General features: G+C 54.6%; 91 protein-coding genes and 4 pseudogenes (1 of these 95 running past the window's edge). 59 read left to right on the plus strand and 36 right to left on the minus strand.

From position 1 onward, the window contains the following. Window positions 1-287: 287 nt before the first annotated feature. From ACYASS_RS00005 to ACYASS_RS00015, 3 genes are all read right to left on the minus strand, one after another. Window positions 288-1619, minus strand: a complete 1332-nt coding sequence (locus tag ACYASS_RS00005; protein WP_463584551.1) for an MFS transporter — start codon at window positions 1617-1619, stop codon at window positions 288-290. 99 nt (window positions 1620-1718) lie between these two features. Beyond that, on the minus strand, window positions 1719-3059 hold the full coding sequence (locus ACYASS_RS00010) for an amidase (RefSeq protein ID WP_463584552.1): 1341 nt from the start codon (window positions 3057-3059) through the stop codon (window positions 1719-1721). A 5-nt stretch (window positions 3060-3064) separates the two neighbouring features. Beyond that, window positions 3065-3742 carry a DUF2848 domain-containing protein gene (locus tag ACYASS_RS00015; RefSeq protein ID WP_463584553.1) on the minus strand — a complete coding sequence of 226 codons (678 nt, stop codon included), beginning with the start codon at window positions 3740-3742 and terminating at the stop codon, window positions 3065-3067. A gap of 320 nt (window positions 3743-4062) precedes the next feature. On the opposite strand from ACYASS_RS00015, the gene ACYASS_RS00020 reads away from it, so the two are divergent. The 9 genes from ACYASS_RS00020 to ACYASS_RS00060 all read left to right on the plus strand — a co-directional run bounded on the left by ACYASS_RS00020 (window position 4063) and on the right by ACYASS_RS00060 (window position 13215). Then, window positions 4063-4752, plus strand: coding sequence for a GntR family transcriptional regulator (locus ACYASS_RS00020; RefSeq protein WP_205505096.1), 690 nt, complete (start codon window positions 4063-4065; stop codon window positions 4750-4752). A 158-nt stretch (window positions 4753-4910) separates the two neighbouring features. Beyond that, on the plus strand, window positions 4911-5837 hold the full coding sequence (locus ACYASS_RS00025; RefSeq protein WP_463584554.1) for a LysR family transcriptional regulator: 927 nt from the start codon (window positions 4911-4913) through the stop codon (window positions 5835-5837). A gap of 206 nt (window positions 5838-6043) precedes the next feature. Then, window positions 6044-6781: a 4-oxalmesaconate hydratase gene (galB, locus tag ACYASS_RS00030; RefSeq protein WP_122664490.1), complete on the plus strand. Its 738-nt coding sequence runs from the start codon at window positions 6044-6046 to the stop codon at window positions 6779-6781. Continuing rightward, window positions 6778-7506: a 4-carboxy-4-hydroxy-2-oxoadipate aldolase/oxaloacetate decarboxylase gene (locus ACYASS_RS00035; protein WP_463584555.1), complete on the plus strand. Its 729-nt coding sequence runs from the start codon at window positions 6778-6780 to the stop codon at window positions 7504-7506. The genes galB and ACYASS_RS00035 overlap by 4 nt, the downstream gene beginning before the upstream one ends. A 3-nt stretch (window positions 7507-7509) precedes the next feature. Further along, the gene (locus ACYASS_RS00040; RefSeq protein ID WP_463584556.1) at window positions 7510-8589 is read left to right on the plus strand and encodes a 4-oxalomesaconate tautomerase; all 1080 of its coding nucleotides are present in this window, start codon (window positions 7510-7512) and stop codon (window positions 8587-8589) included. A gap of 66 nt (window positions 8590-8655) precedes the next feature. Then, window positions 8656-9546 (plus strand): LysR substrate-binding domain-containing protein, encoded by an 891-nt coding sequence (locus tag ACYASS_RS00045; RefSeq protein WP_463584557.1) that lies wholly within the window; start codon window positions 8656-8658, stop codon window positions 9544-9546. A gap of 107 nt (window positions 9547-9653) precedes the next feature. After that, window positions 9654-10517: an amidohydrolase family protein gene (locus ACYASS_RS00050; protein ID WP_463584558.1), complete on the plus strand. Its 864-nt coding sequence runs from the start codon at window positions 9654-9656 to the stop codon at window positions 10515-10517. A 54-nt stretch (window positions 10518-10571) separates the two neighbouring features. Then, the gene (locus tag ACYASS_RS00055; RefSeq protein WP_122664451.1) at window positions 10572-11885 is read left to right on the plus strand and encodes a dicarboxylate/amino acid:cation symporter; all 1314 of its coding nucleotides are present in this window, start codon (window positions 10572-10574) and stop codon (window positions 11883-11885) included. A 100-nt stretch (window positions 11886-11985) separates the two neighbouring features. Next, the gene (locus tag ACYASS_RS00060) at window positions 11986-13215 is read left to right on the plus strand and encodes an OprD family porin (RefSeq protein ID WP_463584559.1); all 1230 of its coding nucleotides are present in this window, start codon (window positions 11986-11988) and stop codon (window positions 13213-13215) included. A 320-nt stretch (window positions 13216-13535) separates the two neighbouring features. Here ACYASS_RS00060 and ACYASS_RS00065 read toward each other — a convergent pair whose 3' ends face one another. Continuing rightward, window positions 13536-14534, minus strand: coding sequence for an AraC family transcriptional regulator (locus ACYASS_RS00065; RefSeq protein ID WP_463584560.1), 999 nt, complete (start codon window positions 14532-14534; stop codon window positions 13536-13538). A 154-nt stretch (window positions 14535-14688) separates the two neighbouring features. Between ACYASS_RS00065 and ACYASS_RS00070 the strand changes: the two are divergent. Next, window positions 14689-15456: pseudogene (locus ACYASS_RS00070) on the plus strand (MCP four helix bundle domain-containing protein); the annotation flags it as partial. A gap of 129 nt (window positions 15457-15585) precedes the next feature. Beyond that, window positions 15586-16314, plus strand: coding sequence for a methyl-accepting chemotaxis protein (locus ACYASS_RS00075; RefSeq protein ID WP_463584878.1), 729 nt, complete (start codon window positions 15586-15588; stop codon window positions 16312-16314). A gap of 187 nt (window positions 16315-16501) precedes the next feature. Here the strand turns inward: ACYASS_RS00075 and ACYASS_RS00080 are convergent, their stop codons facing one another. Further along, entirely contained in the window at window positions 16502-16939 is a 438-nt protein-coding gene (locus ACYASS_RS00080; RefSeq protein WP_463584561.1) for a hypothetical protein, read from the minus strand. 412 nt (window positions 16940-17351) lie between these two features. Between ACYASS_RS00080 and ACYASS_RS00085 the strand changes: the two genes are divergently transcribed. Next, a complete protein-coding gene (locus ACYASS_RS00085) occupies window positions 17352-18977 on the plus strand; it encodes a methyl-accepting chemotaxis protein (protein WP_463584562.1) in 1626 nt (541 codons plus the stop codon). A 107-nt stretch (window positions 18978-19084) separates the two neighbouring features. Here ACYASS_RS00085 and ACYASS_RS00090 read toward each other — a convergent pair whose 3' ends face one another. After that, complete coding sequence (locus ACYASS_RS00090; protein WP_122664455.1) at window positions 19085-19444, minus strand: winged helix-turn-helix transcriptional regulator; 360 nt, start codon at window positions 19442-19444, stop codon at window positions 19085-19087. 97 nt (window positions 19445-19541) lie between these two features. Here ACYASS_RS00090 and ACYASS_RS00095 point away from each other — a divergent pair, with 97 nt between their 5' ends. Together ACYASS_RS00095 and ACYASS_RS00100 are read left to right on the plus strand one after the other, a co-directional pair. Then, the gene (locus ACYASS_RS00095) at window positions 19542-20291 is read left to right on the plus strand and encodes an SDR family NAD(P)-dependent oxidoreductase (RefSeq protein ID WP_463584563.1); all 750 of its coding nucleotides are present in this window, start codon (window positions 19542-19544) and stop codon (window positions 20289-20291) included. Window positions 20292-20913: 622 nt separating this feature from the next. Next, on the plus strand, window positions 20914-22080 hold the full coding sequence (locus ACYASS_RS00100; RefSeq protein WP_463584564.1) for a hypothetical protein: 1167 nt from the start codon (window positions 20914-20916) through the stop codon (window positions 22078-22080). Between the two features lie 1064 nt (window positions 22081-23144). On the opposite strand, the gene ACYASS_RS00105 is transcribed toward ACYASS_RS00100, so the two are convergent. Beyond that, window positions 23145-23840, minus strand: coding sequence for a hypothetical protein (locus tag ACYASS_RS00105; RefSeq protein WP_463584565.1), 696 nt, complete (start codon window positions 23838-23840; stop codon window positions 23145-23147). Window positions 23841-24976: 1136 nt separating this feature from the next. Here ACYASS_RS00105 and ACYASS_RS00110 point away from each other — a divergent pair. From ACYASS_RS00110 to ACYASS_RS00125, 4 genes are all read left to right on the plus strand, one after another. Next, window positions 24977-25381 carry a hypothetical protein gene (locus tag ACYASS_RS00110; RefSeq protein ID WP_463584566.1) on the plus strand — a complete coding sequence of 135 codons (405 nt, stop codon included), beginning with the start codon at window positions 24977-24979 and terminating at the stop codon, window positions 25379-25381. A 181-nt stretch (window positions 25382-25562) separates the two neighbouring features. Next, on the plus strand, window positions 25563-26480 hold the full coding sequence (locus tag ACYASS_RS00115; protein ID WP_463584567.1) for a hypothetical protein: 918 nt from the start codon (window positions 25563-25565) through the stop codon (window positions 26478-26480). 175 nt (window positions 26481-26655) lie between these two features. Further along, window positions 26656-31119 (plus strand): tetratricopeptide repeat protein, encoded by a 4464-nt coding sequence (locus tag ACYASS_RS00120; protein ID WP_463584568.1) that lies wholly within the window; start codon window positions 26656-26658, stop codon window positions 31117-31119. 115 nt (window positions 31120-31234) lie between these two features. Then, window positions 31235-32845: an LA2681 family HEPN domain-containing protein gene (locus tag ACYASS_RS00125; protein ID WP_463584569.1), complete on the plus strand. Its 1611-nt coding sequence runs from the start codon at window positions 31235-31237 to the stop codon at window positions 32843-32845. Window positions 32846-32871: 26 nt separating this feature from the next. Here the strand turns inward: ACYASS_RS00125 and ACYASS_RS00130 are convergent, their stop codons facing one another. The 4 genes from ACYASS_RS00130 to ACYASS_RS00145 form a co-directional block, all read right to left on the minus strand. Then, entirely contained in the window at window positions 32872-34800 is a 1929-nt protein-coding gene (locus tag ACYASS_RS00130) for a DUF4209 domain-containing protein (protein WP_463584570.1), read from the minus strand. A 101-nt stretch (window positions 34801-34901) separates the two neighbouring features. Further along, entirely contained in the window at window positions 34902-36617 is a 1716-nt protein-coding gene (locus ACYASS_RS00135) for an RNA-directed DNA polymerase (RefSeq protein WP_463584571.1), read from the minus strand. A gap of 90 nt (window positions 36618-36707) precedes the next feature. Continuing rightward, a complete protein-coding gene (locus tag ACYASS_RS00140; protein WP_463584572.1) occupies window positions 36708-37241 on the minus strand; it encodes a hypothetical protein in 534 nt (177 codons plus the stop codon). A gap of 139 nt (window positions 37242-37380) precedes the next feature. Then, a complete protein-coding gene (locus ACYASS_RS00145) occupies window positions 37381-38355 on the minus strand; it encodes a phospholipase D family protein (RefSeq protein ID WP_463584573.1) in 975 nt (324 codons plus the stop codon). 165 nt (window positions 38356-38520) lie between these two features. On the opposite strand from ACYASS_RS00145, the gene ACYASS_RS00150 reads away from it, so the two are divergent. The 3 genes from ACYASS_RS00150 to ACYASS_RS00160 all read left to right on the plus strand — a co-directional run bounded on the left by ACYASS_RS00150 (window position 38521) and on the right by ACYASS_RS00160 (window position 45805). After that, on the plus strand, window positions 38521-42600 hold the full coding sequence (locus ACYASS_RS00150) for an NACHT domain-containing protein (RefSeq protein WP_463584574.1): 4080 nt from the start codon (window positions 38521-38523) through the stop codon (window positions 42598-42600). 1986 nt (window positions 42601-44586) lie between these two features. Continuing rightward, window positions 44587-44901, plus strand: coding sequence for a DUF7693 family protein (locus ACYASS_RS00155; protein ID WP_463584575.1), 315 nt, complete (start codon window positions 44587-44589; stop codon window positions 44899-44901). Between the two features lie 103 nt (window positions 44902-45004). Beyond that, window positions 45005-45805, plus strand: coding sequence for an HNH endonuclease (locus ACYASS_RS00160; protein WP_463584576.1), 801 nt, complete (start codon window positions 45005-45007; stop codon window positions 45803-45805). 255 nt (window positions 45806-46060) lie between these two features. Here the strand turns inward: ACYASS_RS00160 and ACYASS_RS00165 are convergent, their stop codons facing one another. Next, entirely contained in the window at window positions 46061-46405 is a 345-nt protein-coding gene (locus tag ACYASS_RS00165; RefSeq protein ID WP_463584577.1) for a DUF7079 family protein, read from the minus strand. 190 nt (window positions 46406-46595) lie between these two features. On the opposite strand from ACYASS_RS00165, the gene ACYASS_RS00170 reads away from it, so the two are divergent. Continuing rightward, entirely contained in the window at window positions 46596-46991 is a 396-nt protein-coding gene (locus tag ACYASS_RS00170) for a helix-turn-helix domain-containing protein (protein WP_463584578.1), read from the plus strand. A gap of 211 nt (window positions 46992-47202) precedes the next feature. Here ACYASS_RS00170 and ACYASS_RS00175 read toward each other — a convergent pair whose 3' ends face one another. Beyond that, on the minus strand, window positions 47203-48276 hold the full coding sequence (locus tag ACYASS_RS00175; protein WP_463584879.1) for a DNA-binding protein: 1074 nt from the start codon (window positions 48274-48276) through the stop codon (window positions 47203-47205). Window positions 48277-48471: 195 nt separating this feature from the next. On the opposite strand from ACYASS_RS00175, the gene ACYASS_RS00180 reads away from it, so the two are divergent. Then, entirely contained in the window at window positions 48472-49431 is a 960-nt protein-coding gene (locus tag ACYASS_RS00180; protein ID WP_463584579.1) for a tyrosine-type recombinase/integrase, read from the plus strand. 163 nt (window positions 49432-49594) lie between these two features. On the opposite strand, the gene ACYASS_RS00185 is transcribed toward ACYASS_RS00180, so the two are convergent. The 5 genes from ACYASS_RS00185 to ACYASS_RS00205 all read right to left on the minus strand — a co-directional run bounded on the left by ACYASS_RS00185 (window position 49595) and on the right by ACYASS_RS00205 (window position 57831). Next, entirely contained in the window at window positions 49595-50227 is a 633-nt protein-coding gene (locus tag ACYASS_RS00185; protein ID WP_463584580.1) for a hypothetical protein, read from the minus strand. A gap of 127 nt (window positions 50228-50354) precedes the next feature. Continuing rightward, window positions 50355-51344, minus strand: coding sequence for a hypothetical protein (locus ACYASS_RS00190; protein WP_463584581.1), 990 nt, complete (start codon window positions 51342-51344; stop codon window positions 50355-50357). Continuing rightward, window positions 51341-55654 carry a coiled-coil domain-containing protein gene (locus ACYASS_RS00195; RefSeq protein WP_463584582.1) on the minus strand — a complete coding sequence of 1438 codons (4314 nt, stop codon included), beginning with the start codon at window positions 55652-55654 and terminating at the stop codon, window positions 51341-51343. The genes ACYASS_RS00190 and ACYASS_RS00195 overlap by 4 nt, the downstream gene beginning before the upstream one ends. A 4-nt stretch (window positions 55655-55658) precedes the next feature. Continuing rightward, a complete protein-coding gene (locus ACYASS_RS00200) occupies window positions 55659-56381 on the minus strand; it encodes a hypothetical protein (protein ID WP_463584583.1) in 723 nt (240 codons plus the stop codon). Next, window positions 56374-57831 (minus strand): hypothetical protein, encoded by a 1458-nt coding sequence (locus ACYASS_RS00205; RefSeq protein WP_463584584.1) that lies wholly within the window; start codon window positions 57829-57831, stop codon window positions 56374-56376. Before ACYASS_RS00205 ends, ACYASS_RS00200 begins: the two co-directional genes overlap by 8 nt. Window positions 57832-57968: 137 nt before the next feature. Here ACYASS_RS00205 and ACYASS_RS00210 point away from each other — a divergent pair, with 137 nt between their 5' ends. Next, complete coding sequence (locus ACYASS_RS00210; protein ID WP_463584585.1) at window positions 57969-58850, plus strand: WYL domain-containing protein; 882 nt, start codon at window positions 57969-57971, stop codon at window positions 58848-58850. Window positions 58851-59061: 211 nt separating this feature from the next. Beyond that, a pseudogene (locus ACYASS_RS00215) lies at window positions 59062-59178 on the plus strand (AbrB/MazE/SpoVT family DNA-binding domain-containing protein); the annotation flags it as partial. A gap of 133 nt (window positions 59179-59311) precedes the next feature. Here ACYASS_RS00215 and ACYASS_RS00220 read toward each other — a convergent pair. Next, window positions 59312-59542 carry an AbrB/MazE/SpoVT family DNA-binding domain-containing protein gene (locus ACYASS_RS00220; protein WP_463584586.1) on the minus strand — a complete coding sequence of 77 codons (231 nt, stop codon included), beginning with the start codon at window positions 59540-59542 and terminating at the stop codon, window positions 59312-59314. A 251-nt stretch (window positions 59543-59793) separates the two neighbouring features. On the opposite strand from ACYASS_RS00220, the gene ACYASS_RS00225 reads away from it, so the two are divergent. The 6 genes from ACYASS_RS00225 (at window position 59794) to ACYASS_RS00250 (ending at window position 63225) form a co-directional block, all read left to right on the plus strand. Then, the gene (locus tag ACYASS_RS00225; RefSeq protein ID WP_463584587.1) at window positions 59794-60411 is read left to right on the plus strand and encodes a 3'-5' exonuclease; all 618 of its coding nucleotides are present in this window, start codon (window positions 59794-59796) and stop codon (window positions 60409-60411) included. A 94-nt stretch (window positions 60412-60505) separates the two neighbouring features. Further along, complete coding sequence (locus ACYASS_RS00230; RefSeq protein WP_463584588.1) at window positions 60506-60823, plus strand: DUF7693 family protein; 318 nt, start codon at window positions 60506-60508, stop codon at window positions 60821-60823. Between the two features lie 251 nt (window positions 60824-61074). After that, window positions 61075-61653, plus strand: a complete 579-nt coding sequence (locus ACYASS_RS00235) for a hypothetical protein (protein ID WP_463584589.1) — start codon at window positions 61075-61077, stop codon at window positions 61651-61653. 3 nt (window positions 61654-61656) lie between these two features. Then, window positions 61657-62580, plus strand: coding sequence for a Kiwa anti-phage protein KwaB-like domain-containing protein (locus ACYASS_RS00240; protein ID WP_463584590.1), 924 nt, complete (start codon window positions 61657-61659; stop codon window positions 62578-62580). A 58-nt stretch (window positions 62581-62638) separates the two neighbouring features. Further along, window positions 62639-62920, plus strand: coding sequence for a hypothetical protein (locus ACYASS_RS00245; RefSeq protein ID WP_463584591.1), 282 nt, complete (start codon window positions 62639-62641; stop codon window positions 62918-62920). 77 nt (window positions 62921-62997) lie between these two features. Further along, window positions 62998-63225, plus strand: coding sequence for an AbrB/MazE/SpoVT family DNA-binding domain-containing protein (locus ACYASS_RS00250; protein ID WP_463584592.1), 228 nt, complete (start codon window positions 62998-63000; stop codon window positions 63223-63225). 134 nt (window positions 63226-63359) lie between these two features. Here ACYASS_RS00250 and ACYASS_RS00255 read toward each other — a convergent pair whose 3' ends face one another. Beyond that, window positions 63360-63590 (minus strand): AbrB/MazE/SpoVT family DNA-binding domain-containing protein, encoded by a 231-nt coding sequence (locus ACYASS_RS00255; RefSeq protein ID WP_459730015.1) that lies wholly within the window; start codon window positions 63588-63590, stop codon window positions 63360-63362. A 144-nt stretch (window positions 63591-63734) separates the two neighbouring features. On the opposite strand from ACYASS_RS00255, the gene ACYASS_RS00260 reads away from it, so the two are divergent. Further along, a complete protein-coding gene (locus ACYASS_RS00260; protein WP_463584593.1) occupies window positions 63735-65213 on the plus strand; it encodes an AAA family ATPase in 1479 nt (492 codons plus the stop codon). Beyond that, the gene (locus tag ACYASS_RS00265; protein WP_463584594.1) at window positions 65210-65848 is read left to right on the plus strand and encodes an HNH endonuclease; all 639 of its coding nucleotides are present in this window, start codon (window positions 65210-65212) and stop codon (window positions 65846-65848) included. Before ACYASS_RS00260 ends, ACYASS_RS00265 begins: the two co-directional genes overlap by 4 nt. Before the next feature lie 209 nt (window positions 65849-66057). On the opposite strand, the gene ACYASS_RS00270 is transcribed toward ACYASS_RS00265, so the two are convergent. The 5 genes from ACYASS_RS00270 to ACYASS_RS00290 form a co-directional block, all read right to left on the minus strand. Next, complete coding sequence (locus ACYASS_RS00270) at window positions 66058-69189, minus strand: AAA family ATPase (RefSeq protein WP_463584595.1); 3132 nt, start codon at window positions 69187-69189, stop codon at window positions 66058-66060. Beyond that, window positions 69170-69715, minus strand: coding sequence for an ABC-three component system middle component 1 (locus ACYASS_RS00275; RefSeq protein ID WP_463584596.1), 546 nt, complete (start codon window positions 69713-69715; stop codon window positions 69170-69172). Before ACYASS_RS00275 ends, ACYASS_RS00270 begins: the two co-directional genes overlap by 20 nt. Further along, window positions 69699-70961 carry an ABC-three component system protein gene (locus ACYASS_RS00280; RefSeq protein WP_463584597.1) on the minus strand — a complete coding sequence of 421 codons (1263 nt, stop codon included), beginning with the start codon at window positions 70959-70961 and terminating at the stop codon, window positions 69699-69701. The genes ACYASS_RS00275 and ACYASS_RS00280 overlap by 17 nt, the downstream gene beginning before the upstream one ends. 1 nt (window position 70962) lies before the next feature. Continuing rightward, window positions 70963-72012 (minus strand): ComEC/Rec2 family competence protein, encoded by a 1050-nt coding sequence (locus tag ACYASS_RS00285; protein ID WP_463584598.1) that lies wholly within the window; start codon window positions 72010-72012, stop codon window positions 70963-70965. Between the two features lie 623 nt (window positions 72013-72635). Continuing rightward, window positions 72636-73001 (minus strand): histone-like nucleoid-structuring protein, MvaT/MvaU family, encoded by a 366-nt coding sequence (locus ACYASS_RS00290; protein ID WP_463584599.1) that lies wholly within the window; start codon window positions 72999-73001, stop codon window positions 72636-72638. Between the two features lie 500 nt (window positions 73002-73501). Here ACYASS_RS00290 and ACYASS_RS00295 point away from each other — a divergent pair, with 500 nt between their 5' ends. The 4 genes from ACYASS_RS00295 to ACYASS_RS00310 all read left to right on the plus strand — a co-directional run bounded on the left by ACYASS_RS00295 (window position 73502) and on the right by ACYASS_RS00310 (window position 76124). Further along, window positions 73502-73939 (plus strand): hypothetical protein, encoded by a 438-nt coding sequence (locus tag ACYASS_RS00295; protein WP_463584600.1) that lies wholly within the window; start codon window positions 73502-73504, stop codon window positions 73937-73939. A gap of 230 nt (window positions 73940-74169) precedes the next feature. Further along, a complete protein-coding gene (locus tag ACYASS_RS00300; RefSeq protein ID WP_463584601.1) occupies window positions 74170-74394 on the plus strand; it encodes a hypothetical protein in 225 nt (74 codons plus the stop codon). Window positions 74395-74683: 289 nt separating this feature from the next. Continuing rightward, window positions 74684-74839, plus strand: a complete 156-nt coding sequence (locus tag ACYASS_RS00305) for a hypothetical protein (RefSeq protein ID WP_463584602.1) — start codon at window positions 74684-74686, stop codon at window positions 74837-74839. A 49-nt stretch (window positions 74840-74888) separates the two neighbouring features. Next, window positions 74889-76124, plus strand: a complete 1236-nt coding sequence (locus ACYASS_RS00310) for a hypothetical protein (protein ID WP_463584603.1) — start codon at window positions 74889-74891, stop codon at window positions 76122-76124. A gap of 540 nt (window positions 76125-76664) precedes the next feature. Here ACYASS_RS00310 and ACYASS_RS00315 read toward each other — a convergent pair. The 3 genes from ACYASS_RS00315 to ACYASS_RS00325 all read right to left on the minus strand — a co-directional run bounded on the left by ACYASS_RS00315 (window position 76665) and on the right by ACYASS_RS00325 (window position 83053). Further along, window positions 76665-78269, minus strand: a complete 1605-nt coding sequence (locus ACYASS_RS00315; protein WP_463584604.1) for a DUF2357 domain-containing protein — start codon at window positions 78267-78269, stop codon at window positions 76665-76667. A 3-nt stretch (window positions 78270-78272) separates the two neighbouring features. Next, the gene (locus tag ACYASS_RS00320; RefSeq protein WP_463584605.1) at window positions 78273-80471 is read right to left on the minus strand and encodes an McrB family protein; all 2199 of its coding nucleotides are present in this window, start codon (window positions 80469-80471) and stop codon (window positions 78273-78275) included. Window positions 80472-81028: 557 nt separating this feature from the next. After that, complete coding sequence (locus tag ACYASS_RS00325) at window positions 81029-83053, minus strand: M10 family metallopeptidase C-terminal domain-containing protein (protein ID WP_463584606.1); 2025 nt, start codon at window positions 83051-83053, stop codon at window positions 81029-81031. A 482-nt stretch (window positions 83054-83535) separates the two neighbouring features. On the opposite strand from ACYASS_RS00325, the gene paoC reads away from it, so the two are divergent. The 4 genes from paoC to ACYASS_RS00345 all read left to right on the plus strand — a co-directional run bounded on the left by paoC (window position 83536) and on the right by ACYASS_RS00345 (window position 88455). After that, on the plus strand, window positions 83536-85746 hold the full coding sequence (paoC, locus tag ACYASS_RS00330; RefSeq protein ID WP_463584607.1) for an aldehyde oxidoreductase molybdenum-binding subunit PaoC: 2211 nt from the start codon (window positions 83536-83538) through the stop codon (window positions 85744-85746). A gap of 40 nt (window positions 85747-85786) precedes the next feature. Then, entirely contained in the window at window positions 85787-86701 is a 915-nt protein-coding gene (locus tag ACYASS_RS00335) for a LysR family transcriptional regulator (RefSeq protein WP_463584608.1), read from the plus strand. A gap of 114 nt (window positions 86702-86815) precedes the next feature. Beyond that, complete coding sequence (locus ACYASS_RS00340) at window positions 86816-87748, plus strand: NAD(P)-dependent alcohol dehydrogenase (protein WP_463584609.1); 933 nt, start codon at window positions 86816-86818, stop codon at window positions 87746-87748. Window positions 87749-87750: 2 nt separating this feature from the next. Further along, window positions 87751-88455: a helix-turn-helix transcriptional regulator gene (locus ACYASS_RS00345; protein WP_463584610.1), complete on the plus strand. Its 705-nt coding sequence runs from the start codon at window positions 87751-87753 to the stop codon at window positions 88453-88455. A gap of 72 nt (window positions 88456-88527) precedes the next feature. Here the strand turns inward: ACYASS_RS00345 and ACYASS_RS00350 are convergent, their stop codons facing one another. Then, window positions 88528-89550 carry a zinc-dependent alcohol dehydrogenase family protein gene (locus ACYASS_RS00350; RefSeq protein WP_463584611.1) on the minus strand — a complete coding sequence of 341 codons (1023 nt, stop codon included), beginning with the start codon at window positions 89548-89550 and terminating at the stop codon, window positions 88528-88530. A 320-nt stretch (window positions 89551-89870) separates the two neighbouring features. On the opposite strand from ACYASS_RS00350, the gene ACYASS_RS00355 reads away from it, so the two are divergent. Continuing rightward, window positions 89871-90998: a mechanosensitive ion channel family protein gene (locus tag ACYASS_RS00355; protein ID WP_463584612.1), complete on the plus strand. Its 1128-nt coding sequence runs from the start codon at window positions 89871-89873 to the stop codon at window positions 90996-90998. Between the two features lie 128 nt (window positions 90999-91126). Here the strand turns inward: ACYASS_RS00355 and ACYASS_RS00360 are convergent, their stop codons facing one another. Both ACYASS_RS00360 and ACYASS_RS00365 read right to left on the minus strand, forming a co-directional pair. After that, window positions 91127-91741, minus strand: coding sequence for a methyl-accepting chemotaxis protein (locus tag ACYASS_RS00360; RefSeq protein ID WP_422765486.1), 615 nt, complete (start codon window positions 91739-91741; stop codon window positions 91127-91129). Further along, window positions 91715-92482, minus strand: a pseudogene (locus ACYASS_RS00365) (PAS domain-containing protein); the annotation flags it as partial. The pseudogene ACYASS_RS00365 and the gene ACYASS_RS00360, both read right to left, overlap by 27 nt. 308 nt (window positions 92483-92790) lie before the next feature. Here ACYASS_RS00365 and ACYASS_RS00370 point away from each other — a divergent pair. From ACYASS_RS00370 to ACYASS_RS00385, 4 genes are all read left to right on the plus strand, one after another. Beyond that, entirely contained in the window at window positions 92791-93114 is a 324-nt protein-coding gene (locus tag ACYASS_RS00370) for a hypothetical protein (RefSeq protein WP_463584613.1), read from the plus strand. Between the two features lie 89 nt (window positions 93115-93203). Beyond that, window positions 93204-93644 (plus strand): tryptophan-rich sensory protein TspO, encoded by a 441-nt coding sequence (tspO, locus tag ACYASS_RS00375; RefSeq protein WP_463584614.1) that lies wholly within the window; start codon window positions 93204-93206, stop codon window positions 93642-93644. Between the two features lie 146 nt (window positions 93645-93790). Further along, window positions 93791-94660: an alpha/beta fold hydrolase gene (locus ACYASS_RS00380; protein WP_463584615.1), complete on the plus strand. Its 870-nt coding sequence runs from the start codon at window positions 93791-93793 to the stop codon at window positions 94658-94660. 477 nt (window positions 94661-95137) lie between these two features. Next, window positions 95138-96145 carry an aldo/keto reductase gene (locus tag ACYASS_RS00385; RefSeq protein ID WP_463584616.1) on the plus strand — a complete coding sequence of 336 codons (1008 nt, stop codon included), beginning with the start codon at window positions 95138-95140 and terminating at the stop codon, window positions 96143-96145. Window positions 96146-96258: 113 nt separating this feature from the next. Here the strand turns inward: ACYASS_RS00385 and ACYASS_RS00390 are convergent, their stop codons facing one another. Further along, on the minus strand, window positions 96259-96456 hold the full coding sequence (locus ACYASS_RS00390) for a hypothetical protein (RefSeq protein WP_463584617.1): 198 nt from the start codon (window positions 96454-96456) through the stop codon (window positions 96259-96261). A gap of 72 nt (window positions 96457-96528) precedes the next feature. On the opposite strand from ACYASS_RS00390, the gene ACYASS_RS00395 reads away from it, so the two are divergent. Continuing rightward, the gene (locus ACYASS_RS00395; protein ID WP_463584618.1) at window positions 96529-97662 is read left to right on the plus strand and encodes a metallophosphoesterase; all 1134 of its coding nucleotides are present in this window, start codon (window positions 96529-96531) and stop codon (window positions 97660-97662) included. A gap of 94 nt (window positions 97663-97756) precedes the next feature. Beyond that, window positions 97757-99163 (plus strand): GDSL-type esterase/lipase family protein, encoded by a 1407-nt coding sequence (locus ACYASS_RS00400; protein ID WP_463584619.1) that lies wholly within the window; start codon window positions 97757-97759, stop codon window positions 99161-99163. 84 nt (window positions 99164-99247) lie between these two features. Here the strand turns inward: ACYASS_RS00400 and ACYASS_RS00405 are convergent, their stop codons facing one another. From ACYASS_RS00405 to ACYASS_RS00415, 3 genes and pseudogenes are all read right to left on the minus strand, one after another. Then, window positions 99248-100111 (minus strand): methyl-accepting chemotaxis protein, encoded by an 864-nt coding sequence (locus ACYASS_RS00405; RefSeq protein ID WP_422765489.1) that lies wholly within the window; start codon window positions 100109-100111, stop codon window positions 99248-99250. Beyond that, window positions 100106-100888, minus strand: a pseudogene (locus ACYASS_RS00410) (MCP four helix bundle domain-containing protein); the annotation flags it as partial. The gene ACYASS_RS00405 and the pseudogene ACYASS_RS00410, both read right to left, overlap by 6 nt. A 281-nt stretch (window positions 100889-101169) precedes the next feature. Further along, the gene (locus tag ACYASS_RS00415; RefSeq protein WP_463584620.1) at window positions 101170-101844 is read right to left on the minus strand and encodes an HAD family hydrolase; all 675 of its coding nucleotides are present in this window, start codon (window positions 101842-101844) and stop codon (window positions 101170-101172) included. 217 nt (window positions 101845-102061) lie between these two features. Here ACYASS_RS00415 and ACYASS_RS00420 point away from each other — a divergent pair, with 217 nt between their 5' ends. From ACYASS_RS00420 to ACYASS_RS00435, 4 genes are all read left to right on the plus strand, one after another. Further along, entirely contained in the window at window positions 102062-103600 is a 1539-nt protein-coding gene (locus ACYASS_RS00420; protein ID WP_463584621.1) for a cryptochrome/photolyase family protein, read from the plus strand. 232 nt (window positions 103601-103832) lie between these two features. Continuing rightward, complete coding sequence (locus tag ACYASS_RS00425) at window positions 103833-103973, plus strand: DUF2256 domain-containing protein (RefSeq protein WP_463584622.1); 141 nt, start codon at window positions 103833-103835, stop codon at window positions 103971-103973. A gap of 119 nt (window positions 103974-104092) precedes the next feature. Continuing rightward, a complete protein-coding gene (locus ACYASS_RS00430) occupies window positions 104093-104635 on the plus strand; it encodes a cysteine hydrolase family protein (RefSeq protein ID WP_463584623.1) in 543 nt (180 codons plus the stop codon). Window positions 104636-104638: 3 nt separating this feature from the next. Further along, on the plus strand, window positions 104639-105613 hold the full coding sequence (locus tag ACYASS_RS00435) for a GlxA family transcriptional regulator (RefSeq protein WP_463584624.1): 975 nt from the start codon (window positions 104639-104641) through the stop codon (window positions 105611-105613). Between the two features lie 383 nt (window positions 105614-105996). On the opposite strand, the gene ACYASS_RS00440 is transcribed toward ACYASS_RS00435, so the two are convergent. After that, window positions 105997-106767 (minus strand): GntR family transcriptional regulator, encoded by a 771-nt coding sequence (locus tag ACYASS_RS00440; protein WP_122663356.1) that lies wholly within the window; start codon window positions 106765-106767, stop codon window positions 105997-105999. A gap of 69 nt (window positions 106768-106836) precedes the next feature. On the opposite strand from ACYASS_RS00440, the gene ACYASS_RS00445 reads away from it, so the two are divergent. The 7 genes from ACYASS_RS00445 to ACYASS_RS00475 form a co-directional block, all read left to right on the plus strand. Next, window positions 106837-108117 (plus strand): M20 family metallopeptidase, encoded by a 1281-nt coding sequence (locus ACYASS_RS00445; RefSeq protein WP_463584625.1) that lies wholly within the window; start codon window positions 106837-106839, stop codon window positions 108115-108117. 95 nt (window positions 108118-108212) lie between these two features. Beyond that, a complete protein-coding gene (locus tag ACYASS_RS00450) occupies window positions 108213-109784 on the plus strand; it encodes an ABC transporter substrate-binding protein (protein WP_463584626.1) in 1572 nt (523 codons plus the stop codon). A 15-nt stretch (window positions 109785-109799) separates the two neighbouring features. Next, window positions 109800-110747, plus strand: a complete 948-nt coding sequence (locus tag ACYASS_RS00455; protein WP_463584627.1) for an ABC transporter permease — start codon at window positions 109800-109802, stop codon at window positions 110745-110747. Beyond that, entirely contained in the window at window positions 110740-111573 is an 834-nt protein-coding gene (locus tag ACYASS_RS00460) for an ABC transporter permease (RefSeq protein WP_463584628.1), read from the plus strand. Before ACYASS_RS00455 ends, ACYASS_RS00460 begins: the two co-directional genes overlap by 8 nt. Continuing rightward, window positions 111570-113204: a dipeptide ABC transporter ATP-binding protein gene (locus tag ACYASS_RS00465; RefSeq protein ID WP_463584629.1), complete on the plus strand. Its 1635-nt coding sequence runs from the start codon at window positions 111570-111572 to the stop codon at window positions 113202-113204. Before ACYASS_RS00460 ends, ACYASS_RS00465 begins: the two co-directional genes overlap by 4 nt. Then, window positions 113194-114411 carry a M20 family metallopeptidase gene (locus tag ACYASS_RS00470; protein ID WP_463584630.1) on the plus strand — a complete coding sequence of 406 codons (1218 nt, stop codon included), beginning with the start codon at window positions 113194-113196 and terminating at the stop codon, window positions 114409-114411. Before ACYASS_RS00465 ends, ACYASS_RS00470 begins: the two co-directional genes overlap by 11 nt. A 107-nt stretch (window positions 114412-114518) precedes the next feature. Further along, window positions 114519-115343: the 5' portion of an OprD family porin gene (locus ACYASS_RS00475; RefSeq protein ID WP_463584631.1), read on the plus strand. Its footprint extends 423 nt past the window's final position; 825 of the gene's 1248 nt are visible here — the first part of the coding sequence; its start codon is at window positions 114519-114521; its stop codon lies beyond the right edge, outside the window.

Below are 115343 nucleotides of genomic sequence, written 5' to 3' on the forward strand. Positions count from 1 at the left end.
GCTTGTTTTTTGTTGGGGGGGGTGGCGGGCGGGCGGGCCCCGCGTGTGGATACCACAGATCTGACATCCGCGAACTAACTCACCCACGCGGCCCCCCCCCCGCTCCTGCAGGTAAAAAAGCATTTCAAGTCAGAGAGACAGGCGCACAAGAAGGTCATGACGACTGCGGCGGTAGTCGGCGCGCGTGCGCTTTTAAAGAAGACAGGTGGGTGTGCTTACGGGAGGGGAATAAAGATCGGGGCATTACACAGCGCAATGCCCCGATCTTTATCAATTAATCAGACAACTCATTTCGTACGGCTGACTTTCACATCCTTGAACAGGCAGAACACCAGTACAGCAGCAAGGATTTCCAGCGCAGCAACGAAGTACAGACCTGCTGCCAGGCTGCCAGTCAGTGTGCGCAGCCAGCCGATCATGTAAGGCGCGATGAAGCCTGCCAGGTTACCGATGCAGTTGATCAGTGCAATGCCGCCAGCCGCTGCGGTACCGGCGAGGAACGCGCCTGGGATCGACCAGAACACAGGAAACGCAGCAAGGATGCCGGCTGCTGCAATGGTCAACGCAATCAGGGCCATGGTCGCATTGCCCAGGCAAAGACCGGTGGCGATCAAACCCAGACCTGCCAGCAAGGCGGCAGTGGCGCAATGAATGCGACGCTCGGCGGTTTTGTCCGAGTGATGACCGTTCCACAGCATGGCCAGGGTGCCGACGATAAAGGGAATCGCCGCCAGCAAGCCGATGCTCATGGTGTCGTTGACGCCCAGTGACTTAATCACCGAAGGCGTCCAGAAGGCAATGGTGGCGTTACCCGAAACGATGCAGAAATACACCAGCGTACACAGCCAGACCTTGGGATTGCGGATCAGGGCTTTCAGGTCGCTATGTTTCTCCGGCTCCGCATCTTCGCGGGCAATTACCGCGCTGACCATTTGCTGTTCAGCAGGGCTCAGCCATTTGGCGTTGACGGGTTTTTCCGGCAAATAACGCAGCACGGCGAAGCCCGCGATCACCGAAGGTATGCCTTCGAGGATGAACAGCCACTGCCAGTTCGCCAGGCTACCGACACCCACCATGCGGCTCATGATAAAACCGGCAAGCGGCCCACCGACGACACCGGCGATCGCGAACGAGGTCATGAACATCCCGTTGATGCGTGCCCGTTGTGCGGCAGGGAACCAGTAAGTCAGGTACAGCACCACGCCAGGAAAGAACCCGGCTTCGAACACACCCAGCAAGAAGCGCAAAATGTAAAACGACATCGGACTGGAGACGTAGGCCATCGCCATCGACGTCAGGCCCCACAGGATCGTGATCCGGGCCAGGGTGCGACGTGCACCGATCTTTTCCAGCAAGAGGTTGCTGGGCACCTCAAACAGGAAGTAGCCGATGAAAAAGATACCGGCTCCAAGCCCGTAGACGGCCTCGCTGAAGCCCAGGTCATCGAGCATGGCCAGCTTGGCGAAGCCGACGTTGACCCGATCGATCCAGGCCAGCACAAACAGAAACACCAGAAACGGAAGCAAGCGCCAGGCAATCTTGCGGTAGGTTGCAGCGGTCGCGGCCTTTTCAGAGGCACCTTCAGCTGAGCTGGCGGGCAGGGCGGGATTGTGGTTCATGTTGCATCTCCATCGATCAAGAGCTGGCGGCCTTCAGAGGCCGCCATACCGGTTCGCGCGTGGTATCGGCCACGAGCGCAACGACAATCACGCTTACGTTTAACGGGCGCGCAACAGGGCTTCGACACTGCGCGCGATTTGCAATACACGGGCGTCCTGGCCGTTCAGCCCGGCAATCGACAACCCCACCGGTAATTCACCCGTTTTATGACACGGCAGACCCAATGCGCACCCGTCGAGAAAATTGATCACGCTGGTGTTGCGCAGAACCAGGCCGTTAGTGGCGAAGAAATGAGCATCGTCCTGCTCCAGTGGCGCCAGTTCCGGAGGTACCACCGCAACACTGGGCATCAGCCATGCATCGGCATCCGCCAGCTTCTGGCTGGCCAGTGCGATCATCTTCTGACGCTGGGACAGCAGGTGCAGGTAATCGGCGGCGCTCAACGCCTCGCCGCGACGAATGCGCTGTGCCACGCGTGGGTCGTAGTCCGTAGCGTGCTCACCGGTGAGCCAGCCCTGATGCAGGTACCAGGCTTCAGCGGCCGTCAGTCCACCCGCAGCGTTGATATTCGGCAGTTCGTGCAATTCGGAAAAGTCGAACCAGCGAATCGAGGCACCGGCGTCACTCAGGCGTTGCAGGCTGCGTTCAAACGCAGCGGCGACGGTTGCATCGACATTGTCCATGACGAAATCACGGGTGACGGCCAGACGCAGCCCTTGCAGTGAGGCAGGGCGAGTATCAAGGCTTTCGCCTGACAGGACGCTGTCGAGCAAAATACTGTCGTCGACATTGGCGGTCAGCGCGCCAATCGAGTCCAGGCTCGTTGCCAGCGGGAATGCCCCTTGGGCAGAGACACGGCTGGCGGTGGGCTTGAACCCTACCAGTGAGCAGAACGCCGCAGGGATGCGAAGCGATCCACCGGTGTCAGTACCCAGCCCGGCCACTGCCATGCCTTCGGCGACGCTGACCGCTGCGCCGGAACTCGATCCGCCGGCGATGCGCCCGGCAGCGACAGGGCTGACAGGTGAGCCGTGATGCGGGTTCAGCCCCAAACCGGAGAACGCGAACTCGCTCATGTTGGTGCGACCCAGCAGAATCGCACCGGCAGCTTTCAAGCGAGCGACGACCGGCGCGTCGGCGGTAGCCGGGGCACTACCGGCCAACACTTTGGAACCCGCGGCTGTGACCTGGCCGGTCACGTCGAACAAATCCTTGATCGAAACCGGCAGGCCAGCCAACGGGGAGGGCACATAGCCTGCGGCGCGGGCGAGGTCACTGGCCTGCGCGGCTTGCATGGCACTGTCAGCATCCACCGTTATATAGGCACTACCGCCTTGCGCGCGGTGCGCATTGATACGTTCCAGCGCAGCCGCGACCAGCGCCTGACTGGTCGTGGCGCCACTGGCGAGATCTTCAGCAAGCTCTTTGATTGGCTTCATTGATATCACTCCGCGACTGGCAAAGGTTCCACGCTGTAGGCATGGCGCAGGCTGCGGTTAAGTACAGGGTCGAACAACTCCATTTCGAAGGTTTCGCCGTAGCCCAATTCACCAATCACGGGTTGAGTACCGCAGAACATTGCGGTGCCTGGCTCAAGGCGCGCGCTGTCATTGAGTTTGGCCAGCAGGGTTGCCGGGGCCAGCAGGCTGGTGACCGGACCTTCCTGATAGAGCGTGCGAGCACCGTCGCGAGTACGCCAGGTGCGCATGATCAGTTGATCCCAATGCCCCTGGACTTCATCGAAAAGCCACGCAGTAGCGGCAATCGGCTTGTCACACATTTGCTTGGAAACGGTGACGTCGAAAGCCTCAACCTTGCGGTCTGTGTGGTCCGAGCCCAACCCGACCAGCAGGCCAAGGCTGCTGGGGATGAGCACGAACTCGGTTTCGCCGGAGGAATCTTTCCCTGGCACCTGAATGGTTTCAGATGGGTTTAGCAGGCTGGCGGCGACACGATAGAAGCAAGGAATCTGTGTCGGGCGGCGAACCCCAAGGGCTTCCAGCTCGGCAATATGGTGTTCCACTGCGGCACTGTTGCGACCGGCCCAACCGGCGATGATCAAGTGATCGATGTCTACAACAACTTCGCCATGGTTAGCGACCTGAAGATTTAGCTGAGTCAAAGCGGTGCCCTCGTTTGAGTAGGAAGAACATCAGTGCGTCGTGAAGTTACACTGATATATCACAGGTTTATCAATACGCAATTGATATGCCAGCTCGCTTTCCTATTCAAATAAAATGATTTTTATCAACAGGTTGTGAAATTTTCAGCGCTTTCGTGAGGCAACAGGGAGCGTTACCTGTTACCCATGGCGCACCACATTTGGGCGATTAGCGCTCACTAATGGCGCGTTTTGTTACCGGCTGCCAGCGGCGTAGAAAGCGACAATCCAGCCGATATGAAATACAGTGATATATCAGCGACGCCTTGAGGATTAACCGATTGCTTGATTCAACTGACCTGCCGAACGCCGACGAAGTTGGCAAATCACCCGCCAAAAGTGGGGCCAGTCTGCGCGAACTGGCGTATGTACAGATCAAGCAACGGATCATTTCCTGCCACTTGCGGCCGGGCGAGGCTATCAATGAGGCGCAACTGACCCAGTTGCTGGGGCTGGGCCGTACCCCGGTGCATCAGGCGCTGCACCGCCTGGAAATGGAAGGCATGGTAACCATCCTGCCGCGCAAGGGCGTGATGGTGACGCCGATTTCGCTTAACGACATCCTCGACATGATCGAAGTGCGCAGGACCAACGAAGAGTTGTGCGTGAGACTGGCTGTCGAACGCGCTCAGGAAGAAGACTTCACGCGCATGCGCGAAATTATCGGGCGTACCCAGCCACTGCTGGAGCGCCGCGATGTAAAGGGCCTGATGGAAGTCGACCTGCAGTTTCATCTGGCGATATCTGCCGCTGCGCGCAATCGGGTGTTGGCCGAACTGCTGCGCACGTTGCATGAGAAGCAGGCGCGCTTCTGGTTTTTGACGCTGTCTGAAATGCATCACAGTGAACGTATCTACGACGAGCACATGCAGATTCTGACTGCGATGCAGAACCGCGACAGTGAAGCGGCCATTAAGGCCATCCACCATCATATCGACGACTTCCGCCGAGCCATCATGCGCACCCTCTGACAGGTCCGCATAACTGACCGACGCGTGTACAGCGTGTGCGCCGATCTGTCCCCACATCCCGTGCATTGAAAACTCTGGCGTGCAACTTGCGTGTGGATCCGGCGTACTGACGCCGTTTGCGTGGGTAGATCAACTATTTTCTGTACGGGCTGTTGTGCATGAACATGAAGTTTCTGGAAACCTTTGTATGGGTCGCACGGCTGAAAAGCTTTCGCCTGACCGCCGAAAAAATGTTCAGCACCCAAGCTTCCATTTCCAACCGGATTGCCGCGCTGGAGGAAGAACTCGGAGCCAAGTTGTTCCTGCGTGACTCCAAACGCGTGTCCCTGACGCCCGAGGGCGAGCGGGTGCTCGATTATGCCGAGCAAATGATCGACACCCTGCACGCGCTCCAGCAATCGATCAGCGCGACCAGCGATCTGAAAGGATGCCTGCGTATCGGCATCATGGATACGGTCATTCACACGTGGCTGAGCCCGTTCATATCGACCCTCATGGAATGCTACCCGGCGGTTGAAATCGAGCTTACGGTCGATACATCGCTCAACTTGTGCGACCAGCTACAGAAAGGCTATCTGGATTTGATCGTGCAGACCGATATGGTCCGCAGTGATTCAGTGCGCAATCAGCATCTGGCCGTATTCCCGGTTGAGTGGATTGTTCCGGCAGGCTCCATCTACCAGCGCAGCTATGCATCCATAGATGACCTGGCGGGTGAGCGGATCATCACCTATTCCCGTAATTCCCGTCCGCATCAGGACATCCTCAATCTGCTGCATGCAGGCGGCGTCGAAAATCCGCGGATCAGTTGTGTCAACTCGGTGGCTGCCATGACCCGGCTGGTCTGCGACGGATTTGGCATCGGCGCCTTGCCGGCCTCGTTGGTGAGCAAGGAATTGGCCGATGGCAAGCTGTTCATCCTTGAAAACGTAGCCCGGCCTCAGGCACTGGATATCATTGCTTGCTGGCGCGCCGGGGTCGGCCTGGAACTCACGGAGCAGGTGGTGAGCATTGCGCGTCACACGCTTGAGCAATACGCCAGAGAGATGGGGCCTGACATGGTGATTCTCAGCACTGCGAGGTAGGGCTGAAGTCCCGGCTATTGAAACAAGCCTTCCGGTTCCGGCCGCTCTCAGGAACATCAAATCGAAGTTGTCAGCCATGAAAAGCCTTCCGGCAATGCAAATCCTGCATAGCTGCTAGAACGTCCGTCATGTTGTTGCGAGGGATTGATGAAGCCACCATCAATTCCTCGGTTGCGCAAACAATGACTAACAAAGGACCAGGCAACATGACTTCTCCAAAAAAAACCGCTCTCGTGGTGAGCGCTCACTCTGCCGATTTCGTCTGGCGCGCGGGTGGTGCCATCGCGTTGCATGCTGCTCAGGGTTACGAGGTGCATATCGTCTGCCTCTCATTCGGTGAGCGCGGTGAGTCGGCCAAGTTGTGGCGCAAGGGCGCCGAAATGACCGAAGAGAAGGTTAAGGCTGCTCGTCGTGAAGAGGCTCAGGCGGCGGCCGATATTCTCGGCGCCACCGTGGAGTTCTTTGACATCGGGGACTACCCGATGCGGGCCGACAAGGACACGCTGTTTCGGCTCGCCGATGTTTTCCGTCGCGTGCAACCGGAGTTTGTGCTTAGCCATTCGCTGAAAGATCCCTACAACTACGATCACCCGCTGGCCATCCACCTGACCCAGGAAGCGCGCATCATCGCTCAAGCTGAAGGCTACAAGCCCGGAGAGCAAATCGTCGGTGCCCCTCCGGTCTACAGCTTTGAACCGCACCAGCCAGAACAATGTGAGTGGCGTCCCGACGTGCTGCTGAACATCACAGAGGTCTGGGACAAAAAATACGCAGCTATTCAGTGCATGGCAGGTCAAGAACACCTTTGGGAGTACTACACCCGCGTCGCCCTGCAACGAGGTGTGCAGGCCAAGCGCAACATAGGTATCACCGCCAGCAAAAATATCGTGTACGGCGAGGGGTATCAGAGCATCTTCCCGCGGGTAACGGAGAATCTGCGATGAGCCTTATCGGCAAGACCGGCGTAGTGGTGCGTAACATTCAACGTGCCGATGCGTCGCTGATCACTGAACTGACTCGGTATGGCGTTGCCACGGTGCACGAGTCGCAGGGCCGTAAAGGCTTGCTGGGGCCTGAAATTCGACCGGTCATGCGCGACGTTGCAATCAGCGGTTCCGCCATAACGGTGCTGGTAGCCCCCGGTGATAACTGGATGTTCCATGTCGCGGTGGAGCAATGTCAGCCTGGCGATATCGTGGTGGTCGCGCCCGTTTCGCCATGCTCCGATGGTTTCTTTGGCGACTTGCTGGCCACTTCGCTGCAGGCTCGCGGCGTCAAAGGCCTGGTGCTGGATGCAGGCGTACGGGATACGCAGACTCTGCGTGAGATGGGCTTCGCCGTGTGGTCGAGGGCAGTCCATGCTCAAGGCACCGTCAAGGAAACCCTTGGTTCGGTCAATATTCCGATTGTTTGCGCGGGGCAATTGATCAACCCGGGTGACGTGGTGCTGGCAGATGATGACGGAGTGGTCATTGTGCGGCGCGATGAGTTGGCGCAAGTGATAGACGCGAGCCGCCAGCGTGCCGATCTTGAAGAGCAGAAACGCCTGCGTCTTGCGGCGGGCGAGCTGGGGCTGGATATCTACAACATGCGTCCACGTCTGACTGAAAAAGGACTCAAGTATTACGACAGCCTCGACCAGGCGATTCGCGATCAAACGGGGACCTGAGCAATGGTGCAAAACCGTATTCCCTGTTTGATGATGCGCGGGGGCACCTCCAAAGGCGCCTATTTCCTTGCTGACGATCTGCCATCCGACGCGGTTCGGCGTGATGCATTGTTGCTGGCTGCCATGGGATCGCCGGACCCAAGACAAATCGACGGTATTGGTGGTGCAGATTCGCTGACCAGCAAAGTCGCAATCATCCGTCCCTCATCACGTCCCGGGGTTGATGTGGATTACCTGTTTGCTCAGGTTGTGGTCAACGAACCACGCGTGGATTACGGCCAGAACTGCGGCAATATCCTCGCTGGCGTCGGACCTTTTGCCCTGGAGCGTGGCCTGTTACCGATCGTGGACGGGCAGACCCCGGTCCGGATCTACATGGAGAACACCGGTCAGACCGCAACTGCGCTGGTGCAGACCGCTAACGGGCAAGTGCGTTACGACGGTGAAGCACGGATTGACGGAGTACCCGGTACTGCTGCGGCGGTGGTTGTCCGTTTTGATGACATCGCCGGATCAAGTTGTGGCGCTTTATTGCCTACAGGTAATGCCCGTGACAGTTTCAACGGCATCGAGGTCACCTGCATCGATAACGGTATGCCCGTTGTGCTGTTACGAGCCGCCGATCTGGGGCTGAATGGCCAGGAAAGCCCAGCCGAGCTTAACGCCAATGAAGCTTTGAAGGCGCAACTGGAGTCGATTCGCTTGCAGGCGGGAACGCTAATGAAATTGGGGGACGTCAGCGCTCGCACAGTGCCCAAAATGGGCATTGTGTCGTCACCGACCAAGGGCGGATCAATCAGCAGCCGGACTTTTATTCCTCATACCTGCCATACCGCAATTGGTGTCTTCGGCGCGGTGAGCGTAGCCAGTGCGTGCCTGGTTCCAGGTGCTGTCACGGAAGGCCTGGCCAATGTTCCACCGGGCGACAATCTCGCGCTGTCGGTAGAGCATCCCACTGGGGAGTTCACCGTCGAGATACGCCGCGACAAGGGTGAGATCGCCGGATGCGGCTTGTTACGCACGGCGCGCCTGTTGTTCGACGGTCATGTGCTGATCCCGGAGCTGGCCGTTGCAAGCAGTTGATCTTCCCTCGTGGTTAGCCGCCAGAGCGAACACACGTTAAAGTGGTGTTTTGCTCTGGCGTTCCTTATGGATCTTAAGCAACTGGAATGTTTTGTCCGGGTGGCCGAGTTTGGCAGCTTCACCCGTGCCGCCGCAGTATTGAATCTCTCGCAGTCGGCAGTCAGTCGGCAAGTGCGTCAGCTCGAAGTCGAGTTGCAGGAACATCTTCTTTTACGCAATGGCCGCAGCGTGCAACTGACGGCATCAGGGCAGCGCTTATTCAGCCACGGCAAGGGCATTCTGCGGCAAATACAGGTCGCGCGTGAAGAGTTGCGAGAGCAACGTGGCACGCTTTCCGGCAAGGTAGTCATTGGCTTGCCGCCAAGCATCTCCCGACGTCATACGGTCGCATTGGTCTCAGCCTTCCAGGAGCGATTCCCAGGCTGCACGCTGGGAATCAAAGAAGGCCTGAGCCATTCGATGCGCGAATGGCTGCTGCTGGGTCGCCTGGACTTCGCGTTGCTGTTCAATCCCGGCCAGAGCGGGCAGTTGAACTACCAGCATGTGCGTGCCGAGCCACTCATGTTGATCGGCAGTGCCGACTCGGAGCTTCCCGCCGAAGTCTCCATGCTCGATCTTGGCCGTTACCCGTTGATCACACCCAGCGAACCCCATTCAATACGGCGCCTGATCGAGTCCGAAGCGGCTCGTCATTCGGTCGCCATCGATGTCCGTCTGGAAATAGACAGCATCCCTTCAGTACTGGAGCTGATACGTCTTGGCATGGGCTACGGTGTGCTTTTCCAGTCGGCGCTGACCAGACGCGATGATTCGTTCGAGGGACTCAAGGCCGCACAAATCATCGATCCTGTCATTCAAACGCACCTGTTTGTGGCCACCGCCGAACAGCGGCCGCTTTCGCGCCTCGCGGAGCAGGCATTGGCGCTGGTTCATGAAATTTGCATCCCTGAGGATTAGCTATGCGAAATGTGCATAGCTGCTAGAAAACAGGTCCTGTTGTTGTAGGGAATCGACAACGCCACCATCAGGCATCGATTCCACTAACACCAATAAAAGGACACGAGATGAAAAGTTGCCTTGCTCCGGACGCCCATCCAACGCGCCCTCGACATGCCCTACCTGAGGGCGCATGGGATGCTCACTGCCATGTGTTCGGTCCTGCCGACCAATTCCCCTACGCCGATGACAGAAGCTATACGCCCCCAGATGCACCTTATGAAAATCTGCGCGCGCTGCATCACTATCTGGGCTTCAGTCGCGGTGTGATTGTGCAGGCCAGCTGCCACGGCAGTGATAACCGCGCCATGCTCGACACCATTGCTCGGGCAGAAGGGCGGTATCGCGGTGTTGCGATTGTTGATGGCAGCGAAACCGATGAACAACTCGCAGAGCTCGATGAGGGCGGCGTGCGTGGGGTTCGGTTCAATTTCGTTGCTCATCTGGGCGGTGCACCGGATCTCGACGTGTTCGATCAGACCGTCGACCGCCTGGCTGATCTCGGTTGGCATGTGGTGCTGCATCTGGATGCGCAGGACATCGTGACGTATGCAGAGCGGCTGGCACGCATACCCGTGCCCTTCATCATTGACCACATGGGACGGGTCAAAGCCCAGGACGGCCTTCGGCAACCGGCATTCGAAGCCCTGCTGGGGTTGATGGAAAATCCATTGGCATGGGTCAAAGTGTGCGGAGCGGAGCGTGTGTCGGCAGGGCGTCGGCCATTCGACGACGCTGTTCCCTTCGCGCAACAACTGATTCAGGCCGCGCCAGGGCGTGTTCTGTGGGGCACTGACTGGCCGCACCCGAATATAACCAAGGACATGCCTAACGATGGCGGGCTCGTGGACTTGATGTTCCAGTTCTGCCCGGACGCCTCTGTGCGTCACAAGTTACTGGTTGAAAACCCTCTCAAGCTCTACGGACGTTGATTAGCTCGTATCACGCAACGCCTTCCAACAATAAGACAGACAAGAGTCCAGATCATGACCCCGCATCCGACATCTGCTGAAGCACAGTCGCCTCCCGCGCAAGGTGTGAAGGCCAAGCAACCGTTCTACAAGGCGATGTACTTTCAGGTACTGATAGGCATCGTCGCCGGTATTGCTGTCGGCCATTACTGGCCGACATTTGCCGCCGACCTGAAGCCACTGGGCGACGCATTCATCAAGCTGATCAAGATGATCATCGGGCCGGTGGTGTTCTGCACTGTTGTCAGCGGTATTGCGGGCATGCGTGACTTGAAGAAGGTAGGGCGGGTAGGGGGGAAAGCGCTGCTTTACTTCGAAGTGATTTCCACTGTGTCGCTGATCATTGGCCTGATTGGCGGGCATCTGTTCAACGCAGGCGGCGGGTTCAACGTCGACGTGAATAGCCTGGATGCATCTGCGGTCACCGGTTACGCCGAAAAAGCCCAGCATATGCACATGGTGGACTTCCTGATGGGCATCATCCCCTCGACATTCGCCCAGGCTTTCTCGGAAGGGAACGTGCTGTGCATCTTGCTGGTGTCGATCCTGTTCGGTTGCGCCCTGTCGTCCATGGGTGAAAAGGGCAAGCCTGTTTACGACATGATCGAAGGGTTGTCGGGCGTTTTCTTTCGTATCGTGCACATCATCGCCAAGCTCTCTGCTATCGGCGCGTTTGGCGCCATAGCGTTCACCGTGGGCACTTATGGCGTTGGCTCACTGTTACCGCTGATGAAACTGGTGGGCAGCTTTTACATACTCTGTGCGCTGTTCGTCGTACTGGTATTGGGGGCGGTGGCACGGGGCTGCGGTTTCAGCATCATCCGTTTCATGGGCTACATCAAGGAAGAGCTATTGGTTGTGCTGGGCACCAGTTCCTCGGAAGTGGTACTGCCGCAAATCATGGAGAAGATGCAGCGGCTTGGCTGCTCGAAGCATGTTGTCGGGCTGGTCATTCCGACCGGATATTCCTTCAACCTTGATGGCACCAACATTTATCTGACCATGGCGGTGCTGTTCATTGCTCAGGCCTTGAATATCGATTTGACCCTGACCCAACAGCTCACGCTGGTTCTGGTGGCCATGATGACCTCCAAAGGTGCCAGCGGCGTTTCAGGTGCAGCCTTCGTGATGCTGACCAGCACGTTGATGGTTGTGCCGCTGGTACCGGTGGCAGGCATGGTCCTGATTCTGGGTATTCACCGCTTCATGGGCACTGGATTGGCCATCACCAACCTGATCGGTAACGGCGTGGCCGCACTGGTGATATCTGCCTGGGAGAAAGAACTCGATCGCGACGTGCTGGCCAGGGAATTGAACAGCAAGTCGTAACCCGCTTAGCGGTACCTCCAACACCTGCACCTCTAACAATAACTGCGTCCTGTCCGGTTCATACCGGGCAGCGACGCCTTGCATCCGGAAAATAATAAAAATGAATCGAACCCTCTTTGGCATTTTTCTGGGCTCAGGCTTAGTGAGTTTCAGCAGCGCATGGGCGCAGGGCTTTATCGATGACAGCAAGATTCGCCTTGAAGCACGTAACTTCTACTACAACGGCGACTTTCGCGATGGCGCGGGTGTGTCGAAAAGAGAAGAGTGGGCGCAAGGTTTCTTGATCAATGCCGAGTCCGGTTATACCGAAGGCACAGTTGGTTTCGGACTCGACGTACTGGCATTCGCCGGTTTTCAGCTGGACTCCAGTCCTGACCGCAGCGGCAGCGGGCTGTTACCCAAGCGAGCCTCAGGCGAGGCGGCGCCGGAATACGCCAAGGCGGGTGGTGGGGTTAAATTCAAAATAGCTAACACATCTTTGCGTTACGGCATGTCCCTGCCGAAAACACCGGTGCTGCAGTACAACAACAGCCGACTGTTTCCCCAGACATTCCAGGGCTGGCAACTGACCTCCACTGAGGTCGACCGTTTGACGGTCAACCTGGCAAGTTTCGAGAAAACCATCACGCCGGATTCTACAAACCTTCAGGACATCAGCATTAACCCGAAAGATGGGCGTTACCGCGCTACCGGGATCGGTGAATCTTTTCGCTATGGGGGCGGGAGCTATAAGCTGACGCCGGCTTTAACCGCGACTTACTACTATGGCGAACTTGAAAACGTCTATCGCCAGCAGTTTCTCGGCCTTACCCACACGACCCGAATTGCAGACGGTGTATTAACCAGTGACCTGCGCGCGTTTGCCAGCGACGAGGTGGGCGCCGCGAGGACCGGAGAAGTTGATAACCGAGCCTATTCTGCAGCTTTCGGCTACAGCTTCGATTCGGGACATAGCGTCATGGCGACCTATCAGATAATGAAAGGCGCCACTGGCTTCCCCTACGTCAATAACCCCTATCTGCCGAACTACGTCCAATATCACGACTTCGGGAGCGCGGGTGAACGCAGTTGGCAGGCGCGTTATGGCTATGATTTTGCGGCACTGGGTATTCCGGGACTGAGCTTTTTCACCGCGTACATCAAAGGTGACGGTCTGAAGAAACAGGGTGCCGAGCAAGAGTGGGAGCGGGACATAGACATCGCTTATGCCTTCCAGACGACATTAAAAGGTCTGTCGGTACGGTTGAGAAACGCCACTTATCGCAGTGATGACGGACGTGACATCGATGAAAACCGGTTCATCGTGAGCTATCTGTTCAACTCGCTGTAATGCCTCCCGGCCCGGCCATGTGCCGGGCCGGCTGAACCCTTCAACCAATCTGCGCATCGATGGCGCGGATCTCCGCCTCTTCCTGACTGCAAGCGTCGACTGTGGTGTGTGTTCATCCTTTGGCACGACCCAGTGGGCGAACTTCCACCGATAAAGTGAAATCAGGTTCGTGAGTTGGCCAGGCATTGCTGGACCACCCGTGTCGCCTGAAAGTATGCCGGGGATAAGCGCATGGCGCCTCAGGACAAATGGAAACACCTGACCTGGGCGGCGCAACTGCATCGAACCGATTAAACTGGCTCATCTTTTGACGAGGTACATCAGCACGGGGGTCTGGTGGTGATACGGTAGTTACCCGGCGACTTGCCAAACCATCGTTCACATGCTTTGTTGAATGCACTTTGATTTTTAAATCCTAAACGATAAGCAACTTCTTTGAGCGCCATTGAAGTATTGATCAGCAAATGAATGGCGTGCTGATGCTTTACGTCGTCGACCAGACGTTGAAAGCACATGCCCTCGGCTTTCAGGAAACGCGAAAGTTGACGTTGGGTGAGGTTCAAACTGTTCAGCACATCTTCCATCGCCAACGATTTGCCTTGATGAAGATGTTGCAATACAACGCGCCGGGTCTGGGCAACTGCACTGTTCATTTCCAGTTGCTGTTTTTGCATGGCAAGGTGGTTTCCATGAATCGACTGCAGCGATGTATCGCCGGTCGGTATGGATAAATCGCAATCCGTGCGTAAAAACGTCAGCGCGTTTACGGGGGCGTTGAACGTTATATTTTTGCCGAAGAGTGCTTCCAGTTGCTCGGTCTCCGCGGGCTTCGAATACGTGAACTCGGCCGCTAACGGCATTATTCGGGTGGCGGGCACTAGCCAGTGGATCAGCCCCAGGGTAATTGACGTCACTGCATCGATGAATGCCCTCGGCAGGCAAGCGGCTTGTGCGTCAGCAGGAACACCCGCAATACGAATCGTGGCAGGCGACTCATCGAGGAACATACAGAAGCCGATACCGATGGTTTCGTGGTACTCAACAATATGACGGAGTGCATCGAGCACTGTTGCGCTGGACATGATTGCATAACCTAAAAGCCCCAGATTACCTGGGTGTGCTTTGTTGTAGGCCAGCAAGCCGATGTCTTCATTGCCCGCGCGCTGCTGCGCGAGCACCAGAAGTTGCATGATTGTGTTTAGCGGGATGTTTTTATTGCCACCCGACGGCGCTTTATTTGGTAAATCACGACGGCTGTTTGCGAAGGGCGTAATTGCGTCGATACACGCTTGTGCAAAGGTGGGGGAGAGGCTGAGCATTTTTATCCTGTGTCAATTGAATTCCCTTCTTATTTGACGATGAAAGTTTTTCGAATGAGTGAAATTTAACTCATTTACTCAGTTTTGTGTTGCACGCCGATGGGGTGTGCGAGCAAGCAGCACGTTTTTATATGAATTAACGAGGTCTCCCCACATGTTGTTGAGAACGCTGAAAATAGCCAATCGTGTCATGGCGTGTTTTGCATTGATTGTATTGATCGTCGGTGCGCTAGGGCTGTTTAGCCTTCATCAAATGTCTACCGTGCGTAATGAAGGCCTGGTGATTGAAAACAGCTCCCTTCCAGGTATTGCGCTGGGAGATGACATTGCGCTGGCGTTCTCCAATACCCGGATTGATGCGGTCAAACTGGTTTCTGCTGATGATCAGCATCTGCAGGCTGCGTACGCAAACCTGCAATCTCAACTCGAAGTATTCAATGCCGCGATAGCTGCTTACCGGCCACTGATAGGCTCGAAAAACGAAGCCGACCTGATCGATGGCATCGCCTCGTCTTACCGCCAATACAGCGCAGGCGCGGTCCGCGCGTATGAGCTGTTGAAAGCGCATCAACGAGACGCCGCACGTGGGCTGGTCTCGGATGAGATGACCATTACCGCCCAGGAGGTCACCAGGCTCCTGAAAGAACTGGAAGCTTTCAACGATAACGAAAAGTCGATTGCCAGTGACCGTGCGAGTGACGCTTACGATGACGCTGAAATCATTATCTACTGGGTAATTGCACTGGCGGTTCTGGCCACCATTCTTTTAGCCTGGCGCCTGACCAGCAGTATTGCCGGGCCTATCAGCCAGGCTCTGAATGCGTCCGAAAAAGTCTCTTCTGGCGACTTGCGCAGCCTGGCGCAAGACATTAGCGGGACCGACGAAGCGGCGATGTTGTTGCAGTCAATGGAGCGCATGAGGGCAAGCTTGCAATCAACTCTTTCTCAAGTGGGCGGGGCTTCTGACCAGTTGGGTTCTGCGGCTGAGGAAATGGACGCATTGATGCGCGACAGTAATGCCGATCTCAACGTCCAGAACGGCGAAATAGAGATGGCGGCCACTGCGGTCACAGAAATGAGTCACGCTGTCGAGGAGGTCGCGCGAAATGCTGTGGCAACCTCGGAAGAGTCGCGATCGTCGACGCGTGCTGCCCGCGAGGGGCAAGAGGAGCTTGATAGCACCGTCAGATCGGTCTCCGAGCTGGCTGAGCACGTTGCCAGTGCGTCAACTGAGGCTCAACTACTGTCCTCATACACCAAAGATATAAGCCGGGTGCTGGAAGTCATTCGCGCAGTGTCGGAGCAGACGAACCTGCTGGCGCTTAACGCTGCGATTGAAGCGGCAAGGGCAGGGGAAGCTGGACGCGGCTTCGCGGTCGTTGCTGATGAGGTGCGAGCGTTGGCACACCGTACCGGCGAATCGACCCGCGAAATCGAAATCATGATCGGGAAAATTCAACAGGGTACGGCCGACACGGTGAGCGCGCTTTCTTCGAGCACCGAGCAGGCATCCCATACCCGTCAACAAGCTGAATCCGCCAGCCGGGCGCTGGCCTTGATCGCTTCTGCTGTAGCGGGTATTGATGAGCGCAATCTGGTAATTGCCAGCGCCTCCGAGGAGCAGGCCCAGGTTGCCCGGGAAGTCGACCATAACCTGGTCAGGATCAGGGATTTGTCCGCGCAGTCAGCAGTGCGCTCCGATCAAACCATGAGCGCGAGTGTAACCCTCGCTCGGCTCGCCAGTGAGTTGCGGGTATCACTGCAGCAATTTCAGCTTTGAGTGCTTACCAGCAGTTGCCCCCACGCAATGGGGTGCAACTGCTGGTTCTCGTGCTTGACAAGGCAGTAGGTGTTTCGAATCCCGGGTTTTCTCGCGTCGCCTGCTCGAAGAACTCGATGGGCGTCATTAGACGCCGACGCTAATATTGGCGTTTGTCCGGCAGTGAAACCTGATCAGTGAACAGGTTTCAAAAAGGACACCACGGATCCCCGCCATTGGCGCTTTCCAGCATCTTCGGGACACTGCGCCCGAAATTCCAGCCAGAGGCAACCGCGGTCATGGTTGTTTTGCAAGCGGAGTTCTTATCCGAAATGATGACGTTCATGTAGTACTGATTACCGTAGAGGGTCGGTGCCCAGAGCAACATCTCGCTTTGTTCTGCACGCTTGTCGATCTTGAGGTCCATGGCATTAACGATCGTTCCACCTGTTGAGACTTCGATCACTCTCGGGTGATAGCAATGATTCAGATAGCGCTGCACCCGCTCCTCAACCAGACTCCGCTCCTGCGCCAAACAGTATTCCGGGCTCGCCACGCCTTTGCTCAGCAATTCGTCCTTGGTGTACGGATGCAGCGAGCATCCGCCGAGCAGCATGAAAACGCCCGCCATGAGTTTTTTGTGCATCGTTGAAAATCCTGGAATGGATGGTTGAGTGCTGTGTATCGGCGCCAGTGTGCGACACTTCAGTTTTCCTTCACAACGACATGCACTCCGATCTTGCAATGCCCTTTATGCACTAGATAGCCATGAACTATGCACTAATCATGCACTGGTTTTACAGGTATTAATCAGTTGGTGATAACCCACAAATCACCCTTCGTTAATGCGTATTTTGGCTGTCGTAATAACATGCCGAGACGGTCTACTGGCGTCAGAAAATAAATTTTAATTTCCCCTCAACTAATACGAATGCACTGCCGATAGTCGTAACAAGGTGTTTCTGGTCACCCCTCCGTTATGAAACAGTGCAGCTTGCCTTGTAACGGTTAGAGCATGGAGCGCTATCGATACTATTGACTTCAATGAGATGACATCCATGACGATAAGAAATATGAACATCGCTCCTCGAGCGTTTCTTGGCTTCGCTTTTATTGCTCTTTTGGTCGTCGCGTTAGGGTTTTTCGCTCTGAACCGCATGAGCTTGATTCGTCAGGCCACAGTCGATATGGAGACCAACACCTTGCCCAGCATCACGCTGATAGGCAACGTTAACGAATCCGTCCTGCGCTTGAGGGTTTTTTCACTGCGTCTGCTGGTCAACCGCGAACCGGAAATGCTCCAAGAGAGCGATCAGCGCATTGCAGAAATCATCAGCCAGTTGCAAACCGCCAAGTCCGCTTACAGTGCCTTGCCCGCAGAAGCTGATGAGAGGGCTATTTATCAACAGTTTGAGGGGACGCTGGGGCAATACCTGAGTTTGTTTAACCAAGCGATGCAGCTCTCTCGCGATAACAAAGTTGAAGAAACTCGTGACATGATCAACACCGGCATGAGGCAGACTTCAGACTTGATGAACAAGCAACTCAAGGACCTTGTTGACATTAACAAGGCCAGCGCTATCGCTGGTTCTAAAGTAGCAGGTCAACAATACGACGGCGCAACGGTCGCTATTATTGCCGTTGCTGTTATTGCGTCTTTTATGACGGTCTTACTGGCCTGGTTGTTGACGCGTAGTATCGTGGCGCCGTTGTCCCGGGCCGTGAATGCTGCTCAGGAAATTGCTGCGGGCAACCTGACCAAACACATCGAAGTTGATGGCAAGGACGAACCGGCACGCTTGCTTGAAGCGCTGGTGATCATGCAGCAAAACCTGCGCAAAACGATTGAAATGATCTCAGGCTCCGCGACGCAACTGGCATCAGCTGCAGAAGAGTTGAGCGCTGTGACTGAAGAGTCGTCGCGTGGCTTGCAACAGCAGAATGACGAAATAGAACAAGCCGCGACTGCCGTGAATGAAATGACCGCCGCTGTCGAGGAAGTTGCCCGCAATGCTGTGTCCACGTCCCAGGCGTCAGAGCAGTCCACGGATACAGCACGTCAGGGCCGAGACAAAGTCGTGCAAACCGTAAAAGCCATTCAGACCATGACTCAGGACGTCCAGACCACGTCCAACCTGGTCGAAGGCCTTGCCGAACAGGGCCGGGATATTGGCAAAGTACTGGACGTCATTCGCTCAATCGCAGAGCAAACCAACTTGCTGGCATTGAACGCAGCAATCGAGGCTGCAAGGGCTGGCGAGGCAGGTCGCGGTTTCGCTGTGGTTGCCGATGAGGTCAGGGCGCTGGCACATCGCACCGCGGAGTCAACACGAGAGATTGAACAGATGGTTGCCGGTATTCAGAACGGCACCGGCAATGCAGTGCAGTCAATGGCGTTGAACACGAGCCGTACCCAAACCACACTGGAACTCGCCCGGGCGGCAGGCGAGGCGCTGGAGCAGATCACTGAGGCCATTTCTCAGATCAACGAGCGCAACCTGGTGATTGCCAGCGCGTCCGAAGAGCAGGCACAGGTTTCTCGTGAGGTGGACCGTAACCTCGTGAATATCCGGGACCTGGCCACTCAGTCCGCGGCCGGCGCCAATCAGACCAGTGCCGCCAGCCATGAGCTGTCGAGACTGGCTGTGGACCTGAACGGTATGGTGGCTCGCTTTGTAATTTGATTTGCTAGCGTTGGAACCAAAGTATTGGCCGGTTAAAACCTTGAGCGCGCTGGGCAGATAATCTGCTCAGCGCGTTTCGCGTTATAAAAGGATAGCGGGGAGGGTGCTCAGGGCTGGGCGAGGGCGGACGCACGACGTTCGCTGATGCGCTCCACGGTCTCCATATGCTCTGTACCCCAGGCACAGAGCGCTCCCAGCGCCGTTGCCAAGGACTGCCCGAAAGGCGTCAGCGAATATTCGACCTTTGGCGGTATTTCCTGAAAGTCCACACGCGCAATGATTTCATCGCGCTCCAATTCCTTGAGCTGCTGGATCAGCACCTTATCGGTCACGCCGCCGATGGCGCGTTTCAATTCGCCATAGCGGTGAACATTCCTGGTCAGATTATAAAGAACCAGAGGTTTCCATTTGCCGCCAAGCACAGCCAGGGCGGCTTCTAGCCCGCATTTGAAGGTTTCATTTGCCATTGTTCGGGCCGCTCCCAGGGTACTTACCAAAAGGTGCATACTATTCAAAATAACAGCGTGGATCTACAGTTGCGCCTCACATTCTGAGGGCATCACCATGAGCAGGCTTAACGGAAAAGTCGCGGTTATCACCGGCGGCAACAGTGGAATCGGCTTGGCCAGTGCCATACGTTTTGCAGCCGAGGGCGCACAGGTCGTTATCATCGGTCGACGGCAAGAGCAGCTGGATACCGCACTACAATTGATTGGTCATGACGCTTTAGCCATTCAGGCTGATATCTCCAACCTCGACGACCTTGACAGGGCTTACGCCGAAATCAAAGCCAACACAGGACGGGTTGACGTGCTGTTCGCCAATGCCGGGCTGGGAGATTTCGAGCCACTCGGATCGATTACCGAGGAGTCCTTTGATCGCACCTTTGGCATCAACGTCAAAGGCTCGCTGTTCACCGTGCAAAAAGCGTTGCCACTAATGGGCGCCGGCGGATCGATCATCCTGACTGGCTCGACGACAGGGACCATGGGCACGCCAGCGTTCAGCGTGTACAGCGCCACCAAGGCGGCGCTCCGTAATTTCGCAAGAAGCTGGGCACTGGATCTGAAAGGCACAGGCATTCGGGTCAACGTACTTTCCCCAGGACCAATCTCGACACCGGGCCTGGACCTGGCACTGGCGCCCACAGGCCAGGCAGATGCCATTGTTGAAGGCATGGTCGCGTTGTTACCGGCAGGCCGTATCGGTCAACCCGAAGACGTTGCGGCAGCTGCATTGTTCCTGGCGTCGGATGAGAGCAGCTTCATGACCGGCAGCGAAATGTTTGTAGATGGTGGTTTTGCACAGGTTTGAATTTGAAGAGAGGTTTTGCCAGCTGAAATCTGGCTGGCATCGCTGCTGGTTACAGAATATGTTAGTACGCATAATGTATATTATGTTAAATCGTATTATGGGTTCCCTTATACCTTGTGTCAGCGTTTCGTAATTCCTGGACTGAAATTTTTTAACCCTGGACGCTTCATTCGAAAGAAATTTCAAGGGCTTACCCTCGTCAGTCCAATCTGTGCGTCTCTGGATCGTTTTTCTGATTCCGGACGCTTCGTTTGATGAAGCCTGCGATGCCAGTCGATCCTTATCAGACACCATACTCCTTTTTAAGATCTGTCAAGCGTCCTCTCATCGGCAACACATTAGCTCCCCAAACCCAATCCAAACCCAATCTCGTCGACTAGAAAATCCAGACGGATCTCCGCGGCCGATTCCAAAACCAAAATCAACATGACCAGCCAGCTTTGACCAACCAGCTGCGAACGAAAAACACACAACCGGCTCAGCGCTACCAAATGCGAAATCCAACACCGCAGCTCACCGCGGCAATCCCGTTAAGCCGGCCAAATCCTCCCTCTGAACTACACTGAACCCGAGACCCATCCGAGCCATAAATCCTGAACCTGCGGAACCTCCCGAATCGCTCATGACCCAAACGTTGAATCCGTTCCCCATTTTCCCGACCATGTCAGTGTTCGTGCGCTGCATAAACGAAGGCTTGGATTTCCCGGCCAACATCCATGTCCTGCGTCGCCTATCCCAAGTAGATCAATCCAGTCGCCCAAACGAAATGTGCCGTCACGCGGCGGACTTCATCCTGGAGTCTATGCAAACCAGACAAACCCCTTGGGCTGGCCGATACCTCGATTACACGGCCGTGCTCCAGACTGCGCTCAACTGGAGCTTCCTCGTAGACCGGCAGCCCATTAGCGACTGGGATCAGGACACCTTCACGCGCTTTTTGCACTTTATTAAGCTGCCGGACGCTAACTGGATCACTTCACATGCCGCCGGCGACCGATTCCAGTCCCAGGGTCAGCCAGTGCTCATCGAGCAGCCCATAAACCCCAAATGGCGCCCGTGCGTACGGGCCGATCGCGAAGCCACAATTGTCAGCACCGTGATGCGCCAGGTTCATCGCATTACCTACCGTTTCCTGGTCTATTTAGCGCGCATCGGCATCCGAAACCAACCTGCGCCTGTCATTAGCAACATGCCTGAAACCCCGCCAGATAAAGGCCTGCAAACGGCAAATTTGTCCCCTCACGAGATGGATTGGCTATTCGCACACCTCGAAAAAAGGCGAAGCTCGAACCTTCACCATGAGGTGTGCCGGTTCCTGTTGGCTGCGGCGAGATACACCGATATTCCGATGGTGGACTTAGCGGATGATGGCCGCGGCTCAGGACTGCTGAGCCAATTCATGACTTATGCGCGACCGCCACGCTCTGGTGATCCGCCCCGATGCAGCCCTTGGGTCTTCATCGATAACCCAGGCGCCCCCCTTGAGACAGAGCACCCGCTCTCCCTTAAATTCGTGCTCATCCTCAAGGATTACGTTCAGTCACGAGGGTTAGATATCAGCGGAGTCCTGCCCGACATCCGCACGCTCCCAGAGACGGGAGCCTACCGGAGCATGTCTACAAGCACCGCGCAGTACGTGATTAGGACGCAACGCAGCGTCATCGCCAACGCTGCAAGGGATGATGAGCAGCTTCTTGATGCTGCTGAAACGGCGGCTAAACTCGATCAGCTAACGTTCAGCCTGGTACGGCGGTCGGCGCGCGCAAATTTGGCGGTTGGGAAGCGTTAAGCCGAAGTCTCTTTACATGCACTTTAGTGCATAATTGGAGACTCGACAATTTTCGGCACCGGTTACCTGATGTTGGGGCGATGCCAAGTCTCGCGAGCGTGATTTCTAATGGGCAGTCGCTATCCAGGGTGGCTGAACCTGGGCGTGGCTCGTCGAGCGCGGCTCTCGTGAATCAAGCCGCCCGCGAAGCGTGCGTCTTGACCCTGGCGGGCTTCGATCCTCACGCCTGCGCGCTCCGCTTGCTTTGATGTCTCAGAATGGGCTGAGCTCTTCACGGGGCGAGGCATCAATGATTGAGCGTGTAGCTCGTGGAAATCGCATGATGCGGTCTTAGGGGAAGGACTTGCCACCACTCCCCTGCCCTCTAATCGCTGCGGAGCGCCTGCGCGCAACACAAGCACGATCCAGCAGGATCAGGTGCGACCAGCGATGTTGGAGAAGACACTGGGAAGCCTTGAACGCCGTGTGATCGTCATCCCGCCAGTGCTGCTGGATTGACCACAGAGAAGTCTCAGCCGGTCAGGGGTTAACCTGCCGGCTGCGTATGAGAATGGCGCGACCACTCTTAACCGCGCTGGTGGTACTGTCGAGCCCAAAGGTCGCTAGGTGTGCGGCCGCTATCGCTCACGGTACTATTGTGACGCACCAGAGCGGCCTTTAGCAGCGTTCGAACCTGCTGAATTTCGAGCGCCATGTGATAGTGGTACCCACTATGATGGTCAGACCAACTCAATGGTAAACGCCCGTTGAGTGACCCAAAGATACGCTCTACTTGACCTCCTTTCTGGCGCCGAATGGAAGGCTGCACACTCACATTCAACCGCTTACCCATCTTCTTCAGTGAATCGTTCATGTCTCCACTATCCACCTCAACGATGAGCCCCTCAGGCCGGCCAAATCGGAGATGGGTGGCACCGCCCCCTTCACCCCGTTCGCCGAATTCGTTTGTCAAGACTCTCATTGCCAAGTGGATAGCGTCCTCGCTTGCGCCAATCTTTGCTCCCAACACCATCTTGCTCTGGCAATCATAAAGGACAGCTGTTTTTGGCGAGCGTAGCGATCCGTCATCTATCGATGAGTATCCCGTCCGGCCGGTATATCGCGAGCGTAAGACGCGGGCTCTCGACAATCTCAAGGATGGATTTGTAGCCCTGGAAAGCCAGGCCCGCCCGTCCCGATTTCGCGTAGGTCAATACACAGATGAGGGTCTGCGGTGCAGGGGATTCAAGCGTGCATGTGCCTTCGCAGGTTAGAGCCCAGCGCTTGGAATCTGACCACAGTGCCTGAGCTGCCCCGTCGTTGGTAGGCTTCAGAATGCTGAATGAACTTCCTTTCGGGCGGTCTTCGATCAAGCGGCGCCGAACAGCGGCTTGTGCATGACGGTAGTAGAAGTCTTCAAACCCAAGGTAAACGTTCACTCGACGGCGCTCAGAATTCCCATGAACCGGGGTTCGTTCGGTCAGCACTTGGCACGCGTACTCAATGCCCTGCAGGCAAGCGTCTAGGTAGGGCTCCATATCACCGCAGGTTTGCACGGCACGTTCGGCGCCGAGCCTCAGGTTCAACACGAATGCTTCGGGGCTCGGAAGGCGGGGCTCATCATCTGAATAGTTTTCCTCGTCTTCGGCGAGCAAGGCATAGGACTCGTACCCCAGACAGCCAGCCATCACTTCGTGCAGTGCTGTGTTCGCCATTTCCACGGTTTGCAGTGCCAGAACTGTTGCAGCGCGATCGGTTGCGTTAGCGATAAGACTGATCATGACTACCTCCGTCTATATATCAGTGCCATGTCGGTGGTTCGTACCAAGTATCTTTTACTTAGGCTGATGCTCTTTCGGTTGGCTTGGGGGATGACCCTGCGTTGGCAAACTGACCATGCACCCAACTATACGTCTTGAAAACCTATCGACGGCAAGTGTTGCGATTGGCCGAAGTTGGGCGGCGTCATTGGAATAGGTCACATGTACGTTAGGTGGCTCGAAATTACCGTCTTTCATTTTTTGTTCTCCTTGCCGTGGACTATGTCGTTTTGTCGCTGTCGACGTTATCAGTAGTGTCTAGCGATTTCAGAGCCCGAATCTCAGATTGCAAGATACAACCTGAGATGGGATCAATAGTAACCGAGAACCTGACCGATTTCTGAGGGGTAGCGTCTCCCTTGTTACTTTGAACGAAGATGTCCATGGGCGAATGATACACTTGGCCTTGCTTGGGAGAACGTTTCATGAGCGGCGTCCTGATGGTGTTGTAACAGGAAATTTAAGGGCAATGCTGCACTGTGAAAACAGACCTTGAGCATAGGCCCGAGTCCTTTCTTGTCAAGGATCTAAATTGGCCGTCCAATTCCGAGTGGTAGCCGAGCTGAACGCCCATCCATTATTTAAAGTAATATTGATTTTCGCCTAAGGGGTCCACCCCGGACATTGGTTTAACGAACTTAGTATACTTGGTGCACTATCTAATATCTGTGGGTGAATTCATGAAGGTCAAGCGGTTACCGCTTGATTTTCGTATGTCGATAACGGATCTGATTCGGTGTGTTAATCAGAGTATTGACGAAAAATTTGCCTTTCGGTACGCCGATAGCCTGTGAGGTTTACGGCTACACCGTGCCGTTTTCGCAGCCGCCAAGCCAGCCGGCCTTGCGAAAAACGAGGATGAATTTCTTGATCTGCGCATTTCATATGATGAGTTTTTCCGTCGTTCATCGAGTTTGACCGCCAGCATGCAGAGGCAGCGACTCTAACTCACCACATTGGGCGTCATGAACGCAGGACTCCCAGTACGTCGGTAGACTTACTCTGACCTACCGGCACGCCTTGAGGTTTTTGTGCTTGCACTATTGTTTTCTCCAGTTGCACACTGAGAAATAAAAACAACAATAGAGCACCCAGCCGTGAACAAACCGCTAGTAAAGTACGTAGCGTCAAGAATTGATGGATGCACAGAGGTTGCTGCGCGCACATTTTTCGAAAAGCAAGACGGTAGTGATTTATCACTCTTCCAAAGGATTGGGTTGAGGTATTTGATGTTGGATGCGCTGATCGATTTCAACTCGAACACCACGCCGCTTGCTCATGCCTTCTTTGTGAATTCGTTGATTGAGGATGGCTGGACTGCCAAGTTGGCGAACCAATTCTTAGTGCAGCCTGATTGGAAGAGTCGCATGAACACCACTTGGCTTCTGATAGGCGACGAAGAGCGCGCGGCCGCCGTGGCACTTGATTACGAGGCTTTTGAGAACTTCTGGCCAACCGCTGACTTCACTTCTGTGCGTTTCAATGAAGAGGTAAAGAACTAGGCGGGTCGCCTTGCTAGTTCTAATTCCGTGGTTAGCTAGTCCATCAGCAAGCCCTGCTGTTCAATGATGTACTCATCCCGCAGTCGATACCTGAGGTTCTTAGCGTGTGTCGTCAATTGAGCATGTAGGGATCGCGCTTGCGTAACCAGCCGCCACCGCCCCTACCCACGATGGTGGCGAGATGATACCTTCCGGCCTCAGTTCATCATCCGACCCAGCGGTTAAATTGCTTTTGACCTATCGTCCCGTCTTGCTTCTCAACGCTGCGCTGTCCTTCACGCTGTCTAGCGCGTTTGCCAGTGGCGCCGAAGTGTGCCCGTCCCGTCACCCGATCGCGCATCAACTGGTCGCGCCAACGGCATCCTCCAGTGCGGAAGATGCCGGCCAATTCGTCGAGCAACATGTGGCTAGTGCGGTAGTTTTCTGCACGCAGCAGCAAGATGGGGCGAAGGCGGCAGGCCCAGCTTTAAAGCCAGAAGCGCAGCCAGAATCGGATGGCTATACAGGTGTCGTTCGTGCAGTTGCCATTCTGCTCGATTCATTGGCAAAAATTTTGGCTAGCGTCGCATGGCCGATCGCAGCAGTTGTAGTCGCCTATTATTTCAAAAAAGAGATCGCCTCGCTGCTAGGTCGACTAAAGCGCTTGAAGGCGGGCAATTCCGAGGCAGAGTTCGGGGAGTTGCTGCGTGAGGCTGTAGCCACCGCCGATCCTGCCATCAATCCCGATGCGCCAGAGGAACCGGTCAAACCTGCCGATGCTGAGGAGGCCGCTATTCACCCGCGAGGGAGTGTAATAAGTGCCTGGATCAAGGTCGAAAACGCTCTGTTCAGGCTTTACAGGCTCTTCGGCCCTCTAATGCCTGAGACAAAGTGGGCTCACAAAGGGTTGCGCCCGAGCGATCTCATCATGCTCAGTGAGCTGGTGAAGATTGGTGTCTTACCATCGTCACTCAATCAGACCTATAAAACATTGCGCATGATGCGAGCGAAAGCCGCTCACGAAGAAGAGTTTGAAGCGTCACCGGAAGATGTCGTTGGCTTCACGAATCTTGCGCAGCAGCTTGTAACAACCTTTGATGAAGCGGGAAGAAGAACCTAAATCCCCTGCAATCTCGGTCATGCGCCGCCCTTGACTCCATGAGCCCAAACCGGGCGGCAGTTTCTTATCACGACCTCAAGTTTTTTGAGCGCTGGGTTGTGTAAAACCACTCTCCGCTACGCATGTCCTCAAATGATCGATAAGATGAGCAGCATCTCATTTGCGCGAACCAGGTATGGCACGGCCTCCAAGGACTAAGGCAGCAAAAGCTCCCGCTTCGAAATCTGAAGTCCGGCAGAAACAGGTCGCGAGCCCTATTTCCACCGGCGGGCGGGGCATTACCTTTGAACATCGTGTTCAAGCAGTGCGGCTGCTTGCGATGTGCCTTGGCGACAACTGCGCAGGGCTGCGTGAGGGTTTCGTCATTGGCGGCTTGCTGTTCCAAGCCAGGTTGTTTGGTCACAATACTGACGACCTGGTGATCCACGCAATTTCACCAGGCACAGGCCAGAAAGCAACGATCAGGATGCAGATGAAGCGCTCGCCTAGAGCGATCATCAGCAACGAGGCGTTCAGAGAAGCTATCGGTCTTGCTTGGCTCGATTTCAAAGCGCCCGCATTCCAGCGGGGCATCGACGATAGTCTTATCGTTTATCACGTAGCCAGCTCTTCGCACATGGATAGCGCTGTCGAAGTCGTGAGACTCGCGTTCGGTTCGCTTTCACACGACACTTGGTATACCCGAGTGCACGCTGAAGGCGCCAGCAATGAGCGCAACAAAGCGGCATATGCTGCCATCAAGGCGGCGGCCGAGTCCTACAACGAAGCACCGGTTGCTGGCGAAGACCTGCGACAGTTTGCGTTGCATCTTAAGTTCATTCCTCAAGATCTCGATTCGGATCGTAGCCAAGAGGTTGGATACCAGAAGCAATTTATTGAGCACGCGTTGCCCCATAAGGACAGCGGCGCTGTGTGGGCGAAGTTGGTTGCTGTTTGTTCTGAGCTCAATGGCACCGGCGCGGAAATCGACCTGAGCTCCCTGCCCCTGCATCTTGATGGGCTGGCCCAGGAATTCAGCACCGCGCGGCTCATGCGTGAAGCTGTCCGAGACTTGAATCTGGGCGGCGTAAACATCAGTCAAGAACGTAAGAATCAGCTTGCACCGCTTGCGGACTACTTGGCCCCCCTTTTCTCTGGCAGCGCCCCTACCAGCCGAACGCTGCTCGCTGATGAGCTCCCGACGGTCAGTCAGACGTCGGAGAGCACCCTCGCCTCCCGCCAGCTCGACCGTGTCAGCAAATTGCACAACGATCATCGTTACCTTGATGCGCTGGCGCAGTTGGAGCTCATCGAAGAGGATCTCACTACATTTGATGACCACCAAAAGGCCCGGTGGTACTTCCTGAGGGGAATGTGTTTCTGGCATCTAGCTGATGACGATAAAGCCTCGGCAGATCTTGAAATGGCCGCCAGTCTCTACCAGGAAGATGAGCGCATCGTTGCTGGGCACGTACGTGCCTACATGCTCAAGAACGATGTGCAGACCGCGATTGAGGTTGGACAGGCGGCAATCGTGCGCTTTCCGGAGTCTTACTCCGTCTGGGTTGCGCTGACCAATGCAAGGCTTCTGAACAAGGAGCAACTGGCAATCGAAGATCTGCCTGAGGCATTTCGTGACAAGTCTGGGGCTTGGCAGATGCTGGCCAGTTCCATGGCTGGAGCTGGCGATGATGAAAGTGCTATCGCCACCATTCTGAAGGCGATGGAGCAATCTGACAGCTCGATCTTCATACTCGAAAACTATCTACGGTTCGTCCTTAGATTGGCGACAGACAACCCTTTCCATGTGAACACCCGATCGCAACCCTCAGATCGGCGTGAGCTCATCCTCGACGCTATATCGAGGTTCGACGATCGCGAGGGAGTGCTCTGGGCTGAGCAGAGTCCCAGGACAAAGACTGAAGTCGTCTTTCACCTTGCGTATGCGTACCTGTTGCTAGGACAGCCAGCTGAAGCGCTGAGCATGATCGAAGCTGGCAGACAGCGTGGTGTGGCTGAGGATGAGCTTACGGTGCGAGTGGAGCTGGAGGCGCTCTGCGATCTTCAACGCCACGCTGAGGCGGTAGCTAGAGTTGCAGATCGGATCGACCAGCTTCCAGACGACGCAAGAGTGATTTTCGCGCAGGCATGCTTGATCGCGAACAATGGGGGCATGCTCACCGCAGCTTACAACGCCCAGCTCAGTCAGCCTGAGACGGACGACTCCCGCAGAGCGATTCGCATCCTCCGGCATATGCACTGGGAGCTACTGCTACGCAACGACCAGCATGGGGTGATTCGTGGTGAGATGACACAGCTGGGCATCACCCCCCAGACGTGCACTATTTCTGACGGGGTATTTGCAGCACGCGCCTACGCCAACGATGAGGCAATGCGTCTGGCATATGAAAATCGCGTTGCCCAACTTGCGCCTCAAAACAACGACCTTCTGGATCTGTCCATCGCATCGCAGTGGATGCTGTACGCACGGCGTTACGATGACGCGATCGCCATGCTTGAGCGCATTCTCCCGCTCGACTCCTTTAGCCCGATGCATGTGGATTTGCTCCACTGCTATGCGTTCAGAGATCAACGAGCAAAGGTTCGAGACCTTTTGGAGTCTTTACCGGGCGAATGGCGAAACTCCGCAGATGCCCGCCATGTGGCATTGAGTGTTTATGGCGAAGCCGGTGACTGGTCAAAGATGCGCGAGATCGCTGAGTTGCTCGTCAACGAAAGCCCGAGCGATGCAGCCGGCTGGCTCCTGCTCATCCAGATTCTGGCAAACGAGAATCCAGACCTAATGGATGATTGCGTTTCCAAGCTACCAGCAGTGCTCAACGGCAGCGCTTCAGAACTATTGAAGCTTGCCAACGTGGAGCTCAGTCGGGACTTGCCGGAGTCCGGCCTTGACCGGATTTACAGAACAATGCGGCTGTATGGCGATGATACTGAAGCTGCAGCCGGCCACATCTCTCTCATGGTCATGGCGACGAATACAGTTGAGGCTATTCAAGCCCTCCCCTCTGTGGTCGCAATCGGCACATCTGTGGAGCTCGAAGACAGCACTGGCAAAAATGGTTATGTCTCAATCGAACTCGGCTCTGACCTCCCACCGGCATCTTCGAGTGAGTTCATCACTGCGGACTCGCAGCAGGCTTCTCGGTTTCTTGGTCTGAAAGTCGGCGATACAACATCAGTCAGCAGCGTGGTGGGTGAACAAACGCTCACGGTCAAACGCATCATTAGTATTCACCGGCGCCTGTTTGACCTCTCATACGAGCGGGTTTCAAATTCGGTTGTTCCAAGCAAGACGCTCGTTGCCATGACGATTCCCAAGCGAGATGACGGCGAGCTGGACGTGTCTTTCTTCGTTGATCAGATTGAGCAAAAGAAGGCACAGAGCCTTAGCACCATCAGCTTGTATGGCCAACACCAAGCCACCTTGAGTCTCTTGGCTCGCTTGCTTGGTGTAGACGTCATTGAGCTCGTGAGGGGATGGCCCGATGAGGGATCACTTCTCCACGTTGCATCGGGGGCTGGCTCTCCCGAGATCTTGCCGGTGGATACAACCCAGGGTCAGTCATGGGTCATTGACTTGGCGATGCTGGTCGAGCTTGCGACTCTCGGATTACTCGATGTTCTGGAGTTATTTTCTCGGCTATACGTGACGACGTCCACCAAGCAATTGCTGGATGCGAAATTGGATACTTTGGCCCGCTACCGCAAGAGCGGCACACTCTATTCCCGCGAAGGGCAACTCGGCCTTCAAGAGCAAACTGAGGCGGCCTGGCGGGAGGAGCGTCTGTTCTTCGACTCAATCGGAAACGCTATCGAAGCCTTCTGCCAAGTAGTACCAGCGTACGGGCCACCTGAGCAATCTGAGCAACTGCAGATGCTCAAGGATATCTTGGGCCATGAAGACTACGCAGTCCTGCTCGCGTGCCAGGAGCATGGCGCAGGACTTCTGTCATTGGATGCCAGGCTGCGCGACATTGCGAGCTTGATAGGTGTTGATGGCGCATCAGTTCAGATGGTGCTGCATGAAGCGTTACGGCAGGACAGCTTGGCGCCAGACGAGTACTCACGTGCCGTCATGCGGCTGGTCATGACGAGGCGCAGCTTTGTTTCGGTTCGAGCTGTAGATCTCATTTTCATGATGAGTCAGGGAGAGGCATTCGCCAACCTCGGCATCAACCGCCTGCGCAACTATCTTGCTGAGTCGCAGTTGGCGTTTCGCACAGCGGTACCAGTCATCGTGGACTTCGTGTGTGGAATGTTCATGCAGCACCGCTGCAGCCTTGGCGTGATGCTCCAGTTGATTGAGTACAGCTTTGAGCCATTATTCAGGCATCCACACTGCCAGGGAAATTTCTGCCAGTCAGCGCTTAAGCAGATCTTCCTCAAATTCCACAAGTTCAGAATCAGCCCCAGGGCGCGTCGAGCTATTGAGCGAAGTATGCAGGAGGCTGAACAGCGAGCCGAGCGCCCATGCAAACATGTGAAGCTGGACGCGGAAATTATCTATGGCTACGTAGCACCGTTTTGGTCGGCCGTCGCCCCCTCAACACTGGATGCTATCCACGCACTTCCCCAGCGCGCGGTGCCTGCACTGGCTTCAGATGGGCAACAAACAGCACCGCGTCATCAGGACGTGTAGCTACGATCGCAACTGCCCTAACTTAGGTGTAGGACTGATTCAAAGGACTCAATTGCGATCAGCCGAATCAATGAGAACCCCCTAAGCTCGATCGCAATTAGACAGCGGTGACGCCATGACGCAAGATTTTCACCAACGATTTACGCAGCAGGGATATGTGCCTAAGGCGGACGATCGACATCATTTGCTGCGGGCGCTCAAAGCGTTGGTTGGGAGTGGTGGGCCCTCCTCCCGATTTCGGCGCATTTTCGAATCGCTGATCGACGCAGCCGGTGACGCCAAAGATGAGGTTCTACTGCGGGAAGCCATCGGGTTCGTCGATGCGATCCTAAGGGCATGCTCGGAAGACGACGCGTGTCTTGTTCTCTATTCGACTTCGAACGCTTGGGCGGAGCTCAGACGTGCCGAGGCAGAGCCAGAGGGTGCTGAACCCCTCGACCACCCTGCTCTACTCAAACAGCTTTATTTTCTGCATGCGGCGATCCAGCACCCGGGCTTCAAATTGCTGACCCCGGGGCTTCGTGCTCGCGTCTACTGCAACCTTGGCAACGCGCTCAGTGCGTGCGGTCGACTGATCGAGGCTTTCGCCGAATGGCGCAATGCTCTGGATGAGATCCCTATCCATGGCATGGCACTTGGAAATCTCGGTATTGGACTGCTGAACTACGGGCTTGCCCTCTACGACCGAGACCACACCTTTTGGTTTTTCGTTCATGGGCGGCGCAGCTTGGAGTCGGCCATCGCAGGTGGGGTTGAACGTGACGGGGCAACCTACCCCGAGGCCATTGAGTGCTTCAAACGGTATCAAGCTTGGGTGGCCGACCGAGTTGACGATGAAAGCGATGCTGAGTTGCTGGAGCATAGTCTTGGACGTTCCAAAGAAGAACGTCGGTATCGCCAGTGGTGCCTGGATGCCCAGCTTTTTCTGAATCCCATGAATGACCTGGGCGCTCTTCCGGTCGCGAGTTACGACGTGTTGAGGCTACCCAACCATAACGCCCAGGTAGGGATCACCTACTTGGGTTTTTACAACCAGCTCAAGCAGGAATACGGCTACGCCCGGCACTGTCTTTACCAAGGAGAACACTCCCAGTCGCTGCACTTAGCGGACAAGGGTATGGCGCTCGCTCTCAATTACGACTACGCCTTGTACGGAATGGGACTGGAGCAAATCAAGACCGCCTTTCGAAGTGCCTATTCGCTCCTGGATAAGGTTGCCTATTTCGTCAATGCGTATTGGAAGCTCGGCATACCTGAACGTGATGTGAGCTTCAGGACACTGTGGTTCAAGCCTGTCCCACCCCGAACGCCTGCGGGAACGCCGCGGGTTATCCGGGATGAATTCAAGACCACCAAAAACACGCCTTTGCGAGCCCTATACTGGGTATCGCAGGACATTCACTCCAAGGTGCTCAAAGACGTCGCTCGACCCGACGCGCAAGCGTTAGATCAACTGAGAAATCACCTCGAACACAAGTACGCCAAGATCGTCGATGAATTCCATTGGATTGGAACGCCATCTGAGCACACGACCGACCATTTGGCGTTTGTGATCGATCGGGAGGATCTTGTAGCGAATACCCTCCTGCTCCTGAAGCTTTCCCGTTCGGCCCTCATCTATCTGTGTCTCGCCATGCATTACCAGGAGAGCCAAGCTGAGAAAGATGGCGAGTCGTTGATTGTCGAGTTGCCAGTGGATGACTATCCAGATGACCTCAAGACATGACCCACGCGAGCACTAGGGCCACAGCGTCATGTTTTATCAGCCTCACCCTCACCCTCAGCCTCACGTTCGCCCGATGCGTCGGCGTCGGGATTGGCACTCTGCTGTAACGCCTCGTTCTGCGCCAGCTGTCCCCAATAAGGCATCGCTACCCACTTAAGCGTGAACCACCATGCGTACACGACGCTCACCGAGTAGAAATCGCTGTCGTCGATCAAACCGTGGGCGAAGTCATTTCTCAGATTCGGCCCGAAAGAACTGCAAAACAGCGCTTTGAGCTCAAACACGACGTCTTGGCCAAACACCTTCTCGACACCCGCAACATCCAACAAGGTGCTGAGGCCGTTCTCGTTCACGACGTCATTGCGATCGGTGTTGGAAGTGTTCAGCCCAACACCCTTCATGTGGTACCGAACGATGTTTTCCACTTGAGGTATCAGGAAATGCGCCGCCATTCCGAACTCACCGACTGACCCCCAATACAGACCCTTGCCGACCATTGCCACTCGCTCGGGCGGCACAAGTGCGGAAGCCTTGGCCAGGTCAATAAGATCGTGTTCCTTGAAACAGTGCTCACGCTGCAGTAGTCGAAGTCCGGGAAGGATCAAGCCATGCACCGCCAGATCTCTGGTGGACTCGTGTCCCTTTACCATTTCGGCCCATATTCGTTCTTCATCTGAAGCTGTAGCCACAGCGTTCATGGACATACCAGGAGCCTTCGCTATAACCCGCCCAGTACTGTCGACGTGGGTTAAACAATGCAGTGCACGTAGAAATCCGGCGCCGAGCGTTTGCTTGGCCCCATTGCGCGCTTCCGTGGCGCTCGCGAAAGGATGCAGTGTCGTGAAGGTACGTAACGCGTCGATGCCATTCTTTCCGGAGATTTGTTCCAAGGCCATGTTCACCATTTTCGTGATGTCCACGGTTGGACTCGACACCATAACCATCTTCTCGACAGTAAGGCTGCCTGCCTCGGCAATCTGAATGCGAAGATGTTCATAGACGCCCGCGATACCTAGCTCGTTGCGAAACTTTTGCGGCACTTGTCGATAGATCTGAAGGGCCTTCGCGAGATGGTTCATCGCGATGAGGGGCTGCGCATTACTGCCATCATCCCTGACTTGTGCCTCATTCACCCACGTCTGCGCGACGGCTATCACCATGCGAGCTGCCATTATCTGATTCTTGGCTAGGCGGTAGGCGTCCGCCGCGAGTTCGAAGCAGTGCCGAGCCCTGAACAGCTCACCATTGCGCTCGAATGCTTGACCCGCACGCTCAAGTTTCTCAGGAAGATCCGCAGCCAGAGCATGGGCAAGGCGGTGCTCAAGGACGGTCTGAGCGAGGCGCGCAAGAAGCGAAGATGGCGTTTGGAATTCATGCTCCAGCGCGTTGAAAAGGACGTCAGTAAGCTGCTCGACAGCAGCTCTCCCGCCGTTACCTAAACTTTTGGCAAGCATGAGCGCTCGCTCCCAACATTCTTGACCGCCACTGCACCAGAGATCGTCGGTCAGCGAAGCCGTCTGGTAACCCTCAATCGCGGCCAGCGCATAGTTCACCCTGTTCCTATCGGGATTTAGCCAGAGGATTTCCGCCAGGCGGGCTTTTATCAGACCCGTTTCGAGATCATTGATCAGCAGTTTTGAGAACTCATACTCGTCGGCTGTCAGGTCAGAAATATCGAACGAGCGCCTGTCAGAAAACACTGCGAACGGCCTCAAGGGCTCCTGATGATTCGAGGGATTGAGCATCATGGAGCAGAGGTCGGACAGGAGCCAGAGCACGCGGGCCTTTTCGTGGTCACTTGCCTGCATCTGTAAGCGGGCACCGTCCGCCAGCACGCGCGAGATATCGTGGTAGTTGGGTCGGCTGTCACGCAGCAGCGTGCTCAACTCCAATGACCTGAATGCTTCAATCGTCAGAGGGGTGGCGTGCGGATAGCGATAGCATTGTTCAGGCACTGCATATCCTCAGGGAATGTGAAGTTCAGGAGTGAGCTGATCATTTCAGGTCGGATGACGACATGACTGGCGCCCGTGAAGGACGCGTTTCGATGTTCTCCTCACCAGCCATCCGGCGCATCAATATCTACAGGAAGATTGGCCGCATTCGCGACCGGGGCGTCGTGCTCTTCATCTTCTTCCTCTGCATCGGGTGCGGTCGAGTCGAAGTACTCTTCGTCCATATTGTCGAACTCGAATTCACTGTCGATCTCATCATCCGAATCGAAATCAACGGCCTGCGCCGCGTCAACCCTAAGCTGGAATATCGGAGGTAGTCGGGCTTCGTCGTCGTAAAAGCTGATGTCCGCATCCAGCAGTGCCTTGAAGCAGGGATCAGCTTTTATGAACGCGACATCTGAGTTTCCGAGCCACTGCCGATAGCCCCCCTCATAAGCCAGCAGCCAGTTGTTCCCTTTGAGCGCGTGCTCGGTGACAGGTAGGCCCGGAACAGTCGCAAGATCGACCTCACCGTCAACCAACCCTGAGTGGATGAGATCCAGAGCGATAAGCGAGCAAATGGAGCTCTCCATCTGAAGCACCTGAAGGATCAATGGGGCGTCGAGATGGATGCTGAGTTCCTTGCACAGCCACAGGAGCCAAGCAGTCTCACTGTGGTGATTCGCGGCGGCGGCTGACCCCAAAAGGTTCCGGCTGAAGGCGCGCAGTGCGGGCATGTTCATCGGGTAATCGTATCGATGGTAGGTCGCAAGAATTTGGGTAATGACCTGCAGGGTGTTTGGGAATCCATACCCGCATTTGAGGATGTAAGCTTCTGCGATGGCCCAGTTGGATTTCTTAACGATGGTTGAGGACAGCTGCTTGAGGCCGTATTTGACCAGGCTCTCGTCCTTGAACCTTGATTCAAGCGAAAACAACATCTCGAAATAGTGGTGGATGTCGTCTTTCTGTTGACGCTTTCTCGCTGAGACGGTCAGCTTCTTCAGACTGTATTTCCAGGATTCTTGGACGAGCTCTCGCACCTCGACGATCTTCGTTTTCGAGGCGTTGATCTGGAGCTCGTAGGCACTGACGCATTTGATGATGATGGCCAGCGCCTTCTCGGCGTCCTCCCGCTTGTTGAAGAAGAAAGTGAAGTCGTCGACATAGCGAAACCCATTCGGCCATTCACCCAACTCGGCGTGGATTGCCTCATCAATCGACACTCCGATGATCTCCGCAATGATGTGGGAGGTGTCGGGGCCAATTGGCAAGCCAATGGTTTGGCCATCCTGTGTCCCCATGCAACGGCCATCGAGGATATTGCCAAAAAATTCGGGCGTCTTTTTGGTCTTGTTCGCTTTCGCAACCGACTTGGTGTGCAACGCCCACGGAATGGTGTGGGTGTACACCGTGGGGAAATAGCTCGATATGTCGGTGACCAACGCGTAGCGCGCCCCTGCCGATTGGCACACCCGCGCCTCATACAAGTCGCTGAACTTTGTCAGCTCGATTGCTCTGAGGCTCCCGTCGGTGCCAGGGATGCTGCGAGAGATTTTACTTTTATCGTAATGCGCCTGGATCTGAGGCCAATACTCACAGATTTCCTTAGCCAATGCATAGAAACTGACGGGATTGGGAATCGAGGTTGTTCGCCTGCTGTAGGAAGATCTTGCGACCGAGAATTTCTCAGCCTGAGATGCGCCAGCCTGTTTTGCCGTCGCTGCGTCCCATACAGCCTTGATCTGCTCAATCTTGTCGGCGAGTGGCTTGGTGCCGAATCCAACCGGTAGCTGGATCGGGAAATATCCTTTGGCAAGCAAATCCTGCAGCTGCATAACGTTCCTTCGCTTTGTATGTGTGGCTGATCATTTGTTCTTGGCGTAGGCGGCACACTGACACCGCCGTACTACCGCGCCAAGCCCTGACTAAGCGTATTGAGGTCTAACGAGAGGTGAAGGTGTTGCGTTTAGAACGACGGACAAGCAGTACGTGGCCGTCCTGAGGTTCTCGACCTGGTCGTTGAGTGTTTCGAGCGACTTGAGACCATGGAAGAGGTTGTTTCGCAGTCTGTAGATAATGATGAGCGCAGCGAGGAGCACATCATGTGGTTCATCGTTCTGCCCCAGCAGAACACTTTCTACCAGAGCCTTGCGATCTCTGGCGCGAAACTCCAGCCTGTCGAATCTGGGCAGTATGACCTCTTCATCTGTATACCGATATCGCCAGAAGGCCAAGCAACCGCAAACCCTCTGATGCTGCTCGGCACTCGGTCGATAACGTTCCGCGACGCGTTCGAAGGCAGGAATACTCCCCTCAGTGCGGCACAGATTGCCCTCGAAAAAATTCCACATCGTAGTGAAGTCTGCGATGGAATGCTGAGTCTCCGGGGTAAGCCGCGAGCCGCCCGTGGTGTTATCGGAGAACCACTGTGCGGCGTTGAACTCGGCGGGAACAGCCATGGAGAAATTCCTTTTAGGATCGAACGTGAAATTCGAGTGGTCTCGTAGATCCATCACGAGCTGCTGTCGTATGCGCCAAATAGCCTGTCGATTGCGCCACTGCCTAGAGAGCAATGCTTAGGGCTTCAGATCCAGCAAGCTACTTGATGTTGTGCTTGCTGACCACCTCGCCGGCCCAATAGTGATACGCATCGTTGCCATCTCCCCTGCTCTGTGCAGCAAGCTTGTTCAGGAACTCCCACACCCGATCGCTGAGGCCTAAGTCACCGGAGCGATCAAGGAACACTCTCGGATCATCCACCTGAATGGTTCCCTTTGGGGTTTTCAGTCGCGCCAAGGGCTCTGCACCACTTTGTGCCCAAAGAACATTCGCCGCCTGGCCCGCGGCTTTCCGGTTTGCCCCCTTGGATTGAGGGTCACCATGCTGGCGAGCAGGAATACCCATCAAGTCGTCGTATAGCGCTTGGAACGAGTGAGATGCCATCGTCATCCTGTCGCGTTCAAACGAGAACTCCAAGCGCTGGGCAAACAGCCGAAGCTCATGTAACCGATGCGTTGTCGCATCGCCCATTTCGCCCGTTATCTTAAGGTCTGCCAGTGTGTCCGATCTGCGATACGGTCTTTCTGAGAGCGCTTCATTTTCCCAGCGGGCTGCCGCCTCGGCGATGTCGGCATCTTCGACAGGACTCGCCATTTTCCAGAGAGCCTCAAACCAAGACCAGGCGTTTTTGGCTGCCATATTGCTGGGTTCGAGGAAGACACCGGCTTCGCGCCATTCGCCTATGGAAGTCGTAATCCCTAGGGCTGCTTCTGACAAATTGGATGACCCCACGAACGAACCTTGATCAGACACCACTACCTTGGCGTGCAAGGAATCAAGATAGCGGACGCTGACATTGGCATTCGACCGTATTTTCTCGATCACATGGGGGTTCGTGCCTGGGTGGCCCAGGTTGCAGATGATCTTGCCGCTACCATGGCTGGGAATGAGGGTTTCGGCGCCTTTTCCCCAAAATGCGACTGCAATGCCGTAATCGTCTTCAGCGTCGTGGATCAAGCGCTTGATCGTGTCCAAAATTTCATTGGTATCTGAAAGGAAGGTCGTGCGTTCCATCTACTGAATCCCTTGTTGAACATTCGCTGGGCACAACTCTAGGTGATCAGCCTGCTATGCGTCGCTCATGTCTGTCCACTCTGCGTGTTAGAAAACCCGTTATGATCACCTCTGAATTCGAGATCGCCGAGTCCAAACGTCGCACCAGCAGGGAGCTGTTCGATCATGCCATCCGCCCACTACTTTCCTCGCAAACTGCACCTTCAACTGAGCGGTGGTGACGATAGGCTGCGGACTGTAGACGAAGACGACCTGCTTGCGGTTCAGGGTGCGAAAGTCATTCTCGGTGAGCCTGGAATGGGTAAGAGTCAGCTGATTGAAGAGTTGGGCCGGCGTTTGGACGTCAAGGTGATTTCAGCGCGCAGGTTCATGGCCAGCGACAACCCAAGCCGCTTCGTCACCCCAGGAAAGCCTCTGATGATCGATGGCTTGGACGAGGCTGCAGCGGTTCGTGATGGCCATGCCGTTGATCTCGTGTTTGGCAAGCTGGACGACGCAGGGTGTCCGGATTTCATCATTTGCTGCCGATCTAGGGAATGGCAATCACGCAGTGAAGCGGCCCTTAAAAAGATCTACGGCGCTGAGCCAAGCATCCTCATACTTGATCCATTCTCGCGCTGGGAAGCCGACCAGTTTCTTCGTCAGCGATATCCGCAGCTTGATGTGGATCATGTCCTGGAACACCTCGCTGATCAGGGGATTACCGAGCTCTATCAGAATCCCCTCACGCTCGATCTCATGGGACAGGTAGCAAGCGCTGATGCGGCTCTTCCGTCTACCCGGGCAGGATTGTTCGAGCGCGTTTGCACCCTCCTCTGGCCGGAACATGACACTGATCGAGCCCATGAGGCGCTCGGACAGCTGTCGATGGCACAGGCTCTATCGGCTGCCGGTGCGGTCAGTGCCGGATTGATCCTGGCCGGGGCAGATGCGATCAGCCTTGCCAACCCTGGCCAAGTGCTGAATGGCGATATCCGGCTTGCCGAATTGACTGATCTGCCAGAGGCCGGGGCAGCACGAGCCATATTCTCGTCCAAGTTGTTTCTGACCGTGGGGCCTGGTCGCGCAAAGCCCGTCCACCGGGTACTGGCTGAGTATCTCGGAGCACGATGGTTGGCGGATCGCGTCAGGACAACGCGTGTTCAAAAACGGCTGCTTGCCCAATTTCAGCTGGGTGACAGCGTACCCGCGAACCTGCGAGGCCTTCATGCCTGGCTAGCCTTCCACAGCGCACCGATGGCAGGAACCATCATCGATGCGGATCCTTACGGCGTCCTGCGCTATGGTGAAACGTCCCAATTTACCGCCGAGCAAGCACACCGGCTTCTCAACGCCCTGGATGAGCTTTCAGCCCGCGACCCCTTTTTCAGATCACGAGACGGTGGCAGCCATCGAGCGGCCGGATTGATGCATGTGGATCTGAAAACCAGGATCGAACAGATCATTGCAGCTGAGAATGGCAACGCGCAGCTGCGCTCGCTCTTGATCGAGGGGCTTGTCGACACCCCGCTAGCAGTAGAGCTGCACCCCGTTCTGGAACAGGTCATTTTCTCACCCAGATACCACTATCGGGATCGAGAAAACGCTGCCCGAGCGATGACGAGAAGTCGTGACCAAGAGTGGTGGCGCAACACCATTGTGTCGCTGCAGGCCGCATGTACGGAAGCATCGTTTACGTTGGCGCAGTTCATTATCGAGGAAATCGACTGCGATGTTCCTGACGTCATCCTGGTCAGCAATATCCTTGCATGTTCGGGACTTTTGGTTTGCCCAGCTAACCAAGACCACCAGCAGCTCAGCATTGCTCTTGATGGCCCTCAGATCCTTCTGCGGCTGGATGCAACCAAGCTTGTCGCGGTGCTCAATCTAATGACCGAACATGTTGTAGATGTGCAGATTGGTGACGGTGTGAACCCCGGGCCTGTCATCGATTTCATCGGGTTACTCATAGCCTGCGCTATCACTGAGAAAATCGTCCAGCCTCAAGACGCGGCACTGGTGTGGAGGTGGCTTTCTACGCGAGGACTGCGAGATCAGTACGGCACCGAGGAGCAAAGAATGCTCAGCGAAGTGCTCAATGAGCATCACACGCTGCGTCGAGCTGTTCAGCAGCACGTGCTGTTCGCTATGGACGTGCAGAGATCGGTCTGGGAACGGCATTGTGATCTTGAAGAATGTTTACTCGGCCTTCGAGAGCATAAGGACGATCTGATTTGGTTTCTTGAGCAGCATGCCACCAAGGACATTGCCGACCCGAAAGCCCGAGAAGCATGGCGCGACTTGATGCTTGTTCCAGCAAGCAGCTCTGCGTTCAGCGAAAAAGTGAGGGCTGCCAGCCGCCTCTTTCAGCGTAATGACGCAGAGCTGGAAGCCTACATCTACAACTTGGAGCACCCGCCAAAGCCGGACTATCAGGTCAGACGGGAGGAAAGAGATGCGCGGTTGGCCGCCGAATTCCAAGCGCAGTACGCGCGTGAACGTGAGGAGTACCTCCAGAATCTTTCCTCCCTTTTGAGCGGAGAACTTAGGGAAATATTGCCTGCTGCAAGATTCTACCTTGGACACCGCTACGTCTACGGCAAGGCTGTCGCCGGCGAAACGGCGCTTGTTCAATGGCTGGGCCAAGACCTTGCCGAGGTCGCACTGCATGGGTTCGAGGCGGTTCTCCATCGCGATAACCTACCGTCACTCGCCGACGTAGCGCAAAGCGTTGCAAAAAGTTCTATCTGGAATTATTGCTACCCCATCTTGGCTGGCTTGCTGGTCAGGTTGAGAGGCGGACGTGACTTCACCGCCATCCCTGAGCCTGTCATCCAGGTGGGGCTAGCTGTCTGCTTGCACAACCAGCTTAACCTGGCTGTCGACGATCTTGGCTCGCTGCGCAGTCAACTTGAGCTGCGCCTGTTTGGTGCTGAGGATGAGGGCAGCGAGTCATCAGGCGATTCGCGTCGGAGCGCGTTTATTAGCGGCTGCCTTGAGCCCAGTGTCACCGCAGGCAACGCCCACATTGCTGCCTTGCACATTCTGTTCTCAGAGCTCCCCTGGCGTGCAAGTGCAATAGAGTTGGCTGCCAAGTGGGTGTCAAAGCATACGAGCATGGCGGAAAGCGTGGAGGCTGCCCTTCTCTCCCACCTCATTGATTCAGACCAGGCGGGCGAACTGGCCGCTATTGCCAGGGCGCGTGCTGTGGGCGAATTTGGAAGCGAGACCCGGATGCTCAGATGGAGAGCGATTGATTTTCTGATCCGTTTCCAAGAGGTGGAGCATGAGCTGGTCGGCCTCAGCGTTTCGCATCCGCAATTTCTATGGGCAATCATTAACTGCTTGCCTACCAAGCGCCCGGGGCTAACCCCGGTACTCGACACTGAACGCGCGAAGTGGATCATCGAGCATTTTCGATGCGCCTGGCCACGCCGCACTACACCAACATCGAGCGATGGCAGCCAAGCCCCCTATGAAGCCTCGGCATTCATGCTGTCGATGATCGGTGCGCTCGCCCACGACACCCGCGCGCCGGCGATTGAAGCCCTGCGAGAGCTGATCGCGCAGCCCGCGGACAGCTACAGCCTGGATCTGTTGCACATGGCTGCAGAGCAGGGTCAGAAACGAATCGAAGAACAATCCGAACCCCTGCAGCCAGAAGCTTTGATGGCGCTGCTCGCGGACGACCCTCCAAGCAGTATCGGTGACCTACGAGCGCTCGTCCTACACGAACTTTCGGTGATCCAGCAAAGGCTGTCGGGCGATGATCTCGATCTGGTCAGCATGTTCTGGAATGACTCAGGGTTGCCCTACATCGAGAACACATGTCGTGATCGGCTAGGAATGATACTGAGTGCCGAAATGCGTCATTACGGAATTCAGATGTTGACTGAAGTAGACATGCCGATGTCGAAACGTGCTGACTTCGCATTCATCTGTGGTGACCTGCAGTTGCCCATGGAGGTTAAGGGGCAGTGGCATGACGAAGTTTGGGAAGGAGCCCAGACCCAGCTGCAGGAGAAATACCTGATCGACTGGCGCTCCCAAGGCTGTGGGATTTACTGCGTGTTGTGGTTTGGGTCGCTGGCATCCAGTTCGGGTAGAAGACTGCAAGCTCCACCTCCGAGCATCACTACCCCAAGTACACCCTGCGATATGGGCATGGCGCTGACTCAATCCCTACCAGAAGCATCCAGACCTCACATTGACGTGGTGGTCATGGATTTCACGGCCGGAAGAATGTTAGCGACTCCTGGCACCTGATGCTCACGGGGTGATCATCCGAGCGACGTGGCGATATCAGTAAAGCTGCTCCGCACGGCACTCAGACGTCATAAGAGCAACCTGTTGGTCTATGGGCTCACCGCCTTTGCAACCGCTGCCACATGCCATCCGGGATTGGGCAGCTCCGCATGACGATCAGAACCGATAGGTTTCAGAGAAGGGCGAGTCCATGCCTGGCATTGGTGGCAGATCCTTATTCGCGGATGCCTTGTCCATGTGGTGATGGGAGTGATCTATCCCCATGGTATGCTCGGCCATTGCTTGCCCAGATTGGGGCTGCACGCCGGGCGCAAACATCTTCTGCATCATTTGCCCGTGCCCAATGCTGCACGTCATGCCGTTAAGCAGCACAAGGATCAGCAAGGCTGAGTTAGATAGCTGAGCTAAGACCGGTTCCCGTTCATGGCGGCGAAAGGTAGTAAGCCCAACGAGAAAACTGCCTTTTCATTGCGCCCTAGTCATTTCGGCTTACAAGCCTAGATCTCGCGCGAAGAGCTTGCAACGAAGGCCTTCGGTGGCTAGACCATCTCTAACAAGCTTCTCCAGCAGCGCGTATGTGAAGTCGCCCCATGATGCTTTTGGGGGAGCCAATCTGAATGGTGGATGATCCCGATCAATGATAAAAACCGCGGGTAGAAACGGCAGAGTACGTTTAGCGTCCAAGCAAGCCAAAGTCCTAATGGCCACTGCTCCCTGCCCCTCAAAAATATCCATGGGTTGCTTACAGACTGAGTGGATCGAAGTCACATCCACATGGTGATAATCGCGATAGGTTTTTCTCGGCTGCAGCGTTTCAAAGGTTACTGTAAATATCGACTTGAGCTCTTCTAAGGAATACGCTCGGCTCGCGGTCTGCCAGATGAACATTATCTGTTCGGTGTCGAATCCGTAATCGAGTGACGCGTGCTGCACTGTGTAATAGGCCCTGCGCAGTGCAAGAGATCTACCTGCGCCAGCCGACTTAATGGCACGCTCAGGGTGATCACGTCCTGAACTCAACCAGCGTCGGCTGTTGTGGAAACCGACACCACCCGAGAAGTCACGCGGCAGCTCTGCAAACGTCGCGTGGTCGGCATCCTTAATGACCTTGTGCGTCGCTTGATACGTCTAGTAACGCCTGACATAGCACCCTCCGAAGCGTTCTATGATGAGAGCTGGATCGAATCTCAAAGCCTGACTCTCTAGCCAGTCTGGCAGAAGACTTGGAGCCGAAAGCTGCGCAAGAAATTACCTAGATTGCAAGTGGCTGACCCAAAACCGACCTGGAAATTCGTCATGATATCAGGCCCTCTGTGAAGGCATCGGCCGGGTTTCGAGACATCATGATCGCTTCGCTAAGTACATATCCGCATATCAAATTGATGATTAGCACTATGAAAGGACGACCGACCTTGCTAGAGCAATTTTTCCATACGCAAAATCAGTAAACATGGAAGTCTCGATGACGGATGTTTTATTCTTTGAGGCAGCATCGTGTTAGGTCTGGCAGGTACAGTGGTAAGAAGTTAGGGGGCAATGGTGCCCAGCATATCCCCGAACGGCCATCTGTCAAGGTAGGAAGTTTTCTGGGCAGCTAATCAATATATGGCCTTATTCGTCGATTAAGGCGGGCGCAGAAAAAAATAAATGCTCATGCGAGTATTTGGATTTATTAAAAAAAACGACTGCCTGAAGATAAAAAATTGCACTAGATCAATGAGTTTTATTAGTCTAATTAGTCCGTTGCGCATACAGCCGCGCTTGGCTCATGGCTTCAGGTTCTAATCTATTTAGGTATATATTGATAATATTCTCGGTTAGTTAGCGATACAACTATGCCGACGAGTGGCGCGGCTAGCGTGATTTTCCTCTCCGAGCGCCCCATCATGGGATGGTATCTTCAGGCTTTTGACCATCACCTTGGCTATCCGAGAACAGGAGTGGTGAGATACGCTTGCGAAACTAAACCTTTGAGCGTGAATCCTCTTGCCGCAAGCCCTCCTCTGCTCTCGCGAAAGCTACCAGATCATGCGCGAGATCGCGCTAGGTGTTAGAACAATGAATCGGTCGGGCGACAAAACGTGGTCAGACATTGAGTGCGGTGACATGACCGTCGAAGCGGATGGGTGGACGATCACTTTCTACAACGAGGCTGGCAGTTTGCGCACCTGCGAGAGCTGTTACAGTCCGGACGGTCGTGCCTACGCGTTCACATCGAGTCAGCCATACAGCACCAATCCCGTCGAACTGCTGAGCGTTTGGGAGCATCAAGCGCTTGAGCGATTGCTTGCGGCGGCGTGAGGAGAGCCCACCCATGTAGGTGTCGGCGGTTATTTGCGGGCTCAGTCCTGCGTGAGAGGTCTGGACACAGGTCAACTCCCCATTAGACATAGGATTGCTAAAATTGGTAAACCAAGCCCAGCGTGCTTTTGATGCCTGGAACGTGTTGGTCGATTGCGCTAGAAATCGTCGCACGATCTCCTACGGAGAGTTGGCAAGCGCCATTGGAATACACCATCGCCCCATCCGGTTTGTGCTTGGATTGATCCAGGAGCATTGCTTGGTTGAGAAGCTCCAGCCGTTGACGATTCTAGTCACTGACAGGAAAGGGGTCATTGGTGCGGGTTTTTCAGCATATGACCTCAGCCGGCGCCAGGAAGGCCAAGAGGCAGTGTTCGAATTTCCATGGCAGACGATTGATAATCCGTTTACTTTCGCCGCCGATGGCAACCGATATGACAGCCTTATAGTGGATCTTTCGAATGATCCGAGCACTTCCGGCGATGTCATGCGGTTGGTGAAATCGCGGGGCATGGCTCAAGTCATGTTCAGAGATGCGTTGCTGCGGTGTTACGAGTTTAGCTGTGCATTCACCGGAACCACCTTTGTGGAGGCCTTGGAAGCATGCCACATCGTTCCCTGGGCGATTTGTGAGCCAGAAGACCGTTTGGATGTGCGAAACGGGATTCTGCTCAATAGCCTCCACCATTCACTCTTCGACAAAGACTGGATCACCATCGATTTAGAACACCGCATCCACTTTTCCGATCCAGAGATGACCGCAGAGCCATACACTGCTTTCGACAAACAGATATCCGTCGAACTGCACGGCAAGAAAATGCGCTTGCCGAAAAATCTGGAATTGGCACCAAGTGCGGACTTCATCCAAAGACACCATAGCGACCGTGGATGGGATCTGCCTTAGCTGCACTGAAGACCGCGCCCCATCCATACAAGGCCCGAGCCAAGACCCAGATCGCTGTCGATCATCGTCATGGATCGATTGCGTGCCGCTTCGTCCCTCGGGCGAAGCTTCGCATCGCGTACGGACACCGCGGCGGCCATCCGGGCCTAGGCATTTCGCCGTGGGGCGGAGCAGAAACCCGCTGCCCGCCCCCCCCATGGAAACGTCCGCGTAGCAGACTCGTGGAGTAAGCAGACGCATATATCAGGTGTCCGCTCAACGAGGCGACAGCCTGGCCACAACCTGCTCCCAGCATTCGTTGATTTCGTCACCTATTCGGCTGTTGTGTGGGGCCGTCTTTGCATACTCCCGGACGACAATGTGATCGATCAAAAACTCGTCAGTCCATCCTGCCCACTCGCCCACTATGGACTTCAGATTGCATTCGAGTGCCGGGTAAACCTCGTTCCACAGAATGCTCTGCAGCTGATCGAGCGTATATCCGCTCTGTGAAATGCGCTGCGCTACCCATTCGTATGTTGTGTCGCTCACTTCTGTGTCCAGGAACAACTCTGAAAGCGCTTGCCACACTTGCACACGGTTCGCGTCGACCGGATCCATGCAGTACCTCCTATGAGTGGTGAGCAGTGAAACCGTATTGAAGGTAGCTCGCCCACATCTTAAAAGTCCGTGACCTTGGGTCGCGGCAAGATTGATGACTCCATGTGGTAGCCTCCCCCCTCTGGATCGCGGCTTTCTATAAATCGCACTTCCGGACTGACGAAATAAATGAACCACCAGGAATGCTTTTATGTCGCTCAAAATAGCATTTGCCTCAGTGCTCAAGGCAATGCGTGCTACTCGCGGTATATCTCAGAAGCAGCTCGCTGAAGTCAGCAGCCGGACATACATCTACAAGTTGGAACGCGCCCAGTGCAGTCCCACATTGGAGATGATCACCGCCCTGAGCGAACCCCTGGCTTTGAGTCCGCTCACTCTCGTCGCGTTGACGCTGGGGGCGCAGAGCGGTGAGTGTACTGATTCGCTGGTGAGCCGTTTGCAGCTAGAGCTTGCAGAGGTCGGAAGCGTCAGTGGCAGTCACGCTTCGTTTGATGCGGTGCGGGCCGAACAACAGAGCTTTGCGCAGGGCAAGGTCAAGGGTTCGAAGGCTTCGTCTCATCAGACTGAACTCTGCTTCGCCAGCTAGGGCCACTGCTCCCCTCACGCGGTGATTGGCCAACACTGTGTTAGCGGTTAGTTCGGTAATGCAGTACTTCTCGTGTCACTGCTGGGGCTACGGGAAAGCACCATCGTTAAACGACCCTCAACGACCAGTTGTGTAATCTTTTCGTGTGCTCGCTGCAGCTGATGGTTATCTGCGAATGGACGTGAGGCTGTGCCCGGTACACATGTCATGGCTATTTCCTTTTTCGCTTCGAATGGGAGCCTGTAGCTGCCGGCGTGCCCTGGGTCTCTGGGGCTGGCTGCTCGATCTGAGGCGATGGCTGTCCTGCCATCTTCGGCTGGGTAGTCACACTCTGTTCCAGTCGAGCCTTCAACTCTGCTACGAGCTTGGCCAATTCCGCCTCGCGCACCGTGGCTTGAGCGGCTGACAAATTGAGGGATTTGATCTCGCCGCTTAACTCAGTCACCTGGGACTGATGATGCTCGATGACCGCCCCCGCCCTGGCCTCCGCCAATGCGAGAGCCTGCGTCTGGGCAGTGAGGGTCTGTATCAGGTCACTCTGAGTGTGCAGCGCTTTGGTTTGTTGGCGCGACTCCGCAAGCAGACGCTCGTTATCTCGGTTGAGTCTAGTGGACTCATCCTGCTTGACCGCCAATGACTCCCGAAGCTTTCGTTGCTCGACCTGAGACTCCTGCAACTGAGCTTCATGCCGGCGCTGATCCTGATCGCGCTGCTCCTTGACTGACTCACGGTAGTGCTCCAACGAACCGCGTGCATGAACATGCTTTTCCTCAAGGGATTGGATCTGTCTGTCTTTTTCGACGATCAGCACCTCCAAGTCGCCGCAGCGCTGGCCTAACTCGGCGTTTCGGGTCAACTCTGCCTGAAGAGAGGACTGCGAAGTCTGGAGTTCTGCTGCCTGAATCTCCAAGGCTGACTGCTGTGTAGCCACTTCCCTCTGAGAGGACAGGAGCTGTGATTGCAAGTCGGAACTAAGGGATTGAGATGCAGCTCGCTCGATTTCGAATTCGGCTTTCACATCCGCTGCCACTTGGGCCCCCTCCTCCAAGAGCTGATCCAAGAGGCTCTCCAGCATCGATGAGAGCTGATCTCCGAGACGCTTACGAGCAGGTACAGCGCTGGGCTCGGACGTTTCCAACTCTCGCAAGTACCGTGAAATCGTTGTATTCGAGCCGGTGTTGCCCATCTCCGCCCGAATTCGATCGATCGTGGGGTTAAGCCCCCGCGCAAGCAAAGCGTGTCTTGCTTTTTGCACCACCGCTTTGTTTATGCCGCTTCGCGCCATGATCACCCCGACGATTTCGTATCGTATTACATCCAATGAAATTACATTCAATGATAGCGTGAAAATCTTAATTTGAAAGCCTTATCCTAGAAAGCCATAATAGTGCTTTATAGTTTCTTTATACTTTCAAGCGCCCAGAAAACCTCCTTGTGGCGCGGAAAGGCAGAAACGCTCCGATTTTCAAGGCAAAGTACGATGGAAAAGGCAGATCGGTACCTCAGTGCCGGCACCCGAGAGAACACCCGAAAAAGCTACCGGGCGGCGATCGAGCACTTCGAGGTGATTTGGGGCGGGTATTTGCCCACAACCGGCGTGGGCGTTGTTCGCTACTTGGCGGAGTACGCCGACAAGCTCTCCATCAACACGCTGAAGCAACGTCTGGCGGCACTTGCGCAATGGCACATCACGCAGGGTTTTCCTGATCCGACCAAGACGCCTGACGTTCGCCAGATGATCAAAGGCATCAGGGTCGTGCACCCTGCAAAGGTTAAGCAGGCCGCCCCGCTGCTGCTGAAGCACCTAGAGCAAGCGGTCACATGGCTTGAAGGGGAAGCTGCAGTCGCTCTTGAAAGCGGAGATTACAAATCGCTGGTGCGTCACCGTCGCTCGGTGGCGATTATCCTGATCGGGTTCTGGCGTGGCTTTCGGGGCGATGAGCTGGCCAGGCTAACGGTGGAGGACACCCAAGCCATAAGTGGTGAAGGCATTACCTTTTTCCTGCCTTACACCAAGGGTGACCGCCAGCATGAAGGAACTACGTTCCAAACGCCGGCCCTCACCATGCTTTGCCCCGTGGAGGCCTATATTAATTGGATAACAGTTGCCGGGATCGCGAAAGGCCCGGTGTTCCAGCAGATTGATCGCTGGGGTAATCTGTCAGGCAAAGCTATGCAGCCGCATAGCCTGATTCCCGTGCTACGCCGCATCTTCAAAGAGGCAGGATTGCCAGCGGAGCTGTACAGCAGCCACTCGATGCGGCGAGGCTTTGCGACTTGGGCGTCGGCTAATGGGTGGGACATCAAAGGGCTGATGAGCTATGTAGGTTGGAAGGATATGAAGTCGGCGCTGCGTTATGTCGATGCGGGCATGTCGTTTGGTGGCTTGGCTTCGCGGGCAACCACCGCCATGGTGGAGAAAACCGGGCTGTCCGACTGATCGCATTAAGGGGGCGGCGGGCGGATAGAAGAATACATAAGGCCGGCATGTTCAATAGGTGCGCCATTAAGCGATTCTGCCATCTGGTTTTTGGTCGCCATCCAGTCATCGAAATCTTGGGAGCGTTAGTTGAGCAGCGGATGACTAGGGATGGAAGCCGCAATCAAAAACGCAACAGCCTGCCCGTCTCCACGCAGACTAAAAGCTCACGGTTGACGTGCCAGCTGTTGTGCCCTTGCACGCCGGTAAGCGAGAAACCGAACTCATCCTCCCCTAGCGGCCCAGTCGACTCGAAGTGGCTCATTATCGATAATGGGTTCGGATGGGCTCCGTAATCAATCGAGGCGTCATACATGCCCCGGACGTACTCCGCCATCTCAGGCTGAACGGGTTGCAAAATCTTAATTGCGTTTTCAACAGTGAAGAGTTTCCTGCAAGCTTTGAGGTCGGCGGTGCTGCGATTACGACTGAGCCATATATCCGCGGTTACCTCCTTCTGGCTCACCAACAATGCGTAGCAAGCTGACTCAAGAGCTGCGCGGGCAACCGGAAAGACCAGCACCACATGACCAGATAGAGCCTCGCGTACGGCACCAAGCAGCGCGGTATATGCATTCATCACCAGTACTGCTGCGATGGGAGCCATTTCCAAAGGCTGGGCGAAAAATTCGCGATGGAAGAACGCGTCCATCTCATCGACCATGTACTTCAGTTGAGGCGGTGAAGCAGCATGACTTTGGGCAACCTCGTCCGTTGCTGCCAGGTATTCAGCCAGTGTTCCTGCAGACATTTGCATCAAACCCTCCAGAGCTACAACGCTTCCAACTATTCACGAGGCACCTTTTCGAAACGCACTTTGAGCTTGGTCAGTTCGCGCCCCGTCCCAAAAACATCCCCGATGATCTGCAGGTCATCTTCGCTAATCAGAACTCATGATTGAAAAGGTGCTCAAGACCAAGCCCTTCTTGCGGAATCCAATTTCCAATACCCCATAGTGCTGCTATCTCACCACTCAGTGTTGGAACCCACCTCTTAGCCCTGTCGTAGTGAAAGTCTGTTGCTGAGACCCCTTCCCTGCGGCGCCCGATGGCTAAAAGGCGTTCGTAAAGGAAGATGCACGGGGTGACCTGCTGGCCATTTCTCTGGTTGAACAGCAGGGGGATATCAACACCTTCTGGATCAAGATCCCCAAAATACTCAGCAGTAACCGCCCCTCTTTCCCTCATTACCTCGGCCAACGCTAGCCCAGATGCGCAAATGGTTTTTCCGTTGCCATAAACTACAGCGCTATACATCTTCGCTGATTCATTCCACTCACCTAGGCTCCAGAATGTATGGTGATTTTCCACCAGGAGGACTGGCAACCCTTCTACATCAGCAGGTCTATAGGCCAAAGGGTGCTCTACGCGCCTAGCACCAATCACGCTTAACGGCAGCCGTCCGCTAAACAAAGCGCCATCCCGCACCCTGGAATCCAGATATTTCTCGTCGCCAAAGATCTCCAATGACCGTTCGCGCAGCGGAACAACCATGTATCTGCCCCTGCGTCGAATTATCCACTCGTTGATTTTCAGAGCGTTTACGAGCTCCGACGCAGAAAGGCTAGTCCAGAATCCCATTTCCGGAGCCCAGGCCACCTTTGCAAAATCAAAGTCATTTACCTTTTTGGGCTCTCGAATCAGGGTGATGAACGTAGGCATTGGCGGATTACCAAGACGCTCATAACTTTGCTTTGCTGGCAGCTTGAGAAGACCTTCCTGTTCACCTTGAAGAAGAGCATTAAGTAGCAATCGGTCACGATCATGTGTCTGAAGCTGCTCTGGAAAGCAGTCAAGCCACACTGAACGCAAAACCTTCAGATCAAGTTTCTTCGGTCGGCTGTTCACTAACATGGCAAAGAATTTCTGGCTCATGCGGCGACCTCGTCCTTAAACGTCGCCTTCACCATTTCAATGAGGGTGCGATGAGAGTTTTTCTGTACGCCGGCCTTGCGCAGCCTGAGCACCCGATGGAAGCCTTCAATGATGTTCGGGTCGGCATTGGCCGTCAGGCAGATGAGCTGGATCTTCATGCTTTCAGCCAACATCCGCTGAGCATCGATCAGTGCACGCGTCTGCACGTTTGCAAATGGGTTGTCCAGCAGCAATGGGCCGCCTCCTCCCCTCATGGCTTTTGCCGCTGTATCAACTCGCAAATGGCTCACAAGCATATAGAGGAACATGGCCATTACCGTTCCTTGTCCGCCAGAGCTCTTCATGTTGTTAACCGGCTGATACTGAAACTCCGTGTTTTCTTCCATTTTTAGAATTTGCAGGCCGAAGGTTTCACGCGGCGTGAACAGCAGCAGGCATTGCGTGGTGATCTCAGACCCGGTTTCTGGGATCAGGGTCGTTTCAATCAGGCGATTAAGGTACTGGGCAATCTCGCCCTTGCGCTGATCCGTCGACATGCCCTGAAGATTGCTCGACATCTTCAAGATCGATCGGCCACTCACATAAGGCGTGCCAATAGGCATCGTGATCGACATGGCGTGCTTGAGCATGGACGTCGCTGAGGCCACCTGATTGTAGATCTCGGTTACGCAACGCTCGAAATCGGGAACCATGCCATCGAGCGTGCCCTGCAGGGCAGAAACCCGGTCAGCAATCATTGCCGAGATGTGTTCATTATCGGCGCAGGCACGATCCAAGTCTTCGGCTGCGAACATCTCAGCGATCTGACCTTCGGCAGCACGAAATTCGGATGTTCCCACAATCCGGATCACGGCCTGGTAGGCCTTGTTGGCCGCCGCACGAACCTTGGCGACTTCTTCTTCACGCACGCGCAGTTTGCGAATGATCTCCGTTACCATTTCGCCCACATCGTCCGAGAGCACCACCTCTTGCGCCACTAAAGTTTTTCGGTCGAAGGCCGCGTCGAGGTTCTTCAGGTTCGAACGCAAGTCTGCCAATGCTTGGCGCAGCTTGGCGTTATTGGCCTTCTGGGTACTGATTTGCTCAAGTGCCGTCTCGCGCTGAGCCTTTTGATCTTCATGGAAGCTCAGTCGGTTGCTGGCAGCAATACGCAGATCGTCATCTGCTAACCCCAGCATCTCGTCAGACGGTTCGATTTTCTCACGGGATCGCCAGTATTCCTTGATCGCCGACTTGGCATCGGAATGCAATTCCTGCTTTTCTTGCCGGGCTTTGACAAGCTCCGCGAGACGGTTTCGAACGCCAGCAATTTCACTGTCCACTTCCAGTGGCATAAGGCTTTTGACGACTTCATCGTCTACATCCTGGAATTCCTGGCGATAATTCCTTTCTGCTTTTTCCAGCTCTTGGCGCTTCGCATCGAGCAAATGCCCAATCAGGCCAAGACGGTCTTTTTCCTCCGTGGAGAGCAAGGCCATTACTTGCGAATACCGTGAACGCAGCGATTCAAGGCTATGCATCTGGGAGGCGTCTGTGATCTCGAAATCAGGGCTGTGTCGAACAACCTGGTCGTGTTCAGTACGAAGCAGAACCACACTGGGCCGCAGACTATTTTCTTGAGTCGAATACTTGCTGGCCTCAACGGCTTTTTCGGCTTTAGTCGTCTCCAGCTCATGGAGCTGATCAGCAATGCTTGAAAGCTTGGCCAGGATTTCTTTCAGAGACGATTCTGCTTGCAGAGCAGACCCGAGCCAATTGTCCAGGTAGTTGAGAAGCTGCGCCTTGCCATTTTTAAGTGTGGATATCTTGATCGGCAACTGCTCGATTCGAGGCGTGATGGCCGCAATGGATTGGTCAACATCAGTGATCTGATTCGAGAGGTTCTCGATTAATTCTGCAGCTTGATCGGTCAGCTCCTTTAGGCCTTCCAGCTCGACTTCGGCACTGACCACTTGCTGGTGCGAATAATTGGCCTGGAAGAGTTTCAGCTGGTTCAATACCGCCTGGGCGAGCGCATCTCTTTTTACAAACTCGTCACGCTCTGCGTTCACCTGTGCAATGGTGGCCTCAAATGTAGCTAAAGCCACCTGTGCAGCCTCTCGGTTAAAAGCGGCATCATTGACCGGGCCAAATACCATTCGCTCTGCATCAGCGTTAGCGGGCGCCAAGGAAGCCACGGCCAACGTCACTGGCGCAGCAAGCTCAAGTTGAAGCGCAGGCACCAAGCTCAAAGCCTTGCCCCATTCCTCTGACGCCACATTAACACCAAGGTATCGGCTTGGGTCAGAAAGCACCAAGTCCCTGGCTTCATTAGCATCGTGGCGCAGATCGGCTACGTATGTATTTGCAGCCCTGGCGGAGCGAACACCGGCCTTGGATAGAGCATCAATAACCAACTCGACATCCGTATTACGCCCCGAGAGACCTGTTTGAACAATGGACTCACGCTCACCTTCCAGCTGATCCAGGCGAATCGCTTTTTTCGATATTTCAGCACGAGTTTGTTCGATGAGCTTCTCAACATCGCCGACAAGAACCAGTGACCTTGGGTCGCAAACACCCTGAACCATTTCGATCAGAAGTTGGTTCGTCTGCAATTTTTCAAGCGCAAGCTCGTGATCGCCCAGGTATTTCTTAAGCGGCTCTTGACCATTTTTGGCGCCGCTAAGCGTTTGATTGGCCTGTATTGAGGCTTGGCGTAGTTCATTCAGTGCTAAGGTCTTTTCGGAATGGTCGGCCTTAAGCTCTTTGAGCAGAGCTTCCTGCTCCTCAATCTCAACGACGAAACGATCAAGGGCTGAATGCGCACCATCGATGTCGGTTGGCAGCACCAATTGGCTGGAGATCAGTCCGTCGAAGATTTTCTGGGCAGCAAAGATGGTTCCTTCGAGAGTCCCCTGCTCCTGACTCAGAGCGGTTGACGTCTTATTCAACTCTTTGATGGCTTGGTCGATCTGCGTGACGTGCTCCCACGCAGCATCACGTTTAAGCACCAATTGCCTGATGCTTTCGTTCAGCTTTGCAATTTCTTGCTCCAGCTTGTGACGGAGCATGGAGCCATTCCTGGCGCATTCTTCCTCTAGGGGCTTGAGCTCCTGCGTGGCGGCTTCCTTCTTCACTTCCAGGTCATGAATGCTGGCAGTAATGGCAACAATCTCCCGTCGCGCCAGGGCGGCCATCAGGTTTTTCAGGTGAAGTTCGTCGTGCGCTATTCCCTTGGCGACGTCGCTCAGGTCTTTAGACGCCACCTCCTCCTCGCGCTTCAGCACAAGACCCGTGATCGCGACATGGTCTGAATACGCGGCGGCGCCAGCTTCGAGCAGTTTGTCCGCAAATTTTTCAGCATCTGCAATGGACTCCTGGTTCTTTTTGACCTCGGTTTCCGTCTCGATCAGCTTGCGCTGCATAGCCGATGTCACGTTCACCGCTTGTTGGTCGATGTTTTTGAGGGCCGCGGTAGCCCCCACCATCTGAACGGCGGTTTCGCTGAATGGCACCATGACTTGCTGCAAGTTGCCAAACTGACGAAGTTTTTCCTCCAGGCGCGGCTTTGACTTGAGGTTATCAACCGCTTGCCCGACCATGTTTCGAAGCTCTGCGGTCTGATCCTTGTTCATGGATAGATTCAAGAGTTTCGAGACAAGGTCGCGTTCAGTGTTGAATGAAAGAAAACCGTCTGCACTGCCGCCTTCACGCCTGTTGAATTCGACCTGCATCTTCAAAAGCTCAAGGTCGATCATCCGGCGCTCTTCAAGATGTGCCATCCATTCGCCCTGATTTTGAGTGATATAAAAGTCCCCGCCACTAAGGCGATAAGCCTGCTGCACCCAACCCAGAAATTCCTGCATGGTTTTGACCGGTGCCATGGAAACATCCGGAACAGGAAGATCCTCCCACCGTAATCCGACAGTGGCTTCAAACGTGAAAAAGCGGCGCTCAACCTCGGATGCCCGATCCGCGCTTTCTTTGACAACGACCGACTGGCCAATGATGAGCGGATATTCGGCGCCGCCAGTCGTCTTGGGCGGCATGATGGCCTCAACAATCATGAAGGATGGACGGCCATCACGGGCGAAGTAATCCTTAAAGGCATGCGTTTTCTTCTGAAGAAACTGCAGCCAATGATCCAGCCTTGGATCGAAGCAACTGAAAATATAGGAAAGAATGGAGGTCTTCCCGCCCCCGTTTTCGAGATTGATGCAGGCATCACCGGGTTCGTTTGTGACCGTATCGCAAAGGTCGAATGTGGTTTGTTCATACCAGCCAGTCGGGGCGCCAAAGTGATCGACATAAATTCGAGAAATGCGCATGGATTCAACCCTCGACTTTGGAGGCGGCAGCCTCGACAACGGCATTGAACAAGGTAGGAAGTGTCAGCTCACGAAGTTGGATTCGCAGCTGGTGAGTGGGTGTAAACGACGTTTGCTCGTCGATGTCTTCCCGGCCTTCTTTGCGAACCAATCCGTATTCGAGCATTCGGCTCAGACAGACCGTGATGATGCCTTCGATAGAACTGAGTGAGGCCCTTGTCGAGTTGGGGATTTTCGTCGGCAAGCCGCGCATGTACTCCCACCCAGGGCGGGTTTCTTCCGCTGAGTAGCTATCCCCTTCAGACTCTTTTGCCAGGCCATTGATGACGCTCACAAGCTTGTCCCGAATAACCCCCAGTGTCGCAGGAAATGGCGTGCGTCCATCATCGTCCAGGAAGTCAGAGGTCGGGTAGAACACCGCCCCAATGGCCATGTGGGCGAGCAGCACCGCGACCTTTTGCTCTTCGCTCATTTTAGTGCGGAACTCAGCCATTTTGATTGAGAAGCGACTGTCTTTGCCGGAGGGCACGACGACCAGGCCACGGTCACTGATATCAAGCACAAGCAGCGACATGCCTTCAGCAATGCCCTGTACGGCATCTGCGAAGTCACGTTCGGCCCGGCATCGGGCTAGAAGTTGCCGGTACACGGTGTCGTTGTGCGGGCTGCTATGCGCGCCCATGGCTCGATAAATGAGCGTGGCTGCGTCCTGATAATAGTTAGTCATGGCTCACTTCCTGATTTGCAGCGGAGTGTTCGAACCGTAGGTTGTCACCAAAGACCACCGAGCTATCAAATTCCCCATCGATGACGGCGTGGCGTTTCTTGTACCGGGATTCGCTGTCAGCAAATGCCCGATAAAGCTCAAAAGCGACGGCCTTACGCTCCATGAAAGTCAACCCATCCGCTTCAGCCTGATCAAGGATCTGCCCTAAGTGCAAAATCTCTGCGCCATGCATTTTCGGATCAAGCCAACGATGGACTTTCGCCACCAATTCCTTTGGGAAAGGCATGGGGATTTCCGGGAATCGCTCAATTTCGCCACCTCGTTCATCAGGATCGGGGAGAGCGTCATTGCGCCGTTCAAGGAGCAGGTGGAACAGATTGGAGAGATCCGGGATCATCACCCGCATAGGCGGATATAGGCTCAGCAATACATCGTCTGCAAAAGCCGAAATGTCACAGACGGATCGAGCCATCAAATCAGGCAGGATGCTGTATTCGAGATCTGGCAGGCCTGAAGCCCGCCGAGCCCTGAAGCCACTGACTTGGCCATCGAGAAATTTCTGCCCTGCCCCACCAATTTCGTTCAGCAGCTTCATGCGCTGAAGGTTGGCTCCTTCTAGCTGAGCATGGAGATTGGAGAGCGGCTTGCGCGTTTCAGGATTATCCAGGCCTCGCATTTTCTGCGTCAGGGACTCCTTCATTGAGAAATCAACCGTCTGGCGATCCTCAATATGTTTTCGGGCAGTGTTGAGCGTCGGCTGAATGTTCTTGTCCCACCTCACTGAACCCGGCGATTTGGCCGCTTGCTGAATGAGGTCGCGGATCATCTGGCGGTGCTCCACTGACAGCGAAAGTGCACGACTCGCAAGGTCATAAGCCTGTTCAAAACGCCCGTTATCAACAAGGTACACGAGCATTTTCTCGATAAGCACCTGATAATCTTCGACCTCAAGATCCAGCATGCCCATCAGCACCAGGTAGCCTTCTCTGGTCGGGCTGTAGCGGTAGTTTTGATCGTAATCAGCCTCAAAGCGGATCAGCTTGAAACTCAGAAACCTCGTTTCACCGGAAGGGGCATGGAAATAGCTTTCCCGGTGATCACTGTACCTTTTTGATTTGTTGCCCAGTGCCTCGAGCACGATATCGGCTATTCGGCCACGGCTATCGTCATCCAGGGTTCGCAACATAGACCCCGCAAGCATCTTCAGATGATCGCGCACCTCTTCGAACGTGTAGCCTTGCTGGATGGCCGAGCCCTCCATCATGAAGTACAAGGCCGCCAGGCACAGATAATTGGTATCAATGCCTTCCAGCAGGTACGAGCCATCCTCTCGGGTGTACATGAGCTTGTTGAAATCGAGCTTGAGCACTGGCCTTATCAACAACAAATTGCGTTGATGTGACGTAAGGTCGAGCAGGGAACCGTGGCCGGAAGCGAGATAATCATCCATTATGGATTCCGAGGTCATACCAGGCGATATGGCGATGGTATATTTGGCGTGAGGTCGAATCATTTTGATTCGATGTCAGGCATCATAGCCTCAAGCGTTGAACTACCGCAACCCAGCCGCGAGAAGCGAAATCGTCGATGCCTCAAGTTTTTACAGACCACTCGCAAGCTCAGCAGGAACGACTTGCTTTCATAGAACTAAACTTATGGTTCTTCGGAGAGGTAAGGCGACAAAGCCTCGTCAAGCGATTCCAGATCAAGACCGCCTCGGCCACCAGAGATCTTGCCCTTTATGCAATGCTAGCGCCCTGCAACATGGCTTATGACTCAAGGGCTAAGAGCTACTTCATATCGGAAGGATTTTCCCCGCTTTACAAGTTCAGTCCGGATCGCGTGCTGACCTGGTTGAGCCAAGGGTTTGCGGATGGGGTGCCGAGCATAGTCTCAGGATGTGATGTGCCAGCTATTCAGTCTGCTCGAATTGGCCAACCGAACCTGGTCACGCTTGGAGTGGTAACTCGTGCAATATTCCAGCGCCTCCCACTGAAGATAGGTTACGAATCTTTGAGCGGGTCGAGTGAGCGCATAATCGTGCCACACACGTTGGTCGACAACGGATTGCGTTGGCATGTAAGAGGATTTGACCGGAAATCTGGGGAGTTCCGGGACTTTGTAATTACCCGTATCGTAAATCCTGTGATTGATCTGAATGGGGCTGCTATGGCTCATGAGTTGGGCAGCAATGACATTGCATGTGTTGATGCCGTGGTTTTGGAACTAGTTCCACATCCCGACCAACCTAGGCCCGAGGTGACCAGGCTTGATTATGGAATGGTTGATGATCTGATCAAAATTACGGTTCCAACGCTGATCGCGGGATATACGCTCAGGCAGTGGAGTGTTGATTGTTCACCCGATCATAGTCTCAGGGGGCATGAGTTCAGGCTGTGGCTACGAAATGTAGATGTCCTGGATGGCGTCAGCAATGCGTTGCTTGCGCCTGGATACATTCAAAAATGAATGATGAGGAATTCGCTCCACTGTACCCGCCACTGCTCGGAGCCTAGCGCGTGCGGGATTGATGCCTCGCGCTGAAATACGATGGTTCAAATGAAAACTACAGCCCAAGTCGAAAACGTCAACGATATCTCGACGTTCAGTAATTCACTCTACGACGAGCTAGGGCCCGCGGCGTGATAATTCATGGCCTAGCATTTCCTAGGGATGCATGTTTGTTGGCAACACACGCTGTCTTGTCCTATCAAAAAAGCCTCAAAGCGTGGATCGCATAGAAGAGCTTGCTGAAGCCTGGGATAGCGGACAGCTTGGTAACGCCGAGGCGAAATAAAGCAGTCATTCGACGAGCCGGGCCTTAGGCCCGAAAACACGATAGCAACAACTCATCTCAGAAGCCGCCTTGGAAGTAGCGCGAGAAAAACCTTAGCAAGCCTTTCTGCTTGGGAAGCGCTATCGACGAGCACTTATTCCTTCAGCGCAAAAACTGCGTTCATGTCATCAATGCTTACGATGACCTTCGGCTTGCGAATCATGCCCTTCAGTCGCTTAACGGAATACGTTGCTGCCGCCATGGCGAACTGGCCATTTTCCAGATTGACGAATTCGACCTCATCTCCTGGTTGCAGGCCTAGGGCAGCCCGTACCTGGACAGGGATGGTGATTTGGCCTTTAGAGTTCACAGTGACAGTAGCCATGAGGATACCTACGCGATTGGGCACTTAAATGATAGCCGAGCGGTGCGGTAGGCTATAACGTGAAGACGTGAGGGCGAGCCGGGCTTAAGCCCGAAGGAGCGATAGCCAAAGAAGCTTTAGCTCCGAAGCCCAACAAATCACCTAGCCTCCGCCGGAACAGAAGCAGCACGCCCTCTAACAACTCCGTCAGAACGAAGCTGTATACACGTCTCGATTTATCTTGGACAGATCAAAGATAGGGCACCCATGCCATGAGCATTGAAGCAAAGGATCTTCACCTTCAAGCCATCCAAAACCTCCTCGCGCCATACCGCTATCTGTATTGCGTAGACCTTGAGGCAACCTGTGACGAGATGGATGAGTCGGAATCACCAAGGCCCCTCGCAGTCGTTCCCGATCAGATGGAAACAATCGAAATTGGCCTGGTAGTAATCGACTTGGAATCGCTTGAGATCGTCGATGAATTCCAGCGTTTCGTACGGCCTCAGATCAACCCTACACTGACCGACTACTGCAGAAAGCTTACGTCCATTCAACAAGCAGACGTGGACGGTGCCCGAACCTATCGAGAGGTTGGAGAAGATCTACAGACGTTTGTTGCGCGGTATCCAAACGCGGCCTGGGCATCGTGGGGTGACTATGACGCAAGACAACTTCAGCGTGATGCTGGCTTTGCTGGGTGCCCTTCCCTACTCGAAGGCTTGCCACATTTCAATGCCAGGAATTGGCATGCCGGCTTATATGACGATCGACCTAAATCACTTAAGCAAACGGTAGAGTCGTTGGCACTGGTTTGGCGGGGTACCTATCACCGAGGAATCGACGATGCCAGGAACGTTGCATCCATCATTAAGGAAATGCTCGGCTGAGGTGAGCCGGGCCCATTGGCCCGAATGAGCGATCTCTCCATTCACTCCACACCACCGCTTAGCCGGGCAAACGATGACTCGAGCCTAGAATGATTTGAACACAACCTCTCCTCTCTCCGCCCGCGAGGTCTGCCAGATGCTGACGGACGTCGCACTCGGTAAACGCATCTTGACGCGAAGCTCCACGCAGTCCTGGAGCGAGATTTATCACGGCCTCATGCCCGTGGAGATAGATGGCTGGCAGCTCACACTCTTCAATGACTGTGACACCCTGGACTACTGCGAGTACTGCAGGTCGCCTGATGGCCGAGTCGGTACACTTGAACTCTGGCAGAGAGACGGAGCTGATCCTGTCGAGCTATTGAGCGCCTGGGAGCGAGAACAGCTTGAGCGACTGCTCGCTGGGCTCTGAGCATGCATGCAAAACGGCAGGTGAATGTTTGGCCACTTCACCCACCTCGAAATCTGCATCCAATACTGCCAGAATTTTTAACCTGCAAGGTGACCCAAATGATTCCAGGATTTGGTGGCTAAGTCGTACTCCTTGATCGATGACAGCTGGCCCGACATGGGAACATGTGATTCTTCGTTTTCCTTTTCAGTGGCACAGAGCCATAGTAAGTGATCGAGCATCACTGATCAGCACACCAAGGAGCGGGCGAAATGAAGGTAAAGATCCTTCCGGCTATTTTCCTGTTCCTAGGCTCCTACTTCCCGCTGAGCGTGATCCTGCTACTCCAAGACGTCTCTGACTCTACTTGGAAGAAATCAATCTGCTGGTCGCTTCAAGATTGCACCCTGCCCGCCCTGATGAACCCAGGTCGCTCGCTGACACTATTCACCATTTGCCTGATCAGCCTCGCTTTCTTCACTTGGGTGCTCAAAACCTTGCCGGCCGACCATGAGCTAACGGTCAAGGAAGCGAAGACTGTTCCCAATGACCTTATCAATTACGTCTTTCCCTACGTTGTCTCGTTCATGGGCCTTGATCTAGGCAGCGATGGCAAGTTCTACGGCTTCCTTGTGTTCTTGATCTGGATGTTTCTCATCACTTATCGATCAGGACAAATTCTCATGAATCCGCTGCTCTTGGCGATTGGCTGGCAACTACATGAGCTGGAGGTGATTACGTCCGGCAAGGAGCGCAGCGTGATTGCGCTTGCGAAGACAAAGGTTTACCCGGGAGACAAATTAAGCTCCTGTGTCATCCATGGAATATACGTTCTCACAAAAAAGGAGTAAGCGATGGCTGCAGTTGAAGCGTTGAATAAGTTACGGGGTCTAGATCTGTTAAACGCTACAGTGAGCATTTGGGCGTTCAGAAAGAGCACCAGCAAAACCGCCAAATTCCGAGCATCCTCGGTGGTTGCAACGCCCGAACTGGAGATTGAGCTCAAGCGAATTGCCCGACAATGGATCGATCGGTGCACTGAGGTCGATGATTACAGCCTCATCGCGACGATTAACGAGAGCTCCTGTCTCTATCTTGAATCCGATGAGACGATTTTCCCGCAGTTGGAGGATCTCGTCAGCAACCCACCCGAGGAGCATCTCATTGAGGCCATCTCTGATCTGGAAGGAAGCCTAGGCTATCTCGTTCGCCTGACCATCGGCACGGACACGCTCCATTGCGTATGCCGACTTGGGAACGACTGGAAGGTGAAAAAACGGGCACATGTTCTTAACCTTGTGCTCAACCGCAACCAGCTCGACCTGGCAGGTGATGAAGCGTTCATCATTCCAAAACGGTTTGATTTCTTCGCTCTCAATACTGACATTTTGGTCACAAACAAAGGCAACTTCGAATCGATCCTGGAGTACAAACAAACCTACGTCACTTCGTTCACCGAGCTACGGGCTGACGCAGGCTTTCAGGCCATCTTCTCTGACATGGCCGTCTTGGTTGACCATGTAGGCAGCAATACCATGCACTTGCGCAGGATGGCGGTGGTACAGGAACGTGCGTACTACAACGACGTAGGCTTCATGGAAAAACTGCGTCTAGTCAACCGCGAGCGGCAGTGGAATATAATATTCGACGACAATGGCAAGATTGTTCCATCCGCCGAGTCGGTGCGCGCAATCATTCAAGTTTTGTTGAATCACCGGCTTCATTCGGAGCTGACCGGGCACGACTTTGACGTACCTTCGGCTAACCCTATCGCATGAGATGTTGCGGCCGAGTAGGCTTGGTACTTTCACCTGGCTTACGAATAGGAGTAACAAATTGCTGAACCGTCCGGACAAAGACGCGCTACGTGCAATGCTGGAATCGCAAGTTCAAGAAAAGCTGCAGCACGACCCAGACGCGGTAACGACTTATGCAGCCCAGCCTGTACCTGACCGAAAACCGTACACCAGCAAACCTACGGTTCAGGACAAGGCATTTCACAAAGAGCTCAAGCAGATGCGTGCAGACGCCGAAGCTGGAGTGATACATACGCCCAAGCGCGAGCCGGAAGACGGAGATGCCCCTAGCCTAAGGCTTGATGATTATCCAGGTCTGTAAGTGTCGCCGAGATTCTACGGGCATTGAGCGGCTTGGCGATTCACAACCACTGGAGACCACACGTGAGAAAGCCACCTATGAAAATCATGATCGAAGAATGGGATGGTGACGGTGCGATTCGCATTCCCGATGAGGCGCTACAGGAACTGGAGCTCGATGTTGGCGACTCGCTTTATCTGATCGAGGAGTTTGTCGGCAATACACGCTGCCTTGTCCTATCGAAAATGCCTCAGATTGCGGATCGAATAGACGAGCTTGTTGAAGTTTGGGATAGCGGACAGCCTGGTAACGCCGAGGTGAGATAAAACAGTCACTCGACGAGCCGGGCCTAAGGCCCGAATACGCGATAGCAACAACCCGTCTCAGAAGCTGCCTTGGAAGGAAGCGCGAGACAAACCTTAGCAAGCCCTCCTTCTTGTGAAACGCAATCGACGAGCATTTACTCTTTCAGCGCAAAAACCGCGTTCATGTCATCGATGCTCACGATGACCTTCGGCTTACGAATCAAGCCTTTCAGTCGCTTAACGGAGCAAGTCGCAGCCACGATGGCGAACTGACCATTCCTTAGGTCGATGAATTCGATTTCATCCCCTGGTTGCAGGCCTAGAGCAGCCCGTACCTGGACAGGGATGGTGATTTGGCCTTTAGAATTCACAGTGGCACTAGCCATGAGGATACCTATAGGCATCGTTCCCAGAGCTTGGCTTGATGTGCACCAAGGTGTCGGAGACGAGATTTCCACCTAGCTTAAATTGCCGAAATCGATTGTAATGATAGCCTCAAGCCAGCAGTCTGGCACTTACTGAGATCCATCATGCTGGGACGCAGAGCAAAGAGCTTCCGCCTAATCGAAGCCGCTGTCCATTTCACCCAAAAACCCACACAGCAGTCAGATAGCCAATCTTCTGATTCAATTCGGTTCTCGCTGAATCACTTGGCGACGAATGACTCAACCTGGGTAACTGTATTAATTGGCAAAAATGGCATTGGTAAAAGCAGGTTTTTAGCCTCTATTGCAGAGACATTTTTCCAATTAACCACTGAAAAAAAATACCCCTCAAGATCAAAAACCGAGACCATTCTAAAATACCTTTCAGACGAAAACTTGGTTGAAGTTATTGCGCGTAACGGTAAATTACAGACCACTGTAAATGGCATTAAAACCGAAAAGCTATACAGCGTACCCTCGCCGAAAAAAGTCATCGCATTAACGACGACGCCATTTGACAAATTTAGAATATCCAACTGGAGTGGCGACGAATTTTTCGGGGCAGATTCAACCTGCTATGAATATCTTGGTCTACGAGATAGGACGGGGCGAGCCTCCTCATTGGCGCCAATTTCGAAAGCAGTAGAGGGACTATTCAGCGCTTCCGCCAGAGACACAAACAGCCTAAAAAGAATCGCTGGCATATTTAGTTTCCTAGGTTTTAAGCCAGAAATCGAAATCGGTTATAGGTTCCGCCCGCCCATAATTACTGCACTTGCAAGCGGCAATCGCGAGCTGATTAAAAAAACACTAGAACAATACTCTCGTCGATATGATAAAAATACGGACATTGAGCTTGTTAGCGCTGCAGCTGAAACTCTACTGACGCACACAGCAGAGAACAACCACATTTCGCTATACGCCAACTTTGATCTATCTGAAAGCGAAAGCGATCTATATTTTCTCTTAGCCCCCTTGAGGAGATTGCGTTTTTTACATATTGAGAACGTTACAGTAACCCGGCAGGATGGTGTAAAGGTTGACCTTCAAAGTGCTAGCTCTGGCGAAGTCAGCCTTGTGACGGCATTCTTGGGATTAGCAGGCGTCATTGAAGATGGCAGCCTCATATTAATTGACGAGCCAGAAATAAGCCTGCACCCCGAGTGGCAGACAGGCTATATTGACTTACTGCTCAAAACATTTTCAGACTATAAAAACTGCCACTACGTAATTGCTACCCACTCCCCACTTATATTGTCAGACATTGACGCCAACACTTCAAACATCGTAGCAATGGAAAAGAACACTAGTTCCTACATTGAGTCAGTGGATATATCTGGAAAATCCTCTGATCATATTCTTGCTACCGCCTTCGAAACCCCAGGAAAGAATAACCTATACCTAAAGCAGGAAATAATTAAAGCACTTCGCCTAGCTGCAAACGGTAAAGTGCAATCAGAGGAGTTTCAAGAAACAGTAGATTGGCTTGTGACGCTACTACCTAAACTAGAAGAACAGAGTTCTGTCTCGCAGGTCATTTTAAACCTTCAAGAGGTCGCAAATGAAGTCGAGGACTCACAATGATTTCGAAAGCTGTAGATTACTGCAAAGCCGACCAACTTCTTGTTTCCGCTTACAAAGCTATCCAGGACAAGCTAAAAGATCCAAACTACTGGTCTCACGCCGAACTTGAAAAACTAAAAAAAAGGGCAAAAGAACACTATATCGAAGAGCAGAAAACCCACTGTTGCTATTGCAACATGCATCAAAACTCAAAAAACCATCGAATCTGGGATCTCGAGCATATCGCGCCAAGGGCAAAATATGCCCATTTCATGTTCGAACCTAAAAACCTTGCTGCAGCATGTCCAGATTGCAATACTCACAAGGGTGACAAAGAGGTGCTGGTTAATACTAGGAGGAGGACATATCCAACTAAATCAGAGGACTTCAAGATTGTCCACCCTCACTATGACAAGTATACCGATCACATAAAGCACAGAAGATTTGTGTACGTGCCAGTTACCAAAAAAGGCAAGTACACTATCTACTTGTGTGATCTACTACGATTTACTGTGGACTTCATTGGGGCGAGTGGCAGCGCGTCAGACAATTCTTTTGAGGATGAAATAGATGCGGCATTCAACGCTGAGGATGATCAAGACCTAGCAGACTTAGCGCTTGAGCTAATTGAACTCCAATTAAATAAACAAAATTAGCCCCCTTCAGTACTCCTAATGTATTAAACATAAATGACCGACCGATATGGGTCGACAACGGTCTTCCGCCGAACGGAGCAATCGGTCAGTTTCGGCCTTAACCACAGGCCTACTCCCATTTTCCGCTTACGCCTTTCCGACTGACGCGGACGACGCGCTTCATCATCGACAAAATGCCCCGCCATCCGCGTCAAAACATGTCATTACCACTACTGGGCCTGGCTCACCACACCAAAACTTTCTAGCTGCAGAAACTTCGAGCCAAAAACGTCAGTCGGTATCTTCCTCTTGAGCAAGCCGAAGAAATTTTCATCATGTGTCGAGATGATAATTTGCTTATCGAAGCGCGCTGAGACATTACGGAGTAGATCGATCGTAGCGAGCACGTTGATGGAATCCATGGATTGAATAGGATCATCGATGAGTATTACATCGAGTGGCACTCCACTTTTGTCCTTAGCGTGCAGAGCATTGGCCAGAAAAACGCTAAGACTTAAAATATTAAGCTGAGCGGCACTAAAATAAAGCATTGGGGAAATTATATCACCCGTTTCATCCTGCAAAACAATATTCAAACCTGGTTTATCCGCAGCTTGAAAGTCCGCTACGAACTGAACCGTTTTGAAAGATGGGTGCGGATCAATTTTACTGTAGATAGAATTTATCAAATCTGTGAAAAAGAACGCTTCAATTCTCTCACGAAGCTTTGAGACCACAATTTCACGCTCAGCGCTGAGGCGCTCATCGACCATGCCGTGCTGGGCGAGCTTACGCTCGACTTCGTTGAGCCTATCTCGCAAAAGAAGACTCTCAAAGTATGGTTTGAATGCCTTTAATTGCTCAGTTAGCAGATCCAGCTTTTGGATTTTAGCGGTCAGAGCGCTCGATTGATCTAATAGAGCCTGCTCGGCAAGTTCAATCTCACGTTGAATAAATTCTAAATCCAGCTCTAACGTCTTATCAGTAAGGGCGTTGACGCTTTGCATAAAACTGTTGACGGAGGATTGGACGGCATTGAGTTGTTTAGATGCAGTATCCTCCTTTGAAACCAAGAGTTGGAAATCAATCCAGTTACCTTCAGTAAGCATCACGCTCTGGAGTTCGTTACATTCGGTCAAAACCTTGGCCATCTGCTCAGTGGCCTGACCAAGCTTGTCAGCGAGCTCATTTTTTCTTCGGGCAGAATGTGAGATCAGTTGATTGAACTCAGTCAAGGCTTCCTGTGAAGCAAAGGATGTCACATTGTTGTATGTCTCTTTCGAGACGATCGCTTCAATCAGATTACGTAACCCTAGCGCTCGAATATCGAGCTCCTGAATTTTAGATCCCAGGTTGGCAACCTGTGCCTCAGCTACAGCTAACTGCTGGGCCAATTTAGGCATATCCTCTGACAGCGCCTTAAGCTCCGTATCTACCCGGCTTCGCAACTCTTGCGCGTCAACCCCCCAGACCCTCAACTGAAGCGCCTGAATAGCCTGCTCAGTTGCGCCGATATTAGCCACCAGCGCGGCTTTTGCTTTTTCACCGGCAGTAATTCGAGAGCTAACCTCATTAAACTGATTTCGTAGCGATCCGACCCGTTCTGACTGCCGATTCTTTGCTGCTGAAACGCCGAGATCAATTTCGGTCGACAGAGCTTCTATGCGGAGTGCGACATTTTCTAACTCCTGAGCGTTTTGCCTTGCCACCAGCGAAAGCAGATCGTTGTTCTTAACTGCCGAGATCAACCTATCTGGGGATTCATGAGGAACTCGGCACAAAGGACAAGTATTGGTAGGCCATTTTGAAAGGTATGAAACCCCAAAAGCTACGAGGCGCTCGACCGCCTCCATCTGTTGACTAAGCGCAGCTTGCGTACTCTTGATCGACTGATCATGCAACCGCAACGCTTCCAACTCTTGGTGAGCTGCGTAAACTTTATCGATAAAGTCTTCGGTTAGACCTAGGTCACTTGTGTCCCCATGTACCAAGGTTTCCACGGCGATTGACAGATCGGAAATCCTGTTCAACTCGGAACCGATGTTGGCCCGTTTCGCCGTATCTAGCTGGATGGAGGTGAGCTTGCTGCTCAGATCTGATCTCAATCCAACCAGGCCGGCTTCATGAGAAGCGATCTCCGAGTACACCGCTGGGCTGCCGGAGATCATCGAATGGAGCCCTAAAGCCCTCTTATCGGCCTCAGCAAGCGACTTACTGAAAAGACTGGCCGAGCTTTCTGTTGTTTTAAGCTCTGCGGCCAAGCGAGCTTTTTGCGTAGCTACCTCCGCTAGCTCAGCGGCTGTGTTTTTTCTAACGACTTCATCAGTTAGAAACACCGGAATTTGGTCGATAATCGCGTCCAGCCGCCCCAACTCGCCGTTAGCTGCTTGCCATTCAGATAGATATTGACTGTGAGCAGCAGACAGCGCTTGGTATCTGACGGAATCGTGCACCCCCTTTGAAAGCCGCGCTGAGTAGGAGCTATGGCCTGCCATGATGTCAAGATTACTTTTCAACTCTGGCAAATACGACAGCTGCTCAAATAAAGCGGCGTGTCGTTGCTGCATCGCAGCATGCATAGCATTCAATGAATGCTTTCGAGTCACGATGGATGACAATATTTGATGTTCGATCTGAGCACTGAAATCCTCACCGACGAGGGAGATGTATTCACCCTGTAGATTCAACTCAGTCGCCAGCGTGTTGAACTGCTCAAAAATAGTACTATCGACCGGTGCCTGGAGCTGAAGCTCGATACTTTCACGCTCGGACTTCAAGCTATCGAGTTGTAGCTTGTTCTCAGACAGCAGAGCAGTCATTTCTTGACGGAGATCTTCGGCTTCTCCACCAAAAAATCTCATGAATAATTCATACCGCTCTTGTGGCTTAGCCTCACGCAGGAAACGATCGATGGCATCTTGCGAAAGAATAATCCTTTTATAAATTTCGACATCTTCACCCTTTTTACCCTTGGCCCCACCCAAGATAAGATCAGTTGAATCAGATCTGGTTTTTTTCAGCACTCTTGTAAATGTATTAATGGTGGTGGAGACAGCGACCTGAGTGGCGATCTCATCGGGTACTTCCTTATTGCGAATAATCTTCTGGGCGACTCGCAGTTGCTTTGTGCCCCGCGCTGCAATTGCATTATTCTTTTTATTATGGTCGCCAGTATACCGCTCAAGGTTATCCGTGAGGGCCCATTCAACGGCGTCATAGAAAGAGCTTTTCCCGAAACCATTTGGCGCATAAATAACAACAAAATTCGAGGGTTGTTCACCGTCAGTAGTGAAGTCGAACGTGCCATCTTTCTTGAATTTATAGGCACGAAACCCTTCGATCTCAACTTTTTTGATTTTCATTTTTTTCTAAAAACTCAATTAGTTTATCGATCATCGCGCTTCGTTCCTCTTTCGCGGTACTCGTCGCACCCAAGGGCGCACCTTTCACCAATGATGCAAGGGGGACTTCGACACCTTCTTTTACATTATCTGTCATGACTTTAAGCTCAAGATCCGAGCCGAGCAGCTCAACATTCACCATTTTTTCAACGAGGTTTATGTCGGGCAATTCACCTAGCCCGTCAAGCACGATCTTCCTTGCGGCATACCGATCGTTTTGAATTACATACTTATCGCGAATATCCAACCTATCTGAACAAAGCAGCACCAAGTAGGTGTTCCATTTCGAATACCGCCCTTCAGGCTTGAACTTAACTGACACTATACTCTGCAATTCCTGCCAGTATGCGACCACTTGAATTGAGGACTGAAACCAGCAAACAACACAACTCAGAAAAGACTCATCTGAAGTGAATAGCTCAAACCTTACCCCATCAAATTCGGATGTAAGAAAGCCAAAGTCTTGAGCTTTATTTGATAATTTCATTGTAATAATCTCTGAATATCTCCAACTGCGCGCTCGACATCGCCTTCCCATACTCTCGGTGTTTCTTCACAACATATTCGTTCCGCAAGCCTTTCATATGCGTAACAGTGTAAGTTCTATAAACCTCTCCGTGTACGTCATCGATCCTCGACAGCTTACCGAGTTTCGGTGATGACGCGATATCATCAATGATTTCACTCAGGTCGTCCTCATCCGGGAGATGAGGAGCTTCCTCTTGAGGTGAGTTGATGACCATGGTTCCACACTCATCCAGCGAGGAACGTGCTGCCTTGAGCATTTCCGACAAGTGTTTAATCCAGTGCGAGCTGCTACTCGAATAAACGAAGCGACGCCTAGTGTCCAAACTCTTAAAATAGGCATCATCGATAACGGGGGGTTCGTCTATTAGGGCACAAACAATTAAGAATTCAAAATAAGCAACCCAGAGATTTTTATCTAATACAGCAGCAGGAGTCTCCAATCCTACCAGTAGCTTCCTCTGATACCTCATCATGAGACTATGTGGCGGAGGCAACCTTTGCTCTATTAGATAATCAGCAAACTCACTCAACTTTTTATTGAGCTTCAGCACGTTTTCGGGCTTAGAGACATTAAAATAAAAAATCTCCTCCCTCAATCGTGAGAAACACTCCATAAAGCTGGGCGCAATCAAGGATAGGTGGTGAGTAGCAATAATCTCTTCGAATATAGCTAGGGAATAACAACGGATACGGCCCCAACGTAACTCCTCATCTTCATCATCCATCCGGCACTCGACGCCAACTAAATATGGATAGCCGTTGACGACGTGATAAAGACCTCCGCCCGACATCCCAGTAATCGCATCTTGGGTTGGGCTGTTATCTAAATTACAAACCACGACATTATTCACAACACTGTTACGTTGACCCGTATAGACCTTGTAAGGTGATTCAGTACCAAAATTAGTTTTTGGATACCCTACAAATGAAAATGCTGCGCCTGCCGAAATCTCTCCCATCCAGTTACGCTGCCTCACATCCGTCTGGAACTCTACTTGAATCACCGCGCAGTCCAGATCCGGATGTAAATATGGCTTATTCATCACGCTCAAGGAATGACCACTCCGGGTAATAACATTAACATCACCCAGAACGTGCTTCGCTGTAAAAACGTATGAATACTCTTGGGATAGGGCGCTGACAAGCACACCGCTCCCCTCATTCACCTTCACAGCATACGAAACTATCAACTCATCAGTTGTCATGTTAAAGCTCTATTTTGCTTACTACTTCCAAACGTTTGGAGTATTTAACTTTCTCGTCCGGCAATAACACCCAACCCGCGACTTTCTGATAGTTAAAACAAATTCTGCCTTCGCTCGCGGCGAGTATTCTTGCGACAGTTCTTTTGTTGGGGAGTCCGTGCTTCGATCCATTAGTGGAAATAATGTATCGATCAGAGCACACCATTCCGAGAAACTTTGAACTAGTGTTGTATTCACTCCCGTGATGCGAGACCTTCAGCAGGTCAAGCTTTAATTTTTTCTGCTCGGCATAACCAAGGCGACTCAGACTATCCACTACTGTCCCGTCATGGGCGTCACCAAGGAAAAGCATAGCGTGATTATCAGCCTGAAGCAGGAAAGCGATGGAACTTCCGTTAGCGATTGAGTTGTCAGATTCAAAAATATCGTCCGCCCAAAACTCCTCCAAAGCCAATGAATAGTCTGTGTCTTCCGCTGATGTGTCGGGAGAAGCTTTTTCTTCCGGCCATACGCAGAGAAGTTTGCGAAGCTGCTTTTGATTTGGTGACAAAATATTGAACGTGAATGGGCCTTTAACGATTGTTTGCCCTGCCATGATTATGGGCGCACGCTCGCAGCCTATTTCATCCAGAAGCTTTTCAAGTTCCTTACCTTGCCTGACACTAGTGTTCGGGGAAGCATCGTTAACATATATGTCGTTTTCAGGTATTTCGGGTACATCAAAGTGTTTTGTAATCAACCTCGATGAGTTGAACCAAATGGATTTTACCATTTGGTCAAGATACCCCGGTGCTTTAAAAGCTCTGAGTAGGCCACCGATGTGATCATCATCAATATGCGTCAAGATTACCAAGTCTAGCTGCTGGCCTTTTGATTTTAGCTCATCAAGTATCTTGCAGAGCTCTCCCTTCATACGTCCTTGCGGCCCGTATTTGAAAGTACTCGCGTTACCACCATCGATTAGAAGGTTGAACACACCTTCCGGGCCATCGTGAGTGACGAGAATGCAATCCCCGTGGTTTGCCTGCAAAGCACGTACGCGGATGCCCATTCAACCTCCCTGTCCGACACGCCGCCAGCAAAAAGCCAGCGCCCACACTATCAGATGGCCAGTAACATACCGCTTCACGGAAAAAGTTCCAAGCAAAGGCGAGGTCGCTCGAGGAGTACTTCACCCTCGTACTCATTGGAGTCACTGTTTCCAGCCAAAGTGCGACAAATACGGTGCCACGTATTCAGAGGATCGATGGGTTCAACGAAGGCTCGATCGACTTTGGGGCAACGGGATCGCGCGAAGGAAAGCCACCCTCATGTTGGATGATCGACCGGCAGCCGTAATCCTCATACTCGACTCCGGGCAGCAAGGTGTGGTCGAAACCGCCGACGGTGAAATACCCGTATGCGTTCGCTTGCAGTGACGATCAGCCTGGCCTCTTGAACGCCAAGACGGCGGGCAATAGCCTAAGATTTCGAGCTCACTACACGTCCCACTCACATGCGTCACCTGACCTGCCCAGCTTGAATTCATCATCTTTGCCCTCTGTCGAAGGTTTGCGAAAAGCATATGAGCGAGGTGTAGAAGATAGCCAAAACTCCGGTTGAGGACTCGGCTACTGAGCTCGATACTGCAAATGAAAAGGGCCCTCGAAGGGCCCTTTTGTACTCAAACCAAGATCACTTGGTCAGCCAGGACTCAACGGTGTCAGAGCCGTGCTCAGCTTTCCATTCCTTCAGCGTTTTGTGATTGCCGCCTTTGGTTTCGACGACTTCGCCAGTGTGAGGGTTTTTATACACCTTCAGCTGACGTGGCTTGCGAGTGCTTGTCTTGGACTCGGCTGCTGGTGCGCGACGGCCGGACTTCGGATCAAGCAGGTTGATCACGTTCGGCAGGCTGTAGCCGTACTCGGCTAACAGAGCCCGCAGCTTGGTCTCAAATTCGATTTCTTTCTTGAGGCCAGCATCACCCTTCAGGGCTTCGAGAGCTTGGAGCTGCTCAGCCAGGTGTTTTTCGAGTTGGCGGAATTCAGCGAGCTTAGACATGACGGATCTCTTTTAGGTAGTTGCCTAACAGTATATTTCAAATCGATCATCGCTACAGGCGCTACTGGCGACAACTGAACTGATATGGAGAAGGCAAAAATTATGGCTCAGTAATAATTATGGCTGAGCCATAATTCGAGATAATTAAGCTATGCCGGTATCCCAAGCGTTTTTGTCGATGGCGCAACTCGAATCACCTGCAGTACACCGTCCATACCATTAGCAGCCTTTCTGAGATTTTCGCGGTTCCGGTACGACGCATCAAGGCCCTACTTCGAAGCATAGATTTGGAGGCTGAATATGATACCGGGTTGATCCATTGCTCCCCAGACACCTAACTACTCGAAACGTGCAAGCAAAAGTTGGACGCTCAGTCTAAACGCTTGAGCGAGGTGTGCTGGTTCCACCTGACCCGCGTAAGCCCTGGTACTGACTTTGCGAACGGAATACTGCCGCTTGGCGCAATCCTCGATGACATCTGGGGGACGCTAGGCGCACTCATGGATACGCCTTTACGCAAGGACAATCTGGCGACGCTCCGGTGCGAAGGGGTCGGGGACTTTCAGTATGGCCTCAAAAGTGGAGATCCTTTTCATCATGGCCCTTACGCCATGCTTGTCCGCGAGGTGGCATTTCATTCTGCCAAGGTGTCAAACCACGACTACTTGCACGTGCCCGAGATCATCGAGGACATCTGTAACGGCTACGAACGTCGCTTCGGCGAATCGATAATGGCGGTAGTGTGCGAGGGCCTGAACAAGTGCATTGTGAAATTCCGCTCCGCCAAGGTACTAGATAATCATCTTCTGGGCGTCGCTCTGCTCTATTGCTGGGGCGAGATCAACAATGAGGAATTTTCCTCTTACGCCAATACCTGCTTCGACGCTGAAGCTCAGCGAATCGAGCCAGATGCGATTCTAAGCGTGACCAAGCTCTGAGCCATCTCGACGGTGCGATGTCAGTCTTATGCGCGGGAGCAGCGTAGTGCGTAGTGCGTAGTGCGTCACGATGATGGGCGCTGATGAAGATATTTGAGCCAAGTATTGCGACTGGCAGGCGGTTTGCCCCACGTCACTTCTGCTCTATTCAATCATCGGATTGCTGTTGATCCATCCAGTATCAGACGCTAACCTAGCAGGAGCACATTTGTACTCCTTTGGTATTTCCTATGACCGACTCAACCGCCATCCCACAAAATTCCCTCTTTGATCTCGGTGTGCCTACTGAGCTGGAGAGCTACCAGCATCAGTGCCTGCTGCTACTCGATGAACTCCACGAAGCCTGGGCAGACATCAGGAAGCTGAAAGGCGACGCACGCACTTTGGTAGCGATGAATGATGCTCTGACAGCCGAACTGAAGACGCTGAAGGCGGCTCGACCGAGAGCACACTAAACGGGTCAATTGCGTGCTAGTAAAAATGGCGGGGCGTAGGCTGGAGACGGCGTCGTGCTGCTGAACCTCCCTTCAAAGGGCTTCACCTTTCAGTAGAGCTGAAGCTTTCGGTAGCCGAGTGAGCTGCTGCCCTTTTATGTTGAGACACTACGCAGACCAGCACGATGAGAGTGACGCGGTGTGTTTTCTCAGTTTTTCCGAATTGTCCCCCCTGACCAGACTCAAGGAGATCCATAAAGTCAGCTCCAACGCACAAGCGTTCAATTCTGACTTTCCAAGGAGCAAGCTTATGTCCAAAAAACCGTCTGCAAGCAAACCAAAACCGATGACGCAAGAAGCCAAAGCCCGAATCTACGAAGCGACGGCGAGGGAAAATGGAGGCACTATCCCGGCGGAAAGCTTCGCTGCCCGGGCAGCAAGAGCTGCAGATAAAACAACAAAATAACTAAGGCTAGGTGTCCAAGGAGGACTGCCTCCTTGGGCTAGGTGATTGAATGAAACTCCCAGTCTCACCCTACCCATCCATCGGTGAAGTCGTCTACGAACTCGCCACTCGTAGCGGGTTGGTACTCTCGACGGAGAATACTGGCCTGTATGATGATTTGAAGGCTTACAAGGATGAACGTAAGCGACCTGCTCTTGACCCAATCGAAATCCCCAGCACCATCCTGTTGGCGCTCGAAAAGCGTCTGGCGACATTCATCGGTGATGAGGCACTCGCCAACACCATTTTTTTGAGCTTTCGCCGTTGGCTTGAATACTACGCTGCACTAATTCCAAAACATGAAGCAGGCCTTCTCGACCGGCGTGACATGATGAGCCTGCTTTGGCCGACCATTTTTGCGTTCGGTGCGAGCGTTACCTTGAGAATGATCCACTGTGCTCTCCCGATCGTAGCACTGGAAAAAATTTTGTTGGACGCAGCCCCGTTCGGTTGCCTCGTGAAAGCGTTGTGTACTTGGGGTGCAAAAGACTACGCAAAGATCTGCGAGTACCGTGCAGCCACAAACGATATCGATCCCGACAATTGCAGAGACACTCTCGATGGGTGGCTGAACGGCCCAGGAGTACCGAATCTAGATAGGGCGGACGAGATATTGCGGGCGCTCGGTCTGGGCTCGGAGTTCGGCCCAAAACTGTGGATTGTGGCAGCAAGGCTGCTGGGAAGGACGCCTAAGCAGTCTCGCGAGGCAATCGCGAATTTCCTGAGCCTTCCTGACGACGCCCCAACATGCGAAGAAGCTTTCTTTTGGCTTAAGCGACAACGAAAGATGGATCGAGTGCAGGGCCTCAATATCGGCCCGGATCGACCCATCTCTGCACTGAGGAAAGCGCTCTACGATCCATCCATCCCAAGAGACGCGGCAGCCGTCGAAGACATGTTGGGCCGCCTAGAAAAAACCTGGGCGCCCATTGCCTCGCAGACGTATCACATTATCGATTGGCTTCGCGGTCGTTTCTTGGTGCTGTCAGGGCGCAACGAAGAGGCTATGAAATACTACCAAGCCGCCTACAACCACGGTGTAGGGAGAGAGGCTGATGTATTCAAGCATGTCCTGCCTGAGGCCTTGGCACTTGCCGGCAAGCTCGGGAAGAAAAAGTGGGTCTTGCGCTTCGACTCGTTACTGGGGTTGCACCGGAAAGGCGGCTGGGATGGAGACTTCGAGTCTTTGCCTGCTTTTTTTGAGCAGCAATTCGACAGCCGCTTGTTCTACCAGGCCACTAACTGAATCAGCTATCAGGGAGCTCGGAGTTTTGATCGTCACTGGCTAGCCTCTATTGAAACGATCAGTGATCAATCGCTCCACCCCTCGCGCCAAAATGCAGGTGAGTTTGGAGGCCTAGAAACGTTGCCGCCTACGGTGCCTCCGTAGGTACTCATCAGCCGTGTTTGGCCAGTCGCGCGGCCCCCCCTACCTCTTTGATCCGATGCCCAGGATCGTCCGCCGCGGAGCTGAATCACATAGCGCGGAAACGTTCTGCGCGACATTTTCGCCGCGTTGAGAAGTTAGCTGCCGGACACTTGCGCAACGCTTCGGGTGCCCGATCACGGAGCCAGAACGACAGCTTGACATCCCATAGCTGCGAGGCTGCTGATCCAATTGACGTTTAGCCACCGGCCCGTACATCAGCCCCAGGAGACGCGCCATTTCCCGCCAATAACGGTAGTTATTGGCGGAAAACTCAATAGATACTCCCTTTCCAGCTCTGAGCTCTGAGCTCTGGCGAGAGCCGGAAGGAATTTTCACTCAGGCTGGGGACGCATTCGATTACTTCGCCGTTCCTGTAGGAATTGTACCCGCCGGAGCGGCCGCGATTGAGACTGCACTCAAAATACGTTTGAGCTCGATCCCCAGCGCCTCCCCTTCTGATTCAGCCCCGATTTGCCAAGCTCCGACCCCATAGTCCGCATGATAGGTCGGGCTGACAAGCGACATTACTTTGTCTGCCCGAGGTATCAGCAGCAATGAAACGTCAGGCTTGATGCCCTTCCACCGGAGACTGTCGTGATAAATGTGTGCTGACTCCATCGCATCCAAGACGCTGGCGCGGGCGCTGCGATACTTTGCGTCGAAAACTACGAAGCGCTTCGCCGAAGGCGAGTCCAACGTCACGACGATATCCGGATATCGCTCTCGCGATAAACTTTGGAAACCGCGATGCGCAGGCTGATCAATCGCTGGGCATCGGACTTGGTAACACACCTCAACGGTCACATCAGCCGCTTTTCCCCTCCATACGATTTCTCTTAAGCCCAACGATCGATATTCACGACTCCAGACGAGTTCAGGAAGCTGACGTTGCAGCTGTGAGACTACCGTCACAAAGCACCACCGCTCGTAGATCTCCCATGTTGGACTAATCCACAGCGTCTCATCAGGATCCTTTCCCAACCACCCTGAACGCAACGCGTACCAACCAAACCGATAAGCTCGCGCATATGCAGGGTGAGCAGAGATCGCATTCAATCCTGCAGCCGATAGACGTCTGGCAGTCACGATAGAGAAAGGTCTCGCGCGTTGAAGCCGTTCAAGCTTGCGAGCAAGCGACTCGGTGAACGCGATTCGGCGTACGAGCCTTGGCGTTAACGCTGATCGGGTTTCGCTGACCACCTCAGTTGCAGCGGCATGTTGAAGTCCCCTCACTACCTGCCGGCAACGTCTAAGAACATCGGAGAGAACAAGCCCAACGGCCTGATTCGCCGGGTTGTCCTCTTCCTCGTAAGATCTGCTGACCTCAAAGCGTACAGTGTTCAGGGCCGGACGCTGAGTACTAGCAGGATGCAACAGTGCCTGCCCCGTCGGCCCTCTGAGTGCCTTATGCAGTGATGCGGAGTCCAACCGCTTGACCGTGTGGGCACTCACCGAGGTGCGGTCGCTCTTCAAGGTTGTTAACGGCCGCTGAGATATCTGTTTGAGCGCGCGGTGAAGCCGATCCCCATAGCGTCGCAGCCTCGCATACTGCAAATGCGGGTTGGTTAGTGCTCCATCATGGCCAACTCCAAACTGAGCCTCTTCTGTGCCCAGAACGAGAGCCGGGTCGAAATCCAGAATCGCCTCAACCATGGCAGCGAATGCCTGGCCTCCGAGCTTATTATCAGCTGCTGAAACATCCAGCCGGTAAATGGCGGCAGTCCGCCCCTGGTCATCCAGAAGCTCTGCCGCGACCTCTCCTGCATAAAAGCCTGGCGACCATAACCACGCACACGCGCCGTTTTGGTCGACCGTCTCGACCAAGAGGTCATCAACGTAGAAGGAAAACCCTTCAAGCGCGGTAAAACGATAAGCCTTCTTCTCCATGAAACCTGGGTTCAACTGACTGGGGTGCACGTCAAATCGAGCATCCCCCTGCTCTACCTGCAAGATGATCGACATGGTCTACCGCCAGAATCTGGTCGAGCCGGAGTGAGCCAGGTCGTCGGCCATCTCTTTAACCTTGCGCAGCGACATACCCAACCCCGCATCTTTCAGCGTGGCATGTAGCAATGTGAACACCTGCTGAAGTCGCGGGCTATCTTCGCCACGCAACTTGGGGAGTATCTTCGAATAAATGGCATGGTCGAGAGCACGTGAGAACTCGATGACACCACCCGCCTGTGTTTGCTGCAGATAGCCAATCACGTCGTTGAGCGTGCGCCACCCGAAATGCAGTCGAGCTGGACGAAGCACATCCATGAGTGAGGACATGAGATTTCTGACGATTGAAATCTGTTCATCCTCAAGCGAGCTCTTCTGCCAGCCAGAAAATGCTTTGACCTCAATGTCCCAAAACTCGATCACAGACGCTCGATCAAGCACCTTGTCGCTCAACCCATGAGTGGTCTCATCCATGTTCACGGTGCCGATGATCACTAGGTTGCTCGGATACGGAATGCCTGGAGGAACACCATCGATCTCGTCGACTTGACCGTGAAAGACGATCGTTTCGCCGGTTTCCATCGCTGAAAGCAGAGGCGCCAGATATTGTTCCGGATGAGAGAGGTTCATTTCATCAAGAACCAGTGTGTAGGGCTTCGTCGGGTTGGCGCTTGCCTGCAGGAGAAAATCCAGGACGCCAGTACGCACATACGCGTCTGACTCCAGAGGATTAACGTAACCCAGCAGACTCGTGTAGTCATGCCAGCCTGGCTGGACAGGCACGATCAGCAGCCCTTCACTTGGCTGGGGATCGTCCTGCCACAGACTCAGCGCATAGTTACGGGCTAGTTGCGTCTTTCCCGCACCGCTCAAACCTGTCAGCACCGCGAAATGACGCCTCGGATGCCCCCACAATCCAGCATCAAGCTGTCCGATCAGCTCTTCTGGAAAGCGAAACTCTTGATCAAATCGGGCAATCACGGCGCCCAGCTTTGGCCTCTCAATTTCGATATCGAGCTGGACTAGGGCTACTTGAGCCAAGGACGGGCTGAGACCTGGAATGCTCGCAAGCCCCTTAGGCTCCCAGTGAATGCGATTAACCCACTGCTTACCCCTTTCGGTAAGGCTGAGCACTTTCTCGGAGATCGTGACCAGATCAAGGTACCTGAACCAACCAATAATCGCTGATGGGGCGAAATCAGTCGTCCATCCTGGGTTTGCCTTTCTGAGTGTGAGGATGGCGTCACGGTTAGATAAGGGTGTGTCACGCAATGCCGCTAGCAAATAGTCAAACCCCAAGATGCGGGTGATCATCCAGTCAATGATCTCATCTGGATCACCCGACTCCAGGAATGCCTCGCCGCGAGGCGTTAATTGCAGGTTATTTGCGTTGGCACGTAACACGCCCCACTCGGCGATCAGAGCATTCAGCTGAGTATTGCAAGTCGACGTTTTTGATTGAGGGCTGATCGATTGCAAGTGTTGGATGAAGTCTTCACGTGTACATCCATCTGTTGCAAAGTCGATCATGCTTTGAATGGTGGCTGTGCCTCCGCCAATCGCCAGCAGACCGCGCCTCCTTCTCTCAGGAGGCAAGGGCTTGAGTACTTCGTCACCTGTCTCCAGGTCGGATATTTCGGTGGCTTCGCCTTCTGGGTTCTGAACATAGTTGACAAACAGTAGCCAAGGCAGCGTCAAACGTGAGACGCCCTCCCTGGAATAGACGTCAGCCACCTCACCCAGCACGTCATCTAACCGGTTCAATACGAGGCGGTGCAGATGACGCCTCTGACCGCTCAGTGGAAGCCCCAAGGCATGAGCCAGCTCGCGCAGTTTTCGATGATGCGCTATCGACGTGAAAGCGCCAGGACAAAGCAATGCGAAAACACGGTACATCTTGAGTCGAGGGTTTCTTTTGGTCAGCCCAGCAACCGCGGATGCAATTTGAGCCCAGGCGTCAGCGATGAGCATCTCATTCTCAGAAGGATCGTTTGTCTGCGCGTACTTTTGCTTCAAATGCCAGAGGCTCTCTGCGATTGCCGGATTATCGGCGACCGCAGAAATGTTGATGCGCCCCATGCCTGTTGCCGAAACAGCCTCGGTGTCCCAGAGCGCCAGCTGGAAGTCCTTGCTTAGGAACTCCTCATGAGACACATCCCTGACACGCACCAACCATTTCTGGAATTCGGCGATCCAGCTTTGATTACCCGCCAAGGACATTACCTGCTCTTGGAGGCTAATACACCCAGTCCTCAGCTGTTCGTCATCCTTAAGATCCAGCAAGTCCATTCTCCACCAACGATATTTATAGATGGCGAAATAATGTCATCACTGGGAGATGGAAGCCAGCTCCGGGAAAAGCGTGGCAGTGACCCGCTCTACCCCATCTCGTCCAGCTGAAAACTTCACGCGAATTACGTACATATTGGTTCAAAAATCGCTTAAATCAATCAGCGGAAAATCACGAATCTGGTGAAAATAATTGGTGGAAAATCACGATTTATTTTGTTTCTTCAGCGGAAAAACCATAAATGATTCCACTCATTTATCGAAGGGCTCGGTTTGGCCTAGGAAATACGGGGCTTTGGGGCTTTCCACTTAAATCGCGATTGGTGCAGCTCCGAACCCAAGAAGGATTTCGCACGCGATGCCATCGCTGGGGTGATCTGTTCTTCTTGCGTCTGTGCGCACGCACGTCGCCAAAATCCCCCGGCAGCTTGCAAAGCTACCGGGGATCTATGTCCCTCAAGAGCTGACAGCAGCTCAGAAATAGAAACTCAGGTAAAGGCCCAATCCTGCGCTGGCGCAGGTTGCGCGCCTATCAGTTCTACCTCTGTAGAAACGGCGGCGACGTTTTGCGGCGCAAAGATCACGGTATCTTGCAGCTCCGTCAACGGCCAGTGCTCGTCCAGAGTTAGCTCGAAACGCTGCCCCAACTCGTTGGTTTCGTAGTTCTTGAGGTAGGTACGGCCCAGCTCTTCGTTGTAACTCAGTTTGAGTGTATCGCCGCGACCATCCCCGAACCCGGTAAAGCCCAGCGCCGAGACATCAATGTGATCGACCCGCTTGTCGAAGTTTTCGATGACGTCGGAAAAACTGTCCGTGGCCGTGCGGTAGCTATCGAGAATGGAGGTGTAAAGGAAAGTGTCTGCGCCCTCTCCGCCATTCAAAATGTCACGGCCGGCACCACTCTGGATAACGTCATCTCCCCCGCCTCCATTGATATGGTCGTTACCACCCAGGCCTTGGATTATTTCAGCAATAGCCGAGCCGTTGATCACGTCGGCTCCTGCGGTGCCTTTGATGTTCACAGGTTCGAACACCAGGTTGTCGGTGTTCAACTGATCGAGGTAGTTACCCTCAAGCACCAGTTCGAAGCGTTGACCCTGAGCGTTGGCTTCAAAACTTTTCAGGTACGTACGCGTGCCTTCATCGTTTACCTGAAGTGAAAGCGTGCCGTCCAGACCATTGCCCAAGCCGGTGAATCCAAGGCCAATCAGGTCGATACGATCCTGAGTCGCGTCGAAATCAATAATGCGGTCGCTGCCAGTGGTGGTGCTGGTACGGAAGCTGTCGCTGACCGCGTCGAATCTTAAAATGTCAGCGCCAGTGCCGCCGATCAGGACGTCCCGTCCGCCGTTGCCCTGCAATACGTCATCGCCGCCCAGACCTTTTATGATTTCAGCCTGATCGTTGCCCATCAGATTGTCCGCGCCGGTCCAGCCATCAATGTGGCGATTGCCGTCCTGGCTGCCGAACGTAGTGTCCAGAGAGCCATCAGCATTAAGCCGGGTAATGGCGTAACCAGCCTGGCCGACGACCACGATTTTTCCGTCTTCCTGCACGGTTACGCCACGCGCAGAGTAGCCTTGATTAGCACCTAATGCCGGGTGAACGACGCCGTTGTCGCCGAAGCTGGTATCAAAGCTGCCATCTGCGTTGAGGCGCACTACGGTAGCGGCGTCGAACGTCGTGCTGGTGCCTGCAATGATGATTTTGCCATCGGGCTGCACAGTGACCGCAGATTGCCCCTGTAGCCCGAACGACGCTTCGAACGCCAGGGTGCCGTTGTCAGCAAAGCTGGTGTCCAGTTCGCCGTCAGCAGTGACTCTGACAATGCTGTAGGAGTAATCACTCATTGCCGAATAATTTCCACCGAACAGGAAGCTCCCGTCCGGTTGCACTGTCGTCGAATTGTAAACCCCGATGAACTCACCTCCACCGGTGAAGGTGAACTTGCCATTCTCACCAAACTCAGTGGCCATTGAACCATCGGCGTTGAGCTTGGCCACAGCAGGGTAGTCACCCTCCATGCCAGTGATGTAGAGGGTCCCATCCGGGTTTACCGTGATATGTCCGCCGTTGTCGGCGGGCGGAATATCGAGGTCAACAACCCCGGTGCCACCAAAGGTGGTATCCGCGGTGCCGTCCTCACTGAATCGCTGAACACGTACGCCCATCGGCCCGGCGATGGCTGACAGAATATGGCCATCCGGCTGCACCGTCATATAGATGCCCTGATCCTGGTCTACCGTCGCCTGAACCATTAATACACCGTCGTCACCAAACGTTGTGTCCATCGTGCCGTCCGCATTGAGGCGGATCACCGAGTAATTGTCGCGTGTTTCGTGCTCTTCATAAGGATCGCCCAAACGGCCAAGGACATAGGTACTGAAGCCTGCAACCAGTATCTTGCCATCCGCCTGCATGGCGACGCTGTTGGCCTTATCACCCAGGATTGAGGGATCTACTGAAACCTGCCCGGGCGCTGTGATCACGGTATGCGTGCGTTGCTCTTCCATGTTGCCAATCCTTTAAACGTCATGGGATCCACCTCGAAGTGGAATAAGGGCGCTCGTCGAGATGTCGGACGACCGAGCAAAACTCTGACCTCGAAAGACGCAACATGTGCCAGAAATCTGTTCAGCGTGGATTTGAAATGCATTTTCTGTAGGAGCTGCCGAAGGCTGCGAAGCATTTCTCCTGACACACCGCGATCGCAGCCTTCGGCAGCCCCTGCAGGCCCTATGTTTGCCGCGAGACCCACAGGTTCTGTGTGAACTTGACGAAGCACTACTGAGCCCTGCTCATGGCTTCATGTTGAAAACCCCGGTTATCAGCGCAAGCCCGGTGCCATAGGCTCCAGCCATGAAAAGCCCACCCTGCCTGTTTCATCCAGTGCACCAGCGATTATGGCTTCGCACCAGGATGGAATTATTGAGGAACATCCGGCGTCAGCCACCCAAGACGCTAGATGGCGGTCGATTGACAAGGAGCAAGCCCCATGAAGTTTGATACGCCTGCGAGCAGCAACCCGATTGATCAAATGAAGGTGATTGGACAACCCAAAGATCGCGTTGAAGGCAAACTGAAAACTACCGGCACGGCGACCTATGCCTATGAACAACAGGCCACTGTCAGCCCCCCTGCTTACGGCTATGTATTAGGTTCATCAATCGGCAAGGGGCGGATCTCATCAATTGATTTGAGCGAAGCACGCCATGCCAGTGGCGTCATTGCAATCGTCACCTATGAGAATGCAGGTCAACTGGACAGGGGCGAGTTTTACGTCGATCGCGCACTGGCCGGCCCCCAGGTGGATCATTATCACCAGGCAGTAGCAATCGTCGTTGCGCACACGTTTGAAGAGGCCCGGGCCGCTTCAGCATTGGTTAGGGTCCATTACGTCAGCGAACCTGGAGCCTACGACCTGGCTGCGCAACGAGAGTCAGCCAAAACACCCGCACCGGGTGCGTTTGGCCCTCCTCCACACACGGCAGTCGGAGATTTCGAAGCCGAGTTCAAAAAGGCTGCATTCACACTCGATGGTCATTACACCACTCCGGATCACGCCCACGCGATGATGGAGCCCCACGCGACCATCGCGCAGTGGCAAGGAGACAAGCTGACGCTATGGACGTCTATCCAGCAAATGAACTGGGGTGTCAGAGACCTGGCCAAAACACTGGGTATCCCCAAAGACAACGTTCACTTGATCTCGCCATACATTGGCGGCGGCTTTGGCGGGAAAGGCACCATTCTGTGTGACGCCGTGCTGGCGTCTCTCGCGGCGAAAGCGGCCGGGCGCCCTGTAAAAGTGGCGCTTCCACGCCCGCTCATGTTTAACAACCTGACGCACAGACCGGCGACGATTCAGAGAATACGCCTGGGTGCCAACCCGGACGGCACGCTTACCGCAATAGGCCACGAGAGTTGGTCGGGCAACCTGCGAGGTGGTCGCACCGAGGCTGCTACTGCATCGACCCGAACGTTGTATGCGGGTGCGAACCGTATGACCCGTTTATACCTTGCCGAACTCGACCTTGCCGAAGGCAGCGCCATGCGTGCGCCAGGTGAAGCGCCTGGCATGATGGCGCTGGAAATTGCCATGGACGAAATGGCTGAAAAACTGGGTATGGACCCTGTGGAATTTCGCGTCATCAACGACACCCAGGTGGACCCGGAGCAGCCAGATCGTCGTTTCTCTCAGCGCCAGTTAGTCGAGTGCCTGAATACGGGAGCTGAACGTTTTGGCTGGGCTCTACGCAATCCCCTTCCCGGCAAGGAACTGCATGACGGCTGGTGGACCGGCATCGGCATGGCGTCTGCCATTCGTGGCGCGCCCACTACGAAATCGGCTGCACGTGTCCGGCTTGACCGTAAAGGCCTGATCACCGTCGAAACAGATATGACAGATATTGGCACCGGCTCTTACACAATCATTGCCCAGACGGCTGCTGAAATGATGGGCGTCGAAATGGACAAGGTGAACGTCTACCTGGGGGATTCAAGATTCCCGGAGTCTTCAGGTTCTGGCGGCCAGTGGGGAGCAGCCTCATCCACGGCAGGCGTCTATGCGGCCTGCGTTAAACTCAGGGAAGCCATTGCTGAGAAGCTGGGCCTCGACCCAGCGAAAACAGAATTTGTTGGCGGCCATGTTCGCGAAGGTTCGTACAACCTGCCATTGGCAGTGGCAGCAAAGGATGGCGACCTGTCAGCCGAAGACGTCATGGAGTTTGGCGACCTGGCAAAGCAGTATGCTCAGCAAACCTTTGGCGCACACTTTGTCGAGGTGGGTGTAAACGCCGCGACAGGAGAAATTCGCATTCGCCGTCAGTTAGCGGTGTGTGCCGCAGGCAGAATACTTAACCCCAAAACAGCTCGCAGTCAGATCATCGGGGGTATGACCATGGGCGCAGGCGCAGCCCTTATGGAAGAAATGATTGTGGATCATCGCCTGGGATTTTTTGTTAATCACGATCTGGCCAGCTACGAGGTACCGGTGCATGCCGACATCCCTCATCAGGAGGTGATTTTCCTTGATGAAGTGGACCCTTACGCAACACCTCTCAAGGCCAAGGGTGTCGGCGAGCTCGGTATTTCTGGAGCCGCCGCGGCGATTGCCAATGCTGTTTATAACGCTACCGGCCTCAGGGTTCGCGATTACCCCATCACGCTCGATAAGCTCATTGACCAGTTGCCCGCTCAGGGCTGACTTTTCCCCATTACTAACTGTTTTGGCTTCGGAGTAACAAATGCAGCTAAGCCGCACGAATTTGGCAGATATTGTTTATTTCCTCGCCATCGCTCGGCATCAAAGCTTCAGAAAGGCTGGTCTGGAGGCGGGAATCAGTGCGTCGGCGCTGAGCCATGCAATGAAAGGGCTTGAGACCCGGCTTGGCGTTCGACTGCTCAATCGCACGACGCGGAGCGTGACGCTCACCGCCGCTGGCGAGGAACTGCAGAGCCTGATCAGCGCTCCGGTCAATGATATCGGACAAGCACTGGAGGCCCTGAACAGACTCCGCGATGAACCCGCCGGACGTATCCGCCTGAACGTCTTGAGCGACGGTGCCAAATTACTGCTGGGTCCCGTGCTTCCGGTTTTTGTGGATCGCTATCCGGACATTGAGATCGATCTGACCGTGACCAATCGAATGGTCGATGTCATCGGCGAGGGGCATGATGCAGGCATTCGTTTTGGTGGGACGGTTCCCGCAGACATGATCGCTCGACGACTGTCTCCCGATGTTGCGTGGGCAGTTGTTGGCTCGCCTGATTACCTCAAACGATTCGGCACCCCGAAACACCCGGAAGATCTACACCATCATCGTTGTTTACGTGTGCGCCTGGGTAATGCACACATCTACCATTGGCAATTCTCTAGAGAAGGCCAACAGCTGGAGATTGACGTCCCTGGCGCCATCACGATCGATGAAGCACGTGTTGGCGTCACGATGGCGATGCGCGGCGCTGGATTGATGTACGTTCTAGCCTCGGTAGTCGAGCGACAGATCGCGGAAGGCTCGCTGCAGCGAGTACTGGAAGACTGGACTCACTACGACCCGGGGTTTCACATCTACTACTCAAGCTTCAGGCAGGTTCCTGTAGGCCTTCGTCTACTTATTGATCTGATTCGCGAACTTGAACCTATGGGGCCACTTCCATAGTGCCTTCCGCTCGCCTGCCGCTTTTTGCAGCTCAGTGCGAACATGGTGCCAAAAACTGTCCACATCGTTCTATAAAGTGATCTCCAGGCATTTGCCGGACTTTGGAGACGCATGATGAAACGCATTCAGTACGACTCTTACGGTGGCCCGGAGGTCATGCGGGTTAGCGACTTTGCCCTGCCCTCTCCAGGCGAAGGTGAGGTGGCGGTGAGGGTCAAATTTGCTGCAATCAATCCGATTGACTGGAAGTTGCGCACCGGGCAAATGAAGATCGTCACCGGTAAGAAGTTCCCGCGTGCAATGGGTATGGATTTTTCTGGCACCGTGATATCGGTCGGCCCGGGCGTCACGCGTTTTAAACAGGGTGATCCCGTTTTCGGCCTGGCCCGTTTCAAGGAAAGCGGTGCGTTTGGCCAGGCTGTTATCACAAAGGAAACGTTCCTCGCCCACAAGCCTGATGATGTTCCCTTCGAGGATGCAGCTTGTCTGGGCACACCGGGCATAACGGCATGGAATGGACTCATCGACAAGGCGAAGCTGCAAGCCGGTCAGCATGTCTTCGTAAACGGTTGTGCCGGCGCTGTCGGCGAAGCAGCGGTACAAATAGCGCTGATGCATGGCGCTGTTGTCTCGGGCAGTTGCAGCGCAAAGGACATACAGAGGGCAAAAACACTGGGTGTGCAAACCGTCTACGACTATAGGAATACACAGGCATCAAGTATCGCTACCCGATTCGAGGTGGTTTACGACACAGCGGCGACTCTGGATGTTTCGACAGGTGTTTCCATGTTGCGCCCGGGCGGTGTGTTCCTGGATTTGAACCCCGGCCCCAGCAAGTTTATCCGCGCTTTTTTTGATCGCAGACTCAAACCTATTATCGGGTCGCCGCGCGCAGAAATTCTGGATAAGCTCGCTAAAGCTGCCAGCGAGCGACGCTTCAGAATCCCGGTGGCGATATCTGTCTCTCTACGCGATGCTATCAAATTGATCGGGGAGCTCGAAAACGGTCGAAAACCCGGCGGTAAGGGTGTCATATCGATGGAGTAGAAATGGCCAGAAGTGACCGATTGTTTGAGCTGATGCAAGTTCTCCGCCGACATCGCAGAACGGTATCTGGACGCACACTCGCCCAAGAGCTGGGAGTATCGCTGCGAACCATACGACGCGATGTCCTGACATTGCAGGGTATGGGGGCCGACATTGATGGTGAGCCGGGTTTGGGCTACGTTCTCAAACCCGGTTTTCTTCTGCCTCCACTCTCATTTACAGAAGAAGAAATACAGGCCCTTGTTATCGGTGCGTTATGGGTCAGCCGTCATACCGACGACAAATTTGCCTTCTCGGTTAAAAACGCACTGGCTAAAATTAACGCCGTTTTGCCTTTGGACATGCGCCCGGCGTTCGAGGATGAGACCTTCTACGTCAGCAGCCCCGCACTCAATTCCACACCGATCGACTTAAGCGAGATTCGCCGCGCGCTGCGAGATCAGTACAAGCTTCGTATTACGCTCTCGCTCCCTCATGCGCCAATGGACGCCCAGATCATTTGGCCGATCATGTTAGGTTTCATTGAAGCCAAACGTTCTCTGGCAGCTTGGTGCGAGGGTGACGATCAGTTTCGAATGATCGACCTGGATAACCTGACACACGTTGAGGTGCTTGCAGAACGTTACTCCCGCAATCGCCGCCAATTGATTAAAGAATGGCGCGCCTCGGACACTCTACCCTGCAATAGCCGTGGCGAGGCTTGCTGATCATTACCGTCCAACACGAAACTCTTGCTCCAATCCTTAACGACCAGGAATGTTCAAGACTTCGCCCAGGTTTCAGTCGTGCTCGAACTCGATCAACACCTTGCCAACGTGCTGCGCAGCGGCGAAATAGGCATACGCATCAGGCGCGTCGTCGAACCTGAAAGTCTTCGCGACTACCGTTTGAATGCCGTTCGCTTCGATGGCGCGCAGCAGGTCGACGAACATCTTGCGGTTGCCGTTGGCGATGCCCCGGATGGTCACGTTTTTCAGGATGAGCGATACATAGTCAGGTATTGGCGACTTCTGCCCAGGGCTTACACCTATCACGGCAATACGCCCGTTCACAGCTGCTGCCGCGATGGATTGGCCCAACGTATCTTGACCGCCTGTCTCGATGATAATGTCGGCACCTGCGTTGCCGGTAAGCAGCATCAACTGTGCGGCCCAGTCGGTATGGGTGCGGTAATTCACGGTGATGTCCGCGCCGAGTTCGCGAACATATTCCAGTTTCTCATCGCTTGAGGAAGTCATCGCCACTCGCGCGCCCAGGACCTTGGCGATTTTCAACGCTGCCAAGGCCACTCCCCCAGTGCCCAGGCAAAGAACAAGTTCCCCCGGCTTGACCTTGCAGACCTCAACCAAAGCATTCCAGGCGGTAAGTCCAGCGGACGCGAGTGCGGCGACATCTTTATCCGTCAACGCTTCCGGGACGCGGATCAACGCCGCTGCCGGAAGTACAATTTTTTCAGCAAGCCAGCCATCGTGGCTGACACCGACGTCATGGCTGAAAACGTCAGCGCGAAACTCCCCGTCCAGCCAGTCAGGAAAATGACCGCAGATGACCCGGTCACCTTGCTCAAACTGCTCAACCCCTTCGCCGACTGCAATGACTTCTCCGACGCCCTCGGAAACCGGAATACGTTCAGGCGCCTGCTTAGGGCCATATACACCCCGAAGAATCTGGACGTCTCGACTGATGAGACTCACAAGCCGGGGGGCGATAACCACTTCCCCTGCCCCGGCAGACAATTCGGGACGGGTAGTCGCGGTCAGTGAGTCCAGGCCATTTTGAGCACCTATCTGGAAAGCTTTCATCGGTTAATCCTTGTTTCGCAAAATTTAGAGCGTGGAGATGTGTCGAGCCTTGGGCATTCCCAAAAGGCACCGACTGCACCTTACAAGAAAGATCGCTGCCGTGTAGCCGCCATGAACGCAAACCAGTCCACCGCCCCCGTTCGAGAGGCTGACGATGCACGCCTGTGCAGTAACGCCCGATTGATTGAACGCTCACGACTCGACAACGACTAACCCCCTGAGAGCTGCCGGACCCAAACCATATCAGGCAGTGTTAACTGGCTAGGAACAACACCGGTCTTCATGACGTCGGTTGTTCACAGCACTTATTGGGGGATTCAATGACCGAGGAATTGACACAACTTTTTACTGAACACGCGATTCTGGGTATTTCGCTGGCGAGCTGGATCTTCGCGCTGTGTGCAGCGTCGCTGAGTTACGTGTTTGCCAGAACTGCGATCAGCTTCGTTTTAAAAAGAATTCAAGCAAGATCGGCCGTGGGTAACGGCCACTTTAACCACATCGCGGGCCAGGTACTGTCAGGGACAAGCAATACCCTCCTGATCCTGGCCTCGATACTGATTGGCGTCGGGATTCTTGATTTGCCCGAGCGCTGGCTTGGCCGGGTCAGCAGCCTCTGGTTTGTTGTGGCAGCCTTGCAGGTCGGGCTCTGGCTGAACCGGGCATTGGCGCTGGGTTTGCACCGCTATTTTGCCCGTCATAGCGCAAACCAGACTTTTCAAGCGGGTGCGCTTGCAACACTCAGCCTCTGGGGCGCCCGAGTATTGCTCTGGGCTGTCGTGTTGTTGGCCATGCTGTCCAACGTAGGTGTCAACATCACGGCCTTTGTTGCCAGTCTCGGCGTGGGTGGTATTGCTGTTGCGCTGGCGGTTCAGAACATCCTCGGCGATGTATTCGCATCGCTGTCCATCGCCGTCGACAAGCCGTTTGAAGTGGGAGACTTCATCGTCGTGGGTTCGCTCTCCGGTACTGTCGAGCACGTCGGCTTGAAGACGACGCGTATCAGAAGCCTTGGTGGAGAACAGATCGTGATGGCAAACGCCAACATGATTGCGAGCACCATTCAGAACTACAAGCGGCTGCAGGAGCGGCGCATTGTCTTTGAGTTTCGCCTTACTTATAACTGTTCAGCAGAACAGATCAAGCAGCTCACACAAAAGGTTGAAGACATCATCAAGAACGAAGACAAGGCGCGCTTCGACAGGTGTCATTTCAAAGGCTTCGGGGAAAGCGCACTGGAATTCGAGACGGTTTATATCGTCCTGGATGCGAGTTACAACGTCTATATGGATGTTCAGCAGGAGATTAACCTGCAGATCATGACGGCAGTCACTGATCTGGATGCGCAATTCGCTTTCCCTTCGCGAACCGTCAATGTCGCTTCATTGCCCGGGCAAAGCGAGACGGGTCCGATCAAGGCGCTGTCACCCGCTTCCGAGCCTGCATAAAGGTGCCTTTGAGCGCTGCCGGGTAGCGCTCAAAGGTTAGGCGCCATCGCATGTGATGGCCAGGCGATCAAGCGGATTGCCGCTGGGCAGCAATCCGCAATGGCTGCACGCCGTTGCCTTGGTGCAGGCTACCCGACCCAACTGACGGCGGTTTTGGGAATAACTTCAGACTCGTCGAGCTTGGAGGCAAACATGCTTACTGCCTCGACGGCGTCGCTGGTACCGCTGCGAATCTGCAAAATCACCGAGCCCGCTTGATCGGCCAGGCTAACGCCGCGTTTTGCGCCCTCCTGAGTGGCGTTCATGCTGGCGACTGCATCACGGGTTTCAGAAAGGATCTTGCCGATCATTTCGGCAATCTCAGCTGTCGAGCGGCTGGTACGTCCCGCCAGTTGCCGGACTTCGTCGGCCACAACCGCAAAACCTCGCCCCTGATCGCCGGCGCGCGCCGCTTCAATGGCGGCATTGAGAGCCAGCAGGTTGGTCTGATCAGCGATACCACGAATGGTATTGACGATGGCTGTGATCTGTTCGGAGCGCTCGCCCAGTTGACCGACAAGCCGGGCTGACGCGCCAATATTGTCGGCTATCTGGCGCATTTCCTGGGCGGTTTCCTGAATGACCTGGGCACCCTGCTCGGCAACTTTCTCGGTCTCCGCAGAAATATGGTATGCCCGTGAGGCACCGCGAGAGTCCTCTTCAAAGCGCTCGACACGCTCGGTGATATCACTGGCAAACTTGATGACCTTGGACAATTTACCGTCAGCGTCATACACCGGGTTATAAGTCGCCTCCAGCCAGACTATTCGTCCGTTCTTACCGAGACGTTTGAACTGACCGCTGAAAAACTCACCCGCATTCAACCGACGCCAGAAGTCGCTGTATTCAGTGCTATTGACCAGGTCTGGCTCGCAAAACAGCCGGTGGTGCTTACCCTTGAGGTCGTTCAGGCCGTAACCCATGGTCCGCAGAAAGTTGTCGTTGGCCGAAATAATGTTGCCAGCGAGATCAAACTCAATGACGGCCATTGCCCGATCCAGTGCGGCGAGTTTACCCCGCGTCAGCGCTTCCTGGGTAACTTTTTCAGTCACGTCCAGCGCGTATTTGACGATCCTCAGCACTTGGCCACGTTCGTCGAGCACCGGGTTGTAACTGGCTTCAAGCCAGACATTCTGCCCCGCTGCATTGACTCGCTGGAACGTACCGGAGACGAATTTACCGGCCTGCAGTTGCGACCAGAACTGGCTGTAATCGGCGCTGCGGGTCAACGTCGGGGTACAGAAGTCCCGGTGCGATTTACCGGGTAACTGCTCTGCGCGATAGCCCATTGCGGTAAGAAAATTGTCGTTGGCACGAAGGACTTTGCCGTCCAGACTAAACTCGACAACCGCCATGGAGCGGCCCAGTGCTTCAATCAATCCCTTATAACCCACGACTTCGGCCGTCCTGGCCGCCAGTTCATCTTTAAGCGATTTATTGAACATGGACCTGCCCTCAGTGCTGCCTCAACGTATATATCTTCAACAGGTATCGGCGGACAATCCGGCAACTGGATTACGCTGCTCATAATTATGTTTTGACGTCAATAAACTGAATGTTAACCCGCAAAAAACGACGCAAGCGTCGAATCAAGGTGACCGGCAGGGTTCAAGACCCTGTTCATGTATTCATCTCCAGATGACCTGTTTGTTGTGACGCCTTTTTTCTTTGGCCACGGTCGATGTTACTGAACACCCGCCACTGATGTTTGTCCCAACAGGCCAATGAAGGATTGCTCCACGGAGTTATCGAAATGAATCCTGTGACACCAGACGGTCGCTACTTTTTGGTCAACGGGCAACTGTGGCGCTGCTCCAACCCCAATCTGGATGAAGAAAAGCGACAGCGTCTGGTAACAGACCTGATGGCGGCCCGGCGAGCGGTAAAAGCAGCGAAAGCTTCGGGCGATCCCGAGCAGATGAAGGCAGCGAGATCAGAGGTTCAGATAGCCAAGGTGGCTCTTGGGGAGCGAGGGCCGGTTTGGTGGGAGGATGGTGCGTCAGACTTCAACCGGTACAAGGTCACTAACACGCCATATGAGCAATGGTATCGAGCACTGGACGTCTCTGATTCCTGAACCGGGACGGACTTTTTTTGCGTACAGGCATCCAACCCAGATATAGCCACCGTGCTTCCAGATCACATTCTCTCGGCCAAGGGGTATCTATGACCTTCTACATTTTTCTGCTCGCGTGTTGTGCAGCCGCTGCGACGGGCATCATCTTCAAGCCCGGCGCCTGGTACGAATCGCTGCAAAAACCGGGTTTCACGCCGCCGAACTGGGCGTTTCCAGTAGCGTGGACCACGATCTATTTACTGCTCGCATGGGCCGGTTATCGCTTGACGCTACTCCCCGGCAGCGAGATTGTCCTGGCACTGTGGGCGGCTCAAATTGCACTGAATACGTTGTGGACACCGGTGTTTTTTGGGGCAAATAAAATCCTCGCTGCAATGGTCATCCTTGGCTTGCTCTGGATTGTCGTTGCCACAATGGTGGTCATGGCATTGCAGCTGGATGTCATCACCGGGCTGATTCTGTTTCCCTATCTGGCGTGGCTATCTGTGGCTGCTGCGCTTAACTTCTCCATCCTGCGGCACAACAAATGAGGCAATAAGCGCGATCAAGGCCTGCACGCTATGATGTTGATCGCAATCAAAAGCGTTGACAGCTTTGATTACGGTCGACATCATAATCGCATGAACGCAAGTCACTAAGACTGCGCTCAGCGTGTATGGGATCGAATGGTGCGCACATGATCGTTGAAGCCAAGAATTACCCCACTGAATCGCCAGCGGAGTTCATCCACGCTGCGAATCGGTCGGTGAATGTCGAAGGAACAGCATTTGCCTACCGTGACTTGGGGCCCAGAGACGGGCTGCCGCTCATTCTGTTGAATCACTGGGGGGCTACCCTCGACAACTTCGACCCGCGCATCGTCGATGGGCTGGCTCACACCCGACGGATCATCGTCACGGACTATCGAGGCATCGGCGCTTCTGGTGGATCCGCCCCACTGACCATCAGTGAGATGGCCAATGATGCGATTGCCGTAATACGCGCGCTGGGATTCCAGAAAGTCGACTTATTGGGTTTTTCATTGGGTGGATTCGTCGCACAGGACATCGCGCTTAAAGCCCCTGAGCTAGTGCGAAAACTTATTCTTACGGGTACCGGGCCAGCGGGCGGCATCGGTATCGACAAGGTGTGGTCTGTGTCGTGGCCTTTGATGATCAAAGCGTTGCTGACGTTGCGAGATCCGAAGTATTACCTTTTCTTCACTCCCTCGGCCAATGGCAAGCAAGCCGCGCAGGCTTTTTTAAAACGGCTGAAAGAACGCGAAAAAGACCGTGATAAAGCCGCAAGTCCGTACGCGTTCTTGAGGCAGCTGAAGGCAATCACTGCATGGGGTCGACAGCCGCCTCAGGATCTCAGCCGCATACGAGTTCCGACCCTGATTGCCACCGGCGACAACGACATCATGGTGCCTACTGCGAACTCGACTGATATGTCCCTTCGTATCCCCGGCTCTGAGCTGATTATTTATGAGCACGCCGGGCACGGTGGGATCTTTCAGTACCACGCTGACTTCGTCCCCAAGGCTCGGGCGTTTCTGGATTCCTGATTCAGAACTTCAGAACTTCAGAACCTCAGAACTTCAAAACTTCAGGGGCACCGGCTTCCTCGGCGTAATCAGGCTTTTGAGCAGAACACGAAATGGGACATGAAGAAGTACAAGCAAAGAACTCAGTCGTGGCGCGGCCCCTTGAAGCCTTACCGGTGAAGAGTGTCGAAAACCCCGAAGGTGCGTTCGCAAATATCTCACCCATCGACTTATCTCCACCCGTTACTCCGTCGTCCACCGGTGATCCTGCCAAGACGCAGCGAGCGTTAAGCACAGTGCAGGAAAGGCTTCGGGCGCTGAGTGGACAAGTGAAACGACCGGCTGGAGCTCAAACAAAATCCGGGTCCATCTCCCCTGCAAATCCGGCTGAAATCGTATGGCGCAGTCTGATGCTCGATCCGTAACAAGACACCTTTAGCGCGATCAACGGCCGTATTCATGGACCCGACTACGATAGCGCACTCTGTGGAGACAGAAATGAACTACAAAACGTTCGGCAATACCGGGCTCAGTGTTTCAGAGCTCGCCCTCGGCACCGGGAATTTCGGCACTGGCTGGGGTTACGGAGCGGATCCCGACTCCAGCAAGGCGATATTCAATGCCTACGCTGAAGCCGGTGGTAACTTCATCGATACCGCAGACATTTATCAATTTGGCCAGTCCGAGGAGTTGCTCGGGACGCTACTTGAGGGACGACGCGATGATTTCGTACTCGCCACTAAATTCACCAACAGCGCAGCTGCCAGTCCCAATCGGCTTGCCACAGGCAACAGTCGCCGGGCTTTAGTGACATCGGTAGAAGCCAGTTTGAAGCGCCTCAAAACAGATCGCATCGACATTTACTGGGCACACCACCCGGACGGCGTTACCCCGGTAGAAGAAATCGTCAGAGGCTTCGAGGATCTGGCACGTGCGGGAAAAATCCTTTACGCAGGTCTCTCCAACTTCTCTGCATGGCGACTTTCCCGCGCGGTCACACTTGCTGAACTAACCCACGCACTGCCTATCGCAGCGGCTCAATTTGAGCACAGCCTGGTACATCGTGATCCCGAAGCTGATCTTTTTCAGGCGTCAAAGGCTCTGGGCCTCGGCATAGTCACGTGGTCTCCATTGGGCGGCGGCATGCTGACTGGTAAATATCGGCAGGGTGAGAAAGGTCGGGCCGAAGGTTTTGGTGGAAAAGTATTCCAGGCGGAGAACTCGGCACAGCGCACGCTTATTCTGGATACAGTGCTGGAGATTGCGAGTGAACTCGGCGTCAGTGCTGGCCAGGTTGCTATCGCATGGGCAAGTACCCACGGGGCAGTCCCGATCATAGGACCGCGCTCTGAGCAGCAACTTGCCGACAACCTCGGTGCATTGGCCGTAGACCTTTCATATGACCAGGTGTGCAAGCTGGATGCGGTGAGTCGCCTGGTCCCTTCCGGGCCATCGCGACTGTCGGCTTATGAGCCGAACAAGCTCAACAGCAGGATCATTGCGTAGCGAGTACAGCAATCGCAATCGGCCTGATGCCGGTCAGTCAAGCTGACCGGCATTTTTTATTTCCCCCCATGAGGCAAAACCATTTCTTCCCTCGTGCGACAGAGTCGCTTTGCTCAGTTGGCCGCTCCGGGAAACCGTGGAGGATTGTAGTCCTCACGTTGTTTCACCTTGGCCGACGCGCGCACCTCACTCGGTGTGCGGCGGTAGTACCCAATCAGGCAAGGCTTGTCGATGCGATACACAATCAACTCGCCGGGATCGAGTAAATGGCGACGCAGCACTTGAATACGCTCGAAAACTGCTTTAGACAAGGAGCCCACGGGCCTGCACACTCTGTCGAGACTGCCTCCCGGCAACGAGCACAGCCAAAGGAATTGCGTTTAATGTTTCACCTCATGTTCAGTCTGCCTTGCCTGTACGCCATCATCCGTTTTATCTGGCCAATGCCATGGGCTCTTTCCGCAAGAATTGCAGTGGCACTGCTGTTGATACTTGCCTCGCAATACCATCTCTACAGTCGGCTATCTTCCGGAAGCGTTTTCTCGCCGGAGTTTCCGCGCAGCGTCGTGATGCTTTTTAACTGGGGATTTGGCGCAATCCTGTTGATCGCGGTGTTTCAGATACTGGTCGATCTGGGCACGCTGCTGACAATGCTGGTTAGACGTCAGTGGCTGACCGTCCCGACTGGCCTGCGCTATGGCATTGGTACTGCTGCGCTAGTGCTGTCAGCAATCGGCGTCAATCAGGCAGTCCGCGTGCCGCCGCTCAAAGATATCGACGTTGCAATTCGAAACCTGCCCCCGCAATTTGAGGGTTATCAGATATTGCAGCTCACGGACCTGCATATCAGTCGGCTGTTTGACCAGCCGTGGACACGCGACGTCGTCAGCAAATCAAACGAGCTGGGCGTCAACCTGATCGTGGTAACCGGCGATTTGATCGACGGTTCAGTCAGCGACCGGACGCTGGATATTGATGCCCTGCGCAACCTGCATGCTCCGGACGGGGTGTACGTCATCCCCGGCAACCACGAGTATTTCTTTGATAACGAGGCCTGGATGCAGCACTTTGTCTCGCTGGGCATGATTCCGCTTGCCAACAGCCACACGCTGCTCAAGCGTGACGGCGCGCAGATTGTATTGGCTGGCGTCACCGATGTGACTGCGCCCAAAACCGGCTTCCCCGCGCCAGACCTGCAACAGGCGCTGAAAGGATCACCAAAAGACACACCGATCATTCTGCTGGATCACCAGCCCAGGAATGCTCAGCTCTCAGCCGATCAAGGCGTAGACCTGCAGCTGTCCGGCCATACCCACGGCGGAATGATCCTGGGGCTTGAGCGGGTAATCGCCCTCGCGAATGAAGGCTTCGTGTCCGGTTTTTATCAGGTGGGCGACATGCAGTTGTACGTCAACAACGGCACGGCCCTGTGGCCCGGCTTCGCCCTTCGACTGGGCGTACCGTCAGAGCTGACGCGCATTACTTTGCGACGCGCAAGCGGTTCGGATAAGCCATAGATGACTCGTCGGGGCATTCGCGCCCCGCAGCAGGGGCTGCCCGAAGCCTCGGCAAATAAAGGTAAGCTTCAGGAGCGCATAAAGGCGACGAGTCATGCATGAAGCGCAAGTGCGCGCCCATGCATTTTTGTCCTCGTATAAAAAACAAGAGAGAGAAGTCCTTATGAAAATGAAACAGGCCTGGTTGTCGCTGGCCCTGATCTCCACGCTTTTCGCCTTATCGGCTCAGGCTCAAACTGACAATAAATGGGTATCAGCATGGCTGGGTGCCATTCAGGGGCCCTACCCGGTCGGTAACCCCTCGGCACAGCCGGATCTGAGTCTCGCTTTTCCTACGCCGAATCAAGGCGCGCAGGATCAAACCTTTCGACTGATGGTTCGGCCAGACATCTGGACGGGACAAACACGGATTCGCCTGTCCAACGAACTGGGCACCCGGCCCGTTACGTTTGACGGTGTTTACGTGGGCTTACAGCAAGGTAGCTCGGCAGTCATGCGAGGCACTAACCAGGCCGTCTCTTTTGCGGGTAAGCCCAGCATTGAGATTCCACCGGGTACATCGGCCTGGAGTGATCCCGTCATACTGCCGTTTGCCCAGGCAAAAGACTTGTCACTCCTTCAAGGTCGCAGGCTGGCCGTCAGCTTTCATGTAAAAGGCCAGAGTGGCCCGATGACATGGCATGCCAAGGCACTGAACACTTCTTATGTAAGTCGCCCTGGCGCGGGTTCTGTAGGCCATTCCGAAGCAGAAAACGCCTTCCCTTTCAGCACCACCTCCACCTACTTTCTGGACGCAGTCGACATGATGGCGCCCAAAGATACCAAGGTCGTGGTTGCCTTTGGGGACTCCATCACTGATGGCACCGGTACGACTTTGAACGGCGATGATCGCTGGCCAGATGTACTCGCCAGGAAGTTGCATGCGGTTTATGGAGACAGGGTCTCAGTCGTAAACGCGGGTATTGGTGGCAATCAAATTGCCGGGCCTGCCGCCTATTCGCCGCAAGCACCTTTTGCTGGCGGCCCGTCAGCAAAAATGCGCGTGGAAAGAGATGTTCTGGGCGTCTCTGGTGTAACGACTGTTATCTGGCTGGAAGGCATCAACGACCTCAGCAAGAACGGCAATGCCTCGGTTGAGACGGTCAAGGCTGTGATGACCGAAACGCTGAACAAAATAAGATCGCAGCGACCAGAGATCAGAGTCATTGGCGGGACAGTGATTACCGCCCTTGGCAGCACCAGTGCTGCGCACGGTCATGCTGAACAGAATACAAAACGTGAAGCGCTGAACGCCTTCATCCGCACATCCGGCCTCTTTGACGATGTGATCGACTTTGAAGCCGCCACGCTCGACCCGGCAACCGGTGGCATGCGCGTTGAGTTTGTGCCCGACAGCACCGTGGGCGGACCTGGCGATAAACTACATCCGAACAGAGCGGGCTATCAGGCAATGGCTGAGAAGATAGACATTTCACAGCTGTTCAAGGCCGAGCCCAAATAAGGACCGGACAGTAGCGGCTCCTTGGTTGAGCCGCTACTTCTGCGAAAAATCTCCGCTGTTCAACAACTCAACGTCGCCGCATTTTCAAAGCTTGAACTTGCCCACCAGCGTATTGAACGAGATCGCCAGACGAGACAACTCCTGACTCGACGCATTGGTCTGGTTCGCACCTGCTGATGTTTGAGTCGACAAGTCCTGAATGTTCACCAGGTTGCGATCAACCTCACGTGCAACCTGCGCCTGCTCCTCTGCTGCGCTGGCGATGACCAGATTGCGTTCGTTGATCTGGCTGACACCCGCGCTGATTCGTTCCAGGGCCAGGCCAGCTTCGGTTGCCAGCGACTGCGTGCTTTGAGCCATCGACTGGCTTTTGCCCATCGACTGCACGGCTTCATCAGCACCGGCGCGTACGACCTTGATCATCGCTTCGATTTCGCCAGTGGAGGCTTGAGTACGGTGGGCCAACGCCCGGACTTCATCCGCTACAACGGCGAAGCCTCGACCCTGCTCACCAGCACGGGCAGCTTCGATGGCGGCGTTGAGAGCCAGCAGGTTGGTTTGCTCGGCAATACCGCGGATCACGTCGAGCACTTTGGTGATGTCTCGAATCTGACCCGCCAGGGTTTCAACACGCTGCGTGGAGTCATTGATGTCCACTGCCATGGTGTTCATGGCCGTCACTGCCTGCTGCACTTGATGTTGACCCTTGATGGCATCTTCGGCGGTCTGGCTTGATACTTCAGAAGTGCTGGCTGCGTTACGGGCAACCTCCTCTACCGCTGCGGTCATCTGGTTGACTGCCGTAGCGGCCTGCTGAATCTCATCATTTTGACGAACCAGACCCTGGGTGCTGTCTTCAGTAACTGCCGTCAGTTCTTCAGCGGCCGAAGCCAACTGATCAGAGGCATCGGCGATTTGTTGCACGGTGCCTTTGAGGTCTTTCTGCATGTTGGACAGCGCTTTGAGCAGTTGCCCGGTTTCATCCTGGCTACCTGCTGCTATCTCTTTGCTCAGGTCACCCTGGGCAATTCGGGTTGCGCTTTCTACAGACAGGTAAAGCGGTTTGGTGATCATGCGTGTCACCCACAAGCCCAGAATCACTGCGGCACCGGCAGCAATAAGCGCCCCGATGATCAGCGCCCATGTCACCCGATGGTTGGCTTCGTCACCTGAGGTCGCAACATCCGCTGCCTGGCGGGCATTGGACTCGATCATGATTTTGACTTCGCCAATGGTCTTGCGATACGCAGGGTTCGCCGTGCTATCGGCCAGCTTGGCTGCCTGATCCAGATCACCCGTTTTAAGCAGCGCAAAAACATTTTCAGCAGCAGCGACATACGCAGCCCAATCGCGCTCGAACTCGTCGCCAGCAGCACGCTCATCAGCTTCGAGCGGCGTAGCCCGATAGATTTTAAAGTCTTGCTCGGCCTGGGCCTGATTGTCCCTGAAGGACAAGACCACCGTGTTCACCTCTTCAGGCGTCGCCTTGCGGAACGCCAGGTTAATGGCTTTGAACATGTCCCGGTTGGTGGCAATTGCGTTTGCCTTGACTGAGTCGGTTTTCTGGATCGACACCAGGTTGTTGCTCACGGTGCCCTGCAACTGGCCATAGATCGTTGAGATCCCGCTGTAACCCAGCGCCGCAACGCCGACAGTAATGACGGCACAAAGACCAAAAGCAGAGAGCAGTTTTGATTTGAGCTTCAGATTCAGGAACTGGGACATGGGAAGCACTCGGGTCTGGAATTGTTAGAGTCGAGAGCTAAACGGACCAACGCCCTCTCTAGCCGCGTTATCGACTGAGAGTGAACAAACTTTATTGCCCTTGTAACACTAAGTTACAGCGCCAGTTCCTTGATACACGTCGTGGGCGCAGCATACGACTGTGTAGGAGCGCACGAGCACCGCGAGGCCGCGATAGCGATGTATCAGACAAAACACCATCGCGGCCTCGCGGTGCTCGTGCGCTCCTACAGGTTTTTTACTTGCTGCGCGACAACGTTGTGTCATGGTCGCGAGGCAATTTCGTCCAGATGCTGAAGCAGGTCTTGAGGGTCTTCATACACCCTCAACGCGCCCGCCCGCTCTAGCTCACCGATGTCATAACCGCCCGACAACATCCCGATGCCGGTTGCCTTGCAGCGTCGGGCGGCAAGCATGTCCCAGATCGCATCGCCGACCACCAGGCACTCATCAATAGCCACGTCCATCTTGCGCGCAGCGGCGAGGAATAAATCCGGATCAGGTTTGCCGTACTGCACGTCGTCGCGGGTGATGATGTCGATGTCATTGATGTCCAGCTTCAGCGCTTTCAAATTGATGGTTGCTGTATCCATTCCGCCGCTTGTCGCAATACACCACTTGAGGTTGTCTTCGCTGAGCGCATGAAGCAGTTCAATAGCACCAGGCAAAGCAATGATCTGCCCCTGTAGCCGTTTGTAAGCCTGCGCATGTTTATCGCTGAGGCGTTGCGCTTGTTCGTCCGTGATCTTCAGTCCGGTTTCTCGCGACAGCGACTTGAGCATAAGCCCGCCACTCATGCCGATTTTCCTGTGGATGCGCCACATGGCGAGAAGAATATTTTCTGAGTCCAGCGCTTCTTTCCACGCTGCAACGTTTTGGTAGACGCTGTCGGTAAGTGTGCCATCAAGATCAAAGATGAATGAAGTCTGGGGACGCATCAGGCGGTTCCTTTAATGAAGTCAGGTTGGGTGCCCATGTTCGAGTGCCTGACAATCTGTGCGTTCGGTATTTCGTCTCACGCCTTCGTTTGTTCGCACCTCAAGGCAACAAACCCCAAAAAACTATAAATAAGTTGTACAAGAAGCTACATTGGTACAGGTTTTTTTGATCCATTGCCGTAGATGACGAGGATAGCGTTGTGGATAGAGGGATCGGATGAGTAAGGCCCGCCGACTGTGTCTGATTCTGGGCGATCAGTTATCTTTTGATCTTGCCTCGTTAACCGGGCTGGATGCCGAGCGTGATGCAGTCTTGATGGTCGAGGTCATGGAGGAAGCCAGCCACGGCCCTCATCACCCGCAAAAAATCACGTTGATTTTCAGTGCCATGCGGCACTTTGCCGAGGCTTTGAAAGCACGCGGTATTTGTGTGCACTACGTCAGGCTCAACGACCCGCAGAACAGCGGCTCAGTACCTGGCGAGTTGCATCGTTGGCACTCGTTGTTGCAGCCAGAAACGTTGCAACTGACCGAGACCGGTGACTGGCGTCTGGAGCAATCGATCAAGCAGTGCGGCTTACCGATTCTGTGGCACAGCGACAAGCGTTTTCTCTGCAGTCGCGCCGAGTTTTCTGACTGGGCTCAAGGTAAAAAACAGCTGCGGATGGAATTCTTCTACCGCGAAATGCGCCGCAAAAGCCGGTTGTTGCTCAATGGCGACGGCACACCGGTCGGGGGTGCCTGGAACTTCGATGCAGAAAACCGCAAGGCGCTGCCCAAGAACGTTCGTACCCCCTACCCGGCTCGTTTCTCTACCGACGCAATCACTCAGGAAGTGATCACGCTGGTTCGGGAAAGGTTCTCCAGTCACTACGGTGCTTTGGATAAGTTTGATTACCCGGTGACTCATGCCGAGGCCCAGTCTCTCTGGGAGTACTTTCTGGACTATGGCTTGGCAGGCTTTGGCGATTATCAGGATGCGATGGCCATCGACGAACCGTTTCTTTTCCATGCGCGCATCAGTGCGGCGCTGAACATTGGTCTGTTGGATCTGCGCCAGTTGTGCAGCGATGTGGAGTCGGCGTATTGGTCAGGCAGGATTGCGCTGAATGCCGCAGAGGGCTTCATTCGTCAACTGATCGGCTGGCGCGAGTATGTCCGTGGCGTGTACTGGTTGAAGATGCCGGATTACGCCAGCGGTAATGCGTTCGGCAACAGCAGACCGCTGCCGGAGTTTTACTGGACCGGCAAAACCAGAATGAACTGCATGCGCCAGGCCATTGGTCAAAGCCTGGAATATGCCTATGCCCACCACATTCAACGGCTGATGGTAACGGGCAATTTTGCGCTGCTGGCAGGCATAGCACCGCCGCAGATATGCGAATGGTATCTGGCGATTTATATGGATGCGTTCGACTGGGTCGAATTGCCCAACACGCTGGGCATGGTCATGCACGCCGATGGCGGCTATCTCGGCTCAAAGCCTTATTGCGCCAGCGGTCAGTACATCAAGCGCATGTCCAATTACTGTGGTGATTGTGCTTACAAAGTGACCGAAAGCACCGCCGACAATGCGTGCCCGTTCAACGCTCTGTATTGGCATTTCCTGATGCGCCACGATGATGTTTTGCGCAGTAATCAGCGCATGGGCATGATTTATAAAAATCTCGACCGCATGGACGAATCCAAACAGGAAGCACTCTGGCAACGGGGTGAGATGTTGCTCGCCAAACTGGATGCGGGGGAGTTGATTTGACACGGCTTTTTTGTCCGGGCGACTTCACAGCGGCTCATGGAATTCACGCGTTTCTTCTGTAGGCGTGAGCTTGCTCGCGCTAGCGGTAGAACTGTTGAGAAATTATCGTCTGACCAGGCGCTATCGCGAGCAAGCTCACTCCTACAGGGCCTAAGTTTCACTGCTCGACGGGCGCACTTCTACAGAAGTACATTTCAATGCCAAGAATTGGGTTTTTCATGCGAGCAATGCGTTGAAGAAAAGTGAGCTACCAGTAAAAACCTGCGTTGTCTGTGGCTTGCCCTTTACCTGGCGCAAGAAGTGGGCTCGCTGCTGGGATGAGGTTCGCTACTGTTCGGAGCGTTGCCGGCGGCACAAGCACGCCGCTCACTGATATCGCGTCCATGTCCGAAAGCGTCCTGCATACGACCGAGCGTTGTCTGTTCCCATGCTTGTCTGGCCCATACCATGTCCTCTGCCGTTCACATACTACAGAAGCCAAGAGGACAGACCATGAGCAACAGAGCCCTGATTGTCATTGATGTACAATATTCCTTTCGCCACTCCGCCTATTGGTCCGAAACCGACCTGCCGGGCTACCTGAAAAATCAACAGGTGTTGATTGACGGCTGTGTCCAGCAAGGCATCCCCGTGGTACAAGTCTTCCACGTTGAGGAGCAGGGACACTTTTCCCTGGCTTCGGGCCATGTGAAAACCCTGGACGAGGTATCAATCAACCCTGACGTGATCATTCACAAACGTCAGCACAGCGCTTTCGCAGGCACCCCACTGGCCAGTTGGCTGAGGGAGAGAAACATCAATTCCTTGATCATCAGCGGCATCCGCACCGAACAGTGCTGTGAAACCACTACGCGGCACGCTTCAGACAGTGGCTTCAACGTGGACTTCGTCAGCGAGGCGACTTTGACGTTCCCCATGACTCACTCACGCACTGGCCGCACTTATAGTCCGGCGGATATTCGTGAGCGTACCGAATTGGTGCTGGAAGATCGCTTTGCCCGGATTACCACCGTCGCTCAGGCACTGGCAGGTTAAACGATGATCGTCCCGGTGTTGTTTGTACTGCTACCCAATGTGCTGATGCTTGATCTCGCAGGCCCGGCGGAAGTACTGCGCCTGGCCTCGCAACTTGAAGGCCCGAACGGGCCGGATTTTGATTTGCAGTACGTCAGCCCGGTGCCTTCGCTGCAGTCATCAATCGGTCTGCCACTCGCAGGTCTTGCGCCTTTGCCGGAGACCCTGGCGCCGGGCACGATGGTCGTGCTGGTGGGTTCTACAACGAACCTGTCCCCTGCTGGCCTACTGGAATTCGAGTCCGCCAGCGCCGCGGTCACTGGCTGGCTTCGTCGGGTATTCGAGCCGTCAGGGGAGCGACTGGTGTGCATTTGCGCCGGGGCGTTAAGTGCCGCAAGAGCGGGTTTGCTGGACGGCCGACAATGCACCACCCACCATTCCCTTTGCGCGACGTTGCATGCTCTCGCGCCAACGGCACGAGTCCTGGAAAACCGGCTGTATGTGACTGACGGTCAAATCAGTTGCAGTGCTGGCGTCACGGCGGGCATAGACCTGATGCTGCATCTGCTCGCCGAACTGGCAGGACCACAAATGGCCTGCGCGGTGGCTCGGGACATGGTCGTGTACATGCGGCGTGGCGGGGCAGACCCACAACTGTCGTCCTGGGTCAGCGGCCGCAACCACTTGCATCCTGCACTGCATCGGGTGCAGGACGCACTTACCGCAGCACCGTGCGATGACTGGACCGTGACTCGCATGGCAAGCCTGGCCTGTACCAGTAGCCGACATCTGGCGCGTCTGTTCCATGAGCATGCGGGTGTCAGCCCGCTCGACTACTTACACCGGCTACGGGTGAGCGTCGCCCGCGAACTGTTGGCCCAATCAAACCTTGATATGGAAGCCATCGCTGAACGCGCAGGTTTCGGCTCGGCCAGGCACCTACGCCGTATCTGGGGCAAGTACGAATCCGCTCCGCCATCGGAAAGCCGCTGCGTTTAGGCACACGCTCCTGAGTCAGTTGCAAGACGAATACAAAGGGGTGATTGATGTATTTATGAACCTCACTCAGCAGTCCTTGCGGATTTATCAGTCTAGTGCGCGCGACACATGGCTCTTATATTGATGCCGGATGCATCAGCAGGCGCTTGAGTAGGCGCGATATCGCTTTCCTCTTCCCGTCATGGTGGTGTTACGGCGCAGTACTGGTATGGAGAGGATATGGGCTGAACGAGCGCCCAAACCAGAGCGTTTCAATACCCCTGTAGGAGCTGCCGAAGGATGCGATGGCGGTGTATCAGGCATAACTGATCGCAGCCTTCGGCAGCTCCTACAGAATATGCATTTCAGGCTCCTAAGCAGGGATGCTTTTGCAGCGCAACGGCCTAGCGGATCTCATTGACGTACATGAAGTGCTCAGTGCTCGCGCGCTGGTGGGTCATCATCACCGGCGTGGCCGCCTGATCGAATGACACAGCATCAATGATCATCAGCGCATGGGGCGCAGTCAGTTCAAGCAGACGGCAATCTTCTTCATTGGCCAGGCCAGCGGTCAGTTGCTCGCGCACGGCGGCAACTCGCAGACCGTACTGTTCCAGCAGATAGCGATAGAGCAACTCTGGCAGCTCATCCGGGCCCGGGAAATCCGGTACTTTGCTGGCCACAATCGTGAACTGCTCGTGCATGGCGGCCACACCGTCGATGCTGCGCAGACGGTGCAATCTATACACCGGGCTGCCTGCTTCGATCAGGAGCTTTTCAGCATCCTGCGCACTCGCTTCGCCTAACTGATAATCGAGCAATACGGTGCGCGACTTGAGCAGTGCCCCTTCCTTGTTGTGCAAACGAAAGTACTGAAAGAAATAGCGCAGGTTGTGCAGTGGCGCCCAGCCAGTCACCACGGTGCCTGTCTTGCGACGGCGCATCAGCATCCCTTCGGACACCAGTTCGGCCAGTGCGCGGCGGATGGTGCCGACTGACACGCCAAAATCAGCGGCCAGCGCGTTTTCGCTGGGTATCACCGTGCCGCTGGTCCACTCACCGAGCAGAATCGCCTCGGATATCTGCCTTTTGACCACTTCATAAAGAGGCGCACTGTCGTTTTCGCTCAGCCGCGAAAAATTCCCGGATGCGGGCGGCGAATTGCTATCTGTCATCTTTTTTCCTTGACGGGCCGTGCGTGGATACTTAACTATAAACTATATAGAAATACATCGAGAGCAAAAATGACGACGAATGCAGCGCTGAAACAGGCACTCCAGTCGATCGAAGCGGATCATGATTCGCTCATCAGCGATCTGCAACGAATGATCGCCGTGGACACCTGTTTTCCTCCGGGAGCAGGCTATGGTGCCTTTGCCGACCTGATGGAAGAATTAGTCACGCCACTGGCCATGAACGCCCGGCGCGTCACGGTGCCCGAGGCGCTGTGGCAGACCCGCAGTGGCGAAGCCTACGGCGAGCGCGTCAATCTTGTCGCTCGCCAGGCAGGTGATCAGGAGGTGTGCAGCCTGTATTTCCACGTCGACACGGTACCGCCCGGCGACGGCTGGACCCAGCCGCCGCTGCAGTTGACCGAGGTTGACGGCAAGCTCATCGGACGCGGCACTGCTGACATGAAAGGCAGTGTCGCCTCTACCCTCGCCGCCTTACGCGCCGCGCAGCGTTTCAATTTGCCGTTGCGCTACTGCCCCTCGCTGCTGCTGTGCACTGATGAAGAAGGCGGTTTGTACCCCGGCATTCGTTATCTGGCTGAACAGCAGCTGGTCGAAGGCCATATCCTCAGCTTCAACGGCGGCGCGGCACCGCGGATCTGGGCGGGCTGTTTCGGCAGTGTCGATGTGAAGATCACCGTCAAAGGACGTTCTTCTCATTCGGGTGAGCCGGTCAACGCGATCAATGCCATCGAGCAGAGCCTGCCGCTGCTGAATGCGTTGCACAGTCTTAAGCAGCAGGTGCAACAGCGGGCCTGGCCGATGCCCGCGCCACCGCACTACAACGGCGCTCCGCTGATTTCACGCATGACGCTGGCCGCTGCGCACGGTGGCAGCAAGGGATCAACCGTCCCGGCGCAATTCGAGATTCTGATCAATCGCCGCTATGCGCCGCAGGAGCCATTCGAGCAGGTCATGGCGGAACTGCAGCAATGCATTGAAACGGCCATGGCCGATAGCGAAGCATTGTCCGTTGAACACGAAATCATCGGTCATCTGGCGCCGGTCGCAGACCCTACAGGCCCGCACTGGCCACGCTGGCAGGCGGCACTTGGGGTTGGCTTTGGCTTCACTGAAGCACAATTCCAGTGCTATGGCTCGTCGAGCAGTTCGGACATGGGCTGGGTACAGCAAGCCGGCATTCAGGAGATTCTCCTGGGTGGGCTGATCCGTCCGGAAAGCCGGATCCATGCCGCTGACGAATACACCACGCGCGGCGATCTGGTCGCATTGGCGCAATCGATTCTGGCTTATCTGGCAGCGGACTTTACCCCGCCAGCTCAGCCCGACTGAACACTGTAAGCCCCGAAGACCGGCATCAAGACTGGTTATCGGCTTTGTTTTACCTGGCTGCCCTACGCCCACTCATTGCTAAGTGAAGTATCGCCATGACCACAGTTTTCAGGCTCAACCGCCGTCGTTTCCTGACCACCTCAGCCATCGTCACCGGCGCAGCGATGTTGCCGTTCTCCAGCACGCTATGGGCTGCAGCCGCTGCACGCAAAGGCGGCACCTTGCGGATCAGCGTCGATCAGGCAGTTGGCATGCTCAATCCGCTGCTGGCGCGGGTCAATCCTGAGTACTTGCTCAGCGAGTTGCTCTACAACGGGCTGACGCGCCTGAGCCAGGACATGCAGGCAGAACCCGATCTGGCTCAATCCTGGAGCCATAACGGTACCCTCACGGAGTGGACGTTCACGCTGCGCAGCAATGTGCTCTTCCATGACGGCAGTACTTGCACGGCCAAGGACGTCGCCGCCAGCCTGCAGGCAATCCTTGATCCGAAGACTGCCTCACCCGGCCTGCGCAACATCGGCCCGATCCAGAGCGTAGAGGCGCTGGATGATTTGCGCGTCAAACTGACCACCAGTGCACCGTATGCCGACCTGCCGGTGAGCCTGGCTTATCCGGACGCCAAAATCGTCCCGGCCGCCATCGTCCAAGGCGACCTGAGCCGCCTTTCCCGCGAAGCCGTCGGCACCGGTCCTTTCAAGTTGGTGTCGTTCGAGCCTGAACGCATGGTGGTCGTTGCCCGCAACGAGCGTTTCTACGACCCGCAGCGTCCGCATCTGGACCGCGTTGAAATCCGTGTGTACCCAGACCCGTCTTCAGAAAGCTCGGCGCTGATGTCCGGCGACATCGACCTCATGCTTTCCGCTCAAGCCACTGAGTTCAGTCGTCTCAGTGAAGCCAGCGGGGTCAAAGGCCTGCGCGTCGCCTCCGGTCAATTCCTGAACATCAACATGGCCTGCGATCAACCGCCGTTCAATGACGTTCGCGTTCGGCAGGCATTGTCCCTGTGTGTTGACCGCGCAGCGCTGGTGGATTTCGTTGCTGAAGGCTTCGGTACGCCCGGCAACGACACCCCGCTCAATGCCGCGTACCGCTACCACAGCGACATCGCCTTGCGCGAAGCCAACATCGAGCAGGCAAAGAAACTGCTGGCCGATGCCGGTTATCCCAACGGGCTGGACATCACACTGGTTGCCTCGGACAAACCGTCCACACGCACGCAACTCGGCATCGCGGTGCGTGAAATGGCCAAGCCTGCCGGTTTCAACATCAACGTTGCGACCATGGCCAACAGCACCTATCTGGATCAGGTCTGGAAGAAGGGCAACTTCTACGTTGGCTTCTACAACATGCAGCCCTCCGCCGACGCAGTGTTCTCGCTGCTGTACACGTCGAACGCCGCCTGGAACGAAACCCGCTGGAACAACGCCGAGTTCGATACGGCTGTTGCCGCCGCGCGTGGCACTGACGACCCGGTCAAACGCGCCGCCCTGTACGCCACCGCGCAAAAACTCATGCACGAACAAGTGCCGTCACTGATCCCGACTTTCTTCGATGTACTGGCCGCACAGCGCAACTATGTTCAGGGCTATCAACTGCACCCACGCGGCGCGGTATTCCGTCTTGATCAGGCATGGCTGGACGACAGCGCGCCAAAGCGTGGATGAACCGAGGATAAACCTGTGACTGCTGCTTATCTGACCAAACGCTTGCTTTTGGTCGTGTACACCCTGCTGATCGTTTCACTGCTGGTCTTTGCCATAACCCAGTTGCTGCCCGCCGATGCCGCGGTGACGCTGCTGGGCCAGAGCGCCACGCCTGAAGCCCTCGCCGCCCTGCGGACAAAACTCGGGCTTGATCAACCTGCCTGGCTGCAATTCAGTCACTGGCTGATGGCTGTGTTGCAAGGGGATCTCGGCGTGTCGATGCGCAATGGCCAGCCGGTGCTGGGTTCACTGCTTGATGCGCTCGGCCGCTCGCTGCTGTTGGCGGCCTGCTCGTTGCTGCTGATGCTGGCAGTGGCGATTCCATTGGGGATCATTGCCGCGGTGAAGCGTGGCCGTCCGGTCGATCTGATCATCGGCGTGCTCTCTTATATAGGCGTGTCATTGCCGGAGTTCGTCACCGCCACGCTACTGATCCTGCTCTTTGCCGATGTCTGGCAATGGCTACCAGCGACCGGTTATGTGCCCCTTGGCGACAACTTCGTCGAAGGCATCCGCCACTTGGTTCTGCCGACGCTGACGGTATCGATGATCATGGTCGCCCATGTCTCGCGCATGGTGCGCTCGGAAATGGTTGATGTACTGGAAACCGACTATATCCGCGCTGCCCGCCTTAAAGGCCTGACACGGCAGAGGGTATTGCTGCGTCACGCGCTGCGCAACGGCTTGCTGCCAACCATCACCATCGTCGCTCTGGACGTGGGTTACCTGCTGGGCGGCATCGTCGTGGTCGAGGAGATTTTCAACATCCCGGGGATCGGCCGCGAACTGCTGGTGGCTGTCGCTGCCCGCGACTTGCCGGCGATTCAGGGCGGTGTGCTGATCCTTGCTGCTACCTATTGCGTGGTCAACTTTGTGGCTGACCTGACCTATGCCTATCTCGACCGGCGAATTCAATATGCGTAATGTTTTTTACCGGCTGCTGGCAACGCCTCAGGGCTTGCTGGGCAGTCTTATCCTGCTGCTCGCTGTGGTGCTGGTGGTTGCCGGGCCAGCCCTGGCGCCATTCGACCCGGAAGCCATTTCGATTCTTGCCCGCTACAAGGCACCGAGCCTGGTACATTGGCTGGGCACCGACCAGATGGGCCGTGACATCCTCAGCCGCGTGCTGATCGGCGCGCGAGCGACAATTTCGTTATCGGTCTTCGCGACCGTCATGGCGATGCTCATCGGCGCATTGCTCGGCACCGTCAGCGGTTATCTCGGCGGACGCATCGACGAAGCGCTGATGCGAACGCTGGATGCGGTGATGTCGATCCCTACCCTGCTGTTTGCGTTGTTGATTGTCAGCACGCTGGGCAGAAGCGATTTCAACGCGGTACTGGCGATCACCATTGCTTTCGTACCCGGCATGGCACGGATCGCCCGCAGCGTCGCCCTCGCCGCTCGCCGTCAGGACTATGTGAATGCCGCCATTGCCCGGGGCGAATCCACCGCCTACATCGTCGTGCGGGAAATGCTGCCCAATATCGTGGCGCCGATCATCGTGGAGGCGACCATTCGCGTGGCCTTCGCCATCATGCTGTTCGCGACGCTAAGTTTTCTGGGCCTTGGCGCGCAGCCACCGCAACCCGAATGGGGCTTGATGGTGGCTGAAGCGCGACGCTATTTCTTTCAGGCACCGTGGATGATGCTGATGCCCGGTCTGGCCATCGCCATCATTGCGATCGGTTTCAACTTACTGGGTGATGGCTTGCGCGATGCCCTTAATCCTAAGGGGCAGCGCTCATGAGTACAGTCTTGCAAGTGGCTGACTACAGCCTCGACTATCAATTGCCTACGGGCGCTCTGCACGTGTTGCAGAACATCGACTTCAGCGTTGCTGCGGGCGAAGTTGTTGGTCTGGTCGGTGAGTCCGGCTCGGGCAAAACCACATTGGGCTGGGCAATCATGCGTTACCTGGCAGGCAACGCCCGGGAGATTGGCGGCAGCATCAGCCTGCAGGGCGAGAACCTGCTGCAAATGCCCCAGCGCCAAGTGGAAACACTGCGTGGCGGGCGGCTGGGGATGATCTTTCAAGACCCTAGCGCCTCTCTTAACCCGACCCTCAGCCTTGGCGAGCAGGTCGTGGAAGTGCTGACCCGCCACCGCAACCTCGGTTACCGCGAAGCCTGGGCCTTGGGCGAGCAATTGCTGGCCGACGTCGACCTCAAAGACCCGGCCGCCATGATGAAGCGCTTTCCCCATGAAGCCTCGGGCGGTGAAAAACAGCGCGTGCTGATTGCCACTGCCTTCGCGTGTCGCCCGCAATGCCTGATTTTTGATGAGCCGACCACTGCACTCGACGTGATCAGCTCGGCGCAAATCCTGCAATTGTTCCGCCGTCTGCGCGAAGAAACCGGGGTTGCTTCTTTATATATCTCCCATGATCTGGCGCTGGTATCACGTGTCGCGGACCGGGTTTGCGTGCTCAACCAAGGGCGCATTGTCGAGCAGGCACGCGGCGGGCGTATTTTCAGTGCGCCGGGTGATCCTTACACGCAACGTTTGGTCGCGGCCGTTCCAGCCGCCGACAAACGTCTGCTGGACGAACAAAAAGCCACGGGGGCACCGCTGCTGCAAGTCAGCGACCTCAACGTCCGTTATGGTCGGCCCGGCATGCTCGACAGTCTGTTGCAGCGCAAATCCGTGACCTCCATGGGCGCTCGCGACATGAACCTGAGCATGGCGCGTGGTGAGATCCTCGGCATCATTGGCGAATCAGGCTCGGGCAAATCAACCCTGGCCAAGGCCCTGACCGGCCTGACCCCGTTCACGGGGGCCGTGTATTTCGACGGCACGCCGATCGCCGGGCCTGCACAAATGGATCGCGATTACCGGCGCAAGGTACAGATTATCTTCCAGCACCCGGATGCGTCCCTCAACCCAAGGCAAACGATCGGCCAGATTCTCTCCCGACCACTGCGTCTGTATGGCTTGAACGCCGGCGAAACCGAGACGGACGCCATCGCCCGTCTGCTCCGCGAAGTGCGCTTGCCTGAAGACTTTGCCAGCCGCTATCCCCACGAGTTGTCGGGTGGACAAAAGCAGCGTGTGGCCATTGCACGTGCCTTCGCCGCCCGCCCGGAACTGGTCATCTGCGATGAAATCACCGCCGCACTGGACGTTTCGGTGCAAGCAACGGTTATCGAACTGCTGCTGGAGCTGCGACGCCAGCACGGCACTGCGTACCTCTTCATCACTCATGACCTGAACCTGATCCGGCAAATCGCCCACCGTATCGCGGTGATGTACCGCGGCGATTTGCTGGAAATTCTGCCCGCCGTAGACATGGCCGCACAGGCAACTCACCCCTATACCCGCGCCCTGCTCGATGCAGTGCCGCAGCCTTTGAATGAATTGGAGCCCCTGCATGACGCCTGAAGCGCTACTCGAACGCATTGACAAGGCGTACTGCCTGGATTTTCTGGCGCGCATGGTGCAGCACAAAAGCTACAGCGCCACCCCCGAAGAAAGGCAATTGGCTGAGTACATGGCGGGACAGATGCAGGCGCTGGGTCTGGATTCGCAATTGATGCCAGTTCCAGGCGAACGCCTGAACGCTATCGGTACGCTCAAGGGTCAGGGCGGCGGCCACAGCCTGTTGTTCAACGGCCACCTGGACACCAACCCGGTGACCGAGGGCTGGACCGTGGATCCGTGGGCCGGAAAGATTGATGACGAGTTCATTTATGGCATCGGCGTCTCCAATATGAAAGCGGGCGACGCTGCCTACTTCTGTGCGCTGAAAACCTTGATCGACGCTGGTATCAAGCTCAAGGGTGATGTCATCCTGACGTACGTGGTGGGTGAGTTGCAGGGCGGCATCGGCACCATCGCGGCCATCGAGCAAGGCGTGAAGGCAGACTATTTCATCAACTCTGAACCCACTGACTTGCAGGCCGTCACCCTGCATGTGGGCTCGTTGATGTTCGTGATTGAACTGACGGGCGATACCCGTCACCTGTCCAAACGTGAAGAAGCCGTAGACGTGATTACCGCTGCGGTGCAATTGATCCCGCAGATCAACGGCATCACCTTCAGCGGTGCCCGCTCGCCGGAACATGAAAAGGTTAACCGCGGGCACATCGGCGTAGTGCGCGGCGCGCTGGGCCGCGACCTGGAAGAATGGCGTCCGCCGCAAGTCGCGGACTTTCTGCGCTTGCGCGGTTCGGCTCGCTACACCCCTGGCCAGACAGTGGAGTCGGTGCTGGCAGACATACAGCGCCTGCTCGATCAGCTCTGCGAACAATTCCCGGGGCTGCAGGCAACCTTGATCAACGACAGCGACAACCAGCCGTTGATGCCGCCCTTCGAAGTGTCCCACGACTCGCTGATCGTCAAGGCAGTCAACGCGGCTTATCTGCAGGTCCGTGGCGAGCCTCAGCCAACCGGGATCATCACCCCGCCCGCCTATTTCGGCACCGACGCTGCGCACTTTTACCAGCGCCTGGGCATGCAAGGCGTGGTCTGCGGCCCCGGCGGCAAGTTCAACACCATGCCGGATGAACGCGTGCACAAAGTCGACTATCTGGACATGGTGCGCGTCTACATCCTGGCCATCCTCAGTGTGTGTGAGGTTGCCGAATAATATTTAACGCACAACAGGCATTCATAAGTAAAAGGCAAGGACGCCCACAATAAAAACAGCGTTTTTCAACTTCGCATCTGCTGATTATTTTGATAAGGGTTTAAACCATGCGGTCAGCTTTCATGCTTGGCAGTGCAACGCTGTGCGCGGCTATCTCCGGCGCGGCGTTGGGGGATGATGTTCTCGGCAATCCGTTTTTCAAAGACAGCACCACACAAATCGTGGCGCGAAACTTCTACTTCAATCGTGACTTCCGCAATGCAGCGTCCAACGCGCAAAGCTATCGCGAGGAGTGGGCACAAGGTTTCATCGGTACGTTCACCTCGGGCTTCACGCCCGGGACTGTAGGCTTTGGTGTCGATGCGATTGGCCTTTACGGCATGAAGCTCGACAGCAGCTCGGACCGAATCGGCAGCGGCTTGCTGCCGAGCAGTGGCAACCATGTAGCGGGCGTCGACCACGCGGCAGACGACTACTCTCGGGCCGCAGGCGCAGTGAAGGTGAAAATTTCAAAGACCGTGCTGAAATACGGCCAGCAAACGCTGAACTTGCCGGTCTATTCCACCGGTGACAGTCGCTTGCTGCCGGAGACAACCGAAGGTTTCTATTTGAGCAGTAAGGAAATCGACAACCTGCGAGTTGATGTTGCGCACCTGACTTCATTGAGCGCCTACAGTCAGAGTGCTCACAACGCGAGTGGCATGACCAAGGCCGATGTAGTGGGCGCTACTTACAACTTCACGCCGAATCTGACCGGTGCTATTTACGCATCGGATGTTGAAGACTTGTGGAAGAAGAAGTATCTGGGCCTGAGTTGGGTTAAACCGATCGACTCCAGACAAGCCTTCACTGCTGATTTTCGCTTCTACAACCAGAAAAGTACCGGTGCGGAAAATGGCGGAGATATCGACAGCAACTCTTTCAGCATCAAG

The sequence above is a fragment of the Pseudomonas sp. HP_14 genome (genome assembly GCF_055283875.1).

Excerpts from the sequence above, each read along its gene's own strand:
- ACYASS_RS00005 (WP_463584551.1), bottom strand. The coding sequence starts at position 1,619 with ATGAACCACAATCCCGCCCTGCCCGCCAGCTCAGCTGAAGGTGCCTCT.
- ACYASS_RS00010 (WP_463584552.1), bottom strand. The coding sequence starts at position 3,059 with ATGAAGCCAATCAAAGAGCTTGCTGAAGATCTCGCCAGTGGCGCCACG.
- ACYASS_RS00025 (WP_463584554.1), top strand. The coding sequence starts at position 4,911 with ATGAACATGAAGTTTCTGGAAACCTTTGTATGGGTCGCACGGCTGAAA.
- galB (WP_122664490.1), top strand. The coding sequence starts at position 6,044 with ATGACTTCTCCAAAAAAAACCGCTCTCGTGGTGAGCGCTCACTCTGCC.
- ACYASS_RS00035 (WP_463584555.1), top strand. The coding sequence starts at position 6,778 with ATGAGCCTTATCGGCAAGACCGGCGTAGTGGTGCGTAACATTCAACGT.
- ACYASS_RS00040 (WP_463584556.1), top strand. The coding sequence starts at position 7,510 with ATGGTGCAAAACCGTATTCCCTGTTTGATGATGCGCGGGGGCACCTCC.
- ACYASS_RS00045 (WP_463584557.1), top strand. The coding sequence starts at position 8,656 with ATGGATCTTAAGCAACTGGAATGTTTTGTCCGGGTGGCCGAGTTTGGC.
- ACYASS_RS00050 (WP_463584558.1), top strand. The coding sequence starts at position 9,654 with ATGAAAAGTTGCCTTGCTCCGGACGCCCATCCAACGCGCCCTCGACAT.
- ACYASS_RS00055 (WP_122664451.1), top strand. The coding sequence starts at position 10,572 with ATGACCCCGCATCCGACATCTGCTGAAGCACAGTCGCCTCCCGCGCAA.
- ACYASS_RS00060 (WP_463584559.1), top strand. The coding sequence starts at position 11,986 with ATGAATCGAACCCTCTTTGGCATTTTTCTGGGCTCAGGCTTAGTGAGT.
- ACYASS_RS00065 (WP_463584560.1), bottom strand. The coding sequence starts at position 14,534 with ATGCTCAGCCTCTCCCCCACCTTTGCACAAGCGTGTATCGACGCAATT.
- ACYASS_RS00075 (WP_463584878.1), top strand. The coding sequence starts at position 15,586 with ATGGCGGCCACTGCGGTCACAGAAATGAGTCACGCTGTCGAGGAGGTC.
- ACYASS_RS00080 (WP_463584561.1), bottom strand. The coding sequence starts at position 16,939 with ATGCACAAAAAACTCATGGCGGGCGTTTTCATGCTGCTCGGCGGATGC.
- ACYASS_RS00085 (WP_463584562.1), top strand. The coding sequence starts at position 17,352 with ATGACGATAAGAAATATGAACATCGCTCCTCGAGCGTTTCTTGGCTTC.
- ACYASS_RS00090 (WP_122664455.1), bottom strand. The coding sequence starts at position 19,444 with ATGGCAAATGAAACCTTCAAATGCGGGCTAGAAGCCGCCCTGGCTGTG.
- ACYASS_RS00095 (WP_463584563.1), top strand. The coding sequence starts at position 19,542 with ATGAGCAGGCTTAACGGAAAAGTCGCGGTTATCACCGGCGGCAACAGT.
- ACYASS_RS00100 (WP_463584564.1), top strand. The coding sequence starts at position 20,914 with ATGACCCAAACGTTGAATCCGTTCCCCATTTTCCCGACCATGTCAGTG.
- ACYASS_RS00105 (WP_463584565.1), bottom strand. The coding sequence starts at position 23,840 with ATGATCAGTCTTATCGCTAACGCAACCGATCGCGCTGCAACAGTTCTG.
- ACYASS_RS00115 (WP_463584567.1), top strand. The coding sequence starts at position 25,563 with ATGATACCTTCCGGCCTCAGTTCATCATCCGACCCAGCGGTTAAATTG.
- ACYASS_RS00120 (WP_463584568.1), top strand. The coding sequence starts at position 26,656 with ATGGCACGGCCTCCAAGGACTAAGGCAGCAAAAGCTCCCGCTTCGAAA.
- ACYASS_RS00125 (WP_463584569.1), top strand. The coding sequence starts at position 31,235 with ATGACGCAAGATTTTCACCAACGATTTACGCAGCAGGGATATGTGCCT.
- ACYASS_RS00135 (WP_463584571.1), bottom strand. The coding sequence starts at position 36,617 with ATGCAGCTGCAGGATTTGCTTGCCAAAGGATATTTCCCGATCCAGCTA.
- ACYASS_RS00140 (WP_463584572.1), bottom strand. The coding sequence starts at position 37,241 with ATGGCTGTTCCCGCCGAGTTCAACGCCGCACAGTGGTTCTCCGATAAC.
- ACYASS_RS00145 (WP_463584573.1), bottom strand. The coding sequence starts at position 38,355 with ATGGAACGCACGACCTTCCTTTCAGATACCAATGAAATTTTGGACACG.
- ACYASS_RS00150 (WP_463584574.1), top strand. The coding sequence starts at position 38,521 with ATGCCATCCGCCCACTACTTTCCTCGCAAACTGCACCTTCAACTGAGC.
- ACYASS_RS00165 (WP_463584577.1), bottom strand. The coding sequence starts at position 46,405 with ATGGATCCGGTCGACGCGAACCGTGTGCAAGTGTGGCAAGCGCTTTCA.
- ACYASS_RS00170 (WP_463584578.1), top strand. The coding sequence starts at position 46,596 with ATGTCGCTCAAAATAGCATTTGCCTCAGTGCTCAAGGCAATGCGTGCT.
- ACYASS_RS00175 (WP_463584879.1), bottom strand. The coding sequence starts at position 48,276 with ATGGCGCGAAGCGGCATAAACAAAGCGGTGGTGCAAAAAGCAAGACAC.
- ACYASS_RS00180 (WP_463584579.1), top strand. The coding sequence starts at position 48,472 with ATGGAAAAGGCAGATCGGTACCTCAGTGCCGGCACCCGAGAGAACACC.
- ACYASS_RS00185 (WP_463584580.1), bottom strand. The coding sequence starts at position 50,227 with ATGCAAATGTCTGCAGGAACACTGGCTGAATACCTGGCAGCAACGGAC.
- ACYASS_RS00190 (WP_463584581.1), bottom strand. The coding sequence starts at position 51,344 with ATGAGCCAGAAATTCTTTGCCATGTTAGTGAACAGCCGACCGAAGAAA.
- ACYASS_RS00195 (WP_463584582.1), bottom strand. The coding sequence starts at position 55,654 with ATGCGCATTTCTCGAATTTATGTCGATCACTTTGGCGCCCCGACTGGC.
- ACYASS_RS00200 (WP_463584583.1), bottom strand. The coding sequence starts at position 56,381 with ATGACTAACTATTATCAGGACGCAGCCACGCTCATTTATCGAGCCATG.
- ACYASS_RS00205 (WP_463584584.1), bottom strand. The coding sequence starts at position 57,831 with ATGGATGATTATCTCGCTTCCGGCCACGGTTCCCTGCTCGACCTTACG.
- ACYASS_RS00210 (WP_463584585.1), top strand. The coding sequence starts at position 57,969 with ATGCCTCAAGTTTTTACAGACCACTCGCAAGCTCAGCAGGAACGACTT.
- ACYASS_RS00220 (WP_463584586.1), bottom strand. The coding sequence starts at position 59,542 with ATGGCTACTGTCACTGTGAACTCTAAAGGCCAAATCACCATCCCTGTC.
- ACYASS_RS00225 (WP_463584587.1), top strand. The coding sequence starts at position 59,794 with ATGAGCATTGAAGCAAAGGATCTTCACCTTCAAGCCATCCAAAACCTC.
- ACYASS_RS00235 (WP_463584589.1), top strand. The coding sequence starts at position 61,075 with ATGAAGGTAAAGATCCTTCCGGCTATTTTCCTGTTCCTAGGCTCCTAC.
- ACYASS_RS00240 (WP_463584590.1), top strand. The coding sequence starts at position 61,657 with ATGGCTGCAGTTGAAGCGTTGAATAAGTTACGGGGTCTAGATCTGTTA.
- ACYASS_RS00250 (WP_463584592.1), top strand. The coding sequence starts at position 62,998 with ATGAAAATCATGATCGAAGAATGGGATGGTGACGGTGCGATTCGCATT.
- ACYASS_RS00255 (WP_459730015.1), bottom strand. The coding sequence starts at position 63,590 with ATGGCTAGTGCCACTGTGAATTCTAAAGGCCAAATCACCATCCCTGTC.
- ACYASS_RS00260 (WP_463584593.1), top strand. The coding sequence starts at position 63,735 with ATGCTGGGACGCAGAGCAAAGAGCTTCCGCCTAATCGAAGCCGCTGTC.
- ACYASS_RS00265 (WP_463584594.1), top strand. The coding sequence starts at position 65,210 with ATGATTTCGAAAGCTGTAGATTACTGCAAAGCCGACCAACTTCTTGTT.
- ACYASS_RS00270 (WP_463584595.1), bottom strand. The coding sequence starts at position 69,189 with ATGAAAATCAAAAAAGTTGAGATCGAAGGGTTTCGTGCCTATAAATTC.
- ACYASS_RS00275 (WP_463584596.1), bottom strand. The coding sequence starts at position 69,715 with ATGAAATTATCAAATAAAGCTCAAGACTTTGGCTTTCTTACATCCGAA.
- ACYASS_RS00280 (WP_463584597.1), bottom strand. The coding sequence starts at position 70,961 with ATGACAACTGATGAGTTGATAGTTTCGTATGCTGTGAAGGTGAATGAG.
- ACYASS_RS00285 (WP_463584598.1), bottom strand. The coding sequence starts at position 72,012 with ATGGGCATCCGCGTACGTGCTTTGCAGGCAAACCACGGGGATTGCATT.
- ACYASS_RS00290 (WP_463584599.1), bottom strand. The coding sequence starts at position 73,001 with ATGTCTAAGCTCGCTGAATTCCGCCAACTCGAAAAACACCTGGCTGAG.
- ACYASS_RS00295 (WP_463584600.1), top strand. The coding sequence starts at position 73,502 with ATGGATACGCCTTTACGCAAGGACAATCTGGCGACGCTCCGGTGCGAA.
- ACYASS_RS00300 (WP_463584601.1), top strand. The coding sequence starts at position 74,170 with ATGACCGACTCAACCGCCATCCCACAAAATTCCCTCTTTGATCTCGGT.
- ACYASS_RS00305 (WP_463584602.1), top strand. The coding sequence starts at position 74,684 with ATGTCCAAAAAACCGTCTGCAAGCAAACCAAAACCGATGACGCAAGAA.
- ACYASS_RS00310 (WP_463584603.1), top strand. The coding sequence starts at position 74,889 with ATGAAACTCCCAGTCTCACCCTACCCATCCATCGGTGAAGTCGTCTAC.
- ACYASS_RS00315 (WP_463584604.1), bottom strand. The coding sequence starts at position 78,269 with ATGTCGATCATCTTGCAGGTAGAGCAGGGGGATGCTCGATTTGACGTG.
- ACYASS_RS00320 (WP_463584605.1), bottom strand. The coding sequence starts at position 80,471 with ATGTCCTTGGCGGGTAATCAAAGCTGGATCGCCGAATTCCAGAAATGG.
- ACYASS_RS00325 (WP_463584606.1), bottom strand. The coding sequence starts at position 83,053 with ATGGAAGAGCAACGCACGCATACCGTGATCACAGCGCCCGGGCAGGTT.
- paoC (WP_463584607.1), top strand. The coding sequence starts at position 83,536 with ATGAAGTTTGATACGCCTGCGAGCAGCAACCCGATTGATCAAATGAAG.
- ACYASS_RS00335 (WP_463584608.1), top strand. The coding sequence starts at position 85,787 with ATGCAGCTAAGCCGCACGAATTTGGCAGATATTGTTTATTTCCTCGCC.
- ACYASS_RS00340 (WP_463584609.1), top strand. The coding sequence starts at position 86,816 with ATGAAACGCATTCAGTACGACTCTTACGGTGGCCCGGAGGTCATGCGG.
- ACYASS_RS00345 (WP_463584610.1), top strand. The coding sequence starts at position 87,751 with ATGGCCAGAAGTGACCGATTGTTTGAGCTGATGCAAGTTCTCCGCCGA.
- ACYASS_RS00350 (WP_463584611.1), bottom strand. The coding sequence starts at position 89,550 with ATGAAAGCTTTCCAGATAGGTGCTCAAAATGGCCTGGACTCACTGACC.
- ACYASS_RS00355 (WP_463584612.1), top strand. The coding sequence starts at position 89,871 with ATGACCGAGGAATTGACACAACTTTTTACTGAACACGCGATTCTGGGT.
- ACYASS_RS00370 (WP_463584613.1), top strand. The coding sequence starts at position 92,791 with ATGAATCCTGTGACACCAGACGGTCGCTACTTTTTGGTCAACGGGCAA.
- tspO (WP_463584614.1), top strand. The coding sequence starts at position 93,204 with ATGACCTTCTACATTTTTCTGCTCGCGTGTTGTGCAGCCGCTGCGACG.
- ACYASS_RS00380 (WP_463584615.1), top strand. The coding sequence starts at position 93,791 with ATGATCGTTGAAGCCAAGAATTACCCCACTGAATCGCCAGCGGAGTTC.
- ACYASS_RS00385 (WP_463584616.1), top strand. The coding sequence starts at position 95,138 with ATGAACTACAAAACGTTCGGCAATACCGGGCTCAGTGTTTCAGAGCTC.
- ACYASS_RS00395 (WP_463584618.1), top strand. The coding sequence starts at position 96,529 with ATGTTTCACCTCATGTTCAGTCTGCCTTGCCTGTACGCCATCATCCGT.
- ACYASS_RS00400 (WP_463584619.1), top strand. The coding sequence starts at position 97,757 with ATGCATGAAGCGCAAGTGCGCGCCCATGCATTTTTGTCCTCGTATAAA.
- ACYASS_RS00405 (WP_422765489.1), bottom strand. The coding sequence starts at position 100,111 with ATGCAGAAAGACCTCAAAGGCACCGTGCAACAAATCGCCGATGCCTCT.
- ACYASS_RS00415 (WP_463584620.1), bottom strand. The coding sequence starts at position 101,844 with ATGCGTCCCCAGACTTCATTCATCTTTGATCTTGATGGCACACTTACC.
- ACYASS_RS00420 (WP_463584621.1), top strand. The coding sequence starts at position 102,062 with ATGAGTAAGGCCCGCCGACTGTGTCTGATTCTGGGCGATCAGTTATCT.
- ACYASS_RS00430 (WP_463584623.1), top strand. The coding sequence starts at position 104,093 with ATGAGCAACAGAGCCCTGATTGTCATTGATGTACAATATTCCTTTCGC.
- ACYASS_RS00435 (WP_463584624.1), top strand. The coding sequence starts at position 104,639 with ATGATCGTCCCGGTGTTGTTTGTACTGCTACCCAATGTGCTGATGCTT.
- ACYASS_RS00440 (WP_122663356.1), bottom strand. The coding sequence starts at position 106,767 with ATGACAGATAGCAATTCGCCGCCCGCATCCGGGAATTTTTCGCGGCTG.
- ACYASS_RS00445 (WP_463584625.1), top strand. The coding sequence starts at position 106,837 with ATGACGACGAATGCAGCGCTGAAACAGGCACTCCAGTCGATCGAAGCG.
- ACYASS_RS00450 (WP_463584626.1), top strand. The coding sequence starts at position 108,213 with ATGACCACAGTTTTCAGGCTCAACCGCCGTCGTTTCCTGACCACCTCA.
- ACYASS_RS00460 (WP_463584628.1), top strand. The coding sequence starts at position 110,740 with ATGCGTAATGTTTTTTACCGGCTGCTGGCAACGCCTCAGGGCTTGCTG.
- ACYASS_RS00465 (WP_463584629.1), top strand. The coding sequence starts at position 111,570 with ATGAGTACAGTCTTGCAAGTGGCTGACTACAGCCTCGACTATCAATTG.
- ACYASS_RS00470 (WP_463584630.1), top strand. The coding sequence starts at position 113,194 with ATGACGCCTGAAGCGCTACTCGAACGCATTGACAAGGCGTACTGCCTG.